Raw genomic sequence first — 115,343 nt, forward strand, 5'->3', positions numbered from 1 at the left:
TTTTTACGAAATGGTGTTGTAAGGGATTTAAGAAATGCCGTTTACAAAAAAACCGTAGAATTACCGCTTTCCTATTTTTCTGAACAAAGAAAAGGCGATATCATGGCACGTGTTACCAACGATGTGTCAACATTACAATATTCCATGTTACCCGTTTTAGAACTCATTGTTAGAGAACCTTTAACAATTATTTTCACCATAATAGCAATGCTTTATTTAAGCACTTCGCTAACCATGTTTGTTTTTATATTTATACCAATTACTGGATTTATAATTTCAAGAATTGGAAAAAGTTTAAAAAGAAAATCGGACAGAGTTCAATCAGAACAAGGTAATATTTTATCTACTTTGGAAGAATCATTAACTGGATTACGTATTATAAAAGGTTTTAATGCAGAAGAAAAGTTTGATAATAAGTTTAGAGAATCAACCTCTCGCTTTTTTAACTTCTCTAACAAGCTCATGAACCGACAAAATTTGGCATCACCCGCAAGCGAATTTCTGGGGATTTGTGTCATTTCGATACTTTTATGGTATGGTGGAAGTTTAGTGCTGAATGAAGGTGGAAATGGCGATTTAGATGGTAGTGCGTTTTTAGTATATATGGGTTTGGCATATTATATATTAACTCCTGCAAAAGCCATTTCAAGAGGACTTTATAACATAAAGGAAGGTAGTGCTGCCGCAGAACGTATTCAAGATATTATTGACACACCTAACCCATTAAGAGATAAAGAAAACGCTATTACCAAAACAGATTTTACTTCTGAAATTGTGTTTGACAACATTTCTTTTAAATATGAAAAAGAGTATGTTTTAAAAAACTTTTCTTTAACCATTCCTAAAGGAAAAACCGTGGCACTTGTTGGGCAATCGGGAAGTGGAAAATCTACCATTGCCAATTTAATTACACGTTTTTATGATGTAAATGAAGGCAGCATATTAATTGACGGCATCAATATTAAAGATTTAACAACCAAGTCCCTTCGCCAACAACTAGGTATTGTTACCCAAGATGCTATTTTGTTTAACGATAGCATTAAAAACAATTTAAAATTAGGAAAAGACAATGCTACCGATGATGAAGTTATTGAAGCTTTAAAAATTGCCAATGCTTGGGAATTTGTAAAAGAATTGCCAAAAGGTATTGAAACCAATATTGGCGATGCGGGAAACAAACTTTCTGGTGGCCAAAAACAACGTTTAAGCATTGCACGTGCGGTTTTAAAAAGTCCGCCAATTATGGTTTTAGACGAAGCAACCTCAGCACTCGATACCGAAAGCGAACGTTTGGTACAAGTAGCCTTGGAAAATATGATGAAAAACAGAACATCCATTGTTATTGCCCACAGATTATCTACCATTCAAAATGCCGATGAAATTATAGTTTTAAACAAAGGTGAAATTGTGGAAAAAGGAAAACACACCGAACTTATTGGAAAAAAAGGTGTTTACCAAAAGCTTGTAGAAATGCAAAGTTTTGAATAAGAAACGAAAAGGTTTTAAATATAAAAAAGGATAGAGACTTGGGGGCTTCTATCCTTTTTTTTTGTTCTTGTTAGACTTGGGGACGACTAACAACATAAGTAGGTTTCTGAAGCAAACTTATAATAAAAAAACACATTGCACAAGAAAAAATGTATTTAATCGTGTTATTTTTACACTTAATCGATGTTTTTGATTTTAATTAATTGATTTATAGATAATTAACATTTTTAAAAAAATTAAAGAAGTTCAGCATTAAACTTTTAGTATATTTATTAGTCTAACTACTAAAGTATTTTTGTGATTGACGAAGTACAATTATTAGAAGCATTAAAATCTGAATCCCATAAAGAACGCGCCTTTAGAGAGCTGATAACGCTGTATAAAGAACGGTTGTATTGGCATATTCGTAACATTGTAAAGTCTCATGACGATACAGATGACGTACTCCAAAACACTTTCATAAAAATTTACAAAAATATTCATAACTTTAAAGGAGACAGTAAATTGTTTTCATGGATGTATCGTATTGCAACAAATGAGGCAATAACGTTCATCAATCAAAACGCTAAACGTTTGCAAACAACAAGCGAAGAAGTACAATCTATAGCTATTAGTAAATTAAGTTCGGATGTTTATTTTGAAGGCGACGCCATTCAACTTAAATTACAAAAAGCCATTGCAACATTACCAGAAAAACAGCAATTGGTTTTTAATATGAAATATTTTCAGGATTTGAAATACTCTGAAATGTCCGATATATTAGAAACCAGCGAAGGTGCTTTAAAAGCGTCTTACCACATAGCAGTAAAAAAAATTGAAGCATATCTAACTGAAGATTAAACCTTTTACAAAATATAAAGTCTTATTAACAAGATGAGTACAAATAAATTACATAATATAAAAGAAACTGGGTTCAAAGTTCCGAAGGATTACTTTGCATCGCTTGAAGACACGATTTTAAGCGAAGTGAAGCTTCAAGAAATGGTTCCTAAATCTGGCTATAAAGTACCCGATAACTACTTTGATTCTTTAGAAGACAACATATTAAATACCGTTAAAACACAACAAGAAACAAAGGTTATCAAACTATTCACATGGAAAAAAGCTGTTTATGCTACCGCAGTTGCAGCAAGTTTAATGTTACTAATTAATATATTCTTTAATAAAACTGAAAATATTACCATCGATACTCTGGAAACAGCCAGTATTGAAAACTACATTCTAAACGAAGATTTGGAACCAACTGAATTTGCATCTCTTTTTACCCAAGAAGATTTACTGGATGTTCAGCTAATAAATGAAGGTTACAGCTCAGAAACTTTAGAAAATTATGTTTTTGACAACTTAGAAATTGAAGATATTATTACAAAATAAAGACGATGAAAACACTTACAAGCATGCTTTTTATAATAAGTTTTTCCTTAGCCACCTTTGCGCAATCTAATGGTGATAAAATTAAAACACTGAAAATTGCGTACATAACGGAAAAATTGAATTTAAGTGAAAAAGAAGCCCAAAAATTTTGGCCCATATACAATGAGTATGAAGAAGAAAATTCTAACTTAAGAAGACAATCTTATGAAACTCGTAAAAAAACCGATTTAAACGCTATTTCTGATGAAGAAGCTTTGCAACTACTAAAGAAAATTAGAATGAATGAGGAGAAAAGAGACAAACTTGAAAGCGATTTCATCAATAATCTGATGAAGGTGATACCTGCAAAAAAAATCATTCTTTTGCATAAAGTTGAAGACGATTTTAAACGAAAAATGTTTGACGAATATAAAAAGAGAAGAAAATAAAAACTAAAGAGGCTGTCTGAAAGTATCAACAAGTGTCATTCTGAATTCATTTCAGAATCTTAACTCATTGATAATCAATATTTATTAGAAACTGAAACAAGTTCAGTTTGACAATATATAGACTTTTCAGACAGCCTCTTTTTTTTATTCCCTAAAAGTAAGCTTAGAAATTCTTCCAGCACCTGCTGCATAAGCAATACTATCATTTAAAAAACGAAGCGTATAAAAACCTTCATCACTTAAATGCTTCCAAGAATCGCCAGAATCACTACTAAAATCGATACCTTTAGAACCTACAGCAATAAGTTCCTTTCCATTCCTATTGGGTATGTACTGTACACAACTTCTATATCCAGGGTTTTCATGTTGTGCTACCAATTGCCAAGTTTTACCACCATTGGTAGTCCTTATTTTGTTTGATGTATTATCATTTGGTTTAGTATAATCGCCGCCTATGGCAAATCCATGCATGTCATCATAAAAAGCGATGGAATATATCCCTGTGGTTTCTAAACCTTGCACTATGGGCGTTTCAAAAACCTCCCAAGTTTCACCCTTATCTGCCGAATATAATACCCTACTCGATGTTCCACCTGTGGCAACCCAAGTTTTATCTCCTAAAATGGCTATATTGGTATTGCTAGCTGCAAAAGCCGCTTCACCTGCTTTGGGTTTTGGTAATTTATCACAAGAAATTTTATTCCACGTGTTACCACCATCTCGGGTAATAATGATACTCATACAACCATCAGTTGGATCGCCAATAGCAATACCTTCTTGATTGTTCCAAAAAACCATAGCATCATAAAAAACTTTAGCGTGATTTTCTTTATAAACCACTTGCATTTGTCCCGTATCGCCTGTTTTATATAATATAGCTGGGTTTTCAATACTTAGCATAAAAAAATCGGTTGCTGTGTGTGCTACTGCCCTAAACTGAAGTTCCAAACTATCAAACTCTTGTTTTGAAATCATCCAACTATGCTTCAGCGGATTAAAAAGACCAAAAGCACCATTATTGGCAGCAAAAGCAAGACTTCCATCGTTCAATATATCAATGGCCCGAATACTTAACAACGAATCCTCTAAAATGGTTTCAATCTCTACGTTGGAAAAATTACGTGGTGGTAACGTTTTCTTTTTTCCACAGGAAATAAAAAAAACAATGGTTATCAAGATGACGGAAATCTGTTTCATAAATTAAAAATTTCCTTAAAAGTAGAAAAGCTCTGTGGATTTCAATCTAGTAATTCTACAAAACCACACAAAATAAAATCAATGCTCTTGTTTTAGAATGTCTATATGGCGCTTTAAACGCTCCACATCCAATTCAATAGTGCCATTATAAACCCCACGTATATATCCTTTTTTATCTACCAAAATAAAGTTTTCGGTATGGATAAAATTGCTTTCATCTTGAGTTTTAATAAAATCTTCATCGGCAAAATAGCCATTTCTTGCTATTTTATAAATCGCGTCCTTATCGCCCGTTACCAAGTGCCATTTGTTACTTATAACATTATGTTCTTTGGCATAGGTGTTCAATACAGAAACGAAATCTTTCCAAGGCATTACGGTATGCGATAACAGCATGATTTCTGTATCCTTTAAATAGGTTTCTTGAAGGCTGCCCATATTTTTTGTAAGCTTAGGGCAAATACCAGGGCATGTGGTGAAGAAAAAATCGGCTATATAAATTTTACCTTCAAATGTTTTATTGGTAATGGTTGTTCCGTTTTGGTCCACAAATGAAAATTCAGGAATTTTATGTGTACCATGATCCCACTCTGGTGTAAAATCTTGACTATTGAAATAGGGCAACTTTGAAACTGAGGAGGCTTCGCTGGGTTTTTCTTTACAGTTGAAAAAGACCAAAGAAACTACTATTAAAAATACTGATTTTTTCATTTTTATGATTTACACATGAAGCCCTAAATGCATCAGAACAACCAAAAGTAGTTATTTAACTTCGTCCTCGCCAACGGTAACGGTGTAGCATTTCTTTAAACCAATCAGTCCAAACCGTTCGCCATTTACAACTTCATAGTTTGCTTTAATGGTGCCATCTTCTTTCCACAAACGCTGACTGCCAACTTCCATTCCTTCCTTATAATTAAAATCCCTGAAAAGCTGACCTGTTTTATACCATTCTTTCACACTACCATCAAAAGCACCTTGATTATTAAAATGATATTCAAATTTTGGTTTTCCGCTTTCCCACCACGCTTTATGCACTCCTATTTTAACCCCATTCGCATAAAAGCGTTCACTGGCTAAACGGCCATTTTCAAACCATTGTTTTTCTGAACCCTGTTTTTTTCCATCACGATAAAACATTTCAGATTTTAATTTTTCTTTTGAATAATATGAAACCAATCGTCCTGAAAATGGTTGATCCTGATACATTAAAACACCATTTTCAAGCATTAAATTTTTATTGGAAGCCTCCATAGTAATTGTTTGATTAGCGTTATTGCAGGCTACAAAAAACAAAATCGAAACTACAATATGTAACCCACCAAACTTCAACTATCGTGATATATTGCCTGGTGTTCCAAAAAAGCCATTTCCGTTAATATAGGGGTCGTCAGCAGTTACGTGGTAATGGTAAATACCGTTGGGAAAATCTGCCGTAACACCAACATGTCCGTGGTAAGCATCTAAATCTGCCGAAGTGAGGATGACACCATTTTCTTTAGGTCCGTAAACAGGAAACCCATCGGCCAAAAGCCCTAAAAAAGCATCTTCACCAAATTGGCCAGTAAGATATGTTGGCTGTAGGTGATAATGGTACATATCAAAACCTGTGGGATGCCCCAACCATTGGTCGAACGAATTGATTTCATTCGTTAAAGGTTGGTCTGGTCCTGCATATTGATTAAAAAACACGACGCCATTTCTGGAAATCCCAATAGGCCCTAACGGAGTTGCTTGATGATTGGTAGCTTCTTTTGGATTTAATGTTATTGTAAAAACCACATTTTGCGAAGCAATTTCATTGGGGTTTTTTCTCCAATTGGGGTTGGTACCGTTATAAGCTTCGTATAATGGATTGTTTGTTGCGTAATACGGACTCGTGTGGTTTGGCAAATCCTGTGTTGTAAAAGTTACTGTATTTCCATTTACTGCATAAGACAAGCCTGTTCCGCTAAATTTAGAAAGGATGGAACTTATATTGTAATTGGTTGGTTCTGCCTCATCATTGTCTTTGGAATCGTCATTACTAGAACAAGCTACAAAAATTACAATAGCAATTATAGGAAGCATTAGTAAGTGTTTGGCGTTTTTCATTTTTTTTGGTTTAACATTTAGACTAATTTACATTAAAAAGGTTTAAATAATTTACGTTCAAAAAAGTTTTAAAAACATAAAGGCTTTGCAATTAAACACAAAGCCTTTAAAAACAGAAATCAATTTAACAAAATGCTACCAATCAGATTTCTTTCTTTAGTGCTTTTAAATCTGTAACCAATTGCGCCAACGAAGCCCTATTTAAACCATTATAAATCCCTCTTATATGTTTGTTTTTATCTATTAGCAAGAAGTTTTCTGAATGTAAAAAATCATTAATATCTTTTGGAGTTCCTAAATCATTTTCAACAAAGTATTGGTTTCTTCCCAGATTATAAATTTGTGTTTTATCTCCAGTAACCAAATGCCATTTATTGTCTATAACCCCATTCATTTTAGCATATTGTTTCAGCACCGGAACCGAATCTAATGTTGGCGTAACGGAGTGCGATAAAAACAAAACCTCGTCATCATTAATAAATTCTTCTTGAAGTTTAAACATATTGCTCGTCATTTGCGGACAAATACCAGGACAACTGGCAAAAAAGAAATCGGCTACATAAATTTTATCTTCAAAGTTTTTTTGAGTAATTGTATCTCCTAATTGATTGACTAATTCAAAATCTGGAATTTTATGAAATCCTTTTTCTTCTTTGCTATTTGGCCTTAACCAATGGGGCGTGAAAGATTCATCATTATAATATGGCAAATACTCTACCCTGCTGGTTTCTTCTACGTTAATGGATTCCTTTTTTACTTCTTTTTTGCATCCAACAACGCCTATTATTAATAAAGCAAAAACCCAATAATTTCTTCTAATCTTTAATAACTTTTTCATTTTCTAACTGATAACATAAATTAGACCGGAGCAAACCAAAAACACGACCATTTTTAGCTTCATAATTAACATATAACGTTCCGTTTTTTAACCAAGCTTGTTGCATCCCAACTTCGTTTCCATCAACCAAATGCCTTAGTTTTGATAATTGTCCGTTATCATACCATTGCTTTTCAACACCTTGTTTTACTCCATTTTCATAAGTGGATTCTTCTGATAATTCACCATTTTCCCAAAAACTTTTATAAATCCCAACCAGATTGTTTTGGTTGTAATAACACTGTACCCTAAGCACTCCAAGTTCCGACCATCGTTTGGCTATACCTTGGCGTTTTCCGTTTAAAAAACCTAACTTTTCTTGTAAAACACCGTTGTTATAAAATTTTAATGAGTACCCATTAAAAGGTTTACTTTTATAATACCATGTTCCTTCTATTTGATTTAAAACCAACTGGCTTTTAGCAACAACAGTGGTATCTATAATTACAGATTGGTTTTGTTCTTCAACCTCTTGATTATCTGCAAAGGCATCTTTAGAAGCTTGTTTACAACCAGACAAACAAACCACTAGTAATAAGAAAGAAAATGGTATTATCAAATTTTTCATTAGTAACCTCTATACGGACCCGCAAAAGCAATATAAGATCCCGTTGTAGAATATATTTCGTTAATAATGTGGTAATGGTACTCTGCTTCTCCATTAGTATATTGTGTGGTAGACGTGTGCCCTCCAGATGCATCTAAATCAGTTGGATATGTTCCTGTTGAAGTACATTTACGTCCATAAAGAAATACACCATCCTTTAATATGCCCACCAAATTTGAGTCATCGTCGGTAAACGCTTTTGGCTCTAAATGATAATGATAAACACCAGGACCAATGTGAGCCCCCGTCCAATCTAAACTGGCTGCTGCTTGATTTAATGCGCCATTCCCTTCTTGATCGTTAAAAATAGATGCCCCACTTACCGCGATACCAATAGTGTTTAACTGGGTAGAAACAGTGCTTCCTGATAAATTTGGAGTTGCATCAACCGTCATGGTTACCGCATTATTGTTACTCGACATAATACTTGGTGTCGTCTCCACATCTGGCTCTTCCATATACAGGCTGTTACCAACACCCCAATAAACCGTTTTATGATTTGGCAAACCGGTAGTTTCTATAACTACGTTTGAACCGCTTAAATAAATGGTTACCGCATCTGTATTAAATGCTGCATATGCTGCGTGAAGCTCTGTTACTACTTCTTCATCTTCTTCGGTAGCAGAACTTTCACTGGAACAAGCAATAAAAACCAAAAGCAATAAACTTGCAATAATGGATAACTTTAATAGACTTTTCATTTTTTAACTTTTTGTATTATGATTCTTTAGATGCTCTTTGAAACAAAAACTTGTGCTTCTGTATTAAAAATTATTCCTTTTTTGGTTTTTTTGATGGTTTCGGTGCTTTTTCCAATTCTTCTTTTGTTAAAAATCCATCTTCATTAGCATCAATTTTTTTAAAATCATCTTTCAAAGGTCCTTTTACTTCCTTCAAGGATAATTTACCATCTTTATTGGCATCCATTTCCTTTAAAAGTTCTTCAATAGTAGGGCGCTGTGGTTTTTGCTGATTTTTATCAGAAGATTGTGCATTAGTTGTGATAGTGAATAAGCATGTTATTATTCCTAAAATAATTCCTGTTTTTAATGTGCTACGTTTCATAATTTTAAATTAATGTTATGAAGGTTTAGATGCTATCTGTTTTAAAAACTTGTAGCGTATTTTGTTAAATAAATGCCAAAAAAAGACCCTAGAAACTAGGGCCTTCATTACACCATTAGTTTACACTAATAGTCATCAACAAATATGATCAAATTATTTCAAGTAAGTACTTACAGCAGAAGCTCTTGAACTTGCATGTGTTTTTAAAGTACTTATAGCCAATTGAAAATCTGAGCTGGATTCTAAAAATGTATATCCGGATTTTTCGGTAGTAGCATAGGGTTCAATTAATGCTGCATAAGTGGTATATAGCGCTTGAATTGTACTGGTATTAAATGGTCCATCTATAACCTCTTGTAAATAAGCATCGTATTTAGCTTTATAAACCGCATCATTATATATATATCCAATTAAGGGCCAGCTAGATGCACTTAAACCCGAAAAGTTTAACGCCAAAGCACCTCCCTGTTTACCTGTTTGTAATGCTTCATTATTATCCCAAGGTATCCATGTTAACTTATTTGTAGCTGGATCGTTATATAGAAAATAGTTATGCGTCATTCTACCATAAGTATCCCAATTTTGAATGATTGTGTTTACCGCTAAATATTTTAAATACTTGTCGGTATCAAAAATAGCATCTAAGTTAGAGCGCCAAGTAGCAGCATCCGATGTTCTTGTTGAAGCATTAATAACCGACAACAATCTACTAACATCTGAAAAATCGGCCTCATCTTCATTGTTTTGTTTTTCATATTGACTTTCATTATAAGTACCTGATGCAAACGAAGCCGCCGTACCATCTGGCTGATACAAATTACCATCACCATTTGTAAACTGGGTTTCAATGACGGTATCATCAACTTCCTCAACTAAGGTGTATAACCCAAAATATGTTGGACCATCACCATAATCTACATAAAGTGTATAAAAAGCTGTGTGCGAAACGGCCAACCCTGCATTTTTAAATACATCGGCAGCTACTTTTTCACGCAACATAGATTCATCATCAAAATTATTTTTAAGGCTTAATTTTTTAAACCCATAAAAACGTTGGTTTTTAATTTGCGGATAATCGTCTTCATATTCATCAAAATCCATTTTAAATGCCAGTTTCATAATGCCACTTTTCCAGGTACTGGACAAACTGGAATTCCCTTTAAAACGTACACCAACTTTATACCATTGTTTTCCGTTATAATAAACATCTGCAGGTACAAAAATGGGGTTTTCATCTGAAAAATTATTGCTTCCTCCTCTACCAAAAGTTCCATATAACGACGTCATGTTTGATAACATAGCTGCCCAATTTTCTTTTGAAATAACAAAATCAAACCGTTTTACTGCCATATCTTCAAAGACTTCATCAAAATTTGGTTCTGCATCATTGCTATGAGTTTCGGTGGTCCAATCGGTAGGCACAAAATCTGTATCTTCTATAACGACTTCGCTAGTAGTATCATCTTCCTCATTCACTAATTCTTTAGTTGAGCAACCTATAATTACATAGGCATTTATAAACACAATACTTAATAGTAGTGCTAATTTTAAAATTGTTTTTTTCATAGTTATTTGTTTTTAATGGTGTATTTATAGGATAATCCGATGATGTTTGTAGTTTCTGGCAAATCGACATTTAGCTCTTTCTCGAAGCGATAGTACAAACTTATTTTACCGTATTTTTTCATATCGTAATCGGTTCCAAAGGTTAATCGGTATTTATCGAAACCGCCATCTTCTCCTTTTTCGAAATGATTAAAAATTTCGGCTGAAAATTGCGGGTCGAGTTTCCAGTTTTTAATGTTGTATTCTACATCTGTTTTAAAACGAAGGTGCTGATTGGCATAATCGCCATCTGCAACAGAAACGGATAAATCGTTTTTATTTTGGTACCTCAAGCGGTAATCCAGTTTAAAATCGTTGATTTTGTGTTTGTAACTGGCATCGAATTGAAACCTAAAATGATTTTCGTATCCTTGAATATTGCCTTCGGTATCGTTTTGCCTAATAAATCGCGCCCCTGCACTAAGACTGAAATTTTTATTAACCGAATACTCCGTTTGTAGTTCCGTAAAATATTCATCTACTAATGATAAGTTTTCTTTTAACCTAAGCTGTTCTGCCAATTCAAAACTCCATTTTTTGTTAAGTTTATATTCAATTGAAACCGTGCTCCAAGCATTTAAATTCTTCGAATTGCTCGTTTGGGCATTTATATTCATTGGAAAAACTACACTTAGTAGCAATATGAATAAACAGAATGGCTTAATGTTTACTATCTTTTTCATAATTAAATACTAATTTGTGATTTCTTGATTTCCATTAAAATAAAAAATAGTAATGTTAGCCGTGTCTCTTAAAAAATTGACCTCACCAACAGTTATTCGGTTTATTATTAAACCGGTTCTGTTTTCCAAATCACTCTTTAATATGGCATAGTTTTCGGGCTTAATGTTTTCTATGTTTTCATAAATAATAGATTTGGATTCTTCTTGTTTTAAAGACCAATACCTTTCTATTAGTACAAGAACTACCACGATGATGGTGTTGAATCCAAATATTTCGGCGTAGCTCATTTTTTTATTAGCCAAAGCGTTTATTACAGAAATACCAATAACCACGAATAAATAGGTAACTTCTTTTTGAGAAATGGCATCTGTTCTATACCTAAGGATACCAAAAATGGCAAATAAACCGAGCGCCATCCCTAGGTCCATTTCAAACTTTTTAAGCGCAAAACACAAAAAGAATACGATAAGACTGATTAGGTAATAGGTAAAAACAAAATCTTTTCGTTTTGAAAATGGGTAATATATAAACCGGATGATTATAGTTAAGAATGTCATGTTGATAAAAAGCCTGACCATCATTTTATAAAAATCATCATTGAAGATTGGGATATCCAAAAATTCCATAGGGCAAATTGTGTTAAGCAGTTATTTTATTAATTTTTATTAGTTTTTCTTTAAAGCGGTTGTATTTTAAGTTATCGTAAATACTAATCATCCCAATGCAATATTTACTGATGCTATAAGGATTGATTTGTTTTGATTTTAATTCTTGAACTATGGGCGAGTTTCTGTTAAAGCGTTCTTGCTTCAATTCAATAATTACCAAATTATTATAGGTTTTAAACAAATCGTTTTTTTTAAAGGATAGGTTCAAATCTATGGTCAATCGTTCTTTATCGGTTTTATTTACCAAGGTAACTCTGTTGAATTGGTTCCAAATAATGGGCTCTAAATCAAAAGTTTCTTGGGTAGTTTTTTTAATAAATGCTCTCGACGCTTCTAAAAGATTGGTTTGAAAATTGGGCATGGCTGTTCTGGTTTTAGTGGTATTACCTTTACCGTCTTTCTGCTTTATTTCAAGAAAACAAATATTAGATTCTACATATTTTCGTATCCTAATTTTTGTTCTATTGTTTTTTCCGTTATGGTGGTCTTTGTAAAACTTATGCTCGGGCGTATCAAAATACAATGAGGAATACGTACTTATTCTATTCCCGTTTATTTCAACAACTTTATAGGCATCTTCAACACGCTTTAAAACCGACACCAAATCTTTTTCATGAATTACAAACTTGGTATCTGTGCGCTTCATCAACTTCACATCATCCATTTCTTCCAAAGTAATGGGCAAAAAGTTTTGTATTTCTTTTTCTAATTTATTCGATATTTCATACATGAGTCCATCTTTATTAATTAAACACGTGGTACGTTTTTTTCTAATGTTTAATAATTAGATGCCTTTTGTTTTAAAAACTTGTGTTATTTTAATATTAAATTTACATTACCATTTTAACGCACTATTTTTCAATTATTTACTTCTAAAAAAATTCATGAAACTTCTTGTTTTTTTTCTGTTTTAAACATTTAAAAGCCATAAAGAAACATACAAAGCAAAAAAAAACCTGTCAAACAAATTTGCTTAACAGGATTTTCTTCTAATTTGATAATAAATTATTCCGGTCTTGGTGGAGGCCCACCTTCTGGCATATTTTCTGGTGGAGGTCCTCCTTGAGGCCTTCCATCTCGTGGCGGTGGACCACCGTTACCTGGTCTTTTGCCGTTAGGCCCTCTGCGCAATGCATCGCGTACTATTTGTTCAAAACGTTGCTTTTGCTCTTCGGTGCATATATTACGAATTGCCCTTAAGTGATCAAACATCAACCTTTCATGGACCATTTCCTTTTCTCCCATTAAGTTCAAAATAGAATCCACTTCAGCTTCAGCAACATGGTCTTTTATTATCAACCTACCCAATTGGTCTTTAAAAACTTTTGTTTCTTCGTTAGATGCAACCATCCGCTCATGATGCTCCTTGTCTATTTTTTCAAATTGCTTCATCTGTTCATCATCAAACTTCAAAGCCTTTACTATAAACTCCGATGGACCTCCGTTTCCGCTCCCCTTTACCAAATTATTGCTTTTGGCAGTAGTAGGACTCAAATAATTGTATAGAAAGAAGCCATTTACCGCCACCAAAAAAACAAGTAATATATATAAGATTAAATTATTCTTCATGCGTCTTATTTTAAATTCAGTATTGTATCGTCCGAACTTGAAGTAAGTCCGTAAGTTTCAGCAAACGCATCAACATTTGTTATGTATTGGTTCGAATTGTATTGTCTAAAAGCCAAAACGTTTAAAACAATAAAACAAACCAATGTTGCCAATTGCAATTTAGGCGTAAACCAACCCCAAGCCACTGCAACCTCTTCCTTTTCCGCAAACAAACGTTGCATGGTTTTATCCTTAAAAAAAGGAGATACATTCACGTTTTCAATAGCATCCATAGACGCAAAAGTGTCATCTATTTTCTTTTGAATGTTGTTATTTGTTTCCATTTTCTTTGTGTTATACTTTTTTAGATGCAATACTTATTAAAAACTTGCGTTAAACTTCACTTTTAAAAAAATCGCCCAATAAATCCTGTAAATTCTTCTTTGCCCTAAACATTAGCGACTCTACCGATGAAACACTTTTTTCGGTAATCTCGCTCACCTCTTCATAGCTTTTACCATCTACTTTGCAAAGCGTAAAAACCACCTTTTGCGCTTCAGGCAATGCATTAATGGCCTTAAACAAAGTTTCACTTTTCTCTTTGTTTTCCAATAAAATACCTGGGTGGTTCATTTCAGTAAAGTAGGCCGTTTTATCAAAAGGCACATTATTTCCCGTAATACTTTGTAAAAAACCAAAACGCTTTTTCGTGCTTTTTTTTCTAATAAACTCCAAACATTTGTTGGTTGTAATTCTGTAAATCCATGTAGAAAGCTTCGAATTTCCTTTAAATTTTCCAATCGAATTAAACACCTCCACAAAAACCTCCTGGGCAATATCTTCGGCATCCTCCCTATTCGGCACAAACGACATACAAGTAGCAAACACCTTTTGCTGATAATCATCAATCAATTTCCCATAAGCCTTTTGGCTATGGTTTCGCAACTCGGTTATAAACTCGTTTTCTGTCAATCACATTCAATTTACTACAAACCTACTTAATTTTAAAAACAATTCACAAGCTTTTAAATTTTTATGGCATTACCCGCCAAAAAGCGGGTCGGGTTTTTCTCTGCAAGTCCTCGCTCCTACGTCGCTGTGGGCTTTCCGCTGCAACCCCTAATGCAACACATCAGCCAAAATAAAGCCTTCATAAAGAACATCTCTATCATCTAAAATCATTCAAATTTCAATAAAACAAAAACATTCGTGAATTCGTAGCAATTAACGTAACTTTGCAAACTTATTTATAGAACATGCGATTACACAGAAATTTATGCTTTTCGGTTATTGATGGTTTAACCTTAATATTTAACGAAGGAAATTATGCCGATAAAGTCATTCAACAATTATTAAAACGAGATAAACGTTGGGGCGCACGCGACCGTGCTTTTGTTGCCGAAACCACCTACGACATAGTACGCTGGAAACGTTTATATGCCGAAATAGCCGAAGTTAAAGAACCGTTCGATAGAGATAATTTATGGCGCATGTTTGCTGTTTGGGCTACCCTAAAAGGCATTAAACTACCCGATTGGACCTATTTTGAAAACACCCCAACCCGTAAAATAAAAGGACGTTTTGATGAGCTTTCAAAAATCAGAAAATTCAAAGAATCCATTCCAGATTGGTTGGACGAATTGGGCGAAAAAGAATTAGGCAAAGACATCTGGACCAAAGAAATGGCAGCCTTAAACGAACAAGCCGATGTTATTTTAAGAGTCAACACCCTTAAAACAACGAAAGAAAAATTACAAGCCGAATTATTCGATTTAGATATAGAAACTGATTATTTACCCGATTACCCCAATGCCTTAAAACTAAAGGAACGCTCCAACGTGTTTACCACCGAAGCCTTTCAAAACGGTTTTTTTGAAGTTCAAGATGCATCCTCACAATTAGTTGCCGAGTTTTTAAACGTAAAACCAGGTATGCGCGTGGTAGATACTTGTGCTGGTGCAGGCGGAAAAACATTGCACATAGCTTCCTTAATGGAAAATAAAGGGCAAATTATAGCCATGGATATTTACGCCAACAAACTCCATGAATTAAAACGTCGCGCTAAACGAAACGGCGCCCATAACATTGAGCCACGTGCTATAGAATCTACAAAAGTCATTAAAAAATTATATGATAAAGCCGACCGCGTTTTAATTGATGCGCCGTGTTCTGGTTTAGGCGTATTACGCAGAAACCCAGATGCCAAATGGAAATTGCAACCCGAGTTTATAGACAAGATTAAAGTGACCCAACAGGAAATTTTACAACAATATTCCAGAATGGTAAAAGTAGGCGGACAATTGGTGTATGCAACCTGTTCGGTATTACCATCTGAAAACCAACAGCAAGTTGATAAATTCTTAACATCGGAAGCTGGAAAAAACTTTACATTTGTAAAAGACAACAAAGTTTTAGCCCATAAATCTGGATTCGACGGATTTTACATGGCACTTTTAGAACGCAAAAATTAGTTTCCATGAAGCAACTCTACTTTCTATTTTTTACTTCAATTGCTTTTGCACAACTTACGCCTCCTGCCAACTTACAGAGTTATTACAGTGGCATAGATTTTAATAAAACTGGCACAAATCTTTTTGATGATTTAGCCGTTACAACCGCATCCAAACACACCAATTACATAAGTTATTCTGATGTATGGGAAGCTGATAAAATTACGGATGAAGACCCTGCAAACAGCAACAATGTTCTATTAATATATGGCTATAATGATAATGATGGAAATTACATTACAGACCGCTCAAGAAGCAAAACTTTAAACGGTGGCACCCAAGGTACTGATTGGAATAGAGAACACACATTTCCAAATTCTTTAGCTTCGCCCAAACTAGAAGATAGTGGAACAAATGTTCCTCCTTATGCCGATGCTCATAATTTAAGACCTTCGGATGTGAGAATGAACAATAACAGAGGTAATTTACTATTCGCTTCAGGAAGTGGTAATGCTGGGAATGTATCGGGAAACTGGTATCCTGGCGACGAATGGAAAGGCGATGTGGCCAGAATTATTATGTATATGTACTTAAGATACGGAACACAATGCAAGCCATCTTATACCGCAGTAGGCACAACTAATTCTGTTGACTCTAATATGATTAATTTATTGTTGCAATGGAATGCGGAAGACCAAGTTTCCACTATTGAAGATAACAGAAACACATATCATGGCAATGCATCTAATACTTATGGCCAAGGCAACAGAAATCCTTTTATTGATAATCCATACTTAGCTACAGTTATTTGGGGAGGAACGGTTGCACAAAATAGGTGGAACTCCTTATCAACAAACAATAGGGAGGCTATCAATTTTTCAATATACCCAAACCCTACCAAAGAAAACGTGTTTAAAATCACTTTAAGCAATCATACTACCAACTTAAACCTTGAAATTTTCAATGTTTTAGGAAAATCAGTCTTAAAGCAAAAATTAAGCAATAACACTTCTGAAATTAACATCGGCACTCTTAAAAAAGGCATTTATTTAGTCAGGCTAAATTCAGATAAAGGGAGCATTACCAAAAAGCTTATAAAACAATAATTAAAGAGCGACTTTTATGAGTCGCTTTTTTTATGTTTAAAACCTAGTGAATAACTAAACATTTTCATGGCATTAATTACATGGAATTACGCCGAAAAAAAGTAAATTTGCACTTTCTTTAAACACACACAAATCAATATATAATGATTCATTTCTTTGGAAACGTAACCAGCAAGGTATTTGCTGTTCAAACAACAAAAGAATTATCAACTGAAACCATCGCTAAATTAACGTGGTTATTTGGCAACCAGCCTAAAATAGAACAAGCATCACTCGATGCTTTTTTTGTTGGTCCGCGTGCTGCCATGATAACTCCTTGGAGTACCAATGCGGTTGAAATTACCCAAAACATGGGCATTTCAGACATCATCCGTATTGAAGAATTCCAAGCGGTTTCTGAGGATTTCAAGGGTTTCGACCCAATGATTTCTGAAAAATTCAAAGGATTAAACCAAGAATCATTCACCATCAATATCAAACCAGAACCCATACTTAATATTGAAGATATCGCCGCTTACAACCAAAAAGAAGGCTTATCATTAAGTGATGAAGAAGTAGCGTATTTAGAAGGCGTTGCCAAAAAAATTGGTCGTCCGTTAACCGATTCTGAAGTGTTTGGCTTTTCACAAGTGAATTCAGAACACTGTCGCCATAAAATTTTTAACGGCACTTTCGTCATCGACGGCGAAGAAAAACCAACCTCGCTTTTCAAATTAATTAGAAAAACTTCTGAAACACATCCGAACAGTATTGTTTCAGCATATAAAGATAATGTGGCTTTTGTTGAAGGCCCAAAAGTGGAGCAGTTTGCTCCAAAAACCGCCGACAAACCCGATTTCTACGAAACCAAAGATTTTGAGTCGGTTATTTCATTAAAAGCTGAAACCCATAATTTCCCAACAACCGTAGAGCCTTTTAATGGTGCTGCAACTGGTTCGGGAGGTGAAATTCGTGATAGACTTGCAGGCGGAAAAGGATCGCTTCCATTAGCAGGAACCGCGGTGTACATGACCTCGTATTCTCGCTTAGAAGAAAACCGTCCTTGGGAAAAAGCGTTTCCAGAACGCAAATGGTTGTACCAAACGCCTATGGATATTTTAATTAAGGCTTCAAATGGTGCATCGGACTTTGGAAACAAATTCGGGCAGCCACTTATTTGCGGTTCGGTTTTAACCTTTGAACATGAAGAAGATGCCAGAAAACTTGGTTTCGATAAAGTGATCATGCAAGCTGGAGGTATTGGTTATGGTAAAAAAGACCAAGCTTTAAAAGATAAACCACAAACTGGCGATAAAATTGTTATTCTTGGTGGCGAAAACTACCGTATTGGTATGGGTGGTGCAGCAGTTTCTAGTGCCGATACCGGTGAATTTGCTTCAGGTATCGAACTGAATGCCGTACAACGCTCCAACCCAGAAATGCAAAAGCGTGCTGCCAATGCTATTCGTGGTATGGTTGAAAGCGACAAAAACTATATTGTTTCTATTCACGATCATGGTGCTGGAGGTCATTTAAATTGTTTATCGGAATTGGTGGAAGATACTGGTGGAAAAATAGATTTAGATGCTTTGCCTGTTGGCGACCCTACCCTTTCTGATAAAGAAATTATTGGTAACGAATCACAAGAACGTATGGGCTTGGTGATTGACAAAGAGCATATCGATATCTTACAACGTATTGCAGAACGTGAACGTTCCCCTATGTACACGGTTGGGGATGTGACAGGTAATGATCGTTTTACGTTTGAATCTAAAACCAACGGCCATAAACCGATGGATTTAGCGATGGAAGATATGTTTGGAAGTTCTCCAAAAACCATCATGACCGATAAAACCATTAAAAGAAATTATAAAGATTTAAGCTATAATTCCGATAAATTCCACGACTATTTAGAACAAGTTTTACAACTGGAAGCCGTAGCATGTAAAGACTGGTTAACTAATAAAGTAGACCGTTGTGTAGGTGGAAAAGTAGCCAAACAACAATGTGCTGGTCCATTACAATTACCACTAAACAATGTGGGTGTGATGGCGCTTGATTATAAAGGAAAAGAAGGAATTGCAACGTCTATTGGGCACTCGCCTATTTCAGGATTGATCAACCCGGTGGCGGGAAGCAGAAATGCCATTACCGAAGCATTAACAAACATTATTTGGGCACCTTTAAAAGATGAATTAAAATCGGTTTCACTTTCGGCAAACTGGATGTGGCCTTGTAAAAATGAAGGTGAAGATGCCCGTTTATATGAAGCGGTTAAAGCGGTTTCAGAATTTGCCATCGATTTAGGCATTAATGTTCCAACTGGGAAAGATTCGCTTTCTATGAAGCAAAAATATCCTGATGGCGATGTATTATCTCCTGGAACGGTAATCATTTCAGCAGCAGGAAACTGTAATGACATTAGCAATGTTGTAGAGCCTGTTTTTCAAAAAAATGCAGGTAGCATTTACTACATCAACATGTCTAAAGACGATTTTAAATTAGGAGGAAGTTCTTTTGCCCAAGTGTTGAACAAAATAGGAAACGATGCACCTACCGTAAAAAGTGCTGGGTATGTAAAAACCGTTTTCAACACGATTCAAAAACTAATAAAAGAAAAACAAATAGTTGCAGGACATGATGTGGCTTCGGGTGGATTAATTACTACGCTTTTAGAACTTTGTTTTGCGGATACAAATTTAGGTGCTGACTTAGACCTTTCTGCGTTAGTTGAAAAAGATTCTGTGAAACTTTTATTTTCCGAAAATGCTGGTATTGTAATTCAATCGAAAGACGTGTCTATCGAAGCCATTTTATCTGAAGCAAATATTGAATTTTTCAACATAGGAAACGTTGCCAATAGCGATGTGTTAAGCATCATTAACGGCACAGATGTTTTCACTCTAACTGTTTCTCGCTTACGCGATGTTTGGTATAAAACCTCTTTCCTTTTAGACCAAAAACAAACTGCTAATAATTTAGCTGAAGCGCGTTTCAACAACTATAAAAATCAGCCATTAGAATACACATTCCCTAGTCATTTTACAGGAAAGTTACCTGAAACACCCTTAAAAAGACCTAAAGCAGCTATTCTTCGCGAAAAAGGAAGTAATTCCGAGCGTGAAATGGCAAACGCCATGTATTTAGCAGGTTTTGATGTGAAAGATGTACACATGACCGATTTAATTTCGGGCCGTGAAACCTTAGAAGACATTCAGTTTTTAGGCGCTGTTGGAGGTTTTAGTAATTCTGATGTACTTGGTTCTGCAAAAGGTTGGGCAGGTGCTATTAAATACAACGAAAAAGCCAATAAAGTGATTCAGGATTTCTTCAAAAGAGAAGACACGTTATCGGTTGGAATTTGTAATGGCTGCCAATTGTGGATGGAGTTAGAGCTTATCAACCCAGAGCACGATGTTCATGGCAAAATGGTTCATAATGATTCGCATAAACATGAAAGTTCATTCACTTCAGTGAAAATTCAAAAGAACAACTCAGTCATGCTTTCAACACTTGAAGGCGCTACTTTAGGCGTTTGGATTTCGCATGGTGAAGGTAAATTTAACTTGCCTAAGTCTGAAAACGAATATAATATTGTTGCTAAATATGGTTATGCAGAATATCCTCATAACCCAAATGGTTCCGATTTTAACACCGCTATGATGTGTGATAAAACAGGGCGTCATTTAGTAACCATGCCGCATATTGAGCGTTCTACGTTCCAATGGAATTGGGCAAATTACCCAGAACACAGAAACGACGAAGTATCGCCTTGGTTAGAAGCATTTGTGAATGCTAGACTTTGGTTAGAAAAATAATAAGAATTTATTCACGTAATCATTAAAAAAGCTTTTACTTTAGTAAGAGCTTTTTTTGTTTAATATAATTACTGAAAATGAAGAACTTTTTTTTAATCAACCTATTTCTTATTCCTATTTGTCTTTTTTCTCAAGATGATGAAGATGTTATAAAACGTGTGTTTTTTAAGGATAGTGTCCTTGCTATGGAACGATGGTATGGCAACGATAAAAAGTTAGACAGCCTTAAAACCTACTACAAATCGGGTGAATTAAATGAAGAATTTCACTATATAAACGGATTTTATGATGGAATGTCCTATAAGTTTAATAAAAAGGGAGAAAAACTAACCAGTTGGAAATTTAACAAAGGCAAATTAATTGAACGCATTGACCACATAATAGAATTCAATAAAAAAAATGAAGAAAAAGTAAAAAAAGCACATAGCGATTTAAAAATTTTAAATGAAAAACTTTTACAGAAGCCCAACGATTTTAAATCCATTTTCACTAGAGCCAACATAAGAGCATATTTAGGAGACAACACGCTGGCGTTAAATGATTTTAAAAAAATAGAAAAGACGATTTTAAAAATTTCAAAAACCAAAAAAGTTCCTGAAAAAATGTTGGGAAACATTTACGACAACCTTGCTTCAATTTATGAAGGTTATGAAATGGAAAATTACTGTATTCAATATAAGTTTAAAGCCTTAAAAGCATCTCCTAAAGAAAGTAGATTATATCATAACCTTGGTGGATACCTTGTAAGCGTCAAGTCTTATAGACTGGGTATAGAGTATTTAAACAAAGCTATCGAAATGGTTCCCAATCACTCATTTGCAAATTGGGTTTTAGCAATGGCTTATACCGATTTAGGAAATTACGAAAAAGCTATGAACCACATAAACATTGCTTTTAAAAACGAAGCAAGCCTTTATAAAAATGGCAAAGGTACCGCCGAAAGAGACCTATGGACAACTAGAGGGTTTTTATATCATAAATTAGGAGAAACCAACAAAGGGATAACAGACTTAGAAGAGGCTCTAAATATAAACAAAGACAATTCCTTTGCCTTAAGAAATCTAGGCGTTGTTTATTATGATTTAGGTAATTACACCAAGGCATGTGAACTGCTGCAAAAGGCAAAAACTCTTGGTTACGAAAAAACATATGATAGAGATGATTTGCAAGCTTATTTAGATTTTTCTTGTGATTTTGTAGCTACAGAAACCAAATCTAAAACCGAATTTGTTAAAAGCACAAGTCTGATAAATAAGTCTTTCGTGTACCCAAACCCAACTAAAGATATTGTAAATATTAAAAATTTGAGTTTCGAAACTTATAATTATGCCATATTTGACCATACAGGAAAATTGCTAGCAGAAGGCAATTCTAACAAAGAAAAAACAATTAGTGTTCATAATTTACCTATAGGTGTTTACATTTTGAAAGTATATGATACGGTTGCTATTGAAACCTTCAGAATCATAAAAGAATAACATTCAGCAATATATTCTACGAATTTCATTAATTTTACTTCCCTTTTTTAACAATTTGAAAATCTTATTTATTTTCATACTTTGCATAACAAGAAATCTCCAAAGAAACGATGGCAAATATTACTAGAATTTTTGACTTTCCTTATCATCAATTAAGCACTTATAATTTAGATAAGGCATTCACCACAAAATATAATGGTGAGTGGAAATCAATTTCAACTCAAGAATTCATAAATCAAGCTAACGCCATCAGCCGAGGTTTGCTGCGTTTAGGAGTTAAACCTAACGACAAAATTGCCGTTATTTCTTCATCCAACAGAACAGAATGGAACATTCTAGATATAGGCGTGTTACAAACAGGCGCTCAAAATGTACCTATATATCCTACTATTGCTTCTGAAGATTATGAGTACATCCTAAACCATTCCGAATCCATTTATTGTTTCGTTTCCGATGTTGAAGTTCTTGAAAAACTGAACAACATCAAAAGTAAAACCAAGCTAAAAAACGTTTATACTTTTGATGCTATTGAAGGAGAAAATCATTGGATAGATGTTTTAAATTTAGGCGAAGACACTAGCAATCAAAGTGATGTTGAGGCAAGAAAGGAAGCCGTAAAAGCCTCCGATTTAGCTACCCTAATCTATACTTCTGGAACTACAGGAAAGCCAAAAGGCGTGATGCTTTCACATAACAATTTAGTATCAAATGTTATTGATAGCGAAAAACGCGTTCCATTCGTTAAAGGAAAATCCAAAGCGCTTAGCTTCCTTCCTGTTTGCCATGTTTTTGAACGCATGATTCTTTACTTATATATGTATTGTGGCGTTGAAATTTATTTTGCCGAGTCTATCGAAAAAATGAGTGATAATTTAAAAGAAGTGTGCCCTACAGTTATGACGGCTGTTCCCCGACTTTACGAAAAAGTTTACGACAAAATTGTTGCCAAAGGAACCGATTTAACAGGCATTAAAAAAATGTTATTCTTTTGGGCTTTAGACTTAGGTTTGAAATTTGAACCTTACGGAAAAAATGGCTGGTGGTACGAGTTCCAATTAAAAATAGCAAGAAAACTAATTTTCAGTAAATGGCAAGAAGGCTTAGGTGGCAATTTAGAAATTATGGTTTCTGGTAGCGCAGCCCTTCAAACAAGGTTAACCCGCGTTTTTGCTGCCGCCAAATTACCCATTATGGAAGGTTATGGACTTACAGAAACATCGCCAGTAATTTCGGTAAACGATATGCGAAACGGTGGGTTTAGAGTAGGCACCGTTGGAAAAATAATTGATAACGTTGAAGTTAAAATTGCCGAAGATGGCGAAATACTAGTAAAAGGACCTAACGTGATGCTAGGTTATTTCAAAGATCCAGAAAAAACAGCTGAAGTGATGACTGGCGATTATTTCCATACAGGTGATATTGGAGAATTTGATGCCGATGGCTTTTTAAAAATAACCGACCGTAAAAAGGAAATGTTCAAAACGTCTGGCGGAAAATATGTAGCACCTGCACTCATTGAAAATCAATTTAAACAATCGCGTTTTATAGAACAAATTATGGTTATTGGCGAAGGCGAAAAAATGCCGGCCGCATTAATTCAACTTAATTTTGATTTTGTTAAAGAATGGGCAAAAAAACATCAAATAACATTTAAAGATACCAACGATCTTATTTCAAACCCAAAATTAATAGAGCGCATTCAAAGTGAAATTGACCATGCGAATAAAAATTTCGGCCATTGGGAACAAATCAAAAAGTTTGAAATAACCCCAGATGTTTGGTCTATTGATGCAGGACATTTAACACCTACCATGAAATTAAAACGAAAAGTGATAAAGGAAATCTATTCAAATCTTATTGAAAAGATTTATAGATCTTAACGAAACGTTCTAATTAACATTAAAACAAATTAAATTTTTCTTAATATATTATGCGTGCATAATATATTTTCATATATTTGGACTAACTACCAAACAACTATGAAAGAAAGAACTATTGATTATATATTAAGAACCACATGGCTTGCTGTTCAAAAAATGTATAATGAAGAAGCTGCTAAATTTGAAAGCACTATGGCTACTGGCTTTACACTATTAAGTATAGACCCAGAAAAAGGCACACCATCAACAGCTTTAGGCCCTAAAATGGGTATGGAAGCAACCAGCTTATCTCGGATTTTAAAAACAATGGAAGCAAAAGGGTTGATTGAACGCCACCCAAATCCGGAAGATGGCAGAGGTGTTATCATTCGTCTTACTGAATTTGGACGTCAAAAAAGAGCCAATTCTAAAGAAAAAGTACTGATTTTTAATGAAACCATTAGAAAAAACATTTCCGAAGAAAAATTAAATCATTTCTATGAGGTTTCAGATTTAATAAGCGATATGATTTCCAACAAAAAAATTTACGATCAAAACGATAAGTAATCTAAAATGAGCAAACGAAGAATTAAAAAAGTAGCCATTATTGGTTCAGGAATTATGGGAAGCGGTATTGCATGTCATTTCGCAAATATTGGCGTAGACGTGCTGTTGCTTGACATTGTTCCAAGAGAATTAAACGATGCAGAAAAAGCGAAAGGCTTAACACTAGACGATAAAATAGTAAGAAACCGATTGGTAAATGATGCTTTAGCGACCTCATTAAAATCGAAGCCCTCTCCTATTTATCATCCAGATTTTGCTAAACGCATCACTACAGGTAATTTAGAAGATGATATTGCTAAAGTTAAAGATGTAGATTGGATTATGGAGGTTGTTGTTGAACGCCTAGACATTAAAAAAAGTGTTTTTGAAAAACTAGAAAAACACCGAACCCCTGGTACTTTAATAACTTCAAACACGTCTGGAATTCCCATCCATTTTATGAGTGAAGGCCGTTCAGAAGATTTTCAAAAACATTTCTGCGGTACACACTTTTTCAATCCGGCACGTTACTTAAAATTATTCGAAATTATTCCTGGTCCTAAAACATCACAAGAAGTTTTAGACTTTTTAAATGGTTATGGTGAACAATTCTTAGGAAAAACCTCGGTTGTTGGTAAAGATACACCTGCGTTCATTGGAAACCGCATTGGTATTTTTGGCATTCAAAGTTTATTCCACCAAGTAAAATCTTTAGGCTTAACGGTTGAAGAAATAGATAAATTAACGGGTCCGGTGATTGGACGACCAAAATCGGCTACCTTTAGAACGGTAGATGTGGTTGGGTTAGATACTTTGGTACATGTTGCCAACGGTATTTATGAAAATTGCCCTAACGATGAAGCTCATGAACTTTTTAAACTGCCCGATTTCATCAATAAAATGATGGAAAATAAATGGCTTGGAAGCAAAACAGGACAAGGTTTTTACAAAAAAGAAGGTAAGGATATTTTAGCTTTAGACTTAAATACTTTAGAATACAAGCCTTCAAAAAAAGCAAATTTTGCTACTTTAGAACTAACAAAAACGGTTGATAAAGTCATTGATAGATTCAAAATTTTAGTTTCAGGAAAAGATAAAGCTGGCGATTTCTACAGAAAGAACTTTGCTTCCATGTTTGCCTATGTTTCAAATAGAATTCCTGAAATCACCGACGATTTATACAAAATAGATGATGCTATGAAAGCTGGATTTGGTTGGGAACATGGTCCTTTCCAAATTTGGGATGCTGTTGGTGTAGAAAAAGGTATCGAAATAATGAAAGCTGAGGGTTTAGAACCTGCGGCTTGGGTTAATGAGATGATAGCTTCAGGAAACACATCATTCTACACCGTAAAAAACGGCGCTACTTATTTTTATGATATTCCGAAGAAATCACAAGAAAAAATTCCCGGTCAAGATGCCTTCATTATTTTAGATAATATTAGAAAATCTAAAGAAGTTTTCAAAAATACAGGCGTTGTTGTAGAAGATTTGGGCGATGGTATTTTAAATTGCGAATTCCAATCTAAAATGAACACCATTGGTGGCGATGTTTTAGCTGGATTAAATAAAGCTATTGATATTGCTGAAAAAGATTTCGCTGGTTTGGTAATTGGTAACCAAGCAGCAAATTTCTCTGTAGGCGCTAATATTGGTATGATTTTCATGATGGCTGTGGAACAAGAATATGATGAATTGAATGCCGCCATCAAATATTTCCAAGATACTATGATGCGTATGCGTTATTCAGCTATTCCAACGGTTTCTGCGCCACATGGCATGACGCTTGGTGGTGGTTGCGAACTATCCATGCATGCCGATAAAGTAGTAGCCGCAGCCGAAACTTATATTGGTTTGGTAGAATTTGGTGTGGGCGTTATTCCTGGTGGAGGTGGTTCAAAGGAAATGGCTTTACGTGCTTCCGATTCGTTTAAAAAAGGTGATGTTGAATTGAACACACTTCAAGAATACTTCCTAACTATTGGTATGGCAAAAGTAGCAACCTCTGCTTATGAAGCCTTCGATTTGGGTCTGCTTCAAAAAGGAAAAGACATTGTTGTTGTAAACAAAGACAGACAAATTGCTACCGCAAAAGCCTATGCTAAATTAATGGCGGAAGCTGGATATACACAACCTGTAAAACGTACCGATGTAAAAGTACTTGGTAAGCAAGCTTTGGGTATGTTTTTAGTAGGAACCGATTCTATGGAAGCTTCAAACTTCATCAGTGAACACGACCATAAAATAGCCAACAAATTGGCCTATGTAATGGCTGGTGGCGATCTATCTGAACCTACCTTAGTTACCGAACAATATCTATTGGATTTAGAGCGCGAAGCCTTTTTAAGTTTATGTACAGAACGTAAAACCTTGGAACGCATCCAACACATGTTAAAAACTGGGAAACCTTTAAGAAACTAGAAAAAAGAATAAAGAGAAAAGAAAAGAGAGACTAATAGAAAATTCGGAAACAGATTTGAAAATCTTCTTTCTCTATTCCATTTTCTTGATTCTCGTTTTCAAAATAAAAATAAAACTATGAAAACCGCATATATAGTAAAAGCATACAGAACCGCTGTTGGTAAAGCACCAAAAGGTGTCTTTCGTTTTAAACGTGCCGATGAATTGGGTGCGGAAACCATCCAACACATGATGAAGGAATTACCAAATCTAGATGTAAAACGCATTGACGATGTTATTGTGGGTAATGCCATGCCAGAAGGTGCTCAAGGCTTAAACATGGCACGATTTATCTCATTAATTGGATTAAATAGTGTAGATGTTCCAGGGGTTACCGTAAACCGCTTTTGTTCTTCAGGTATTGAAACCATTGCTATTGCAGCTGCTAAAATACAATCAGGTATGGCCGATTGTATTATTGCTGGTGGCTCAGAAAGTATGAGTTCGGTACCTATGACGGGGTTTAAACCTGAATTGAATTACGACACCGTTAAAGCGGGTCATGAAGACTATTATTGGGGCATGGGAAATACGGCCGAAGCTGTTGCCAACAAATTTAATGTGTCGCGCGAAGACCAAGATGAATTTGCTTATAATTCACATATGAAAGCCTTAAAAGCACTCGCTGAAGATAGATTTCAAGACCAAATTGTACCTATTAAAGTAGATCAGGTTTATATTGATGACAACGAAAAAAAAGCAACAAAATCTTACACCGTTACCAAAGACGAAGGGCCTCGTGCTGGAACCAGTTTAGAAGCCTTGGCAAAATTAAGACCAGTATTCGCCGCTGGTGGCAGTGTAACCGCTGGAAACTCATCGCAAATGAGTGATGGCGCTGCTTTTGTAATGGTGATGAGTGAAGATATGGTAAAAGAATTAAACTTAGAGCCTATTGCGCGATTGGTAAATTATGCAGCAGCAGGCGTAGAACCAAGGTTTATGGGCATTGGTCCTGTAAAAGCCATTCCAAAAGCATTACAATTAGCAGGTTTAAATCAATCGGATTTAGAATTAATAGAACTTAACGAAGCGTTTGCTTCACAGTCATTAGCTGTAATAAGGGAATTAAACCTCAACCCCGAGCTTGTAAACGTAAATGGTGGCGCTATTGCTTTAGGGCATCCACTAGGTTGTACTGGTGCAAAACTATCGGTTCAATTATTTGATGAAATGCGCAAACGTAACATGACGGGTAAATATGGTGCCGTTACCATGTGCGTAGGTACCGGTCAAGGTGCTTGTGGAATTTTTGAATTTTTAAATTAAAAAGCCCCACCTAACCTCCCCAAAGGAGAAGAACGATTGAAAACAAAAAAATAAAACAAATACAAAAAATGATTTCAAGTTTCAAATCATGGCTAAAATTATAAGTCTTGATTCCTGATTCTTGAATCTATAAATCTAAAAAATATGGAATCAACAGAAAAAGACATTTTAAGAGGTGGTCAATTCTTGGTTAAAGAAACAAACTGTGAAGATATATTCACGCCTGAAGATTTTTCTGAGGAACAATTAATGATGAAAGAGGCCGTCACAGAATTTGTAGACCGAGAAATTTGGCCAAATAAACCACGTTTTGAAGCAAAAGATTATGCCTTAACGGAATCTTGCATGCGAAAAGCAGGCGAAATGGGTTTTTTAAGCATTTCCGTACCAACGGAGTACGGTGGTATGGGCATGGGCTTTATTGATACCATGCTGGTTTGTGATTATATTTCAGGTGCCACAGGGTCGTTCAGCACCGCCTTTGGTGCACATACTGGAATTGGCACCATGCCGATAACATTATATGGTACCGAAGAACAAAAACAAAAATATGTACCAAAATTAGCTACAGGCGAATGGTTTGGCTCTTATTGTTTAACTGAACCAAGTGCTGGTAGTGATGCCAACTCGGGTAAAACCAAAGCCGTTTTATCTGAAGATGGGAAATCATACAAGATTACCGGGCAAAAAATGTGGATTTCAAATGCCGGCTTTTGTAATTTAATGATTGTTTTCGCTCGTATAGAAGATGATAAAAACATTACAGGTTTTATTGTTGGATACGACAAGAACAACCCAAATGGCATTACCATGGGCGAAGAGGAGCATAAATTAGGTATTCGTGCCTCTTCAACAAGACAAGTATTTTTTAATGATACCGTAGTGCCTGTTGAAAACATGCTATCAACCAGAGGGAACGGTTTTAAAATAGCCATGAATGCACTAAACGTAGGTAGAATCAAATTAGCAGCAGCTTGTTTAGATGCACAGCGTCGTGTGATCACCGAATCGGTAAAATACGCCAATGAGCGCATTCAATTTAACACCCCAATTGCAAGCTTTGGCGCCATTCGTCAAAAAATAGCTGAAATGGCAACCAACTGTTGGGTAGGTGAAGCCGCCAGTTACCGTGCAGCAAAAAACATAGAAGACCGCATCATCCTTCGTCAAAACAACGGCAAAGACTCACATCAAGAAGCTGAATTGAAAGGTGTTGAAGAATATGCCATTGAATGTTCCATCTTAAAAGTGGCGGTTTCTGAATACATTCAAAAATGTACTGATGAAGGCATACAAATTTTTGGAGGGATGGGGTTCTCTGAAGACACCCCTATGGAATCGGCTTGGAGAGACGCCCGTATTTCTAGAATTTATGAAGGCACCAACGAAATAAACCGTATGCTAAGTATTGGCATGCTTATTAAAAAAGCCATGAAAGGCCATGTAGATTTATTGGGTCCTGCAACAGAGGTAGCTAACGAATTAACCGGTATTCCTAATTTTGACGTACAAGATTTTTCAGAATTATTTTCCGAAGAAAAAAGCATCATTGCCAATCTTAAAAAATTATTCTTAATGGTGGCTGGCGCTGCATTACAGAAATATGGCGAAAAAATTGAACAACAACAGCAATTAATGCTTGCGGCTTCCGATATTTTAATTCAAATATACATTGCAGAATCTGCTATTTTACGTGCAGAAAAAATGGCGAAAAAACAAGGAGAAGACCAAGTAAAAGAACAAATTGCCATGGCTAAACTAAACTTATTCCATGCTATTGATGTTATTGAAACCGCTGGAAAACATTCCATTATTTCATTCTCAACGGGCGACGAGCAACGTATGATGCTTATGGGCTTAAAACGTTACATTAAATATGTAAACATGCCCAACATTATTGAATTAAGAAATATTATAGCTTCAAAAGTTATTAAAGAAAATAAGTATTGTTTTTAAGCAATTTGCTTGTAGTGACTAACTCAAATGTAAAAACGCTCCAAATATTTGGAGCGTTTTTTATTAGTGAAATAAATTAATATTACATCTTTAATTATTGAACCAGGAGGACCAATTACTACAATGCCCTGCCAAATCAGATTCGTCAATAGTTGTTTGAATTCCAGAATAAGCGGCATTCATAACAGCTCTAGGTGAAAAATGTAGCTTTCCAGTTTTTATATTTCTAAAAGCTTTACCAAAATGGCCTTGGCTTAAACCATGACCTGCCTCATGTAATGCGATTGTTTCAACATCATAATGATTCCCATCATCCCATGAAAAGTTATCATTGTAATAAATTTCACGCCATGCTACATCATATTTTCCATTATTATCGGTATCAATAAGGTTTCCTTCTTCATCAGTAAACACAATGGTATAGGTAACGCCTAAAATAAATTGGGAACCATTTGGAGCTACAAGATCAAAAGCCCTGGCAGGCAACCACCCCGCATGTAAAACGTCAGCTACGTAGGATTGACTTCCTCCAAAATCTTCCCCAAGAATTTCACCTATTATCCCTGCAATAAAACCTGTATCTCTTCCATCATAAGCTATTTCAAACATACCTAAATTAGAACAAATAATGCCATCCCATGTATTCATGGCTCTATCTATAGCGTTATTGCTTACAACAACATCCAAATCTAATGAAGGCCTATTGTCATCCACATAATAGGATATGGCATTAGTACCATCTAATGCTAAGCCAGGTACAAAATCCCCTTGTAGTTGCTTATTGCCACGGTTATTAAAATAAACTATATTTCCCATCTCTTCTGTATCACCTGCCGTAATATATTCAGCCATATATAAAGCGACATTATAACTTTTAGCCGCCTTAGCAGAGTTTGCAGATTTAGATAAACCATCAATTTTATTTTTAACTTTAATGGTTCTCATAGTGTTTCCTAAGTCCATAAAAATAGGATCTTTAGCCTTTAATTTCATATTAGAATCATCAGAAACAAGGTCATTGTTTTCACAAGTAAAGCATACAGCAAACACCGATGCCAGCACAATTGGTTTTAATAATTTCATAATTATGATTGGTTTTAATTTGTTAAAACATTGATATATTGCTTCAATTATATCTCTTAGGGAGAGGAGATATTATTTGAATTTCTTGGGAGAGAAATATGAACCCTTTAAAGTACTCTTATTTCTACATAAATAGAAAAATTCACTTTATACAGCAAAAATTAACGATAAATTACCAATCCCATAGGAAGTTATATTTAATTTTCTATGTATCTATTTCACAGTGACTTATAATTATTTTCGAGATACTCTTTATTTTTATTAGATTTGATTAAAATTAAATTAATGAAATATCACATATATACTATAATATCTTTTTTATTATTCCCTTTAGTTTATGCTGAAGCTCAAGAATTATTTTCCAGCAAAAACAACTTCACGAGACAAGACACATTAAGAGGCTCCATAACACCAGAGCGCGCTTGGTGGGATTTAACCTATTATCATTTAGACATTACAGTAAATCCTGATGAAAAATATATTTCAGGAAAAAACACCATTCAATATAAAGTACTTGAAAACAGTTCTGTAATGCAAATTGATTTACAGCCCCCTTTAAAAATCACTAAGGCCATACAAAACAATAAAGAATTAGAGATAAAACATGATGGAAATGCGCATTTTATAACCTTAGTAGATGTTCAAAACCAAAACGACATCAATAGTGTCGATGTCTATTACGAGGGGCATCCAAAAGAAGCCATAAGAGCCCCTTGGGACGGGGGCATTACCTGGACAAAAGACAAAAATGGCAATCATTTTATCGCATCGTCCTGCCAAGGTTTAGGTGCCAGTGTTTGGTGGCCATGTAAAGACCACATGTATGATGAAGTGGATAGTATGCTAATTAGCGTGAATGTACCCGACCATTTAACAAACATTTCCAATGGAAGGCTACGAAGCGTAGAACAAATTGGAGATACCAAAACCTATACATGGATTGTAAAAAACCCAATCAACAATTACGGTGTTAACATCAACATTGGCGATTACGTAAATTTCTCTGAGGTGTATGACGGCGAAGGCGGTAATTTAGACATGAATTATTATGTTTTGAGATACAACCTTGAAAAGGCCAAAGAGCATTTTAAAGATGCCCCAAAAATGATGAAAGCTTTTGAGCATTGGTTTGGTCAATATCCGTTTTACGCCGATAGTTTTAAATTGGTTGAAGTGCCTTATTTAGGGATGGAACACCAAAGTTCGGTTACTTACGGCAACCAATACAAAAAAGGTTATTTAGGCAATGATTGGTCAGGTACCGGATGGGGACTAAAGTTTGATTATATTATCATCCATGAAGCTGGACATGAGTGGTTTGCGAACAACATCACTTACAAAGACGCAGCCGACATGTGGATTCATGAAGCATTTACATGTTATTCTGAAAGTTTATTTTTAGATTATTACTATGGAAAAAAAGCTGCTTCAGAATACGTTATTGGACTTAGAAAAAATATTATAAACGACCGACCCATTATTGGCATTTACAATGTAAACAAAGAAGGTTCTGGCGATATGTACTTTAAAGGTGCCAACATACTCCACAGTTTAAGACAGCTTATTGAAGATGATGAAAAATGGCGTCAAATTTTAAGAGGTTTAAATAGAACCTTTTACCACCAAACCGTTACCACGAAGCAGATTGAAGATTATATTTCAAAAGAAACGGGCATCGATTTAACCGAGTATTTCAATCAATATTTAAGAACAATTAAAATACCAACTTTAGAATACAAAATTGAAAACAAAGAGCTAAAGTATAGATGGACCAACATTATTGATAAGTTCGATATGCCTGTTCAAGTAACCATAAATGGCAAAGAAGAATGGCTGTTCCCAAAAGCCGATTGGAAAACCAAAACTTTAGATACCAAAAACGCGACCTTTGAAATAGATCCAAATTTCTATATTAATTCTAAAAAACTTTAATTGGTTTGGAATTACCCGAGTTATATTTTAAAACAGATAAAGAATGGCGCGAATGGTTACATAAAAACCACAAAACCTACAAAGGCGTTTACCTCATCTTTTATAAAGTAGAACACGAAAACGATTCCATGCGATGGGAAGAAGCCGTTAAAGTAGCCTTATGCTATGGTTGGATAGATTCAACCGTAAAAAGCTTAGGCAACGGAAAACGCAGGCAATACTTCACACCCAGAAACGAAAAAAGTGTTTGGAGCGCCCTAAACAAAAAATATTTAGAAGACTTAATTTCTGAAAACCTAATGCACGAAAGTGGTTTGAAAATTATTGAAGTTGCCAAACAAAACGGTAGCTGGGAAGCTCTGGACGATGTTGAAAACGGCATTATTCCTGAAGATTTACAAACCGAATTTGACAAAAACCCCATAGCTTTTGAAAACTACCAAAACTTTGCGCCCTCCTACAGAAAAAGCTATTTATATTGGCTTAATCAAGCAAAACGCGAAGCCACCAGAACAAAACGAATTTCAGAAATAGTGAAACTTTGCGCTTTGAATATTAAAAGCAGAGATAATCAATAAATTGAAAAAAACTCAATCATTTAATGGGTATATATATTTGATTCCATAGATTGCTGGTTGATGGAATTATCAAATATTTTAAGTATACGTTTAGCTATTCCCGTCCATCCAAAATTTCGACGTGCAAAACGAGCTCCTTCAACCGATAATTCATTACGTAATTTAGGATATAAAAGCGGCATGGACAACATCGCACCAAACTCAATAGGCCTATGAGGATCTGCAAACAATGCTTGATTTCCAAAATCTATCAAATCATACAAACCACCATGAACCGTCACCACACTAGGCGTACCACATGCCATGGCTTCAATAGCAACCATGCCAAAAGGCTCATAGCGTGATGGCATAGCAAAAATATTGGCCGAACGATACACATTTGCTAAATCTTCATCTGCAATATAATTTTTCCATTTTATTTTATCCATCACACCTAACTCGCCCGCCAGTGTTTTAAGCTTCTCTATACCTTGCTTGTCTTGGTCCGAATCCCCTCCAATAGCAGCTACCAAACGTGCTTCGGGGCAAAGTTCCAATACGGTAGGCAAAGATTGTAAAAGCAAATCATAGCCTTTGTTATGTGCCATTCGACCCAAAGCTAGAATATCGTTGGGATGTATATCATACTTAGAGCGCACTTTGTCATTTTCTTTGGAAGGCACTGGAAAAAAACGGTTTTCATCAATTCCAGGAGGAATCATACCGCAATTTCGAGATAACACATCATATTGCTTTGTAAGCAAATCTACCTGTGGTAATGTGGTAGCAATAACGAAGTTACACATTTGATACACAAAATATTCTTTTCGAATACGTTCTTTAAAACGATATGTTTTTTCCATTTCAACTTCATCCATATCGCTTCCCATGGTATGACGTTTCCACCAACCAAGTGAATGTGGTGTGTGTACGTGGGATATCCCCAATTCTTCAGCTATTTTCTGTCCTGCCCAACCAGCATCCCAATAATGGGTATATACCACATCGTACTTTTTTCGTTCCTTCTTAATAGCCGCTAAACAATTGGTGACGAACTTTTTTAAATGGTCGTGCATATCCTCTTTTCTGATGAATTTTTTTCCACCAAAAGGAATGCGCCATACACTGTAATTCTCATCAACATGGTCGTATTCTGGCTGATCTTCAAACTGACGAGTCACTAAATCTACATTCTTCCCCAGTCTGCTAAAACGTTCTGCTAATTCTAAAACATAAACAACCTGTCCTCCTGTATCTGGTTTTCCTAATTCGGCATTGGCACCTACATATCCGTGCAAAGAGATCATTAAAATCGATTTCATAGTTTATAAATTTTAGTTAATTATTAATTATTTTTAAATGGTGACAAGCAGAAATGTATTGAGCTGCAGACCAAGCTTGGTAGGCTTTACCCATGGCCCTTCCTGTGGTACCATGCGCCCACTCTGTAAACTCCCACTCTTCAGTAATGCCCTCTTTGTTAATTAAAGCAAGTTTGTGCAACTCTGAAATTGCCATTTCTTTCAAACCCAGTTTGTTGATAAACTTCACCCAAAAACCACCTACAAAAGGCCAAATACCACCATTATGATAGTGATTAGGCAAGTTTAAAAGGTTTACGGTATAATAAGGTCTCCAATCTGGATCTCCGGGAGACACTACGGGATAGACATTTGACACCGGAAACGGATCGTTAACCCCAACCCCTAACATAAAACGAAATGTTTGATGTGCTTTTTCAGCATCTATGGTACCGTGCAAAAAGGCTAAAATATTTCCGAAGACATCACAACGCCAACTAAAATCGAACGGGGTAATTTGCGCTATTAAATAGGTAGTATCTCCCAAGGCAAGTTGTCGTTCAGCAAATGAAGCCGGTGAATATGGTTTTGGTTTTGTAGAAGGCCAAAAATTATCAACAATTTCCTTTTTAATTACTTGAGACCATCTAATATATTCTCCTGCTTGCTCATAATCTCCCAACATTTCCAACATACGCCCAAAGCAAACATTGGCGCGGTACCAAAGGATTTCGTCATATAGAATGTTATAACTTCTACCAAACAAGTCAGTCCAATCGCCCGCTTCAGGTATTTCCAACAAAGCATCGTTATTACTATCATGAGCTCCAAGCCATCGCATGGTTTCTTTTATGTTGGCAATATGGTCTCTAAGAAATTCAATATCCTTAGTTACATTCACATACTCATAAAAGGCAATAACTACCCAAATACCACTATCTATGGAACAGATACCCCCTACTCCTGAGTAATCGGGCACATTATCTTTTATACGAACGTTTGAAGGAATTTGTCCGTTACGAGAAATATGTTCAAATAAGGTTAAAAGTGTTTGACGTTGGCATTGATGAATTTCTTCATCATGAATAAGAGGCAACGAGCCAATAACCGTTATGGCACCGTCCCTTGCCCATACACTGTGATAGTTTTCATCGGTTCCATTAGGTATATTATCTTTAATAGAACAAGCTGAAAAACCCAGTGGTGTAATATTCTTTCTTATGGCTTCAATGGCCTTTTCATAACCTTCTTTAATTAAGGCTATCTTTTCACCTTCATCCTCAGTTGCTATATTATTTAGTTCTTGCTTAATAAAAAAGTCGTCTTTATGGTCTTTCTCATTGTTAACCAAAGCACCAGTTGGCAATATGCCATAATAAATAAGGCCTTCAACAACGCCATCTCCATTTACACCCTCGGCATGGTATACTTGCCTATGCTTCGTAAATTTGTATAACTCTTCATGTGCATTGGCAACAACAATTCCTCTTACACCATCCAACCCAAACATGGCGGAATCGTTTCCACTATCTCCTGCCACTAAAACTTGGTTGGTGTTTAAATCGAGCTTCTTTAGTAGCCATTGCAAAGCATTGCCTTTGTTTGCCCACTTGGGAAGAATATCCAAAAATTTATCGCCCGAATATACCACGTTAATATACATATTGGCATTGGCAAAATCTTGTTCAATATTTGCTATATGCTCTGAAGTGGCATCGTGAAAAAAATAACTTCGTTTGTAGGAGTGCTGAAATTTTGAAGGCTGTTCGTTTATAGGGTGGTTGCTATTGTGTATGATGTTTTCAACGGACTGAATATCCCAACCATCATCAAGTACCTCATTAAACTCTTTTACGATACATTTATTATTATAATCATAAATATGGGTACCAACCCCTGAAATAATATAATCTGGCTCTGGCAGAACACCTCTTTTAATGAGGCTCAAAACATCATCAATCAATCTGCCTGTATTGTAAGTGAGCAATACTTTAGAATCTGTTTTGTACTTATTCCAAGTTTTGGTAAAACTTCCTTTTAGTGTATTAAAATCGATGAGTGTGTTGTCTATATCAAAAGATAAAAGTTTGATATTATTCTCTTTGCTTATATCCATATTTTAAAATGCAATTGTTTAGATTTTACTTTATAAATAGTTAGAAAAACTACTTGAGACCTTAATATAAGGAAAATTAAAGACTTGCACTGTCTCAATCCATTAAGAAATGGACTGTAAAAATATTTTTGATATAAAAGGAATATATCTAGCTCACATTAACAATTTCGAAATTATATAAACTTAAATTTACAATATGAAAACTTACAAAAAACGCTTAAATACCGCTTATAAAATTACCATAAGGGTCTTTAAATTGAATGCCTTCTGTAAAACGATGTTTGCTTAACTGCTTAAATTCCACTAATGCCCAAAGCACAAATTCTTTGATGAAATAACTATCTTCTTTTGATAATTTTGGTTGGTATTTAGCCAATAAATCATCTAGAGGTGAAATGGCATCCAATTGGCTTCTATATTCTTTATCACGAAAATCGTCCAACAATTCAAAACCATCTTGCTGATTAAAAAACCATGAAACAATATCATCATAAGGAGTTTCCTCGTCCTGCTTTTTTAATTTTTCAATTTTCGGAAAAAACTCTTCAAATAAACTTTTAACAGCTTCACCTATTAAGTTGTATGCAACCATGGCAGCACCTTCTTGTTCTCCCTCATAAACCAACTCTAATTTTCCTGTTATAGATGGGATGACACCAACAAAATCACTCAATCGAACCGTTGTTTTTTCATCGCCCGATTTTAAAGCACGACGCTCTGCAGTGCTTAATAAATTTTCTAATGCCGTTATACTTAAACGGGCACTAACACCACTTTTAGCATCTATATATTCGCTTTCCCGTGCTTCAAACACTATTTGCTCCAATAAATCGCGTGCCAAATCCGGAACGGTAACCAAGTCTTTTTGTGCTTCCACAACTTTAGCCTCCTGTTCCGTAATTAAACGAGCCGTTTCAATATCGGCAGGATAATGTGTTAAAATTTGAGAACCAATCCGGTCTTTTAATGGGGTTACAATACTGCCTCGGTTGGTATAATCTTCAGGGTTTGCGGTAAATAAAAACTGAATGTCCAATGGCAACCTCAACTTAAATCCTCTAATTTGAATATCGCCTTCCTGCAAAATATTGAATAATGCCACTTGAATTCTTGCTTGTAAATCGGGCAACTCATTAATGACGAAGATGCATCGATTGGCTCGTGGAATCATTCCATAGTGAATAACACGATCATCGGCATAACTCAGTTTTAAATTGGCTGCTTTTATAGGATCTACATCTCCAATAATATCGGCAACCGTTACATCGGGTGTGGCTAGTTTTTCAGCAAAACGTTCACTTCTATGCATCCATGCAATAGGTGTATCATCACCTTTATCTTTAATTAATTCTTTGGCATATCTTGATATGGGCTGAAAAGGATCGTCATTAATTTCAGAACCTTCAACATAGGGAATGTATTCATCCAATAAATTTAACATCAAACGGGCCAAACGTGTTTTAGCTTGCCCACGTAAACCCAACAAGTTTATATTATGCCTAGATAGAATGGCACGTTCCAATTCGGGGATTACGGTATTTTCATATCCATGCACGCCCTCAAAAGTGGTTTCTTTGTTTTTTAGTTTTTGAATCAAATTATCTCGTAATTCATCTTTTATGGATTTAGATTGATAACCTGATTTTTTTAATTCTCTTAGTGTTTTTATGTTTTTCATATGCCTCTCCCTAACCCTCTCCAAAGGAGAGGGAACTGTTGTAGGGTATTTTATTATTGATTTTTTTTATTCCTCCCCTTTGGGGAGGTTAGGTGGGGCTTTTATCCCCTAATTCTCTTCTTCCTATTGGTTTCATAATCTTCAAAAATCATTTCGCCTAAACCTTTAAGCCCTGTATAAAATGCTTTTCCTTGATTGGCATAAGTAAACTCTCTTACAAACTGCATTAAATAAGGGTCTTGCGCTATCATAAATGTGGTAATGGGAATGTGCAAACGCCTTGCTTGTTGCGCCATCATATAACATTTGTTCACAATATGCCTATCCAAACCATTACTGTTTTTATAATATTCGCCATTTGACAAACGCAAACAACTGGGTTTTCCATCGGTAATCATAAAAATTTGCTTGTTGGTGTTTCGCTTTCTTCTAAGTAAATCCATTGCCAATTGAAGTCCTGCCACCGTATTAGTGTGATAGGGACCTACCTTTAAATAGGGTAAATCTTTAATTTCAATTTGCCATGCATCATTACCAAAAACCAGAATATCCAATGTATCTTTTGGGTAGCGCGTGGTAATTAATTCGGCTAAAGCCATGGCTACTTTTTTTGCCGGTGTTATTCTATCTTCACCATAAAGAATCATACTATGGCTAATATCAATCATAAGCACCGTACTCATTTGCGATTTGTGAAGGGTTTCTTCAACTACCAAATCACTTTCAGACAAAGTAAAATCTGCGATACCATGGTTTATTTGGGCATTTTTTAAACTTTCGGTCATAGACACTTTATCCAAGGCATCACCAAATTGATAGTTTCTAAAATCTCCCGTATGCTCATCGCCTATACCTGGACTTTTACTTTTATGATTGCCTTGACCACTGCGCTTTATATTTCCAAAAATTTGGTCTAAAGCTTGTTGCCGAATGGCTCTTTCGGTTTTTGCAGTAATGGCCATACCACCACTATTACCATCGGGGTCAATTTCTTCTCGTATATAGCCTTTCTTTTTAAGGTCTTCAATAAAATCATCAATGGTATACTCTGGCGTGGTAAGTTTATATTCCTTATCCAATTCCCGTAACCAATCAATGGCTTCATCAAAATCGCCAGAGGTATGCGTAATAAGCTCTTTAAATATGTCGAAAAGTTTGTCGAACGGAGACTGTTCTGGTGCTTCGTATTTCTTGAAAATAAAACCTTTTCTGGATGTGGGATATTTTGTCATAGCCGTATAAAAATACTATTTTTTTATACAAGTGAGACAGGATGGTTATTAGATTTATCTATACTTTAACACGAATTGTCTATTACAATTATTCAATACGTTTTAAGCCTTCTAAGTTTTCAATTCTTATTTTTTTACCAACCATAGAAATTAATCCATCTTTTTTAAATTGTGATAATACTCGAATGGCAGACTCGGTAGCAGTACCAACAATATTCGCAAAATCTTCACGAGATAGCAATATACTCAACGTTTTATCTGGGTTTACACCAAAACTATCATGAATGTAAATTAAGGTTTCTGCTAAACGTTGTCGAACGGATTTTTGAGCCATATTCACAATAATATCATCGGCTTCTCTTAAATTATGAGCCATTTCTTTTAAAACATCAAATGAAAATTTCGGATTGGTTTGCAGATCGTTAATTATTTCGTTTTTAGGAATAAAGCATACTTTCATATCTATTAACGCTACAGCTTGTAAATTGGAAACCTCATCTGAAACCATAGAACGGTAGCCTAATAAATCGCCTTTAACTACAATTTTAACAATTTGATCTTTTCCGTTTGCGCTTAATTTGGACAACTTACAAATACCCTCCTTTATACAGTATACACCATTTATGGTTTCGCCTTCGTCAAAAATAACATCGCCTTTTTTAATATTCATAGAAGTTTTACAACTGGAAATACGCATTAACTCATCTTTCGTTAAAGACTTTAGCGAATTAAATTGTTTAATAATACATTGTTCACACTTACTCATATTCAATATTTATTAATGCAATACTAGAAATGGAATATTTTTATAATAATTCAAATCCTTTAATGTAGGATGAAATAAAATACGTTGAAAATAATTTAGGTTTTTAGCAAGCATGGTTATTAAATGAATATCTTTTTCATCAACAAATTGTTGTACAGCATTTTCGATATGATTATTAATTAAAAAATTAAAACTATGCTTATAGTTTGTAAAATAATCGGATAAATATTCTTTGTTTTTTTGCTGGTCTTCATTAAGGTCCACCCTTTTTTTATTAACATGCAATACATTAATGGCCGCATCATTTACTTCAAGAATATCCAGAATAGGCTGTAGGGTTTCTGGGTGGTAAAAAATTGAAAAATCGGTGGGGAACGCAATTTTTTTTGGCTCTATATATTTAGCGTTTTCTGGAACCACCAAAGTAGCGCATTTCACTTTTGTAATCACATTTCCCGCATTGCTTCCTATGGCTATTTTCTTTAATCCAGAAGTACCTTTGGTGCCCATCACAATAAAATGGATATTGTTCAATACAACCTGTTCCCTTATGGAATCGATAATATAATTACTATCTGAAATGGTAAAGAATTTATGATTGTTTTTTTTTGGAAAAGTATCATGAATTCGTTTTACGGTATCTTGCAGCAATTTTTTTACTGGTATTGATAAGGTTTCTGAAGCACTACCCGAATATTGAACAAAAGCTTTTTCTTTACTTACTAAGGTTCCACTCGTATTAACGTGTAGCAAATAAAAATTACATGACGATTTACTAAAAAAGTGCAATGCATACGCTATGGCATTCCACGCATTTTCAGAAAAATCTATGGGTATTAAAATGTTTTTCATGCTTTGTTACTTCAAAAAACAAAAGTATAAGCATGATTACTAACGAAATATGACCAAAATCATAATTCGCCATTGTTTTATTAAAATCAGTTTATTTGTTGAAGTTTATCAATATCAAGAATTTTAATATTTCTGCCTTCAATCTCAATAAGCCCTAAATCTTTAAAACTTGAGAGTGTTCTTATTAAGCTTTCTAATGCAATTCCTGCAACACTTGCTAAATCGTTTCTAGAAATTTTAATGGCATCTTCAGGATTCCGATTCATTTTTTCAGCAAATTTTAAGATGGTAGATGCTGTTTTTTTCTTTACAGAACTGTATGCCATTTCCAGCAATTGTCCCTTTACAATACTAAGGTCTTCAGTTAATAATTGTATGAGCTCCAAAGTTACCTTATGGTTACTATTAAGCACATTTGTTAACTCATTTTTAGAAAGGGCAATTAATTTTGAATCTTGTATGGCCGTTGCTGTTTCTTGATAAGGTGTGTTTTGGGTGAATGAGGTATAACCAAATAAATCGTCTTCCTTATAAAGTGCCGTTGTTAAATCCTTCCCTTGTTCATCCAGCTTATGGCATTTTATTAAACCGCTAGCTATTAAATAAATGTTGTTGGAATGTTGTCCTTCTTCATAAACCACATCGCCTTTACTAAAAGAAATTTCATTGCCATTATCATCAAAAAAATTCTTTAGATCATTAAGGTTTCTAAGTTCTTCGGTTTCATCTACACTTGTAGTTTCAAAAACCTCTTTTCTTTCATTTAATATTGCCGCTTTTGCTAATCTGCTTTCAATGGCACTTATTAATTCTTCTTCTTCAAATGGCTTTGTAATATAATCATCGGCACCTAAATCCATGCCTTTTCTAACATCCTTACGTTCGGTTTTTGCTGATAAAAATATAAAAGGAATGTGTTGTGTTTCATCATTTTTTGATAGGGCCTCTAAAACGCCATAACCATCTAGCTCGGGCATCATTATATCGCAAACAACTATATCTGGCAAGCTTGTTTTAGCTATTTCTAACCCCGCTTTTCCATGAGGCGCGGTAGTAACATGGTAATTTGATAGTTCTAATAATTCTGCTGTATTTTCCCTTAAAATAACATCATCTTCTATCAATAATATTTTTTTCATGCTTTTGCTTTATTGGGTATTGTAAATGTAAATATACTTCCTTTATTTTCCTCACTTTCAAAGGTTATAAAACCTCCTAAATTTTCCAAATGGCTTTTAACAATATTCAGCCCAATACCTGTTCCTTGTGTAAGTAGCGCATTTTCAGCCCTAAAGTAGCGATTAAATATCATTTTTTGATCTTTCTTAGGAACACCAATACCATTGTCCTTTATTCTAAAAGTAGTTTGTTTTTCGTCTTGGTTTATTTGAATATCTACCAAGGTGTTTTCAGATGAATACTTGATAGCGTTATGTACCAAATTAGACAATGCCAATTCTACAATTTTCTCATCTTGGTATAAGGAGTATTCATCTATATTCTCTGGATAATTTATTATTTGCCCTTCTTTTAAAAGCATATTAGCATTATAAACCACTTCGTTTACCACCTTACTAACCTTAAAATTGCTGAACTTATAGTTAATTTTACCTGTTTCTAATTTTTCAATAGATAAAAAATCGTTTAAAATATTATTTAAGTAATGTACTTTATCTGTAATAGTTTTAACGTGTTTATCACGTTTTTCCTGCTGTTCTGCTAATTTGTATTTACCTAATAACATGGCCGAAGTTAAAATACCACTTAAAGGCGTTTTAAATTCATGACTCACCAACGACAAAAATTTTGTTTTTAATTCATTGAGTTCTTTTTCCTTTTTAAGGGCGTTTTTTGTTTTATTTTGAGCCTCAATACGTTTTTTAATCTCGGTATCACGTTCTAGGTTTACTGTTTTTAATGCTTCAACCGTATTACTTAATTCCTTGGTTCTTTCTTCTACACGCTTTTCTAATATGGAATTGAGTTGCTGTAACTGAAACTCTTGCTCGTTTCGAACAGAAATATCTATAACCAAGGCCATTATAAAGGTTTCACCATTAATTTCCAACGGATTCAAACCAGCTTCCACTGGAAATGTGCTTCCATCTTTGCGCGCGCCATACAAATCGCGCCCATGGCCCATGCGCCTACTTTCCTTTTGTTTCATAAAACCCTTAACATGAGCACTGTGATTGGGTTTATATTTTTGGGGAATTAGAATATTTAGATCTTGATTAATTAACTCAACCTTATCGTAACCAAACATGCGCTCTGCAGAAGCATTTGCAGCAATAATTTTTTGCTGCGCATTTACTACTATAACACCTTCTGAAACGGCTTCAAATAGTATATTAAAAGTTTCTTTATCATTTTGAAGCATTACAATACAAGCTTTATTAAACTATTAAATAGCATTAAACATTACCCTAGTTGGTGTTGGAAAAAATTATGCGCATTACAACATTTAAAAACCATACTTCCATAACACCAAAATCTGAAGTGCCGTAAAAATAGAGAAAATATGACTAATATCATATTTAAAAAGAGCATCAATTTAAACCTTTGCAGCAGGTATAATTGAGCAAATAATAAATGAGCAAAGAAACATGTTTTCATTGTGGTTTAGATGCAACGACATCTAAAATCAACTTCGACGATAAATTATTTTGTTGTAATGGCTGTAAAACTGTTTACGAAATTTTTTCAGTAAACGATTTAACTTGCTACTACGATTTACAAACCGCCCCTGGTGCCACTCCAAAAGACATAGAGGGCAAATACAACTTCTTGGAAAACTCTAAAATAATAGAACAACTTTTAGAGTTTAATGATGGAAACACGCAAATCATTACGCTTTATATTCCGCATATCCATTGCAGTTCTTGTATTTGGATTTTAGAAAACCTCAACAAATTAAACCCATCAATAAGTGCATCCATTGTAAATTTTGGCAAAAAAACAGTTCGGGTAACTTTTAACGCCGAAACACTATCATTAAAAAATTTAGTAACCCTTTTAAGTAGCATTGGTTACGAACCATTTATAAGTTTGGATGATTATAGCGTTGGCAAAAAACATATAGACAGATCGCTTATTTACAAATTAGGCATTGCAGGTTTTGCATTTGGAAATGTGATGTTTTTATCGTTTCCGGAATATTTTGAAGTAGGCGAATTTTGGCTGGAACAATTCAAACCTCTTTTTAGGTGGCTCATGTTTGCATTTTCTGTGCCCGTGGTTTTTTATTCGTCTCAAGATTATTTTATTTCCGCATTTAAAGGGCTTCGTTCTAAAATTTTAAATATTGATGTACCCATTGCTTTAGGGGTCTCCGTATTATTTATTAGAAGCACTTTTGAAATTATTACCGATAAGGGTTCTGGTTTTTTTGACAGCCTCACCGGACTTATTTTCTTCTTACTTCTTGGGAAATTTTTTCAGCAGAAAACCTACTCTTTTTTATCGTTTGAACGCGATTACAAATCGTATTTCCCTATTGGAATAACCAAAATCACTTCCGAAGACAAAGAAGAATCCATACAGGTTTATGATATTGAAAAGGGCGACCGACTTTTAATTAGAAATGAAGAATTGATTCCTGTTGATTGCATTTTAATAAAAGGAAATGCACGCATTGATTACAGTTTTGTTACAGGTGAATCCAAAACTGTTTCAAAACAATCTGGCGATAAATTATTTGCTGGAGGAAAACAAGTAAATGGCACGATTGAAGTAGATGTTTTAAAATCGGTTGAGCAAAGTTACCTAACCCAACTTTGGAGCAATGATGTGTTTAAAAAAGACAAATCTCTGGCTTTCACAAACATTACCAATCAAATAAGCAAACGTTTCACCATAAGCATTTTAGCCATTGCCATATTAGCAACTACATTTTGGTTGATAACAGATGCAAGTAAAGCCATGAATGTTTTTACATCGGTTCTTATCATAGCCTGCCCCTGTGCCCTAGCTTTAGCTGCACCTTTTACTTTTGGCAATGTATTACACATTTTAGGAAAGAAAAAATTCTATTTAAAAAACGCTTCGGTTATTGAACAATTAGCAAAAGCAAACACCATCATTTTTGATAAAACAGGAACTATTACCGCCAATAAAGAAACCACGATAGATTATGAAGGCCTTCAACTTTCCAAAGAAGAGGAAGCTTTATTAAAAAGCACATTGCGTGGTTCTAACCACCCTTTAAGTCGTTCATTATACAATTTATTGAACGAACAAGACATTGTAACCCTAGATGCTTTTGAAGAACATTTAGGCAAGGGTATTGAAGCTACTTATAACCAAAACCATATAAAAGTGGGGTCTGCTCCTTTTGTAGGTTACACTACAGAATCTACATTACTAAATACAGCGGTTCATGTGAGTACCAACAAACAATACAAAGGTAAATTCACTTTTTACAATGCGTACCGTAAAGGGCTTTCTTCATTATTTAATGAATTAAAAAAAGATTATGACTTAGTTATCCTTTCGGGTGACAATGAAGGTGAAAAAGACAATTTAACCAAATTGCTCCCTACAAAAACCAAGTTACTATTTCATCAGAAGCCAGAGGACAAATTGGAATACATACGGTACCACCAAACAGAAGGCGCCAATATATTGATGATTGGCGATGGACTTAACGACGCTGGTGCCTTGGCGCAAAGCAATGTTGGCATCGCTATTTCAGAAAATGTGAATGTATTTTCACCCGCTTGTGATGCTATTCTGGACGCTTCAAAATTCAACCAATTGTTCAACTATATAAAAGTTTCAAAAGCAGCCATCAAAATTATTAAATGGAGTTTTTTACTCTCATTTATGTACAACTGCATTGGGCTTTATTTTGCTGTCACGGGGCAACTATTGCCTGTGGTAGCTGCTATTTTAATGCCTTTAAGTTCCATTAGTATTGTGGTTTTTACAACCCTGGCTACAAATATGGTTGGGAGAAAATTAGAATAAAAGAGAAACATGACGAATGTCATATTTTAAGAAATACGATGAAAGTAATTTTGAACCATAACTTCAAATAGGTATGAGTGTTATTTATGTTTTGTTAGCTGTAAGCGTAACGGTCGCTATTGTCTTTTTTATTGCCTTCATTTTGGCCGTAAAAAACGGGCAATATGATGATAGTTATACGCCATCCATAAGAATGCTTTTTGAAGATGAACTCGTTAAAGAAAAATCAAAAAAAATAGATACTAACCAATTAAAAGATTAACAATTACAATTATGGAGATGCAACAATTTCATTACGATAATAAAATCGTTACAAAATTCATCTATGCTACAATAGCTTTTGGAGTTGTAGGTATGTCGGTAGGCTTACTATTGGCATTTATGTTTTTATTTCCAAACTTAACAGATGGCATTTCATGGTTAAGTTTTGGGCGTTTAAGGCCCTTACACACCAATGCCGTAATTTTTGCATTTGTGGGAAATGCCATGTTTGCAGGTATTTACTACTCGCTTCAACGGTTACTTAAAGCACGTATGGCAAGCGACCTTTTAAGCAACATCAACTTTTGGGGCTGGCAATTAATTATTGTTGCTGCGGCCATAACGCTTCCTTTAGGGTACACATCATCTAAAGAATATGCCGAATTGGAATGGCCCATTGATATCGCCATTGCATTAATTTGGGTCGTTTTTGGCATTAACATGATTTGGACTATTTTAAAAAGAAGACAACGCCATTTATATGTTGCCATTTGGTTTTACATTGCCACTTTTGTAACGGTAGCTGTACTTCATATTTTTAATAGTTTAGAACTTCCCGTAAGTAGTTTTAAAAGTTATTCGGTTTATGCTGGCGTGCAAGATGCCTTAGTACAATGGTGGTATGGCCACAATGCGGTAGCATTCTTTTTAACCACGCCTTTTTTAGGGTTGATGTATTATTTTGTACCCAAAGCGGCTAACAGACCTGTATATTCCTACAGACTTTCTATTGTTCACTTTTGGTCGTTAATATTCATATATATTTGGGCAGGTCCCCATCACTTATTATATACTGCATTACCAGAATGGGCTCAAAATTTAGGTGTTGCTTTTTCTGTGATGCTATTAATGCCTTCTTGGGGAGGTATGATAAACGGATTGTTAACACTTCGTGGTGCCTGGGATAAAGTACGTACAGATCCTGTTTTAAAATTTATGGTCGTAGCCATTACAGGTTATGGTATGGCAACTTTTGAAGGCCCCATGCTTTCACTTAAAAATGTAAATGCCATTGCCCACTTTACCGATTGGATTGTTGCACACGTACACGTTGGTGCATTGGCTTGGAATGGCTTTTTAGCCTTCGGCGTTATTTATTACTTAGTACCTAGATTATTCAAAACCAAATTATATTCTATAGGGTTGGCTAATCTTCATTTCTGGATTGGCACTTTAGGCATCATTATGTATGCCTTACCATTATATGTTGCTGGGTTTACCCAAGCAAGTATGTGGAAACAATTCAACCCTGACGGCACCCTAACTTACGGTAACTTTTTAGAAACCGTTACCGAAATTATGCCTATGTACTGGATGCGTGCTATTGGCGGTACCCTTTATTTAACCGGTATGCTTATTTTAGTTTACAACATTGCCGTTACTATTAAAAACGGAAGTAAAGTTGAAGACGAATTGGCCGAAGCACCTGCCCTAGAACGTGTTTCTAAAAAACGTACTGCTGGTGAAGGATGGCACTCTTGGTTAGAACGCAAACCAATCCAATTAACCATTGGGGCAACTATTGCCATTTTAATTGGTGGTATTATCCAAATTGTACCAACAATTATGGTAAAATCGAACATCCCAACCATAGCAAGTGTAAAACCATACACCCCTTTAGAATTGGAAGGTCGAGATATTTATATTCGTGAAGGTTGTGTGGGCTGTCATTCACAAATGATCCGTCCTTTTAGAAGTGAAGTGGAACGCTATGGTGAATACTCAAAAGCCGGTGAATATGTTTACGACCATCCATTCCTTTGGGGAAGTAAACGCACAGGACCAGATTTACATAGAGTTGGCAGTAAATATTCTGATAATTGGCATTTTAACCATATGTACGATCCGCAAAGTACCTCATCAGGTTCTATCATGCCGCGTTACCCTTGGTTAATCAATGATGAATTGGACAAATCGGATACCGAAGCCAAAATGAAAGCCATGGTAACATTAGGTGTACCATATTCAGATGAAGAAATTGCTAACGCCCAAGAAAGCATGTTGGCTCAAGGAACACAAATAGAGCAAAATCTGTATGCTGACCCAGATTTTGTAACTTCTTATGAAGCGGACAAAAAATATGCAGCAGAAAATGGTGACCCTTTTATAGAAATGAAAAATCGTGAAATAGTAGCCGTTATTGCCTATTTACAACGATTAGGAACAGATATTCATGTAAAAGAAGAACAAAAACAAACCTCAAAATAAAAGTACTATGTTAAAATTTGTAAAAGGCTATATGGATAGTATTGATGGTATCGAAATTTTCCCCATCATTTCCTTGCTTATATTTTTCACATTTTTTGTTGGTCTTTTTTATTGGGTATATACCGCAAAAAAAGAGTATATAAAATCTGTTAGCAATTTGCCATTAGACAACCAAAACGACGAAATATTATGAAACTAACTAATCAAAAAAAAAATTCATTTCTAAATGTTATTGGAGGTTGCATTTGTCTATTAAAAAACAATAAAAAAAGTATCAAATGAGAAATTTAATTCCATCTTGGGTAAGAGTGCCCCTTATATTCTTCATCATTTTCGGAGTTGTAGAATACGTAATTGATTCAGGCAATAAACCAGCATTTGTAGAATATCCTGCAGTTTTACTCTTTTTATTATTAGTGCTACTTATATTAATTGCCATTGAAGCTATCATTGGCGCATTAGAAAATGTGATGCTTCATAGACTAGATGAAGAAGCAAAAGCACGTTTTTTAGCTGAAAAAGAAAGTAGCATCAAATTTACTTGGTTAAGCAACATCTATAAAAAACTTTTAGGCCAAAAACCTATGGAAGTTGAAAGTGAAATTATTTTAGACCATAACTATGATGGTATAAAAGAATTAGACAACGACCTACCACCTTGGTGGAAATATGGGTTTTACATATCCATTGTATTTGGTGCGGTTTATTTGTTAAGATACCACGTGTTTCAAGGCCAAAATCAATATGATGAATTGGACACGGAATTAGCCGAGGCAAAAACCGCTATTGAAACTTACAAAAAAACAGCTAAAGATTTGGTTGATGCCAACACGGTAACATTACTAACCGATGCATCCGATTTAAGTGCTGGTAAAGCCACATTTGAAACCAACTGTGTAGCCTGCCATATGGCCGATGGTGGCGGTGGTATTGGACCAAACTTAACCGACGACCATTGGATTTTAGGTGGTGGCATAAAAAATGTGTTCCATACAATTTCTGAAGGCGGACGCTCCGGCAAAGGGATGATTGCTTGGAAAGCACAACTAAAACCAGCACAAATTGCACAAGTAGCAAGCTACGTGTTAAGCTTACAAGGCACTACACCTGCAAATCCAAAAGCTCCTGAAGGTGATGTTTGGGTTGAAGAAGCAGCTTCTGAAGCTAAATAACATAAAGATCTACAAGGTTTTAAAAAACTGACAGGTCTAAACAAAAACAAAATGGAAACCCCAGGAAACGAAATATTTAGAGACAGCATTGGCACGGTTACCAAAGACGGTAAACGCGCTTGGGTATTTCCTAAAAAACCAAGTGGCAAGCTCTATACATACAGAAAATTTGTAAGCTACTTTTTATTGGCGTTTTTAATTTTGGCTCCATTTGTTAAAATAAATGGAAACCAGTTTTTATTATTTAATGTACTGGAACGCCGTTTTAATATTTTTGGGTTTCCGTTTTGGCCACAAGATTTTTACCTGTTTGTAATCTCCATGCTTATTGGGGTTATTTTTATTGCGCTATTTACGGTTGCTTTTGGACGTATTTTCTGTGGGTGGATTTGTCCGCAAACCATTTTTATGGAAATGGTTTTTAGACGCATAGAATATTGGATTGAAGGCGACAGAGGCAAACAAATGCGTTTAGCAAAACAACCTTGGAATGCTGAAAAAATTAGAAAAAAAGGCTTAAAATTAATAGTCTTTTTACTTATATCATTTCTTATCGCCAATGTGTTTTTAGCCTATTTAATAGGGAGCGATAAACTGTTACAATTTGTTATTGATGGTCCATTAAATCATATAAGCAACTTTATTTCATTGTTGATTTTTACGGCTGTTTTTTATTTTGTTTTTGCTTGGTTTAGAGAACAAGTTTGCATCATTGCGTGTCCTTATGGGCGCTTACAAGGTGCTTTATTGGATACTAAATCGATTGTGGTGGCTTACGACCATAAACGTGGTGAAGCCAAAAATGGCAGAAAGAAGTTTAGAAAAGACGAAGACAGAAAAGTTTTGGGATATGGTGATTGTATTGATTGTTTTCAATGTGTAAACGTTTGCCCAACAGGTATTGATATTAGAAACGGTACACAACTGGAATGTGTAAATTGTACCGCTTGTATAGATGAATGCGACCACATCATGGAAAGCATTAATTTACCAAAAGGTTTAATTAGATACGCAAGCGAAGAAAATATTGAAAACAAAACACCTTTTAAACTTACTGCTAGAATGAAAGGTTATATAGCTGTTTTAGTCATTTTAACGGGGTTACTTACAGGCATGCTTTTTTTAAGGAATGATGTAGAAGCGACCATATTAAGACTACCTGGGCAACTGTATGAACATAAAGAAAACAACATTATAAGTAACGTTTACACTTTTAAGCTGGTAAACAAAACAACTGAAGATATTGAGGATGTTAGCTTTAAGTTAATGTCGCACAAAGGAACCTTAAAATTGGTTGCTACTAGTGATAGTTTTGTGGTACCTAGCCAAGGAATATCGAAAGGGACTTTGTTTATTGAAATTAACAATGCAGCTTTAACCGGTGACAGAAACAAAATAAAAATTGGCATTTATAAAGGTGATAAACTTATTGAAACAGCTACGGCTAACTTTTTAGGCCCGAGGAGTTATAGATAGTTTTTAGTCGCAGTCGCAGTAAACAGTGCTTACTCTTGCTGTGATAAAATGACTTTGGCTGATAAGGTGCATTAGGGATTGAACGGCATGTTTGAGCTCCCGACGCAGGAGGAGCGAGTAGTGAAAGCCCGACCTGAGGTAACGAAGGGAATGCCAGAATTGTTTGAAATGAAAAGTAAATTAATAAGATTCCCTCCTTCGAGAGAATGAAAAAAATTATAAGATGAAAATAAATTGGGGAACCGGAATTGTTTTAGCGTTTATAGGCTTTATAAGCTTTATTATGTACTTTGTTATTACCATGAACGTGGATAAAAAACTGGAACATGATTTGGTTACTGAAGATTATTATGCTGAAGAATTAATGTACCAAGCGGATATTAACAAACTTGAAAACGCTAATAAATTAAGTGAAAACATTCGCTATGAACGTACTGATGAAGGCTTATTGATTGTGTTTCCCAGTAATTTGGATTTTAATAAAATAAGCGGCAATGTGTTCCTATATAGACCATCTAACAAACAATTGGACTTTGAAACCAAAATTTCATTGTCTGAACTCCATTTGCTCATACCTGACAAACGTTTGGTAGATGGTCGTTGGAACATAAAAATTGATTGGCAATACAACAATGTGCCTTATTTATACAAAGAAACTATAAATTATTAATCATGCTAATTTCGGCATTTGTTTTAGGGCTACTGGGGAGTTTTCACTGTGTTGGCATGTGTGGGCCTATTGCTTTTATGCTTCCTGTAGATAGGACCAATGTTTACAAAAAAGCATCTCAAATTGCCATGTACCACGCAGGCAGACTGCTAGCATACAGCATTATTGGGTTGGTATTCGGACTTATTGGAAAAAGCTTATTCCTTTTTGGTTTTCAGCAGCAGCTTTCCATAGTTATTGGCGTTTTAATGATTTTGCTTGTTATTATTCCGCAACATAAATTAAACAAATACAATGCCTCCAGACCTATTTATAAGCTTATAGGCAAGGTTAAATCTGCTTTGGGCGCCGCTTTAAAGAAAAAAACAGCCGACACTTTTTTAACTATTGGATTCCTTAATGGTTTTTTGCCATGTGGTTTAGTTTATATGGCGGTTTTTGCTGCAATTGCAGCAGGAAATGCTTTAAACGGCAGTTTATATATGACGGTTTTTGGGTTGGGCACCGTGCCTTTAATGACTACCGCTATTTATTTATCAAATTTTTTAAAAGGCAATGCCAGGCAAAAAATACAAAAAGCAATTCCTGTTTTTGTAATAATTATTGGTGTTTTATTTATTCTTCGCGGGTTAGGTTTAGGGATTCCTTATGTTTCTCCTGCTCCTATTACAGATCTAGTTACAAACCAAATAAACTGCCATTAAACAAAAAAAGTAGTTGGAATTCCCAACTACTCTTTTATTAAAAAATCATTCAGTAACCTAAGGCTCCTTAAATTTTAAATGTAATTACAGGTAAGTTTGCGTGGTTCGCAACATCTTCACCTATGCTACCTTCAAAAAAGTGTGCTAACCCCTTTTTGCCATGAGTTGGTATGGCAATAATATCTGCTCCCACTTTTAGTGCAAAATTTATAACACCAGTCTCAACAGAATAATCGGAAACGTAATGAACGGTGTCCATTTTATCAAGATTTCTTTCTGCTTTAGTGAAAAAATTAACAACAATTTTTTCAATCTCTACAGAACTTTTAAAGCGTTCGTTAGGTAAGTTCACATAAACCATATACATTTTAGAATTGATTTTCTCGAACATTTTAACCGCTTTCTTATATGATTTAATTGATTCTTCTGAAAAATCGCAAGCAAAGACCACGGTTTCAAAATTAATACCCTTTAACTCATTTTTCACCACCAATACTGGAACTTCAGAGTTTCTAACCACACGTTCTGTGTTTGAACCTACAAAAATTTCCATAATGCCACTAGCACCATGCGAACCCATTATTATCAAATCGGCATCATGCTTTTCTGCCACATCATTCACCTCGCTAAACACTTTAAAGTGTTTAATAATGGGTGTTACCTTCACGCCTTTTAAATAATCCTTTTGAAGAAATTTTTCAAACTTTTGTTCTGCCAATTTATAGAAAAAAACAGCTTGTTCGGTTTGAAATCCTTCTGAAGCCGTTAGCATCACATCGGTCATTTCCAACATGTGCAATGCTAAAATTTCAGAATTAAATTTTGTTGCAAATTTAGCCGCAGCTTTAAGTGCAAATTCAGAATGTTCTGAAAAATCTATGGGAACAATTATTTTTTTCATAATCTTTATTTTTATGTTAAACAGTCATTGAAAACAACTGTGTATCAGGTTGTTTTCGTTGTAATAATAAATCGAAAGCCATACAAATGTTCCGCACAAATGGCTGACCTTTTTTTGTAACCTGAATGGTATTTGAACTAATATTTAGTAAGCCATCGTTTTCCATTTCTTTTAATTTAATAAGAACTTGAGGCAGTTCATTAAAATAATGCAAGTTACTAGACCAAGTTGTTTTGAATTGGCACATCAAGTTAAGAATATGTTTTCTAATAATTAAATCTTCTTCATTTAAAATATGACCTCTATAAACGGGAATAATATCATCTTTCAATAAATTGTAATATTCCTCAATGCCTTTTACGTTTTGCGAAAAACCATACCAACTATCGCTTATTGATGATACACCCAACCCAATCATAGCTTGGGTTTTTGATGCGGTATACCCCATAAAATTCCGATGTAAATTACCATGTTGCATCGATTTGTAAAGTGAATCGGTTTGCAGCGCAAAATGATCCATTCCTATTTCATGGTAACCCACTTCTGCTAGCAAAGTTTTCCCTAGTTCGTATTGCTGCCTTTTTAATTCCGCCGAAGGCAAATCGGCATCACTAAATCCACGTTGCCCGTTTCCTTTTATCCATGGTACATGGGCATAACTGTAAAATGCTAATCTATCAGGCAATAATTGCTTCGTATTTAAAATAGTTTGCTTTACATGTTCCAATGTTTGAAAAGGCAACCCAAAAATAATATCGTGTCCAACAGAAGTATACCCAATTTCACGAGCCATTTCCGTAGCACGTTTTACGTTTTCAAAAGGTTGAATTCTGTGAATGGCCTTTTGTACGGTTTCGTTGTAATCCTGCACACCGTAACTTACACGCCTAAAGCCAACATCATATAAAGCTTGCAAATGTTCTTTGGTGGTATTGTTTGGATGACCTTCAAAACTAAATTCATAATTTTCAGCAAGTTTAGAAGTGCTTAAAATACCATTAATGAGCGTTTTTAAATTATCAGGACTAAAAAAAGTGGGAGTACCACCTCCTAAATGCAATTCCTTAATAAAAGGTTTTTCTTCAAGCAAATCTAAATACAAATTCCATTCTTTTAAAACAGCATTTATATATGGCGATTCTACACTATGCTGCTTGGTAATACGTTTATTGCAACCACAAAAAGTACATAAACTTTCGCAAAAAGGCAGATGAATATATAAGCTTATACCTTCCTTTAAATGGCTCTCGTTAAACGATTTTTTCAATGATGCTTTCCACGCTTTTAGCGAAAACGAAGCATCATCCCAATACGGCACCGTTGGGTAACTGGTGTAACGTGGACCCGCAATATTATATTTATTGAGTAATGAATTATACATACCTAACATTATAGTCCAAAATTAATGCATATGAGTTCAAAATAATATGATATAAGTCATAATCAAATTTGCTATTGTTTTATTATTACAGTAATTTTAAATAAAATTAAAACACATTAAAAATGAAAAAAATAAGTTTACTAGCAATGGTTTTACTAATGGGGTTCACCTCATGTAAAAAAGTTAAAAAAGATACCGAAACTACAGATACAGAAGTAATTGAAACGGAAGTTGTGGCTCCAAAAACACTTACCGTAGAACTAACACCTAAAAGCGATAGCAGCGTAAGTGGCAATGTTGTCTTTACTGAAGAAAATGGCACAGTAAACATGGTGGCAACCATTAAAGGACTGGAACCTGGTGAACATGCTATCCATATTCATGAATCGTCTGATTGTTCTTCACCTGACGGAAAATCTACCGGTGGGCACTGGAACCCTACAAACCAACCTCATGGTAAATGGGATGCTGAAACAGGCTATCATAAAGGTGACATTGGAAATTTAACTGCCGATGAAAACGGAGACGCAAGCATTTCTATGTCTACAGATGAATGGTGCATTGGTTGTGGTGACGAAACAAAAGATATTATTGGCAAGGGCATTATTGTACATGCTGGTGTTGACGATTTTAAAACCCAACCTACTGGCGATGCTGGTGGGCGCATAAGCTGCGGCGGTATCATTCAATAAAACAGAAAGCAAAATAATTCTTTACAAAAGCTACTTTAAAACAGTAGCTTTTATCTTTTTAATTCATTACTTTCGGAAACTTATACCCCTGTATGCACTTAGAACTTCTAATAGAAAAATTTAAACAGAAAGACGAAAAGGCTTTTGAAACGTTGTACAACATGTATAGCGAAAGCATGCAAGGTGTTATATACAATATTGTTCGAGATGCAGATATAGCTGAAGAAGTTATGCAAGATGTTTTTATAAAAGCATGGCATAATGCCAGCACCTATTCAGCTGAAAAAGGACGTTTTTTTACATGGATTTTAAATATTGCCAGAAATGCAGCGATTGATAAAACCCGTTCAAAATCCTTTAAAAACTCAAAACAAAACCTTGATGCTACTTTTTTCGTAGATATACTTGAAACCAATGAAAGCTTAGATAATAAAACCGATTCCATTGGTATTGCAAAATTTGTGGGCAAGCTTGCAAAAAAATGTATAGAAGTTATTGAACTATTATACTTTAAAGGCTACACACAAACTGAAGCTTCTGAAGCACTTGATATGCCTATTGGCACTATTAAAACAAGAAACAGAAACTGCATACAAGAATTAAGAAACATGGTATTAAAATAAATATGGATATTAAAGCATACATAGAATCTGGAATTTTAGAGCTATACGTAGCGGGTTCACTTTCTGAAAAAGAAAACAAGGAAGTGTACGAGCTTATGCAACAACATCCTGAAATTTTACAAGAAGTTTTAAACATTGAAGCTGCCATAATTAAACTTACAGCAGCAGCATCTAACAACAAAAAAACAGACTCGTTACAAGCTATAAAAAACAAATTAGGTTTCAATAACGATGATGCCAAAGTTATCTCCATAACCAAACCTAAATACAATTGGATTACTTATACAGGGTGGGCTGCATCTATTATTTTAGCCGTTGGGTTATTTTATACTTCAACTGAAAATAATCAACTAAAAGAAGAGATACAAATATCAGAAACCCAACAATCTTTATTGGAAACCCAAATAGCCAATTCTAAAAACAGTTTGGAAGAAGCCAATACCTTAATAAGTGTTTTACGTGACGACAACATTACCAAAGTTCCTTTAGCGGGACAAGGCAATTTTGCTAGTACTTATGCTAAAGTTTATTGGGATAAAAATACGCAACGCATTTTCTTAGATGCACAAGGTTTACCCGATCCGCCAGAAGGAAAGGTGTACCAAGTATGGTCGTTAAAACTAAGTCCTTTAACCCCTACAAGCTTAGGAACTATTGATAATTTCACTACTGATAACAACAAGATTTTTGAAATTATAAATACCAACGAAAGTGAAGCTTTTGGTATTACTTTAGAACCTGCAGGTGGTAGTAAAACACCAACAATGGAACAACTTTATACGCTTGGGGTAGTATAAAGTCTTTTCTAAAAAAACAATAAAATCAGCTAAATTAAACAGAAGATTTATTCTACAGCGCCTTGGTGTTTCGAATAAGTACGCCATTTTTCAATACACTCTACCATATCATCTGGAATGGGCGTATCAAAACTCATAAACTTACCGGTTTTTGGATGCACAAAACCCAATGTTTTTGCATGTAGCGCTTGCCTAGGTAATACCTTAAAACAATTATCTACAAATTGTTTGTACTTCGTAAAGGTGGTACCTTTTAACACTTTTTCGCCACCATAACGCTCATCATTAAACAACGTATGCCCAATATGTTTCATATGAACACGTATTTGGTGTGTACGCCCAGTTTCAAGTTTACAGGACACTAAGGTTACATACCCCAAGCGTTCCAAAACTTTGTAATGTGTTACGGCTGGTTTTCCTTTATCGGCTTCATCACCAAGATATACTGTGTTTTGTAAACGGTTTTTTGGGTGACGACCAATATTACCTTCAACCGTACCTTCTTCCTCTTCTATATTCCCCCAAACAATGGCTACATATTCACGCTCGCTTGTTTTTTCAGCAAATTGAAGCGACAAATGTGTCATGGCCTGTTCGGTTTTTGCAATAACCAAAAGTCCGCTCGTATCTTTATCTATTCTATGCACCAAACCAGGACGCTCGCTGGAGTTGTTCGGTAAATTTTCAAATCTATAAATCAATGCATTGATGAGCGTTCCCGAATAATTTCCATGCCCCGGATGCACCACCATACCAGCTGGTTTGTTTACCACCAACAATTCATCATCCTCATAAACAATATCAAGCGGAATATCTTCACCTACCAACAAGTTTTCATGTGGTGGATGCGTAAATAAAACACGTATTTTATCAAATGGTTTTACTTTATAGTTTGATTTTACAGGAGTTCCATTTACAAAAATGCTTCCGTTTTTGGCAGCTGCCTGAATTTTGTTTCGTGTTGCATTTTCAACAAAATTCATTAAATATTTATCTATTCGAAGTGGATTTTGACCTTTATCTACGGTAAACGCATGATGTTCATACAAATCACTTTCATCATCAATAAAATCGGGGGTATAATCTTCCATTGGAATTTATTAACCGTGGTAAACCACAGCAAGTATTATTTTAAAAATTTAAATCGGAAGATGGATTACTATCATCAGATTCGTTTTCCGGCACACTATCACCTTCAACATTGGCTTCACCTCCAGGCCTGTTTCCATTTCCAAGCACCAAATCAATAACAGTAGTTTTTGGTAATTTATCGCCTTGTTTTATACTTTTTCCTTTATAGGTCATATCTAAAACCAAATCTTTAGCAATATTATTAACATAAGTAAGTTTACCCACTTTAAAACCAACCGCTTCCAATGTTGGTTTAGCTTGCCTAAAAGTACGTTCTCTTAAATCGGGAACGGTAGTTTTTCTAAACCCAGAAGGATTTACGGTAATATAAATTTTACGGTCTTCTTTTACTTTAGCTCCCGCTTTTGGCGATTGATCTATTACTGAAAATTTCGGATAATCAGGATTGTAATTTGCCGAATCTTGAACTTGCATTTCAAGATTATTCTCGTCCAACTCTATAGAGGCAACGCTTAGGGATTTCCCTTTTAAATCGGGCACAGTTTGAAATTCACCATGGTTTGTTGTAAAATTCAACCATCTTAACATCACAAAACACAACACCACTACGGCACCAATTGCTAATAATAATTGCTTTAAAAATACTTTACTGGTTAGAAATTTAATAACGCTCATGTATAAAATTTTCGATTAGGCAAATATATAAAAACAGAACTGTTTTTTCTTTTGCAATTTAAGTGATATTTTAGCTTAACTAATAATAGATACGTTTTATTGTAGTTTTTAGACTTATAAAAGATTCCCTCCTTCGAGGGAATGACAAAAATATAATACATGAAAAAAAATATTGCTATCATCATGGGAGGTTATTCAAGCGAATACCAAATCTCATTAAAAAGTGGTCAAGTGGTTTATGAAACTTTAGATGCTTCAAAATACAACGCTTACAGAATTCATATTTTCAAAGAAAAATGGGTGTATGTTGATAGCAACAACACTGAATTCCCTGTGGATAAAAATGATTTTTCGGTAACTGTAAACAACTCAAAAATAACTTTTGATTGTGTATTTAATGCCATACATGGTTCGCCCGGAGAAGACGGATTTATGCAAGCTTATTTTAAATTGATTGACATGCCACAAACCAGTTGCGATATGTATCAAGCGGGTTTAACCTTTAATAAACGTGATTGTTTAAGCGTTTTAAAACCCTATGGCATAAAAACTGCCGAATCATTTTATATAAATTTAGGCGACACCATTAACGAGGATGCCATTGTTGCCAAAGTAGGTTTGCCCTGTTTTGTGAAGGCTAATAAAGCGGGCAGTAGTTTTGGCGTAACAAAAGTTCACAAGAAGGAAGACATAAAAAACGCCATTGAAGTGGCTTTTAAAGAAGATGATGAAATTATTGTGGAATCGTTTTTAGATGGCACCGAAGTATCTGTAGGCGTTATAAATTTTAAGGGCAAAACCAAAGTATTGCCCATTACCGAAATTGTAAGCGAAAACGATTTTTTTGATTACGAAGCTAAATATTTAGGAAAATCGCAAGAAATAACCCCTGCCCGTTTAACCAAAGATGAAGAAACCAAAGTAACTGCCATTGCCAAAAAAGTGTACGAAGTTTTAAAAATGAAAGGTTTTAGCCGAAGCGAATATATTTTTAAAAATGGCGAACCGCATTTATTGGAAGTAAACACCGTACCTGGATTAACCCTAGCCAGCATTTTACCCCAACAAGCTAAGGCCGCAGGTATTACTTTAGTTGAACTATTTGATAATGCTATTGAAGAAGCTTTAAAAAATTAAATAATTATTATTGATTATATTTGATTGTTACCTGTAATTTCGGAACTCATTCAACAGGAAAAACTGAATTGAAAATGGTGGATTTTACTAAAAGAGATTAATAAAAAAATTAAAAAGTGCAATAATGGAAGTGAAATTTGATTTAGTCAGAATTGGCAAAATCCGTAGAGATTATGCAATTGAAAATGTCTTAAAACAAAATGTTGACTCATTAAAAAATAAAATTCGATTTTTATTAAAAAACGATAATTGTTTCAATAAATACAATAGAGTTGATATGGTAATGATTATTCCTGGAAAAGGTGAAAGTATTAAAATTGCTTTACAAGATATAACAGACTTTCACATTAGAAAAAAATTAAAAGAAAATGTTCCTGATTCAATTTACATGGGAAAATACTCCGCGATTTTGGACAATATCAACAATCGAATTTTTTAAAAGAATAAAAAAACTGAGCAAAAAAATAAATGAAACGAGCCATCTTCCCAGGGTCTTTTGACCCTATAACTTTAGGGCATTACGATATTATCAAACGTGGTGTGACGCTTTTTGATGAAGTCGTTGTGGCCATTGGTGTGAACTCCGATAAAAAATACATGTTTTCTTTAGAAGAACGAAAAGCGTTTATAGAAGAAGCCTTTGCCGACGAGTCGAAAGTAAAAGTAGTAACCTATAAAGGGTTGACGGTTGACTTTTGCAAAGAAATTGACGCTAAATTTATTTTACGCGGGTTACGCAATCCTGCCGATTTTGAGTTTGAAAAAGCCATTGCTCATGCCAATAGACGCTTAGCTACTATTGAAACGGTATTTTTATTAACCGCAGCAAAAACATCGTACATATCCTCTTCCATAGTACGCGATGTTATTAAAAACAATGGCGATTATACCAAGTTTGTACCAGATAGTGTACGGGTGAAATAGATTTCTTTTAGACTTCTTAGACCTTTTAGATTTTTAGACTACTTAGATTTTAGACAAAAGTATTCAGTTCAAGCTTCTAAAAGTCTAACGTTCTAACGTTCTAACGTTCTAAAGATCTAATCTTCTAACCAATCTAAAACTTATATTCCGATAAAGACTTTGGAAATTTCTCTGGGTTTTCGGCTAAATAATAACGTGGATCATCTACAGCTTCAACAATAACTTCCCTGAATTTCGGACTTGCCTTATACAGCAACACTTTACAGTCTTCACTTAAATGTTTTAGCTTAATGGACTTCCCTTCGGCTTCATATTTATTCACCAAATTAAAAATAGCTTCCAATGCGGAATGGTCGCTAATACGCGATTCTACAAAATCTATCTCAACATGGTCAGGATCATTTTTTACATCAAACTTTTCATTAAAAGCTTGAATAGATCCAAAAAACAAAGGTCCCCAAATTTCATAGATCTTCGTTTTTCCATCTTCAGAAACACGCTTTCTGGCCCTAATTTTTTTGGCATTTTCCCAAGCAAAAACCAATGCCGAAATAATAACACCTACAAATACAGCAATGGCTAAATCGTAAATTACGGTAACTGCCGATACTGTAATCAATACAAAAGCATCAGCCATTGGTATTTTTCTAAGAATTCTAAAACTAGACCATGCAAATGTTTCTATCACCATCATAAACATCACCCCTATTAAAGCGGCAATAGGCACTTGTTCAATGTATTTATCGGTAAACAAAATAAAGGTAAGTAGTGTAACCGCCATCATAATTCCAGACAGCCTCCCTCGGCCACCCGCATTAATATTGATAACCGTTTGCCCAATCATACCACAACCTCCTGTGCCACCAAACAAACCACTTACTATATTTCCTGCGCCTTGGGCAACACATTCTCGGTTACCGTTTCCTCTGGTTTCAGTTAATTCATCTACCAAATTCATGGTCATTAGGGATTCAATCAATCCCACCGATGCTGCTAAAAAAGCATATGGCAAGATAAATTTTAAGGTATCTAAATTAAACGGTAAATATTGCCAAAGTTCTAAATTAGGTTTTGGAAACTCACCTTTTAATCCGCTTCCGCCACCTTCAACAATATAAGAACCTACGGTACTAACATCCAAACCTCCAAACACCACAATACCTGTAGTTATTAGAATAGCTGTTAATGCCGCTGGAATTTTGGTTGTTATTTTAGGCAATAACCAAATAACACCCATAGTAAACAAAACCAATCCAAGCATTAAATACAATTCGGAGCCTTGCATGGGAATGTTGATGTATTCCTTAACACCATCAGCTGAAATTTCAAGTTCCTTATGTGAAAACATACGTACTTGAGCTAGAAAAATAACGATGGCCAACCCGTTTACAAACCCCATCATTACAGAGTGTGGAATAAGCCTAACAAAACGTCCTAATTTGAATAAACCTGCACTTATTTGAAACACGCCCATTAGTATAACAGCTGCCAACAAATAGAAATATCCCATATTTTCAACAGGCGTATCGAACTGCATGCCTTTGGCATGACCTTCTGAAATTAAATGCACAAAAATAACGGCAACAGCACCAGCTGCCCCGGAAATCAAACCAGGTCTTCCTCCAAAAATAGCGGTAATCAAACCGATGATAAAAGCCCCTGAAAGCGCCACTAAAGGATCTATTTGAGCCACAAAAGCAAATGCAACTACTTCAGGAATCATAGCTAACGATGTTGTTATACCTGCCAACACATCATCTTTAGCATTTGGTATTATCTTCCTTACAAATTCTGTCATGGTTGTTTTTTTAAAGGACGAAATTACTACTAATAAATAAGTATATCCAACAGAAACCTATATTTAACCGTAGAATTTAACTAAAACGTTTGAGTAGTTAAAGGTTTTAGAATTCCAAAGAATTTAACCATAATAAAGCTTCATCTCTTTTTTGAAACAAGTTAATCTTCCAACAATTGTTTTCGTTAAGATTCATTAAAGTTTCTGTAGACATCATACCTCCTACTGATGAAACAATAACGGCAGCGGCCTTAACCTTTTTTAAACTAATTATTGCTTTTTGTGCTGGGAAAGTATATGAATAAGAATTCTTCTTATTAATCAACAACAATGTAGGTTCTGCTAAATTGCTAAGTATAAAATCATGGTATTCATCTACCATAATCTCATCCATTTCTACACCATCGTTAACTATAACTTCAGCTAAATTTTCTTTAATAATATTTATTACCCCAAATGATAAATTATAATTTTTCATGTAATTTTATTTTAATTCTGAGAGATTAAAAAAATTACAACAACTTCTAAATGTTATTTTAATAGCAATTTATAAATGAGGGATTTTATTATTATTTTGCTTTATTATAGATTAATCAAATTAAAATTTTAATGTTGGCATATGAATTTTCAAGTGCTCCAGATATTTGCTCATCGTTTAACCATTCTACTTTAGTGATACCTTCTTCTTCTTGAGCGTATAAAACCCCTGCAAAGCTTGTTCGCATTTCAAACCAATAGGTCACCTTAATTCTATGGTTTCCGTTGCGTTTAAAAATATGGTAAGTGGTTTCTAAAGGTTTTGTTATTTCCAACCCTGCAACACCGGTTTCTTCCATAACTTCTCGTAAAGCAGTTCTTTCAATGCTTTCAGAGCCTTCTATTTTTCCTTTAGGCAAATCCCATTTATCATTTCGGTATATAAACAAAATCTCATTATTATCATTATACACTTTACCTCCACCAGCAACTACATTTGGTAATTTTTTCAAAAACTTTTTAAGTAGTTTTTCGCCATTTTTATGAATAAGGCGTACTTCTTCTAATTTTGTAGTATTAAGCTCTTTTATAACTTTTCCTATATTTACCGTATCCAATAAATAGTTTTTAAAGTTAGTTTCCTGCTCAACAACTGTTGTTAAAATTATAGGTTTATCGCCAACAAAAACTTTGTACATGCCTTACTTTAATAATTACACTTTGGTAAAAATATCATTTTTAGGCACAAAGTTGGCATTGTTGAAAAAAATATTTTTTATTCAATGTCTGTCCAACTTGAAAAACTAAATTTATGTTTATTTTTGCTTCTATGATTTTTGATAAAGACACCGCTAGAAAAACTGCTGAAGTTTTGTTGCAAGTAAATGCTATAAAACTTAGCCCTAAAGCCCCTTTTACTTGGGCTTCTGGATGGAAATCGCCAATTTATTGCGATAATCGCATTGTATTGTCCTTTCCTCCTATTCGAAATTACATTCGTGAAACCATGTCTAAACAAATTGAAAAGCAATACGGCAAACCCGATGTTATTGCTGGTGTTGCCACAGGCGCGATAGGTATTGGCATGTTGGTTGCCGAATATATGGGATTGCCTTTTATTTACGTGAGACCTGATGCTAAAGGACATGGTAGAAAAAACCAAATTGAAGGTTTTATAGAATCTGGGCAAAACGTAGTGGTTGTTGAAGATTTAATAAGTACAGGTGGCAGCAGTTTAAATGCTGTAAAAGCTTTAAAAGAAGCACACATAAATGTAAAAGGCATGATTGCTATTTTTACTTATGGGTTTGATATTTCAATTAAAAATTTTGAAAATGAAAACATTAAACTACAAACTTTAAGTGATTACAATAGCTTATTGGAACAAGCGCTTAAAACAAATTATATCTCTGAAAAAGAATTAAAAACTTTACAGGAGTGGAATACCAACCCTAGTGAATGGAACGCTATTTGATATAAAAAGCATATTGCTTAGTTGTTGAGTCGTTTAGTTGGCTAACAATTAAACAACTTAACGTATAACAACAAACAATAAAATGAATTTAGAATCTCCAAAAATAAACGTTAGCAAATCACCTGAAGCCGTATTTGATTTTTTAGCTGATGTTAAAAATTTCAAATCATTAATGCCCGAAAACATTAGCAAGTTTGAAGTTTTAAGCGAAGACACTTTTGTATTTGCTTTAAAAGGTATGCCGGAAATCGTTTTAAAAAAGAAAGAAGTAGTACCGCCTAATAAAATAATTTTAGGCGCCGCTGGAGGAAAAATAGACTTTTCACTTATTGGCAATATCACTAAAATAGATGAAGCTACCAGCGAAGTACAATTGCAATTTTCGGGCGACTTTAACCCGATGATGGCTATGATGATAAAAGGCCCAATCAGCAAATTCATTGAAACACTTGCTACAAGTATCCCAAAAGCAATTTAATATAAAAGCGTAACGGTTTTTAAATCGAATTCTTTAATTATATCATCTTCAAGCAATATTTGTAGGTTTCCATAATCTGAAACGCCTTTTATAATACCAGAAAACATCAAACCTTCAGCATCTTGAAATGTTGAAGGTTTATTTTTTCTAAAAAGAGATGCTTCATATTTTTCTTTAAGCACATCTAAGTGTCCCCTTTTTAAAATATTGAAATAATGCTTTAAGTTTTTGATGATAACGATGGTTACTTCATCCAGATCAAAAACACGTCCAGAAATCAGTCTTAATGATGATGCCTTGGGTAAATTATCAAATTCTAATTGGTTAACATTAAGCCCCATTCCAATAATAGAACTCGAAAACTTATTTTGTTTAAACACATTTTCAATTAAAATGCCACAGATTTTCTTGTTTTCTGACAAAATGTCGTTAGGCCATTTTACGCTCAATTTCGGGATAGAAAAAGATTTTAAAGTTTTTAATAATGCTAAAGAAATGACCATACTTATGTAAAAAGGGTCTTCTATATTATATTGAAAAATATCTTTATACACACTGAATGTAAGGTTTTTAGACGCTTCAGAGTCCCAAACCGTCCCCATTTGCCCTCTACCATTTGTTTGCAATTTGGTAACTACAGCCGTATAATCGGCAACCTGTTCATTTACAGAAAGTCTCTTTAAATAACTATTTGTAGAATCGGTGGCATCAAGTTTGATTATATGCATGGAATAGTTATTATTAGTATCTGAAATCTTATGATAATTTTAAACCATAAAGAACTAAAAAAATAATAACTTTGCAAAAATTTAAAAAATTTTAATGGCGAAAGAAAACATAAGTGCAGACCAATTAATATCAGTTATAATTAGTGGCATTGAAGACGTAAAAGGAAAAGAAATAAATATTCTTGATTTAAGAGAAATTGAAAATACTGTTTGCGATTATTTTATAATTTGCGAAGGAACTTCAAACACGCAAGTTAACGCTATTGTTAATTCTGTTCAGAAAAAAGTAAGCAAAGAACTTAAAGATCACCCTTGGCACGTAGAAGGCATGGATAATGCCGAATGGGTGCTTATGGATTATGTGAACATCGTTGTACATGTATTCCAAAAACAGATAAGACAATATTACGATATTGAAAGTCTTTGGGGCGATGCAAAAACAACAGTTATACAAACTAGTTACTAAAAATTTAGGATGGCAAACGATAAAAAAAACATAAATGAAAACAAACCAAAATTCAGTCCTTACTGGATTTACGGTATTTTAATAGCCCTATTTTTAGGGTTTCAATTGTTTAGCAGCAGTACATCTCAAGATGGAAGCGCTACAACCCCTTCGCAATTTTTTAAATATTTAGAAGATGGTGATGTAGCAAAGGTTGATATTATAAAAAACACACGTGTTGCTAAGGTTTATTTAACTTCTGAAGCTGAGGCCAAAGAAATTCATAAAAAATCAAAACCAACATCATTTCTTCCTTCGGCTACAGAGTTACCTAATTATAAATTTGAATTTGGCGATCTTCAAAATTTTGAAAACCAATTAAATGAAGTTGCCAAAGATTTACCGAACAAACCTATTATAAAATTTGACACGGAAACCGATAATTGGGGCAACCTTTTAATGAGCATTCTGCCATTTATTTTACTTATTGGTGTTTGGATTTTCATCATGAGACGTATGTCTGGTGGTGCTGGCGGTGGTGCCGGTGGTCAAATTTTCAACATAGGAAAATCGAAAGCAAAACTTTTTGATCAAAATACAGAAGTAAAAACAACGTTTAAAGATGTTGCTGGTTTAGAAGGTGCCAAAGAAGAAGTACAAGAAATTGTAGATTTCTTAAAATTCCCTGAAAAATACACGTCTTTAGGAGGAAAAATACCAAAAGGGGCCTTACTTGTAGGCCCTCCAGGAACAGGTAAAACCTTATTAGCAAGAGCCGTTGCTGGTGAAGCTAAAGTGCCTTTTTTCTCTTTGTCTGGTTCAGATTTCGTGGAGATGTTTGTAGGTGTAGGTGCATCTCGTGTTCGAGATTTGTTCAAACAAGCTAAAGAGAAATCACCTTCAATTATCTTTATTGATGAAATTGATGCGATTGGACGTGCTAGAGGAAAAAATGCTATGTCTGGAAGTAATGACGAACGCGAAAACACATTAAATCAATTACTTACAGAAATGGATGGCTTCGGTACAAACACAAATGTTATTGTACTTGCTGCAACCAACAGAGCCGATATTTTAGATACCGCTTTAATGCGTGCTGGACGTTTTGACAGACAAATTTATGTTGATTTACCAGACGTTCGTGAACGTCAAGAAATTTTTGAAGTGCATTTAAGACCACTAAAAAAAGATAAAGACTTAGACCTTGATTTCTTATCAAAACAAACACCAGGATTTTCTGGCGCCGATATAGCAAATGTTTGTAACGAAGCTGCTTTAATTGCTGCAAGAAATGGGAAAAAATCGGTTGACAAACAAGATTTCCTTGATGCCGTTGATAGAATTATTGGTGGATTGGAAAAGAAAAACAAAATCATCACACCTAGTGAAAAACGCGCTGTTGCATTTCACGAAGCTGGTCATGCCGTTGTAAGTTGGATGTTAGAACATGCTGCGCCCTTGGTTAAGGTTACCATCGTACCTCGTGGCCGTTCATTAGGTGCTGCATGGTATTTACCAGAAGAACGTTTAATTGTTCACCCAGAACAAATGCTTGATGAAATGTGTGCCGCTTTGGGTGGTCGTGCTGCCGAAAAAGTTATTTTCAACAAAATATCTACAGGAGCTTTAAGCGATTTGGAAAAAGTTACCAAACAAGCGAGAGCCATGGTTACCATATATGGATTAAGTGATAAAATAGGCAACTTAACTTATTACGATTCTTCGGGGCAAAACGAATATGGATTTACAAAACCATACAGCGAGCAAACAGCCGAATTAATTGACAAAGAAATTTCAGATATTATTGAAACACAATACAAACGTGCTATCAAATTATTAGAAGACAATAGAGATAAACTGACAGAACTAGCCGAAGTTCTTCTTGAAAAAGAGGTTATTTTCAAAGACAATCTAGAACTCATCTTTGGTAAACGCGCTTTTGAAAAAGAAGACATTGAAAATTAACAACAAACAATTCATCTACGATATTTTTTAGAGAAACATTAAAAATCTTAAATTAAACACGTGTTTAATTTAAGATTTTTTATATTTGATAACCTCAAAGGGAATCACATTAATAGCAGCTTACTAAATGAGCCTTTTTAGAAAAATTTTTGGACTAAAACCAGACACATCTGATGAACAAGTAAAGTCTACAGAAAGAGGCAGATACATGCCTGAAATAAAACTGCCTATTGATGAAAAGTTCACTATAAATTTTAAAGGCAATGGCGGGAAATTTTTATACTGTGAAAACTTAAATGAAGTATTCCAGAACTTACAAAGTATTATTGAGGAAAATAATTGGGATGATAAAGAAACACTGATATTAGACCAAAACATTAAAGATAAATTTAAAAACTCCAATTTAAATCCCACAACCAAAATTAGCGACTCCACTATTTTTTTAACAACTTGCGAAAATTTAATAGCTAACGACGGTTCTTTACTCATTTCCTCAAAACAAATTTTTGAAAAAAAATTACCCGAATTACCTACAAACTTTATTGTTTTTGCCACTACAAGTCAAATTGTTGAAAATATTGGAGAAGGTTTAAGAGGTATCAAATCTAAAAACAGGCAAAAAATCCCAACAAACATTACCACCATAAAACATTTTAAATCTAGCGATGAGAAAGATTTTTTAAGCTATGGCAGTAGTGCTAAAAACTTATACCTACTTCTTTTAGAAGACTTATAAGATGAAGGAAACTCTTATTCGATCATTTTCCGGGTTACTCTATGTCTTGCTATTAATTTTGTGCTTAAACCACCAACAAGCACTCATTGCATTGTTTTTTGTGTTTGGCATCATTTGTTTAGTAGAGTTTAAAAAACTCATACAACTTAAAAGCATCATCCCATATTTTATATTTATAATTCTGTATGCTTTTTTTGTGTATTGGCAACTCATTCTAAATACCAGAACAGATATTGATGAAGCCATTCAAATACTTATGGTACTTACTATTTTTGTTGAATTATTTTTAATAAAGGATTTGTTTTCAGAAAAAACCATCCCGCTATTTAGCTCAAAACGATTTATATTAACCACTTTTTACATATCCAGCGCCTTTATTTTTTTAATTTTAATAGCCGATTATCATGATGTTTACAACCCCAACATTCTTTTAGGAGCTTTTATTTTGGTTTGGGTTAACGATACATTTGCCTATTTAGTTGGTAAAAATTTTGGCAAACAAAAACTTTTCGAAAAGATTTCACCTAAAAAAACAGTTGAAGGTTTTCTAGGTGGTTTGTTTTTTTCGTGCATAGCAAGCTATTTTATTGCTACCTTTACACAAACTTTAGAATTTACAAGTTGGCTTGTTTTAAGTATTGTAGTAACCGTATTTGGAACCTTGGGCGACCTTATAGAATCTAAGTTTAAAAGACAAGCAAACGTAAAAGACAGTGGCGCTATCATGCCCGGGCATGGTGGTTTGTTAGACCGATTGGATAGTATTATTTTTGCAGCACCTTTTATTTATTTATTTTTAAGAATTTTACACTATGTTTCATAAAGAAGGACATAAAATTATATTTCTAACATTCGTTTTTGTTGTTGGATGTTCATTATTAGTCGATAATTTTATACCAATAACGTGGCTAAGAACCATTGTTTTAATTGTATTACTAGCTTTTTTAATAATAATTCTTCAGTTTTTTAGAAACCCAAAACGTCATACGGTTTTAAATAACAAACAAGTTGTATCACCCGTTGACGGCAAAGTAGTTGTTATTGAAGAAGTTTTTGAAAAAGAGTATTTTAATGATAAACGTTTGCAGGTAAGTATCTTTATGTCTCCAATAAATGTTCATGTTACACGTTATCCTATTAGTGGCAATGTGATATTTAGCAAATACCACCCAGGTAAATTTTTAGTGGCATGGCATCCCAAAGCCAGTGAGGAAAACGAACGTACTACCGTAGTTGTCGAGAATGAAACTTATGGCAAAGTACTGCATAGACAAATAGCTGGCGCTTTAGCTAAACGCATTGTAAATTATGCTAAAATAAATGACAAAGTCATTCAAGGTGGCGAGTCTGGTTTTATAAAATTTGGGTCTAGAGTTGATTTATTTTTACCATTAGATACAAAAATAAAAGTAAAACTTAACCAAAAAGTTCGAGGAGGTGAAAGTATTATTGCAGAAGCAAATGACTGATGAAGAGTTAGAAATAGAATTTCAAAATGCGGTGGAATGCGTGAATGCTTACACCCAACCTTTCCCTGCAGATGTGCTTTTAAACCTATATGCTTACTACAAGAAAGCAACCAATAATTACAGTCGGCCAAGTAGTAAAAAAGCCATAATAAATGCTTTTAAAACCAACGCATTGTTTCAAGTAAAAGACCTTACACAGAACGAAGCAAAACGTTTGTATATTGATTTGGTGAATAAATACTTTTTATACGGAAAGTAGCATCAAAGAATTTCCAAAAAGAGGAAATTTCAAATTCCAAAAAATCTTCTGCGAATTTATTTCTGAAAATATATCATAATACCTTTTCCAAGGTTTAATTACATCCTCTCAGGCACTTGAATTCCTAAAACATGAAATGCATTCTTAATGGTCTGCGCTACTTTTTTAGACAGTTGTACTCTAAATATTTTTTCATTTTCATTATCTGCACCTAAAATAGATACATTTTGGTAGAAAGAATTAAATTCCTTTACCAAATCGTAAGTATAGTTAGCTACCAATGCTGGACTATGTTGCATAGCGGCATTTTGGATAACTTCCGGAAATAACTCTAGTTGTTTTAAAAGCTCTTTTTCTTTTTCATGTAATGATTTATCAACTGAGCTTAAATTGACGCTATAATCAAAATCTGCCTTTCTTAAAATAGCTTGAATTCTGGCATAAGTATATTGAATAAATGGCCCTGTATTACCTTGAAAATCGATAGATTCTTTTGGGTCGAATAAAATACGTTTTTTTGGATCTACTTTTAATATATAATATTTTAAAGCTCCTAAACCAATGGTTTTATACAGCGCTTCTTTTTCTTCCTTGGTATAACCATCAAGCTTCCCGAGTTCTTCTGAAATTTCAGCAGCTGTTGAAGCCATTTCATCAATCAAATCATCGGCATCAACCACCGTTCCTTCTCTACTCTTCATTTTTCCGCTAGGTAAATCAACCATACCATAACTTAAATGGTATAAGTTTTTGGCCCATTCAAATCCTAACTTTTTCAAAATTAAAAACAATACTTGAAAATGATAATCTTGTTCGTTACCCACGGTGTAAACCATACCGCCAACATCTGGAAAATCTTTGATACGCTGTATGGCGGTACCAATATCTTGTGTTATATAAACAGCTGTACCATCGGAACGCTGTACTATTTTCCTATCTAAACCATCTTCAGTTAAATCGCACCAAACAGAGCCATCTGCCTCTTTTTCAAACACACCTGATTTTAATCCTTCTGCAACGAATTCTTTTCCTAATAAATAGGTATCACTTTCATAATATAAAGTATCAAAATCAACACCTAAGTTTTTGTAGGTTTCATTAAACCCTTCATACACCCAACCATTCATCATTTTCCAAAGTGACACAACGTCTTCATCACCTGATTCCCATTTTTGAAGCATGCTTTGAGCCTCCAATAAAAGTGGTGCGTTTTTTTTGGCTTCATCCTCAGTTTTACCTGAAGCTATAAGCGCTTCAATCTCCTTTTTATATTCTTGATCAAACTTAACATAATAATTACCAACCAATTTATCACCTTTCAACCCTGTACTTTCGGGAGTTTCATTGTTCCCAAATCGTTTCCAGGCCAACATACTTTTGCAAATATGGATCCCCCTGTCGTTTATAATTTGGGTTTTGTAAACTTTCTTTCCGGATGCTTTTAAAATTTCAGCAACACTATAACCCAAAAGGTTGTTTCTAACGTGCCCCAAATGCAATGGTTTGTTGGTGTTTGGTGATGAGTACTCAACCATAATAGCTTTTTCATCAGCCTTAGGCGATACAAACCCATAAGTTTCTTCATCTTTGATGCTATTGAAAAAATCAAAATAATAGGTATCCTTTATTTCAACATTTAAAAAACCTTTTACTACGTTATAAGCTTTAACTTCATCTACATTTTCAACCAAATAATTACCAATAGTTTCACCTATTTGAACAGGGTTACCTTTTACAAAGCGCAACATAGGGAATATCACCACGGTAATATCACCAGCAAATTCTTTTCTGGTGGCTTGAAATTCCACCGATTCCAATTGAATATTAAAAGTTGATAAAACGGCTTGTTTTACTTGGTTTGATAAAGTCTCTTGAAGATTCATTAATCGTATTATTTTTTAAGTGAACAAAGATAAAACTTTTATTAAAGGATTATTGCAAAACTTATTCTAATAAAAACAGTAAATAAAGGTCAGACTTTTTTACTACCTTATTGAATGAAACAGTTAATATTTTATATTTTCAAAGCACTACAAAAATTCGTAAGTTTTACCTTCAAAAGTGCTGTTTTTCTATGATTTTCACCGTTAATCTATTCGTCGGATTTTTGATGTTTTTAGCTTGTTCCTTTTGTCTAATTTATTGGTAGAAAAACGCAGAAATTAGATTTTAATGATGCTTTTTATAACTTTTGCTTTGTAAAGCTATTGTCATCCATTGGGATGGATTTTTTTAACCAACAAAAATATTACAACTTAAAAAGTAATGCTTATTTCCCTCAATTAAGACATACTTCTTATAGTTTTATTACTTGTTGTGATATTATAACAGTATGAGGAAAGTAATTACTTTAATTATTCTTTTGTCTGCATTCTTAGGTTTTTCTCAAACTAAGGAAATGGACAGTCTTTCCATACAACTTGCTTTCGAAACTCAAGATTCTTTAAAAATAAAGACCTCTTTAAAACTTATCAAATTGTTTTATGAAAACAATTATTATGATAAAGCTTCAAAATATATTGTTGAAAGCGAAAAACTTTCGAACAACTTAAACTACACAAAAGGGATAGCAGAAACAACTTACTACAAATCTTTAATTTATGCTCAAAAAAACGACTATATAAATGCCGTAAGTGGGTATGAAAAATCTAAAGCACTTTATAAACTTTTAAAAGACACACTTGGAATTGCAAAAGTTAATAACAGTATTGGTTTTATTGAAATTAAACGTGGCAATTACTCAAAAGGTATACAATACGCGTTAGCCGCCATTAAAGTATTAGAAAAACAAAACCTTAAAAAAGACCTTTGTTTAGCTTATAGTAATTTAGCCAAAGCGTACCAAAGCATTAACGCTATTGACAAGGCAATTGAATTCAATTTAAAAGCTGTAGATATTCAAAAACAGTTAAAGGATGATGTTACGTTAATACAATCCTACAACCAATTAGCTGGACTCTATTCGGCTATAAATGAAAACAGAAAAGCTATTGAATATTACGAGAAAGTTTTAAATGGAAAAAATTCTAGTTTAGACTCTCTAAAAGGTCTGATTTATCCAAAACTAGGTGCTGAATATTTAAAGTTCAACGATTACGACAAAGCTACTCACTATTTAAATGAAGGTTTAAGCATCAATAGAAAGGCTAATAACCAAGACGGTATTTTATTGACTTTAAATAGTTTAGGTGAATTAAATTTACAAAAAAAACAATTAGTTTTAGCAGAACAACAACTTTACGAAGCGGGAACTATTGCAAAAAACATTAATAACAAACCAGAATTGCTTAAATATTATAAGTTGATGATGGTTTTAGACTCTACAAAAAATAAATTTGATAAAGCATTTATATGGCAACGCCAGTATTACGATTTAAAAAGAAGTCTTAACAAGAGTAATTTAAAGAATTCCGATTCTGTTGAATTGGATTTCAATCCAAATTTCGAAAAAGATTTATTGGCAAACAACGCTGCTCTTGCTCCTACCCAAAACTCCGTAATTACATTAGATAACAATTTCGATAAATACCAACTCATTTTTTATGGTCTTTTAGCAGCACTTGTTATTGTTTCAACCTTCTTGATTTTAATTTACTTAAAACGAAATAATAATATAAAATACACTCAAGAATTAGAAGAAAAAAATCTAAAAATTGAATTACAAAACAAAGAATTCCAAGAGCAAACCAAACATCTTGAAAATGTCAACAATGTAAAAGACAAACTATTTTCAATTGTTTCACACGATTTAAAAGATTCACTTTCTTCAATAAATGGTTTTATTGATTTATTAAGGGACGGTTCATTATCAAAAGAAGAATTCGATAATTTAATTCCAGAATTGAGTGAAAATGCCAATAATGCGTCGTTACTTTTATTCAACTTACTTAATTGGTCTAAATCGCAAATGCAATCTTTAGAGCCAAAACCAAGTTTATTTGATGTTCAAGAAGTTTTTGAAGAGAAAGTAAAACTTATTGAAAACCGAATGGCCAATAAAGGCATCGAATTGATTGACCATTCTTTACGGGATTTTGCGTATGCCGACAAAAGCATGTTCGAAATTGTTATACAAAACCTACTTGCAAACGCCTTAAAATTCTGCAAAAAGGGCGATACCATTACCATTTCAAACCATATAAGCAATGGCAGTTGCATTGTTAGTATTGCCGATACAGGTACTGGTATTTCAAAACAAAACCTTGAAAAACTTTTCAAAAACAGTTCCTTTACAACCGTAGGCACCAACAACGAAAAAGGCACAGGTTTAGGTTTATCAATCTGTAAAGAATTGGTAGAATTAAACAACGGTAAAATTTGGGTAGAAAGCACCTTAAACGTAGGTAGCACCTTCTATGTGCAGTTACCAAAATCCAGACCATCGTAGTATTCTATTTGGGCGTTACCCCTATGGGTCGGGCTATCCGTTGCAATCTTTTTGCTTGTGCCTCACAAAAAGGATTTCCACTCCTATCCCTAACGCAACCCTATCAGCCAACTTAGTTTTTAGGCAAAAACACCTCTGCCATCATACAACGGGCACTACCACCACCACAAGCCTCAATAGTATCCAAAGAACTTGAAAGTATTTTAGTGTGCTTCTCAAGCCTTTTAACCTGATCTGTTGTTAACGAATTATAGGCTGCCGCACTCATTACCAAATAGCGTTCGTCATTGGCACCTCTAACCTGCAACATGTTGCCCGCAAAATTATTTACTTGTGCTTCGGTTATATCTATAATTTCCTTGCCATCTTGTTTTAAATGGTCCATTACATTTCTTCGTTCTTTTTTATCGTCTATACTGCTTAAGCAAATAACGGCAAAGGTTTCACCCAAACACATCATCACATTGGTATGGTAAATGGCTTTTCGCTCACCATTCACGGTTTGGTTTGCTGTAAAAATAATGGGCAAGTATTCAAAATCTTCACAAAACTCAATAAACAAATCCTCATCAGCTCTAGGCGATAAGGCACAATAAGCCTTTCTATTGGCACGATCCAACAAAATGCTTCCTGTGCCTTCAAGAAAAACATTTTCTTCCTCAGCATCTGTGTAATCAACTATATTGTTAATTACAAAACCATCTTCTTCCACCGCTTCCAGCACATCCTCACTACGCTCCAAACGTCTATTTTCCGCAAACATGGGGTATAAACCCACATCACCATTTTCATGGAACGACACCCAGTTATTTGGGAAAACGGCATCTGGTGTATCAAACTCCTCTGTATCATTTACCACAATTACATGAACCCCAACATTACGTAGCTTTTCAACATAAGCATCAAACTCTTGTTGCGCTTTGGCATTTACCGTTTGCGGCAATACATTATCCAGTATTTTTTGGTAGTAATTGTTTACAGCGGTTTGCTCGTTCATCCTAAAATTTATAGGACGAATCATTAAAATAGTATTTGTGGTTTGTTGCATGGTGTATCACATTATATTACAAAAATAATACTATTTAAGTTATTAAAATTGAAGTTTTGATTTTTGTATTTGTAGATAATTTCGACTAAATTCGTTTGTCGCCAAGTATAAAAACATTGAAATGGTTTATATCTTAATAGTTAACGGTCGGCTGAAAAAACGAACTATGAAATTATTTTCTTATCTGAATAAAAAAAAGAAAACGTCTTATAAATGTGACTGTTGCGGAATAGATTATGGAGAAATTCCTCTTTGTTATGGTGCTGATTATCCTGATTTTTATTTCTCAATTCCACCCGAAGAAAGAAATGAGCGAATTGAACTAAAAGAAAGTCTTTGCGTTGTAGATAAAAAACATTTTTATCATAGAGGAAAATTGATTATTCCTATTAAAAATTATTCAGAAGATTTAATCTTTAACATATGGACTTCCGTCAGCGAAGACAATTTTGGAAAAAGAATGGACCTGTGAGAAGAACCCAAAAGAATTGATGAAGATCCATATTTTGGCTGGATACAAACGAAAGTGCCTACTTATGGAGAAACGATTAACATTAAATCAATTGCTATTGAACAAAAAGTTGGATTGATACCGCTAATAAAATGTATAGAGGAAAATCACAATTTGACCAAAGACCAAGAAAATGGAATAAGTTATAAAAGAGCAAAAGAAATAGTTGCCGAAATTTTAAAAGAGCAACATCAACCGAAATAAAGAGAAATTTAAGTCATATATAAAAATTGCCATTTTTTTAGCAAAACTAAAGTTTGCTGCACTTTTATTATGTCTGATTATCCTTCGAAAAACCCTCGCAAACAAACCCATAATACCAAAGAGATTCCTGCTTTCGCAGGAATTTAATCCCTAACCAATGGCATCGTGCTACAACGCAACAAACCTTCTTGTTTAGAAATTTCGGCATAAGGCACTTCTTCAACCGTAAAACCTTGTTGGCGTAACCACGCATTTAAGCGCGTAAAGTTTTTTTCTGAAATAATAACATCTTCTGAGATAGAGAAAATATTGCTATTCATATCGTACATTTCATCTTTGGTAATCTCAAAAATATTGTCTTTTCCAAAGAAATTAACCAACCAATCATATTCACGTTCGATTAAAAAACCGTTTTTGTGTATAATGGCCTTCCCTTTCCCAATGGGTTGGAAACAGCAATCTAAATGCAGTGCGTTTTCTTTGGCGTTGGTGTTCGATTTTCTAAGTTCGAACGACTTTACCGTTTTTTCAGGAAACAGTTCTTGAATGGCAATAACAGCATCCATATTGGTACGTGCGGTAATTAGCTCGGGGTAATCTTCCCCGGAATACGTTCCTATAAAAATATAATCGCCCCGAGGCATAACATCGCCACCTTCCACATGGCATTCTGGAGGCAATACAATTCGGTTTTTTCTATCTACCTGATTCCAAACATACCGGATAGCTTCAATTTCGGCTTCTCTGTTTGGCAAAATATTGGCTCTAATTATTTTATCTTCTATAACAAAAGCAATATCGCGCGAAAATATTTGGTTGCAATCTTTAATAACTTGAGGTCTAAATACCTGAACATCGTATTTCTTAAAAACAGCTTCCACAGCATCCATCTCCCTAACCATATCTTCTTCTTTTGGATAGGTGCCTGCAAGCACGTGCTCTACGCTTTTAGGGTCGTAACACGCTTCCACGGTAGGTGTAGGGCCATTGCTTTCAGCGGTGCCTAAAATAACAGCTCTTAACCTAGAGGTTTCGTTTTTTATATTCAGTTTTAGCATGGTGTAAATATAAAAAAGCTTCATAATGTTTAGTTATGAAGCTTCATTTATTTTACACTTAAAAAAATTTATCTCTTTTCTATTGGCACAAAAGGTCTTACGGTTGCACCTGTATAAATTTGTCTTGGTCTTCCAATTGGTTCTTTTTTCAAACGCATTTCACGCCATTGTGCAATCCAACCTGGTAAACGCCCTAAAGCAAACATTACCGTAAACATTTCAGTTGGGATGCCCATACCTCTGTAAATAATTCCTGAGTAGAAATCTACGTTAGGATATAATTTTCTATCTACAAAGTATTTATCTTCTAATGCTTCTTTTTCTAAGCCTTTTGCTATGTCTAAAATAGGGTCTTCAATACCTAAGTTACCCAATACATCATCAGCTGCTTTTTTAATGATTTTAGCACGTGGATCGAAGTTTTTGTAAACACGGTGACCAAAGCCCATTAAACGGAACGGATCTGCTTTATCTTTTGCTTTAGCCATGTACTTTTTAGTATCGCCACCATCTTGTTGAATTGCTTCCAACATTTCTAACACTGCTTGGTTAGCACCACCATGAAGTGGCCCCCAAAGCGCTGAAATACCCGCAGAAATTGAAGCAAATAAACCTGCATGCGATGAACCTACAATTCTAACTGTAGATGTAGAACAGTTTTGCTCGTGGTCTGCATGTAAAATTAAAAGCTTATCTAAAGCATCAACTAAAATTTTGTTTTGAACGTAGCATGCATTAGGTTGTCTAAACATCATTTTCAGAATGTTTTCAACATAACCCAAAGAATCATCGCCATAATCAAGCGGTAAACCTATTTTTTTACGGTAGGTCCAAGCTACCAATACTGGGAATTTACCTAATAAACGCACAACCGATTTGTACATATCAGCTTCAGAATCCACATTCACAGATGATGGATTAAAAGCAGTTAATGCACTTGTTAAAGATGATATAACACCCATAGGATGCGCCGATTTTGGGAATGCATCTAAAATCTTTTTAACATCTTCATCTACAACAGCTTGTGCTTTAATATCGTTATGAAACTTATCATTTTGTTCTTTGGTTGGAAGTTCTCCAAAAATCAACAAATAAGCAACTTCTAAAAAGTCTGCCTTTTCAGCCAATTCTTCTATAGAATAGCCTCTATATCTTAAAATACCTTTTTCACCATCTAAAAACGTAATAGCACTTTCACAAGACCCCGTATTTTTATATCCTGGATCGATAGTAATAACACCATCTGATGCACTTCTAAAATTTGATATATCAATAGCTAATTCTTTTTCTGATCCTTCTATTACGGGAAGTTCTATTTTTTTTCCGTTTACTTCAATGGTAGCAGTATTCGCCATAAGTTTGAATAGTTTATTTAATTCTTAAATTGGATTGCTAATTTACAAAATATCTCCTTACTAATATAAGGGATGAAAACAAAGATTTAATCAATTAACAAATTATTTGAAATTAATGCAAAAAAAAAAGCGATTATTAAAATAATAACCGCTTTTTAAAAAAAATTAATTTTTCTTATTTGATTTTGAATGCTTTTTCTTGTGGAAAATATGCTACTTCTCCCAATTGTTCTTCAATACGAAGCAATTGGTTGTACTTAGCCATACGGTCGCTACGAGATGCAGAACCGGTTTTGATTTGTCCACAGTTTAAAGCAACCGCTAAATCTGCAATCGTGTTATCTTCAGTTTCTCCAGAACGGTGAGACATAACAGATGTATATCCTGCATTTTTAGCCATATTTACAGCCGCAATCGTTTCGGTTAACGAGCCTATTTGGTTTACTTTAATCAAGATTGAATTTGCAATACCTTCTTCAATACCCCTAGATAAACGCTCAACGTTGGTTACAAATAAATCGTCTCCTACCAATTGTACTTTATCACCAATTTTATCGGTTAATAATTTCCAACCTTCCCAGTCGTTTTCATCCATACCATCTTCAATAGAGATGATTGGGTATTTTGCAGATAACTCAGCTAAATACTCCGCTTGTTCAGCAGATGTTCTTACTTTACCTGTTTCACCTTCAAACTTTGTGTAATCGTATTTTCCGTTTACATAAAATTCTGCAGCAGCACAATCTAAAGCAACCATTACATCACCTCCAAAAGTATATCCAGCTTTTTCAACAGCCACTTTAATAGAATCTAAAGCATCTTCAGTTCCACCAGCTAAATTTGGCGCAAAACCACCTTCATCACCAACCGCAGTACTTAAACCTCTATCGTGCAATACTTTTTTTAGGTTATGGAAAATCTCAGTTCCCATTTGCATAGCGTGTGTAAAGTTTTTAGCTTTAACAGGCATAATCATAAACTCTTGAAATGCAATAGGGGCATCACTATGCGAACCTCCATTTATAATATTCATCATTGGAACAGGAAGCGTGTTTGCAGACACACCGCCTACGTAACGGTATAAAGGCATGTTAAGTTCGTTTGCCGCTGCTTTTGCAACTGCTAAAGAAACACCTAAAATAGCGTTAGCTCCTAATTTTGATTTGTTTTTTGTTCCATCTAAATCAATCATGATTTGATCGATTAGGTTTTGTTCAAAAACTGAAACGCCCATTAATTCTGGAGCGATAATAGAATTTACATTATCTACAGCTTTTAAAACACCTTTACCCATATATGCTTTGCCACCGTCACGTAATTCTACAGCTTCATGCTCTCCTGTTGATGCACCAGATGGTACCGCAGCTCTTCCTAAAATATCATTTTCTGTTACAACATCTACTTCAACAGTAGGATTTCCTCTAGAATCTAAAATCTGTCTAGCATGGATATTAATTATTATACTCATAATTGGTTATTTTAAACTTTTTAATAATTCAAATTTACGTTTAAATCTTGTTTATTTTAAGATGTTCTTTGATAAATATCCAAAAAAGCACCTATAACGTTTTAGTAATATTACTTCTAAAACAAAACAGCTTTTGGGCGTTACCACAAGGGTCGGGCTTTTCGTTACAAGTCCTCGCTCCTGCGTCGCTGCGGGCTTTTCACTGCAATCCCTAACGCAAGCACCAGCCACCTTTTGGCTAAACCGTTCATTTTAGTATTCCAAATTGCCAGTTCAATTAAAGACCTCACAGGTTTTAAAACCTGTGAGGTCTTTACCAAACTCACTAATTTTTCTTTATGTTTTCAATAAATTGATCAAACAAATACGACGAATCGTGTGGACCAGGGCTAGCTTCCGGATGGTATTGTACCGAAAAACAATTCTTGCTTTTCATTGCCAATCCTGCAACCGTATGGTCATTTAAATGCACATGGGTTACTTGCAAGTCTGGATGCGCTTCCGCTTCTTCCCTATTTACAGCAAAGCCATGATTTTGCGAAGTGATTTCACCTTTACCAGTAACTAAATTTTTTATTGGATGGTTAATCCCTCTATGTCCATGATGCATTTTATAAGTCGACACTCCGTTTGCTAATGCAATCACTTGATGTCCCAAACAAATACCGAACAACGGTAAATCTCTTTTTATAATTTCTTTTGCCAAAGCTTGTGCTTCTACCAAAGGTTCTGGATCTCCAGGACCGTTTGATAAGAAATAGCCATCTGGTTTAAAAGCTTCCAACTCTTCAAACTTAGCATTATATGGGAATACTTTTATGTAAGCATCTCTTTTTGCTATGTTGCGAAGGATATTCTTTTTGATACCTATATCCAAGGCTGCTACTTTGTAAGTGGCATTTTCATCACCAAAATAATAAGGCTCTTTGGTTGATACTTTTGATGCCAACTCTAAACCATTCATATCTGGCACTTCAGCCAATTGCTTTTTTAATCCTTCTACATTATCTACATCGGTAGATATAACAGCATTCATAGCACCGTTATCTCTTATGTAGCTTACCAATGCTCTTGTATCCACATCAGATATTGCTAAAAGATTGTTCTTGTCTAAAAAATCTTCCAACGAACCATTAGCTGCATCACGTGAATAATCGTAACTAAAATTTTTACAAATTAGTCCTGCAATTTTAATGGAATCCGATTCAATTTCTTCGTCATTCACACCGTAATTACCAATGTGTGCATTGGTTGTTACCATCAACTGACCAAAATAAGAAGGGTCAGTAAAAATTTCTTGGTACCCAGTCATTCCGGTATTGAAACATACCTCACCAAATGCTGTTCCTTGTTTATTCCCTACTGCTTTTCCGTAAAAAATGGTGCCATCTGCTAAAAGAATAATGGCTTTCTGTCTTTTTTGATATTTCATGTACTAATTAAAAAAGTTTTGCAAAAATGCTAAAAAAAAAGGATAAACTAAAATAGTTTATCCTTTCTTTTAAGTTTTAATTGAATTATAGAAGATTAAGATGTCTTTAACATCAGACAAGTTGTTATACTTTAGTCTGCTTTTTTTAACAAATTTTTTCACTTGATCAACATATGTAACGTCTATTAATTTCAATATCTCAGACTTCCTTAATTTTATAGAAGTCATATCTTCTTCATTATTCTTTTTCACATAATAACACCTATTGTGTATATATTTTTTCCCAATAGTATAGGTCTTTGTTAATGGGTCTATTGCTCCTGGTGATATTTTTATTTTATAGTTTGACAAAAGTGAATACTCATCAGAATGCCATAATATTTCAAAATAGGAATCTCTAAACAGCTCTTTATTATAGTAAGGCTTTAGCACTCTATTGTTAATTGAAACTTTTTCAAGCTTGGTTTTTGCAGGATCAATAGTTATAATTGAATCATTATTCAGCTTAAACTCAAACCTTTCATGAAGCAAATTATAATTTACTAAATCAACATTCATTATTTTATCGTCAAACCATATTACAGTCAAATTATTCCAGCCTTTAAAAAGGTATACACTTCCTTCTATATTATTGTTTTGAGAATCAGGTACTCCCCGACCATATTCAATAATATTCAACCCCAAAAGACTTTGTGAATCTTTAGAACCCGCTCCAATAAAAGAATTCCCAGGAATAATACGGGTAGACAACCCCTCTTGTGCAAAACAGCCTAAAGTAAGTGTTAACGACAAAAACAAAACATATAATTTATACATATTCAATTCAATAATTTTAATTTTAAAAAAAAAAAAGATAAACTAAAATAGTTTATCTTTTGTATATTAAATGCTTATTAACATTTATTCTTCCTCTTCTTTTGTTGCCTTAGGCTCAACCGCTGGAGCAGCTGCTGGTTTTGCACCGCCTCTTCTACTTCTACGTGTTGTTTTCTTCTCTGGTTTACCTGCATTGTAAAGCTCGTTGTAATCTACAAGCTCTATCATTGCCATATCAGCGTTATCACCTAAACGATTACCAAGTTTAATGATTCTTGTGTAACCTCCTGGACGATTCGCCACTTTAGCAGCAACATCTCTAAACAATTCTGCAACAGCATCTTTTTGTCTTAAGTTAGCCATAACAATACGTCTGTTATGGGTTGTATCTTCTTTAGACTTAGTAATCATTGGCTCTACAAATTGTTTTAAAGCTTTTGCTTTTGCAACTGTAGTGTTAATACGTTTGTGCTCTATTAAAGAACAAGCCATATTAGCCAACATAGACTTTCTATGTGCAGTTTGTCTACTTAAATGATTGATTTTTTTTCCGTGTCTCATGACATTTTTGTTATCATCATCTTGCTTCTATACCTTTTTAGGGAGCAAACTATGATGGGTTAATGAATTACGATTTTTGATTTTTTGAATTACGACTTCTTTAATCAAAAATCGTAATTCGTAAATCAAAAAATCGTTCTAATCTTTATCTAATTTATATTTGCTTAAATCCATTCCGAAGTTTAAACCTTTAACGTTTACTAGTTCTTCTAGCTCGGTTAACGACTTTTTACCAAAGTTTCTGAATTTCATTAAATCGTTTTTATTGAAAGATACTAAGTCTCCTAAAGTATCTACTTCTGCAGCTTTTAAACAGTTAAGTGCACGTACAGATAAATCCATATCGATTAACTTAGTTTTAAGCAACTGACGCATGTGAAGTGATTCTTCATCATAAGTCTCAGTTTGTGCAATTTCATCAGCTTCTAACGTGATACGCTCATCAGAGAATAACATGAAGTGGTGAATTAACGTTTTTGCTGCTTCGGTTAAAGCGTCTTGTGGGGTAATAGAACCATCTGTAATGATTTCAAAAACCAGTTTTTCGTAATCTGTTTTTTGCTCAACACGATAGTTTTCAATACTATACTTAACGTTTTTTATTGGCGTATAAATAGAATCGGTAAAAATAGTTCCAACTGGTGCAGCAGCTTTTTTGTTTTCTTCTGCAGGAACGTATCCTCTACCTTTTTCAATAGTGATTTCCATATTGAAATTCACTTTAGGATCTAAGTTACAGATAACTAATTCTGTATTTAACACTTGGAAACCAGAAATGAATTTTTGGAAATCTCCAGCTGTAATTTGCTCTTGACCAGAAATTGAAATAGAGATAGATTCGTTATCAATATCCTCAATTTGTCTTTTAAAACGAGCTTGTTTTAAATTTAAAATGATTTCAGTAACATCTTCTACCACTCCAGCGATTGCTGAAAACTCATGATCTACACCTTCTATTCTAACTGATGTGATGGCGAATCCTTCTAAAGAAGATAGTAATACCCTTCTTAATGCGTTACCTACTGTTAAACCATAACCAGGCTCTAAAGGTCTGAATTCGAATTTACCTTCGAAATCAGTTGAATCAATCATGATTACTTTATCTGGTTTTTGGAAATTAAATACTGCCATGTTTTTTCTTCGTTTTAATTGTTATTTGGTTGCGCGGTTTAAAAGTTTGAAGAAGTACCCATAAACCCTTTGGCCAAATACCAATATGATTAATTTATTATTTAGAATATAACTCGACGATGAATTGTTCGTTTATATTTTCTGGAATTTGGATTCTTGCAGGAACAGAAACATAAGTTCCTTGTTTTGTATCGTCATTCCAAGTAATCCATTCGTATACTTGACTTGAGTTAGCTAAAGATCTTGTAATAGCATCAAGAGATTTAGATTTCTCTCTTACAGCAACCACATCGCCTGCTTTTAATTGGTATGAAGGAATGTTTACCAACTCACCATTTACAGTAATATGTCTGTGAGATACTAATTGTCTAGCGGCACTTCTAGAAGGAGCAATACCCATTCTATATACTACGTTATCTAATCTAGATTCGCAAAGTTGTAATAAAACTTCACCTGTAATACCTTGAGCTGCTCTAGCGCTTTTAAATATGTTTCTGAATTGACGCTCTAAAATACCATAAGTGTATTTCGCTTTTTGCTTTTCCATTAATTGGATTGCGTATTCAGATCTTTTTCCACGTTTTCTTGCGTTTCCGTGTTGACCTGGAGGATAATTTCTTTTCTCGAAAGATTTATCTTCTCCAAATATAGCCTCGCCAAATTTACGAGCTACTTTAGTTTTAGGACCAGTATATCTTGCCATTTTAAATTGTTTTTTTAAGAGTGATTATGAATTAAGGTCTTAATCTTATCCTTCGATAATCGTTGATCTCTTTTTGATACTTGTTAATAATTATTTTTTTCGGTTTGCAAATGTATGCAAAAAATTAATATCATCTGCAAAACAGATGATATTAATTTTAGTAATGATTTTTTGATTTACGATGTACGATTTTACAAATCTACAATCACAAATCTTTAATCGCATTTTATTATACTCTTCTACGCTTTGGAGGACGACATCCGTTATGTGGAAGTGGCGTAACATCGATGATTTCTGTTACTTCAATACCTGCATTGTGGATAGAACGGATAGCAGATTCTCTACCATTTCCTGGACCTTTAACGTATACTTTTACTTTCTTTAAACCAGCCTCTAAAGCTACAGCAGCTGCATCTTCAGCAGCTAATTGAGCAGCGTAAGGGGTGTTCTTTTTAGAACCTCTAAATCCCATTTTACCAGCAGAAGACCAAGAAATTACGTCTCCTTTTTTGTTGGTAAGTGCAATTATGATGTTGTTGAAAGAAGCATTAACATGAGCTTCTCCTACAGAGTCTACAATAACTTTACGTTTTTTTGTAGTTTTTGTGTTTGATTTTGCCATTTTCTATAGTTTTCAGTTTTAGTTGATAGTCGCTAGAATCCTAAACCTTTTATAATTTCAAACAGATTCCTTCCAACGTCTAAATACTAAAGACTAATTGTTATTTAGTTGCTTTTTTCTTGTTAGCAACAGTTTTTCTTCTACCTTTTCTAGTTCTAGAGTTGTTTTTTGTACGTTGACCTCTTAATGGAAGCCCCGATCTGTGACGAATTCCTCTATAACATCCAATATCCATTAAACGTTTAATGTTCAATTGAATTTCAGAACGTAATTCACCTTCGATAGTAAAAGTACCAACAGCTTCACGAATACCAGCTATTTGGTCGTCGTTCCAATCTTGAACTTTAATACTTTCATCAACATTAGCTGCTGCTAATATTTCTTTAGCTCTACTTCTACCTACCCCGTAGATATAAGTTAAAGCGATAACTCCTCTTTTGTTTTTTGGTATGTCTACACCTGCAATTCTTGCCATAATTACCCTTGTCTTTGTTTAAATCTAGGATTCTTTTTGTTTATCACGTAAAGTCTACCTTTTCTACGTACGATTATACAATCTGCACTTCTTTTTTTTACTGATGCTCTTACTTTCATCTTTTTGTAGTTTAAAAGTTTAAAGTTTAAAAGTTTAAAGTTGTTTTAAGTATTAACTTTTCAACTCTTTACTTTATAACCTTATAACTTAATCTTTAGTATCTATAAGTTATTCTCGCCTTAGATAAATCATAAGGACTCATTTCTAATTTCACCTTATCGCCTGGTAATAGTTTTATGTAATGCATACGCATTTTACCAGAGATATGTGCCGTCACAATGTGACCGTTCTCTAATTCAACACGGAACATGGCATTTGACAATGCTTCTATAATGGTTCCGTCTTGTTCTATTGCTGCTTGTTTTGCCATAGTATAATATTAAGCTACTGCTGCCTTTCTATTTTTACCTGTTTTCATCAAGCCATCATAGTGTCTATTTAACAAATAAGAGTTTACTTGTTGCATAGTATCTATAGCTACACCCACTAAAATGATTAATGAAGTACCTCCAAAAAACAATGCCCATCCTTGTTGAACACCCATAATTTTAACTATTAACGCTGGGAACACAGCAATGAACGCTAAAAATATAGAACCTGGTAAGGTTATTTGAGACATTATCTTATCTAAATATTCAGATGTTTCGGTTCCTGGACGAATACCAGGTATAAAACCACCACTACGTTTTAAATCATCAGCCATTTTATTCGTTGGAACAGTAATAGCTGTATAGAAATATGTAAATATGATAATCAATATAGCAAATGTGATATTATAGGCCAATCCAAATATATCTGCATAATTAGTCTGCATCCATGCGCCAAAAGCTGTTTCTTTTAAAAGTGAAGACCCTCCAATTAAACTAGGAACAAACATGATAGCCTGTGCAAAGATAATTGGCATAACTCCAGAAGCATTCAGCTTTAATGGAATATACTGTCTAGAACCTGCCATCGCACTTTTTTCGTAATCGCCAGTTGCTGTTCTTCTTGCATACTGTACTGCAATTTTTCTAACAGCCATAACCAACATGATACAACCTAATATGATAGCAAACCACAATACCAATTCGAAAAGAATTAACATCACATTGTTTCCTTCTAATCTGGTTGCAGCATTCTGTATAAACGATGCCGGCATTCTAGCTATAATACCTACCATGATCAATAAAGAGATACCATTACCAATACCCTTATCGGTAATTTTTTCTCCTAACCACATCGCGAAGATACAGCCTGTTACTAAAATAGTAACTGAAGAGAAATAAAACAATGGTCCTGTACCTAATAAAAAGGCACTTGTTGGAATTCCTAATGCAGGTAAACTCGCTAAATAACCTGGTGCCTGTAGCAAACAGATTGCAATAGTTAACCAACGTGTAATTTGGTTGATTTTCTTTTGACCACTAGCGCCTTCTTTTTGTAGTTTTTGTAAATATGGAATTGCTATTCCCATTAACTGAACCACAATAGAAGCAGAAATGTAAGGCATAATACCCAATGCAAAAACCGAAGCATTTGCAAAAGCTCCACCTGTAAAAGCATTTAGCAACCCTAATAAACCACCATCAGTACTATCAGCTAACCCTTCTAATTGAGCTGCATCAATACCGGGTAATACTACTTGAGCACCAAAACGGTAAACTAATAACAGACCAAGTGTAACTATGATTCTGTTTCTTAGTTCTTCTATTTTCCAAACATTCTTTAACGATTCTATAAATTTCATACTTATAATAAGGTCTTATAACGTTACAACTTCTCCGCCAGCAGCTTCAATAGCAGCTTTTGCTGAAGCAGTAAATTTATGTGCAGATACTTTTAATTTTGCTTTTAATTCACCTCTACCTAATATTTTAACTAGATCGTTCTTACCGATTAAACGGTTGGCGAATAAAGTTTCAAAATCAACAGTATCACCAACTTTTTTATCGTCAGCTAATTGTTGCAAAGTATCTAAATTGATACCTTGATACTCTACACGGTTAATGTTAGTAAAACCAAATTTAGGAACACGTCTTTGAAGTGGCATTTGACCTCCTTCAAATCCTACTTTCTTAGAATAACCAGAACGCGATTTAGCTCCTTTGTGACCACGAGTAGCAGTACCACCTTTACCAGAACCTTGCCCTCTACCTATTCTTTTTCCTTGATTTTTAACTGAACCTTCTGCAGGTTTTAAATTACTTAAATCCATTTTTCAGTATATTATTATTTAATTTCTTCAACAGAAACTAAGTGATTTACTTTACTTACCATACCAAGAATACTTGATGTAGCTTCGTGCTCTTTTACTTGACCAATCTTTTTAAGACCTAAAGATTCTAAAACTCTTTTTTGTCTTTGTGGACAATTGATTGCGCTTTTAACTTTTGTTACTTTTATTTTTGCCATCTCTGTCTGTATTAAGCTTTAAAAACTTGTTCAAGTGAAATACCTCTATCTCTAGCAATGGTGTTGGCATCTCTTAATTGTAATAAAGCATCAAAAGTTGCTTTTACAACGTTGTGAGGATTTGAAGATCCTTGAGATTTTGATAATACATCGTGTACACCAACGGCCTCAAGCACTGTTCTTACAGCACCACCGGCAATTACACCTGTACCTTGAGCTGCAGGAATAATATTTACTCTTGCGCCACCAAATTTACCTTTTTGCTCATGTGGTAATGTTTTTCCTTTTAAAGGAATACGTACTAGGTTTTTCTTAGCATCTTCTACAGCTTTTGCAATTGCACTAGCAACGTCTTTAGATTTTCCTAAACCTTGTCCTACAACACCAGCTTCATCACCAACTACAACAATTGCTGAAAAACCAAATGCTCTACCACCTTTAGTTACTTTTGTAACTCTTTGTACACCAACTAAACGATCTTTAAGATCTAATCCACCTGGTTTTACTAATTCTGCACTTTTATATTTTTTAAACATAATTTCTTAGAATTTAAGTCCTGCTTCTCTAGCTCCTTCAGCTAATGATTTTACTCTACCATGATATAAATAACCACCTCTATCAAAAGCGATCGTTTCTACACCTGCTTTTAAAGCTTTTTCAGCAAGCGACTTACCTACTAACTTAGCTACTTCAATTTTAGTTGCTTTTGCAGAACTAATATCTTTATCTCTTGAAGATGCTGCACTGATAGTTACACCAGTTACGTCATCTACAACTTGAGCATAAATTTCTTTATTACTTCTAAAAACAGTTAACCTAGGTCTAGCCTCTGTACCAGAAACTATCTTACGTATTCTGCTTTTAATTCTTATTCTTCTTTCGTATTTTGTCAATGCCATAACTTACTTATTAAGCTGATTTACCTGCTTTTCTTCTTAATACCTCACCAACAAACTTAATTCCTTTTCCTTTGTAAGGTTCTGGTCTTCTAAATCCACGGATTTTTGCAGCAACTTGTCCAACAAGTTGTTTATCGTGAGAAGTAAGTTTAATGATTGGGTTTTTTCCTTTCTCTGAAACTGTTTCAACTTTAACTTCAGGAGCTAAGTTCATAACAATAGCGTGTGAAAAACCTAATGCTAATTCCAATTTTTGACCTTGGTTACTAGCTCTATATCCTACACCAACTAATTCTAATTCTTTAGTCCACCCTTTAGATACACCTTCAATCATGTTACGCATCAATGATCTATATAAACCATGTTTTGCTTTTTGATCTTTAGTATCTGAAGAACGTGTAACTAATACATTTCCATCTTCAACTTTAATATCTACAGAATCGAAATTTTGAGTTAATTCTCCTAATTTTCCTTTTACTGTAACTACTGAGTCTTTTATATCAACTGTAACGCCTTGCGGAATTACTACTGGGTTATTACCTATTCTAGACATATCTTATCTTTTTAGTAAACGTAACACAATACTTCACCACCAACATTATCTCTTTTGGCTTGTTTACCTGTCATTACACCGTGAGATGTTGAAACAATGGCAATACCAAGACCGTTAAGGATTCTAGGTAATTCTTTTGAACTTGCGTATTTACGTAAACCTGGTTTACTTATTCTTTGAATCTTTTTGATTACAGGCTCTTTAGTTTCTTTGTTGTACTTAAGTGCAATTTTGATTGTACCTTGTACTGTAGAATCATCAAACTTGTAACTTAAAATATATCCTTGCTCGAATAATATTTTAGTGATGTCTTTTTTAAGATTAGAAGCAGGTATCTCAACCACTCTGTGGTTCGCACGCACTGCGTTTCTAATTCTTGTCAAATAATCCGCTATTGGATCTGTGTACATAATGAATTGATTTGTGATTTTGGTTTTCGGACTATTCCGAACCTTAAATCTGATTATTTAAATAATATTACCAACTTGCTTTTCTAACTCCAGGAATAAGACCATTGTTGGCCATTTCTCTAAAAGTTACACGAGAAATTCCAAATGTTCTCATATACCCTCTAGGTCTTCCTGTTAATTTACATCTATTATGCATACGAATAGGAGAAGCATTTTTTGGTAACTTTTGTAATGCTTCATAATCGCCAGCTTCTTTTAAAGCTTTACGTTTTTCAGCATATTTAGCTACTGTTTTAGCTCTTTTTACCTCGCGGGCTTTCATTGATTCTTTAGCCATAACTTAGTTCTTTTGAAAAGGTAATCCTAATTCGGTTAATAATGATTTTGCTTCTTTGTCAGTTTCTGCAGACGTTACAAATGTAATATCCATACCTGAGATTTTATTAACTTTATCAATATTAATCTCTGGGAAGATGATTTGCTCGGTAATTCCTAAATTGTAGTTACCACGTCCGTCAAATCCTGTAGCTTTAATTCCGTTAAAATCTCTTACACGTGGAAGTGCAGAAGTAACTAAACGGTCTAAAAACTCGTACATTTTTTCGCCACGTAAAGTTACTTTTGCCCCAATTGGCATACCTTTACGTAATTTAAAAGATGCAACGTCCTTTTTAGAAATTGTTGCTATAGCTTTTTGTCCAGATATTGTAGTTAACTCTTCTACTGCGTAGTCAATTAACTTTTTGTCTGCAACTGCAGCTCCAACACCTTTAGATATTACTATCTTTTGTAGTTTAGGAACTTGCATTACATTTTTATATCCAAATTCGTCTGTAAGAGCTGCAATTACTCTGCTTTTATACTCTTCTTTAAGTCTCGGTGAATATGCCATAACTATATTACTTCATTAGATTTTGTTGAAAATCTTACTTTTTTATCACCTTCAATTTTATAACCAATTCTTGTAGTTTCTCCTTTCGAAGTTAACAATGATAGGTTAGAAATATGAATAGGCGCTTCTTTTTCTACGATTCCACCTTGAGGGTTTTTAGCACTTGGTTTAGTATGTTTCTTAACCATGTTTATACCCTCAACAATCGCTTTGTTCTTATCTATTAATACTTTTTGTACTTTACCTTCAGCACCTTTGTGGTCTCCAGCAATTACTTTTACAGTATCTCCAGTTTTTATTTTAAGCTTTGTCATCTTAAATTAATGTATTAAAGCACTTCAGGTGCTAATGATACAATTTTCATGAATTGTTTATCACGAAGTTCTCTAGCAACAGGACCAAATACGCGTGTTCCTCTCATCTCTCCTTGAGCGTTTAAAAGCACACATGCATTATCGTCAAATCTTATATAAGATCCGTCTGGTCTTCTTACTTCTTTTACAGTACGTACAACAACTGCCGTTGAAACAGCACCTTTTTTAATGTTTCCATTAGGTGTTGCGTCTTTTATGGAAACAACAATTTTGTCTCCTACAGATGCGTATCTTCTTTTAGTACCACCTAAAACGCGGATAGTTAAAACTTCCTTTGCTCCAGTATTGTCTGCTACCTTTAATCTTGATTCTTGCTGTACCATAATTATTTAGCTCTTTCTATGATTTCAACTAATCTCCAACATTTAGATTTACTTAAAGGTCTTGTTTCCATGATTCTTACAGTATCTCCAATATTACAATCGTTTGTTTCGTCGTGTGCAACATATTTTTTTGTTTTCAACACGAACTTACCATACATAGGGTGTTTTACTTTTTTCACCTCAGAAACCACAATAGATTTCTGCATCTTGTTACTTGTAACAACTCCTATACGTTCTTTTCTTAAATTTCTTGTTTCCATCTTTTAGCAGAATTATTGTAATTCTCTTTTAGTTAATTCTGTCGCAATTCTTGCTACGCTTCTTCTTATAGAACGTAATTGAATTGGATTTTCTAAAGGAGATATTGCATGAGCTAATTTTAGGTCTGAATAACTCTTTTTTGTTTCACCAAGTTTCTCTTGTAACTCGGCTACTGATAATTCTTTAATTTCTGATTGTTTCATGATATCAAATAAATTATGCTTCGTAATCGCGAGCGATTATAAACTTAGTTTTAACTGGTAGTTTTTGAGCCGCTAAACGTAACGCTTCTTTAGCGATCTCTAGTGATACTCCTCCTATCTCAAAAAGCATTCTTCCTGGTTTAACAACAGCTACCCAATATTCAACGGCACCTTTACCTTTACCCATACGTACTTCAAGAGGTTTCTTTGTAATTGGCTTATCTGGAAATATTTTAATCCATAATGAACCTTCTCTTTTCATGTAACGTGTAGCAGCAATACGTGCAGCTTCTATTTGACGTGACGTTAAAAACTCAGACTCGAGTGATTTTATACCAAAAGTACCATATGAAAGTTGGTGTCCTCTTTGAGAAAGACCTTTCATGCGTCCTTTTTGTTGTTTACGAAATTTTGTTCTTTTAGGCTGTAACATTTTTCTTTACTTTATAAAAAATTACTTTCTACGACGTGGCTTAGAATTATTTCCTCCACGAGGTGCTCCTGCACCTGCCTTCCCTTGCTTTTTGGATAAACCAACTAGCGGAGAAAGTTCTCTTTTACCATATACTTCACCTTTCATAATCCATACTTTAACACCCAATCTACCATAAGTAGTGTGTGCCTCAACTAAAGCATAGTCAATATCGGCTCTAAAGGTTGATAAAGGAATACGTCCTTCTTTGTAGTGTTCAGCACGTGCCATTTCAGCACCATTTAAACGACCACTAATTTGAACTTTAATTCCTTCAGCGTTCATACGCATCGTAGCAGCAATAGCCATTTTTATAGCACGACGGTATGAAATTCTATTTTCAATTTGACGTGCAATGCTAGTTCCTACTAAAAATGCATCAAGTTCAGGTCTTTTGATTTCAAAAATATTAATCTGAACTTCTTTTCCAGTAATCTTTTTAAGTTCTTCTTTTAACTTGTCTACCTCTTGACCGCCTTTACCAATGATGATACCTGGACGCGCCGTAGTGATAGTAACGGTTACAAGCTTTAGAGTTCTTTCAATAATTACTCTACTTACACTAGCTTTAGATAAACGTACATGTACGTATTTTCTAATCTTATCGTCTTCGGCAAGCTTATCTCCATAATCATTACCTCCGTACCAGTTAGATTCCCATCCTCTGATAATACCTAAGCGATTTCCGATTGGATTTGTTTTTTGTCCCATTGTCTATCTTAGCTTTGTGTGTTATTATTAGCTCCAACTACGATTGTTACGTGGTTTGAGCGTTTTCTAATTCTGTGTGCACGACCTTGTGGTGCTGGACGCAATCTTTTTAACATTGCTCCTCCATCTACTCTAATTTCTTTTACAATCAACTCAGCATCTTCAATGCTAGCTTCTTCGTTTTTAGATTGCCAGTTAGCAATTGCAGATAAAAGCAATTTTTCTAATTTAGCTGAAGCTTCTTTTTGGTTGAATTTTAAAATATTAAGAGCTTTCTCTACTTTTTCGCCTCTTACTAAATCGGCTACTAAACGCATTTTTCTCGGTGACGTAGGACAATTGTTAAGTTTTGCAAAAGCAACAAGCTTATTACCTTCCTTAATAGCGTCTGCCATTTGTTTTTTACGACTTCCCATAGCTTACTACTTTTTACCTTTATTTTTAGCACCTGCATGTCCACGGAATGAACGTGTTGGTGAAAATTCTCCTAATTTATGACCTACCATGTTTTCAGTAACATATACTGGTACAAATTGGCGGCCATTGTGAACTGCGATAGTTTGTCCAACAAAATCTGGAGTAATCATAGAGGCTCTAGACCATGTTTTGATTACGGTTTTTTTGTTAGCCTCCACATTGTCAGCCACTTTTTTCTCTAATTTATAATGAACGAACGGTCCTTTTTTTAATGATCTTGCCATGTCTTATTTCTTTCTACGTTCTACAATATATTTATTACTTGCATTCTTTTTAGAACGTGTTCTATAACCTTTAGCTGGAATACCGTTTCTAGAACGTGGGTGTCCTCCAGAAGATTTTCCTTCACCACCTCCCATAGGGTGATCAACAGGATTCATTACTACTGGTCTAGTACGTGGACGTCTTCCTAACCATCTTGTTCTACCTGCTTTACCAGATACTAACAATTGATGATCTGAATTAGACACAACACCAATGGTTGCTAAACAGTTAACAAGAATCAATCTTGTTTCACCAGAAGGCAATTTAATTGTTGCAAATTTACCATCTCTTGCCATTAATTGAGCAAAAGCACCAGCACTACGAGCCATAATAGCTCCTTGACCTGGACGTAACTCTACACAAGAAATAATGGTTCCTAATGGAATTTGACTAAGAGGCATAGCATTTCCAATTTCTGGAGCTATACCTTCTTGACCAGACACTACAGTTTGACCTACTTGTAAGCCGTTTTGTGCAATGATATATCTTTTTTCGCCATCTTGATAGTTCAATAGCGCGATAAAAGCGGTTCTGTTTGGATCGTATTCGATAGACTTAACTTCAGCAGGAATTCCTTCTTTGTTACGTTTGAAATCGATAATACGATACTTTCTTTTATGACCACCACCTATGTAGCGCATGGTCATTTTTCCTTGACTGTTTCTACCACCAGACCTTTTGTTCGGAACGAGTAAACTCTTTTCCGGCTTATCAGTAGTAATGGCGTCAAATCCATTTACTACTCTAAATCGCTGTCCTGGTGTGATTGGTTTTAATTTTCTTACTGACATTTTTTGTCTTTAATTACATGTTACTGTATAAATCAATCATTTCACCTTCCGCCAGTTGTACAATTGCTTTTTTAACAGCATTTGTTTTACCATGTTGAATACCAGTTTTTGTGTATTTGGTACTCCTATCTGGACGGACATTTATAGTACGAACTTTTTCAACAGAAACGCCATAGGTTGCTTCCACAGCCTTTTTAATTTCTACCTTGTTCGCCTTAGTTTTCACTGCGAAAGTATAGCAGTTATTTAACTCGCTATTAGCTGTCGCTTTTTCTGTGATTATAGGTTTAATTAAGATACTCATGGTTTCTATTTACTTAAATTTGTTTCAATTCCTTCTAAAGCTCCCTCTAAAAGCACAACTTGGTTTGCATTTAGAATTTTATAAGTGCTTAATTCTGAACTAGTTATAACTTCAGAGCCTTGTAAATTGCGTGACGACAAATATACATTATTATTCGACGCACCCAACACAAACAAAGATTTTTTGTTTTCTAAGTTTAATGCTTTTAAAACAGCTGTGAAATTTTTAGTTTTTGGAGTGTCAAAATTAAAATCTTCCAACACAACAATTGACTGCTCACCTGCTTTAATACTTAAGGCTGATTTACGAGCTAAACGCTTTACGTTTTTGTTAAGCTTGAAGCTATAATTTCTTGGTCTTGGACCGAACATACGACCACCACCTTTAAAAACTCCAGATTTAATAGAACCTGCTCTTGCTGTACCAGTTCCTTTTTGCTTTTTAATCTTACGAGTACTTCCAGAGATCTCAGCACGTTCTTTCGATTTGTGAGTTCCTTGTCTTTGGTTTGCTAAATATTGTTTAACATCCAAATATACTGCGTGATTATTAGGCTCAATAGCAAATACATCTTTAGAAAGGTCTGCCTTTCTTCCTGTATCTTTTCCGTTTATATCTAAAACTGCTACTTTCATTATTTCTGAATAATTACATAAGAGTTTTTATGTCCAGGCACACAACCTTTAACAACAAGTAGATTTTTATCTGCTACTATTTTTAAAACTCTTAAATTTTCAACATTCACTCTATCACCACCAGTTCTTCCGGCCATCTTCATTCCTTTAAATACTCTTGCAGGATATGAAGCCGCTCCAATAGAACCTGGCGCTCTTAAACGGTTGTGTTGACCGTGTGTTGCTTGACCTACACCACCAAAACCGTGACGTTTTACAACACCTTGGAAACCTTTTCCTTTTGATATTCCAGCAATATCAACGAATTCACCTTCAATAAAGTGCTCTACTGTGATTGCATCACCTAATTTGTACTCCTCATCAAAACCTTTGAATTCAACGATTTTGCGTTTTACAGAAGTCCCTGCTTTTTTAGCGTGACCAAGGTCAGCTTTTGTAGCACTTTTTTCTGTCGCGTCATCGAAACCAAGTTGAATAGCTTTGTAGCCGTCAACCTCTTCAGTTCTGACTTGGGTAACGATACATGGTCCAGCTTCGATTACTGTACATGGAATGTTTTTTCCATTTTCATCGAAAATGCTGGTCATACCGATTTTTTTTCCAATTAACCCAGACATATTTATTATTTATTAATGATTACTATTTGTTTTTAAAAATTCAAGGCTGAAAATACATTCAGCCTTGAATTGTATTTTACCGTTTTTCCTTAACCATCGTTAAGGACATGTTTCTGTTCTTACTTACACTTTAATTTCTACTTCAACACCACTTGGCAATTCAAGTTTCATTAAAGCATCAATTGTTTTTGAAGACGAAGAATAAATATCCAATAAACGCTTGTAAGAGCTTAATTGGAATTGTTCTCTTGCCTTTTTATTTACGTGTGGAGAACGTAATACAGTGAAAATTTTCTTGTTTGTTGGTAATGGAATTGGACCTGTTACCACCGCACCTGTACTTTTTACAGTTTTTACAATCTTATCAGCAGACTTATCTACTAAGTTATGATCGTAAGATTTTAATTTAATTCTAATTTTTTGACTCATATTCTTAGTTTTAAGCTTCTGTTCCTTTAGCCGCTTTAATCACTTCTTCAGATATATTTGAAGGTGTTTCAGCATAATGTGAAAATTCCATAGTTGATGTTGCACGACCTGATGATAATGTTCTTAATGTAGTTACATAACCGAACATTTCTGATAATGGCACATGTGCTTTTACAGTTTTTGCTCCTGCTCTATCACCCATATCATTAACTTGTCCACGACGTCTATTCAAATCACCAACAATATCACCCATATTTTCTTCTGGAGTAATAACTTCCAGTTTCATAATAGGCTCCATAATTACAGCTTTTGCAGCTTTTGCAGATGCTTTAAAACCTAATTTAGCAGCTAATTCGAACGATAATTGATCAGAATCCACATCATGGTAAGAACCATCTGTTAATGTTACTTTCATAGCATCAACTTCGTATCCTGCTAATGGACCATTTTGCATTGCTTGTTTAAATCCTTTTTCAATAGAAGGGATAAATTCTTTAGGAACGTTACCACCTTTAATTGCAGATATAAACTCTAAACCTGTTTTTCCTTCTTCTGCTGGCTCCAAAGTAAATACGATATCAGCAAATTTACCACGACCACCAGATTGTTTTTTGTAAACTTCTCTATGTTCAGCTTTACGAGTAATAGCCTCTTTGTACTCAACTTGAGGAGCACCTTGATTAACTTCTACTTTAAACTCACGACGTAAACGGTCTACAATAATATCTAAGTGAAGCTCACCCATTCCAGAAATAATAGTCTGTCCTGAAGCTTCATCAGTTCTCACTGTAAATGTTGGATCTTCTTCAGCCAATTTAGCTAAAGACATACCTAATTTATCAACATCAGCTTTCGTTTTAGGCTCAACCGCGATACCAATAACGGGATCAGGGAAGTTCATACTTTCTAAAACAATTGGGTGTTTTTCAGCTGAAAGAGTATCTCCTGTTTTGATATCTTTAAATCCTACTGCTGCTCCAATATCTCCTGCTTCAATAAAATCGATAGCATTTTGTTTGTTTGCATGCATTTGGTAGATACGAGAGATACGCTCTTTATTGCCTGAACGGTTGTTCAACACATAAGAACCAGCATCTAAACGACCTGAATAAGCACGGAAGAATGCCAAACGACCAACATAAGGATCGGTAGCAATTTTAAATGCTAATGCAGAGAACGGCTCTTTTACATCTGGCTTACGTCTTTCTTCTTTTTCTGTATCTGGATTAACTCCAATTACACTTTCTCTATCCATTGGAGAAGGCAAATAACGACATACAGCATCCAACAAGAATTGTACACCTTTATTTTTAAATGAAGAACCACAAATCATAGGAATGATAGCCATATCCATTACAGCAGCTCTAAGTGCAGCGTGCACTTCTTCTTCTGTAATAGAATCTTCATCTTCCATGAATTTTTCTAATAAGTTCTCATCATAAGTAGCTACTTCTTCAATAAGTAAAGCTCTATATTTTTTAGCTTCAGCTTTTAATTCATCTGGAATTTCAATAACATCAAAAGTTGCCCCTTGAGTTTCATCATGCCATACGATAGCTCTGTTTTTTACTAAATCTACGATACCTTTAAAATCAATCTCGTCACCAATATTTAAAACGATTGGCACCGCGTTAGATCTTAACATATCTTTTACTTGTTGACAAACTGCTAAAAAGTTAGCACCTTGACGGTCCATTTTGTTAACGAAACCAATACGAGGCACTTTGTAGTTATCAGCTAGTCTCCAGTTAGTTTCAGATTGAGGCTCAACACCATCAACCGCACTAAATAAGAACACTAAACCATCTAATACACGTAATGAACGGTTTACTTCAACCGTAAAATCAACGTGACCAGGAGTATCAATGATGTTAAAATGATAACTCATTGAATTATCAGTAGGCTCACCATTTTCTCTTGGAAATACCCATTCGCAAGTTGTAGCCGCAGATGTGATAGTAATACCACGCTCTTGCTCTTGCTCCATCCAGTCCATGGTTGCAGCACCATCATGTACTTCCCCAATTTTATGGGAAACTCCTGTATAATAAAGTATACGCTCTGTTGTTGTTGTTTTACCAGCATCAATGTGAGCAGCGATACCTATGTTTCTTGTATATTTTAAATCTCTTGCCATGTTGTATTAAAATCTAAAGTGAGAGAATGCTTTATTAGCCTCTGCCATTTTGTGAGTATCTACTCTTTTCTTAACCGCTGCTCCTTCTTCTTTAGCTGCTGCTAAAATTTCTGAAGCTAAACGTTGTGCCATAGATTTTTCGTTTCTTTTGCGAGAATAGCTAATTAGCCATTTCATTGCTGTAGAAACTTTACGGTCTGGACGAATTTGCATTGGAATTTGGAATGTTGCACCACCAACACGACGACTACGTACTTCTACGTGAGGCATAACGTTTGATAAAGCATCTTTCCAAGTTTCTAAAGCTGTTTTTTCTTCGTTTGTTTTTTTCGACTCTACAATGTCAATCGCATCATAAAATACTTTAAAAGCCACAGACTTCTTTCCATCCCACATCATCATGTTAACGAAACGAGTTACTAACTGGTCGTTAAAACGTGGATCTGGTAAAAGCGGTCTCTTTTTTGCTGCTCTTTTTCTCATGTCTTCTTCTTAAAAGTTTTAATTACTTTTTCTTACCTTTTGCTGGAGCTGCTGCTACTTGCCCTGGTTTTGGACGTTTCGCACCATACTTAGACCTACGTTGTGTTCTACCTGCAACACCTGCTGTGTCTAAGGCACCACGAACGATGTGATATCTAACTCCTGGTAAATCTTTTACTCTTCCGCCTCTAACCAATACTATCGAGTGCTCTTGTAGATTGTGACCTTCACCTGGGATGTATGCATTCACCTCATTACCATTTGTTAATCTAACACGAGCAACTTTACGCATTGCTGAGTTAGGTTTTTTAGGTGTAGTGGTGTAAACACGCGTACAAACCCCACGTCTTTGTGGACACGAATCTAAAGCAGCCGATTTACTCTTCTTGGTTATTTTGGCTCTTCCTATTCGTACTAATTGTGAAATTGTTGGCATATATATTATATATAAATTTTAAAATCCTCTTTTAAGAGGGCTGCAAAGGTAGAAATTAAAATGAATAATTCAAATCCTAATTCATTAATTTTCACAACATTTATAATATTTTTTTATTAGTTATATTATTAGTGTTAGTTTTCCGTTAGATTTACATATTAAAACAGCTATTCATCCCGTGCAGAAAACACTCTTTTTATACCTTATTATATATATAGTATTTTCTTCGGAAATTTTTTGCCAAACCTTATACCTAAAAATTGATGGTGAAAACACCATGGAAACCACTACCATCGATTCGTTAAACTATTTTAAAAAACATGAAAATTATACATCTATTAAAAATGAAGTAGATTCGCTTCAAAAAAGCTTATACAGAATTGGTTATATTGAAAATGAACTAAAATTTATTGACAGAATTAATGACTCATCCTTCGCTGCAAAAATTCATCTTAAAAGAAAATATAATGTTATACATATATATTATGACAAATCCATTATCAACCCGAAACTAATAAATGCCATATCAAACAAGGTGTTTGACAACTATTTTTCGGTTCCTTTCAGTGAACTTGAAAATACTTTAAGCTATATTAATTCTAAAATTTCAGAAGAAGGATACCCTTTTTCTAAATTATATCTATCTGATATTGAAATAGAAAAATCAAACTTAAAAGGAAACTTAATTGTAGCATCTAAAAACCAGAAGCGCGTAATAAGTGACATTATCATTAAAGGATACGAAAAGTTTCCTCGTTCATATTTAAAACATTATTTAAAAATTAAGCCCAATCAAACTTTTAATTTAAGCGTTATAAAAAACAAAACGCAGCAATTGAACAATTTAAGGTTTGCCAGTGAAATAAAACCACCTGAAGTTTTGTTTTCAAAAGATTCTACAACCTTATATTTATACCTTCAAAAAACAAAAAGCAATGCGTTTGATGGCTTTTTAGGATTTGGCACCAATGAAGACACAAACCAACTACAATTTGATGGTTATTTGAATTTAAACCTTACTAACAATTTAAACTACGGTGAATCGTTTAAGTTGCTTTACAAAAGTGATGAAAACGACCAAAAAACTTTTGAAACCAACCTTTCCCTACCCTATTTTTTTAAGTCGCCCGTTGGGTTAGACCTAGCTTTGCGTATATTCAAAAAAGATTCATCTTTTACCACGGTAAACCAAACTGCAAAAATTCACTACCAAATAAATGCGAAGCACAAGGTTTATACGGGAATTTTATCCACCCAGTCCAACAATTTATTGAGCCAAACCACAACCTCCATATTAGATTACAAAACAACTTACTATACATTTGCCTATCAGTTTCTAAAAAACCAAAACTATAATTTGCTTTTCCCCGTAAATTCGCAACTATATGTTGAGAGCAATTTTGGAAAAAGAAAACAATCAAACCAACAAGAAAAACAAACATTGTTGAGTTTGGATGCTTTTAAAATTTTTAATTTGAATTACAAAAATAGCATCTATTTAAGAATAAACGGTTCTACACTTAATTCCAATACTTATTTTGAAAACGAACTTTTGCGCTTTGGCGGCATAAATTCCATAAGGGGTTTTGAGGAAAACAGTATATACGCGTCCCTAATGAGCTTATTAAATGCCGAATACCGATATCAACTTAACAATTCTATCTACATACATACCATTACCGATTTGGCGTATTTTGAAAACAAAATTTCCAACACAAAAGAAAAACTGTTTGGTTTTGGCTTTGGTTTTGGAATTTTAACTAAAACAGGCTTGCTTAGGTTTAACTACGCAAATGGCAAAACTGAGAATAATCAATTTAAACTTTCTAATTCTAAGATACACCTTAGTTTCACAGCAAATTTCTAACCCTAAATTGTCATTTTCTTAATTTTTTGCCCTAATTCGTAAATTTTAACCATTATTTATTGTTTTATTAACTTTTTATTATGATTTTTGGCATTGACTAATTCAAATAATTATAAAATGAAAACAAAGTTTAGTGGAATTCTAACGCTATTACTAGCGTTTGTCGTGCAGCTAACGTTCGCACAAGAAAAGACTATTTCAGGTACAGTATCAGATGCGTCTGGTTTGCCCTTACCTGGAGCTACTGTCTTAGTAAAAGGTACTACTACAGGTACTTCAACAGATTTCGATGGAAGATATTCAATTAAAGCTAATACAGGTGCTACACTTGTGTTTAGTTTTGTGGGATATACAACCCAAGAAAGAAAAGTAGCAGCCTCAAATTCAATTAATGTGCAATTAACTGAAGACACAGCTGTTTTAGAAGAGGTTGTGGTAACTGCATTAGGTATTAAAAGGGAAAAAGCTTCAATTGGTTCTGCTGTTACAACTGTAAACACTGAAGAACTAAATGAGGGCTCTCAAACAAACTTAGCTGATGCAATAAAAGGTAAAGTAGCAGGTGTTGTAATTTCAAATTCTTCTACGGATCCTGGTGCTTCTTCTGGTGTTATCATTAGAGGATTTAGTTCATTAGGTGGTAGCAACCAGCCTCTTTACATTGTTGATGGTGTTCCTATCAGTGACGGATCAAGATTTTCATCTAGTTTGAATGGCGGTTATGACTTTGGGCGTGGATCAGGAGATATTAACCCTGAAAACATTGAATCTATCTCTGTTTTGAAAGGAGCTTCAAGTACTGCTCTTTATGGATCAAGAGCTGCGAATGGTGTTATTATAATTACTACAAAAAAAGGAAAATCATCTAAATTAGATATAGATTTTTCAACTTCTATGATTTTTTCTGATTTGTTAAGAGCTCCTAAATACCAAGATCAGTTTGGCCAAGGTTGGGATGGTCAACATTACTTAGGAGAAAATGGCTCATGGGGTCCACGCTTTGACAATAGTGTAATAGTTTGGGGAAATGTGGTAAATAACTCTCAAAAATTAAAGCCTTATGCGTTCCAAAAAGATCAATTAAGAAACTTTTTTGATATTGGTGAATCTTATATTACTAATGTTTCTGTTGCAGGAGGTTCGGATACTACTACAGGTAGAATCTCTGTAAACAACGCCACATCAGACGGTATTTATCCTACAAGTGCGGATAGTTATGAAAGAAACACATTAACACTTTCTTTTAGTTCCAAATTAGATTTCTTAACTTTTGGTGGTAGTTTAAATTACGTAAACACCTCTGGTAGCGCTGTTGCTACTGGTCAAGGTTTATCTGTTATAAATAACTTAATGCAGATTCCAACGGATATAGACATTACTGAATTTAAGGATTATAAAGATCCGTTTAATAACGTTTCTAACTATTACACTCCTTATGGTGTTACTAACCCTTACTTCACATTAAATGAAAATGGAAGTGGCTATAAAAAAGAGCGTGTTTATGGCGCATTTGATGTAAGCGCAGAAATAAACTCTTGGTCTAGTATTGGATATAGATTTGGTATAGATGCATATGCAGATAACACTATAATATGGAGAGCCATAGTAGACGCTGACCCAGGTAGTCCAAATGATGGGACCAGCACCGAAGAATCTGGAGCTTATTCTGAAGCAAATAACATTGTTAAGCAATTCAACCATGACTTTTTCTATAACCTCAACTTAGAGGCTAGTGATAAGTTTAATATTGAATCAACATTTGGTTTTAACTATAATGATAGATTTACTACAGGTTTAGCTGCTTCTGTAAGTTCTCAAGACATACCAGGATATTATTCATTAGCAAATTCAGCTAGTACTCCAATAACTTCTTCAACTATAAGCAAAAGAAGATTATATGGAGTATTCAATTCTAGTACTTTTTCATATAACGACATGTTATATCTTACAACTAACATTAGAAATGACTGGTATTCAACTCTTCCAGAAGAAAATAGATCTGTTCTTTACGGTGGTGTAAATGCTTCTTGGATTGCAACAAATACATTTCCTGAAATAAAAAATGTTTTAAGCTATGGTAAATTAAGACTGGGTTATGGAGAAACAGGTGTAGATACCGATCCTTATCAAATTGACCCTGTAATTGTATCTGGCGAAATTGACAATCAAGGATTCAGAACTTTAGCATTTCCAGCAGGAGGCTTTAACGCTTTCGAAATTGGTAATAGAGCTGGAAATCCAAATTTAAAACCGGAAAGAAGAAAAGAGTTTGAAATTGGTGCCGAATTATCATTTATAAAAAACCGTATCTCTGTAGATTTTACTTATTACGATGCTAAAGTGGAAAACCAAATATTAAACTTACCATTAGCAGCTTCTTCTGGTTATACAAATCAAACAGCAAATGTTGGTGTAATATCTAATAAAGGTTATGAAGCTTTACTTAAACTAAGTATTTTTAGAAATTCAGACGGTTTCAATTGGGATACTTCTTTTAACTTTTCTACTAATGATGCTATCTTAGAAGAATTAGATGATCGATTAGAACAAGTTGATTTAGGAGGATTGAGTACAGTAGCTTTAGTTGCAAGAAAGGGACAACCGTTATCATTATTAGAAGGTAGTGTAGCAAAAAGAGATCCTAATGGCAATATAGTTGTAGACGCAAACGGTGTTCCAGTTGCTTCACCTATCAAAGAGATTTATGGTGATACCCAATATGACTATACTCTAGGTATATCAAATGATTTTTCATACAAAGGATTTTCATTAGGTTTTACGCTTGACGTTAGAGAAGGTGGCTTAATGTTTTCAAGAACTGCAGATATTACTAGATTCACAGGTAACTCTATAACGACTACTATTAATGATAGAAATCCATACATAATACCAAATTCGGTACAGGAAGTAAGTACTGGTGTATTTGAAACCAATACTACCGCAATTGATTCGGAGCATTGGGATGATTATTATAGAGCAGAAGCTAATGACAGAGAAAATGTTATTGATAAATCGTTTATAAAATTAAGAGAGGTTATATTCTCATATAGATTCTCAAAAAATATAATCAAGAAAACTCCTTTTGAAGATTTATCAATAAGTGTAATAGGAAGAAACCTTTTACTATTCACACCTGAGTCTAATCAATTTATTGATCCTGAGGTTTCTACTTTTGGTACCGATTTAAATAGCCAATTTGGAGAGTTTAGCGCAAATCCTAGTACTAAGAGTCTAGGTGTTACATTAAAGGCTAGATTTTAATTAATTTTAAAAATAAAAAGATGAAAAATATAATTAGATTTCTTTTTCTCGCAATCTTGATAACCTCATGCGAAGAAGATTTAAACATAAATACAAATCCAAATACTCCTGTAGGTGCAGATAAAAGTTTTATCTTAACAGCTGCTCAAGGATCTATTGCTAGGGTGTTAGGTGGAGATTTAACGAACTTAGGCGGTTTTTTAGCACAATACCATACACAACCAGGTACAGCTTCTCAATATTTAGAAATTGATACATATAACATGAATACAGACTATGCAAATAGGCTATGGAATGAGCTATATGCTGGTGCTTTGAATGATTTAGAACATGTTAAAAAAGTTTCTGATGAAGAGAACGATACAGGTTCTTATTTAATTGCTACACTTTTACAAACATATACTTATCAGGTTTTAACAGATCTTTTTGGAAGTATTCCTTATTCTGAAGCCTTATTAGGAGCTGGCAACATTAATCCTAAACCCGATGCAGGAGAAACTATTTATCCTGCATTAATAGAAAGTATAGATACAGCTTTAGCAAAATATAATAGTGATTCTGTAGCTTCTACTGTTGGCACCCAGGACATAATTTATAGTGCCAACATGAGTGATTGGGTAAAATTTGCAAATACTTTAAAACTTAAAATGTATTTAAGAATGGCCTATACAAGTCAAGCAAATCCTACTGCTGTAAATGCACTTTTAGCTGCTAATAACTTTATATCATCTGATGCTAAGTTTTCCGTTTACTCTGCAATTAAAGAAGAAAACAAAAACAATCCTTTTTATGATGTTCAGATTGATAGGTTAGGCGATGTTAATAACATAGCAAGTTTATCACTTTTAAATTTCTATACTGATAATTCAGACCCTAGAATTGATGCCGTATATCGTAAAAATACTGCGGGGCTTCATAGAGGTATAGATTCAGGTGATAGAGCTAGTGTTGCTTCAGTTCTAGCAACTGCTTTTTCTAGACCAAACATTAAACCTAATACACCTGTTTATCTTTTGACTGTTAGCGAAAGTAACTTTCTTCAAGCTGAAGCTTTGATTAGATATGCTGGTGGTACTGGTGCAGATGCCAAATACAATGCAGGTGTATTGAATTCATTTTTAACGTATGGATTAACAGCCGCTCAAGCAAATGCACTTACTGGAAGTGGTGGTGCTTACGAATATGTTCCTTCTGCTACTGTAGAAACAGCAGTAAGACAAGTAATGGTTCAAAAATGGGCTTCACTAGCTTATGTAAATAATATTGAAGCATTTTTTGAATTAACTAGAACCAAATATCCAGAAATTAAAACTTTTGGCACTCAAAACTATACTATTGGAAATTTGATTGTTTCTAGGAACTCTGTATTACCTGCTGGTCAAACTCCAAAAACACTTTTTTATCCAGGAGATGAAGTGAAAAGAAACTCTAATTTGGATCAAAAAGCTTCTCTTACAGAGAAAATTTGGTGGGATCAAAAATAAATTAAAATAAAAAAATATAAAGATGAAAATAACATATAAATATATAAGCCGTCTATCTTTAGTGCTGATAGCATTATTGATGACATCTTGTACCGAAGAAAATCCTATTAAATCTGACATTACCTATTATGCAGATGTTCAGTTAGTTGGAGATAGCACTATGGCTATAATACAAGGAGAAACATTCTCCGATCCAGGAGCTATTTCTTTAATTGATGGTGAATCGGTACCTTATACGACTACAGGATCTGTCAATACCTCTACTCCAGGAGTGTATTTCCTTACATACGAAACTATAAATGATGATGGTTTTCCTGCCTCAGCTAAAAGAACCGTAGTTGTATTATCTAATACTCCAAGTATTTATAATTTTGAAGGAAATTGGAGAAGAAGCGCAACAGGCAATGCAACTATTGTTCGTATTTCTGATAGAGAATACACCCATAGCAATGCTGGCGGCGTGGATGGAGACAATGCACTTTTTGTTACTTTTTATAATATAGATGATGTTAATTTATATATACCAAGACAAGAAAATGCGTCTGTTACTGGAATTACTGTAGAGAGTGTTCTTGGTTCTGGAAAAATAATTAATGCTAATGAAATTAACTGGGTTTTAAACGCTAGTGGTTTCTATGGTAGTTTACTTAGAATATTTAAAAGAGTTTAAAAAAATAAAAAATATTATGAAAAACATATATAAATGTAGTTTAATTCTTCTTTTTGCATTGGTAGCATCATGTACCAGTGAAGAAGGCTATGCAGATTTGACACTAGATAAATCTGCAGTTTCAGAAATGTCTGGAGATTGGTATGTAGAAACATTTGTCAATGGCAACTTAGCTCTAGGGTATGAAGTTATAACAGTTTCAAACACTCCTGAAGATGACGGTACTGCTATCCAAATTTTTGATCATAGTCACATTTGGGAATTCAATACAGCTGTTCCTGTTAATATTTCATCATTAACTTTTGAAGGTTCTAATTTAGCAAGTAAAGTTGATGATTATGAGATAACTGTTAATATAACGAATGGAGCTATTGTAAAAAATGGCACTACAAGTACATCTGGTAGAACAGCAGATAAGATATCATTTGATATTGAATTTTCTGATGACCCAGGTACTATATATCATATTGAAGGCTACAAAAGAACTGGTTTCTTAGAAGACGAACATTAACAATAAATGTAATTCAATAAATTAAACCGAAGAAAATTAATTCTTCGGTTTTTTTATACCTTTACGCCATGGAAAAGCAAACACAAATATTTGGGATAAGAGCTATCATAGAAGCCATAAATTCTGAAGAAACTTTAGATAAAGTATTTCTTCAAAAAGGATTACATGGTGAATTATACAGCGAATTAGAAACACTTATACGTACTAACTCAATAAACTTATCTTACGTCCCTGTTGAAAAACTAAATCGATTAACAAAAGGTAATCATCAAGGTGCTGTTGCACAAATATCTCCCATAGCGTTTCATGATCTAGAAACACTTGTTTTGAATGTTATGGAATCGGGTAAAACACCGTTGTTTTTGCTTTTGGACCAATTGAGTGATGTGCGTAATTTTGGTGCCATTATCCGTACTGCTGAATGTACTGGTGTTAACGGTATTATTATACAAAAAAAAGGTGGTGCTCCCGTAAATGGCGATACTATTAAAACAAGCGCTGGAGCAGTTTTTAAAATTCCTATTTGTAAAGTTGACCATATTAAAGATGCTGTTTTCCATATGCAAGCCTCTGGAATAAAAGTTATTGCTGCAACAGAAAAAACGGATGACACCTTATATGATGTATCGTTTACCGAACCTTGCGCTATCATCATGGGATCGGAAGACAGAGGTATTAATCCTTCTATTTTAAAAGTGGTAGATGCCAAGGCTAAATTACCTTTACTTGGCGAGATTGAATCTTTAAATGTTTCGGTGGCCTGTGGTGCTTTTTTGTATGAAGCGGTGAGACAAAGACTTTTGAAATAAGATTTTCGATTGACGAATTACGATTTAAGAACTATTCTTTATTTTTTTTGAAGGTATAATTAACTTTAGGTTGCTCCTGTTCTGGTTCTGGTTCTATTGTTTCTATAAAATTTCCGTTTTCATCGAAGTGTTTTAAAAAAGGGTCGTCGTCTTCATTATAATGGGGTTCTTCCCAAACGTATTTTTTGGGTTTCGCGATGGCTTTTCTAAAAATGAACGCAAATAGAAGCCCTGTTATCAATCCTGATAAGTGACCTTCCCAAGAAACGCCTTCTTCTAAAGGCAAAGCGTACCAAATCATGCTTCCGTAAAGAAAAATGACCAATAATGACAAAGCTACCAATCGGTAATGCTTTGCAAAAACACCTTTAAAAAAAATAAAACTTACCAATACATAAATGAGTCCGCTAGCGCCAATATGGTATGAGGGTCTGCCAATGCACCATGTTAAAAAGCCTGAAACTATTATACCATAAAATATGACTTTCCAAGCGATAGGTCTATAGAAATAGAATAACGCCATAGACAACACAAACAATGGAATGCTATTGTGATATAAATGTTGAATACTGCCATGTAAAAATGGGCTTAAAAACAAACCTCGCAAGCCTTTAAAGGTTTGTGGATAGATGCCGTATTTACTAAAGTTGAAACCAAAACGCACTTCGAACCAAAATACCAACCAAATAGTCAGCACAAAAAAAACGGGGTATGCAATGACACCTGTTGAAAATTTAAAATGGTCTTGGTTATTGTTCATAGAATTAAAGATAGCAAATTGTTAACCAAGTTTTGTGTTTGTGCTAAAATGGCAGAAGTGCACCGCGTGAGGGATTGAAGCAAGCTACCGTGTAGCGCGTAAAGCCCGACCCCGACTTTTTTCGGGGGCACGCCCTAAAAAACAAAACTTAATAGCCATGAGATTCCTTTTTGAAAGGGAATTGTTTTAATTTTACAGTATGAACGAACCTTTAGCAGAACGATTACGCCCAAAAACCTTGGAGGACTATGTAAGCCAAAAGCATTTGGTGGGGAAGGATGGTGCTTTATCGCAACACATCAAGCAGGGTTTGATTCCATCGATGGTGTTTTGGGGGCCTCCGGGAACGGGAAAAACAACTTTGGCCAATATTATTGCTACTGAGTCTGGCAGACCTTTTTACACCTTGAGTGCCATAAATTCTGGTGTTAAGGATATTAGGGACGTTATTGACAAGGCGAAACAAAGTGGCGGTTTGTTTACTACCAAAAACCCGATTTTGTTTATTGATGAAATACATAGGTTTAGTAAATCGCAACAGGATTCGTTATTACAAGCGGTTGAAAAAGGTTGGGTAACTTTAATTGGTGCCACGACCGAAAACCCAAGTTTTGAGGTGATTCCTGCCCTTTTATCGCGCTGCCAAGTTTATACTTTAAATGCTTTTGATAAGAGCGATTTAGAGACGCTTTTAACGCGCGCTATTGAAAATGACACGCAATTATCTAAAAAGAAGATAAAGCTGAAGGAAACCAATGCGCTGATACGCCTTTCGGGTGGTGATGCTAGAAAACTGCTGAATATTTTTGAATTGATTGTAAATTCGGAAAACAGCGATGCCATTGAAATTACGGACGATGGCGTTTTGAAAAAAATACAGAGCAATACGGTGCGCTACGATAAAACGGGCGAACAGCATTATGATATTATTTCGGCGTTTATAAAATCAATTCGTGGTAGCGACCCCAACGGGGCGGTTTATTGGTTAGCCCGTATGCTTGAAGGTGGCGAAGATGTAAAGTTTATTGCCAGAAGATTGCTTATATCAGCAAGTGAAGATATTGGGAATGCCAACCCAACGGCGTTGGTAATTGCCAACAATACATTTCAAGCGGTTTCGGTTATTGGACATCCGGAATCTAGAATTTTATTGAGCCAATGTGCTACATACTTAGCGTGTTCGCCAAAAAGTAACGCCGCTTATATGGCTATTGGCAAAGCGCAACAATTGGTAAGGGAAACGGGCGATTTATCGGTGCCCTTGGATATTAGAAATGCACCTACAAAACTGATGAAAGAATTGGGTTATGGTGAAAACTACCAATATGCCCACAACTACGAAAATAATTTTGCCAACCAAGAATTTTTACCTGAAGAAGTAAAAAACACCAAACTTTACGACCCTGGCAATAATGCCCGCGAAAATGCCCACCGCGAATTTTTAAAACAACGTTGGAAGGATAAGTATGGGTATTAAGGTTTTGGGTATTAGGGTTTGGGTGTTAGTTTGTTGCTAAGTTGATTAACTATCACAACTTAACGACTCAACGACTAAACAACTTAACATCTATTAAAATTTAATATTAAGCACTTCTTGCTTTAAAACATCATTATCATAGTATTCTAAAACCCAATTATTATCCTTTTTATATATAGTAGCATTTCTACCATCTACCAAATACATATCTGGAATGCTTGTTTTTTTAATTTTATAAACCACTTTGGGAGTGCTGTCTACCAACTGAAATCCGTTTTCAATGACCTGTGCATATAAAATACCTGATGGGGATGCTTTTACGGTTACTGTTGTTGTACTTGTTACATCTTTAGCAACCACTTTTGGAGTAGGCGTTTGAGCAACCGCTTCAACCTTTGGTTCTGCTCTTTCTACAACGGCTTCTTTTTCTTTTTTAAGGTTTTCAATTTCCTGTCTTAACGTTTCTATTTCTTTTGAAACCTCACTTTTGGTTTCTACCTCTTGTGATACCGCAACGCTTGCATTGGCAATTGGTACATATTTATATTTAAGTGCCTCAATGGATTTAAAAGCATCCCTCAAAGCTTCAGTATAGGCACGTTGATATTCTTTTTCCCTACTTTCTCCTATTTCAGAGGTATAAACCACTTGGTCATTACAATTTTTAAGTTCTACAGCTAACTTGGTCTTAAACATGCTATTATCTTTTATCAAATTCGATTTTAATGCCAAACATCTGTTTTTCATAACGTCTGCTGGATAATCTGATCCTTCCATTAAAGCTATAAAACCATATTTGTTAAATAAAAATTCGGTTAATGAGTTTAATTGGTATTGGTCTGTTTCCTTTAAAAAATCGTATTTTTTTGGAACAATAACATACTTATAGTTATTTAAATTACTTTGAGAAAACATACTAGCTGAAAACAAGCACGTAATAAGAATGGCGATATATTTAAGTTTCATTTTTATTTAATTTTATAATTAAGCTATGTTTGTAAAGATACGTTTTATAAGTATTTTTTTATTTCAATTAAACCACTTATTTGTTTAACGTTGGTTTTAATATTCATGTTATTGGTATCAAAATAAATAACATCCATACCAACATTTATAGCACCTTCAATATCAGCTTCATAGCCATCACCTATCATAATACTTCTACTCATTTCTGTTTTAGCTTTTTTAACGGCATGATGAAAAATTTCCGGATGTGGTTTTTTAATACCAATATCTTCACCATTGGTAATGGTTTTAAAATAATGGTAAATATTTGATTTCATTAGCTTTTTAGATTGCACTTCTTCAAATCCGTTTGAGAGGATATGCAAATTATAATTTAAACTTAGATAGTCTAAAATTTCAATGGTGTTTTCAAACAAATAATTAGTATCGGTAAGGTATGTAATATAATCGGTTGATAATTTCCGAATCATATCATCTTCTACATGAAAATTAGAAGCCACAAAGGTGTCTCTCAATCGGCCGAAACGCAACACCTCTTTATCAATTTTCGCATCTCTATAAAGTTTCCAATATTGAAAATTGATATCGCGATAATGCAATAAAAACTCGTGCAATTCAATTTGTATTGCATTCATTTTAAAAATTTTATCGAATGTTAGTTCTGAATTTTTATCAAAATCCCAAAGTGTATGATCTAAGTCGAAAAACACATCAGTAATACCTTCAATTTTCATATGTGCATTTTAATTGTTTTTTAAAGGCCGTATGCCGTTAGCTATTAACAACTTCATTAAATAATCAGCTTTTTCACATGCTCGTTTAATTCCCTGACTCTAAAATAATATTAAACAATTCTTTAAATCCTTTCCAGCGTTCTATATCGCTAAACGTATAATTATGAAACACAGGGACAAACTCACCGTTTACACGCCTTACTTCACTTATAATTTCGTTCAAAGCTTTCGTTTTATCTAGCAACGACTGGTGTTTTAACAACACATAATCCATCACATGATAAGAATGAATTTTTAGGGGTGTTTGAATTTCATAATCCAAATCATAAAAGAAAAAAGGGGTGCATGTGCCAGCCCTAAAACCAATTTGATTTACATAGCCCATGGTATAGTCAGATAAAATCTCCAATTCTATTAGGTTTCTATACGATTCTGGCAGATTTAACTTTGAAAACGATTGTCTTGATGCTTTTAGTGTGGTATTTATAATATCCTCCATTTTAAGCTTTTCTTTTTTCAAAATTGAAAAATCATCAAGCGCAAAAAACGATGTTTTTAATCCTACTTCACAATAATCGGCCACATGCTTTATAAGCGATATAAATTTTCGTTTGTTAGGATTGATACTTTTATCGTAGGTTGAAAAATCGCCTATCAAAAAGAAAAACAAAAACTTAAATTTACTTTGCTTTTGCTTATTAATTATATACTTAAAAGTGTCATACGGGTCATGTTTTAACCCAAAAACCACCATAATTCTATTATAAAAGCTTTTAAATTCAAATTTAAACAAATCTTTTAAGCTGCCACCAACACTTCGCATAATCCCTTTCAGTTTAAAATGATAAGGGGTTGGCACATCAATTATAGGTTTAACACTATAACTTCTTTCGGGGAACTTAAATTCTGGAAATTGTATTTGTAAAGCATCCCTAAATTTATAAGCCCAAATATCTACAACGGGTTGATGCAAAAAACTATGTTTATATGCAATGCTTTCGGTGGCCAGAAAGCGTCCAAAATTGTCTTTTACATGGGGCAAATATTCTTCATATCTTGATAGTAAATAAAAAGATGCCGCAAAAACATCAAAAGGAATGGCACTTTTTTCACCGGTAAAAAAGAAACATTTGGTGTGCCACCACGGTTGTACATGAATTTCAACATCGTTCAACCCTTGTTCAAACAGAAGGTCGTGACTTTTAATAAAAAACTCGTTACTAAGTTGTTGTTTTGTATAGGATATTTTTAAACTATCGTGGGCAATAAACTCTTCCACCTTTGTGGTAAAGGAAACCTCAATACCTAAAATACGTGTGCAAATA

Annotated in this window: 120 protein-coding genes and 1 pseudogene (2 of these 121 cut by a window edge); 46 read left to right on the forward strand and 75 right to left on the reverse strand. The window is 34.4% G+C overall.

Annotation, left to right across the window (positions count from 1 at the left end):
- The 4 genes from J8H85_RS05685 to J8H85_RS05700 form a co-directional block, all read left to right on the forward strand.
- On the forward strand, positions 1-1,488 hold the 3' portion of the coding sequence (locus J8H85_RS05685; protein WP_209653503.1) for an ABC transporter ATP-binding protein. Its footprint begins 351 nt before the window's first position; only the last 1,488 of its 1,839 coding nucleotides appear in the window; the start codon falls outside the window, past its left edge; its stop codon occupies positions 1,486-1,488.
- A gap of 297 nt (positions 1,489-1,785) precedes the next feature.
- Positions 1,786-2,328: an RNA polymerase sigma factor gene (locus J8H85_RS05690; RefSeq protein ID WP_209653505.1), complete on the forward strand. Its 543-nt coding sequence runs from the start codon at positions 1,786-1,788 to the stop codon at positions 2,326-2,328.
- 33 nt (positions 2,329-2,361) lie between these two features.
- Complete coding sequence (locus J8H85_RS05695) at positions 2,362-2,862, forward strand: hypothetical protein (protein WP_209653507.1); 501 nt, start codon at positions 2,362-2,364, stop codon at positions 2,860-2,862.
- 5 nt (positions 2,863-2,867) lie between these two features.
- Complete coding sequence (locus J8H85_RS05700) at positions 2,868-3,290, forward strand: hypothetical protein (RefSeq protein WP_209653508.1); 423 nt, start codon at positions 2,868-2,870, stop codon at positions 3,288-3,290.
- Positions 3,291-3,434: 144 nt separating this feature from the next.
- Here the strand turns inward: J8H85_RS05700 and J8H85_RS05705 are convergent, their stop codons facing one another.
- The 15 genes from J8H85_RS05705 to J8H85_RS05775 form a co-directional block, all read right to left on the reverse strand.
- Positions 3,435-4,487, reverse strand: coding sequence for a WD40/YVTN/BNR-like repeat-containing protein (locus J8H85_RS05705; protein ID WP_209653510.1), 1,053 nt, complete (start codon positions 4,485-4,487; stop codon positions 3,435-3,437).
- 78 nt (positions 4,488-4,565) lie between these two features.
- A complete protein-coding gene (locus tag J8H85_RS05710) occupies positions 4,566-5,198 on the reverse strand; it encodes an SCO family protein (RefSeq protein ID WP_209653512.1) in 633 nt (210 codons plus the stop codon).
- A 51-nt stretch (positions 5,199-5,249) separates the two neighbouring features.
- Positions 5,250-5,741: a toxin-antitoxin system YwqK family antitoxin gene (locus J8H85_RS05715; protein WP_209653514.1), complete on the reverse strand. Its 492-nt coding sequence runs from the start codon at positions 5,739-5,741 to the stop codon at positions 5,250-5,252.
- Between the two features lie 78 nt (positions 5,742-5,819).
- Positions 5,820-6,581 carry a YHYH protein gene (locus tag J8H85_RS05720; protein WP_209653516.1) on the reverse strand — a complete coding sequence of 254 codons (762 nt, stop codon included), beginning with the start codon at positions 6,579-6,581 and terminating at the stop codon, positions 5,820-5,822.
- A gap of 142 nt (positions 6,582-6,723) precedes the next feature.
- Positions 6,724-7,419, reverse strand: a complete 696-nt coding sequence (locus tag J8H85_RS05725) for an SCO family protein (protein WP_209653518.1) — start codon at positions 7,417-7,419, stop codon at positions 6,724-6,726.
- Positions 7,397-8,026 (reverse strand): toxin-antitoxin system YwqK family antitoxin, encoded by a 630-nt coding sequence (locus tag J8H85_RS05730; RefSeq protein ID WP_209653520.1) that lies wholly within the window; start codon positions 8,024-8,026, stop codon positions 7,397-7,399. Before J8H85_RS05730 ends, J8H85_RS05725 begins: the two co-directional genes overlap by 23 nt.
- Positions 8,026-8,766 (reverse strand): YHYH protein, encoded by a 741-nt coding sequence (locus tag J8H85_RS05735; protein WP_209653521.1) that lies wholly within the window; start codon positions 8,764-8,766, stop codon positions 8,026-8,028. The genes J8H85_RS05730 and J8H85_RS05735 overlap by 1 nt, the downstream gene beginning before the upstream one ends.
- Before the next feature lie 70 nt (positions 8,767-8,836).
- Complete coding sequence (locus tag J8H85_RS05740) at positions 8,837-9,130, reverse strand: EF-hand domain-containing protein (RefSeq protein ID WP_209653523.1); 294 nt, start codon at positions 9,128-9,130, stop codon at positions 8,837-8,839.
- 153 nt (positions 9,131-9,283) lie between these two features.
- Complete coding sequence (locus J8H85_RS05745) at positions 9,284-10,696, reverse strand: CotH kinase family protein (protein WP_209653525.1); 1,413 nt, start codon at positions 10,694-10,696, stop codon at positions 9,284-9,286.
- 2 nt (positions 10,697-10,698) lie between these two features.
- Positions 10,699-11,418 (reverse strand): DUF2490 domain-containing protein, encoded by a 720-nt coding sequence (locus tag J8H85_RS05750; protein WP_209653527.1) that lies wholly within the window; start codon positions 11,416-11,418, stop codon positions 10,699-10,701.
- A 9-nt stretch (positions 11,419-11,427) separates the two neighbouring features.
- On the reverse strand, positions 11,428-12,045 hold the full coding sequence (locus J8H85_RS05755) for a DUF4956 domain-containing protein (protein WP_209653529.1): 618 nt from the start codon (positions 12,043-12,045) through the stop codon (positions 11,428-11,430).
- 13 nt (positions 12,046-12,058) lie between these two features.
- Positions 12,059-12,817, reverse strand: coding sequence for a polyphosphate polymerase domain-containing protein (locus tag J8H85_RS05760; protein WP_209653531.1), 759 nt, complete (start codon positions 12,815-12,817; stop codon positions 12,059-12,061).
- A 275-nt stretch (positions 12,818-13,092) separates the two neighbouring features.
- The gene (locus J8H85_RS05765) at positions 13,093-13,656 is read right to left on the reverse strand and encodes a Spy/CpxP family protein refolding chaperone (protein ID WP_209653533.1); all 564 of its coding nucleotides are present in this window, start codon (positions 13,654-13,656) and stop codon (positions 13,093-13,095) included.
- A 5-nt stretch (positions 13,657-13,661) separates the two neighbouring features.
- On the reverse strand, positions 13,662-13,979 hold the full coding sequence (locus J8H85_RS05770; protein ID WP_209653534.1) for a hypothetical protein: 318 nt from the start codon (positions 13,977-13,979) through the stop codon (positions 13,662-13,664).
- A 49-nt stretch (positions 13,980-14,028) separates the two neighbouring features.
- Positions 14,029-14,607, reverse strand: coding sequence for an RNA polymerase sigma factor (locus J8H85_RS05775; protein ID WP_209653536.1), 579 nt, complete (start codon positions 14,605-14,607; stop codon positions 14,029-14,031).
- A 284-nt stretch (positions 14,608-14,891) separates the two neighbouring features.
- Here J8H85_RS05775 and J8H85_RS05780 point away from each other — a divergent pair, with 284 nt between their 5' ends.
- The 9 genes from J8H85_RS05780 to J8H85_RS05820 all read left to right on the forward strand — a co-directional run bounded on the left by J8H85_RS05780 (position 14,892) and on the right by J8H85_RS05820 (position 30,556).
- Positions 14,892-16,106 carry an RsmB/NOP family class I SAM-dependent RNA methyltransferase gene (locus tag J8H85_RS05780; protein ID WP_209653538.1) on the forward strand — a complete coding sequence of 405 codons (1,215 nt, stop codon included), beginning with the start codon at positions 14,892-14,894 and terminating at the stop codon, positions 16,104-16,106.
- A gap of 5 nt (positions 16,107-16,111) precedes the next feature.
- Positions 16,112-17,191, forward strand: a complete 1,080-nt coding sequence (locus J8H85_RS05785; protein ID WP_209653540.1) for an endonuclease — start codon at positions 16,112-16,114, stop codon at positions 17,189-17,191.
- Between the two features lie 143 nt (positions 17,192-17,334).
- Positions 17,335-20,988: a phosphoribosylformylglycinamidine synthase gene (purL, locus tag J8H85_RS05790; RefSeq protein ID WP_209653541.1), complete on the forward strand. Its 3,654-nt coding sequence runs from the start codon at positions 17,335-17,337 to the stop codon at positions 20,986-20,988.
- Between the two features lie 77 nt (positions 20,989-21,065).
- Positions 21,066-22,466 carry a T9SS type A sorting domain-containing protein gene (locus J8H85_RS05795; protein ID WP_209653543.1) on the forward strand — a complete coding sequence of 467 codons (1,401 nt, stop codon included), beginning with the start codon at positions 21,066-21,068 and terminating at the stop codon, positions 22,464-22,466.
- A 110-nt stretch (positions 22,467-22,576) separates the two neighbouring features.
- Complete coding sequence (locus J8H85_RS05800; RefSeq protein WP_209653545.1) at positions 22,577-24,346, forward strand: AMP-dependent synthetase/ligase; 1,770 nt, start codon at positions 22,577-22,579, stop codon at positions 24,344-24,346.
- A gap of 99 nt (positions 24,347-24,445) precedes the next feature.
- The gene (locus tag J8H85_RS05805) at positions 24,446-24,892 is read left to right on the forward strand and encodes a MarR family winged helix-turn-helix transcriptional regulator (protein ID WP_209653547.1); all 447 of its coding nucleotides are present in this window, start codon (positions 24,446-24,448) and stop codon (positions 24,890-24,892) included.
- Between the two features lie 6 nt (positions 24,893-24,898).
- Complete coding sequence (locus J8H85_RS05810; protein WP_209653549.1) at positions 24,899-27,292, forward strand: 3-hydroxyacyl-CoA dehydrogenase/enoyl-CoA hydratase family protein; 2,394 nt, start codon at positions 24,899-24,901, stop codon at positions 27,290-27,292.
- Positions 27,293-27,409: 117 nt separating this feature from the next.
- Positions 27,410-28,600, forward strand: coding sequence for an acetyl-CoA C-acyltransferase (locus J8H85_RS05815; RefSeq protein WP_209653551.1), 1,191 nt, complete (start codon positions 27,410-27,412; stop codon positions 28,598-28,600).
- 144 nt (positions 28,601-28,744) lie between these two features.
- The gene (locus tag J8H85_RS05820) at positions 28,745-30,556 is read left to right on the forward strand and encodes an acyl-CoA dehydrogenase family protein (RefSeq protein ID WP_209653553.1); all 1,812 of its coding nucleotides are present in this window, start codon (positions 28,745-28,747) and stop codon (positions 30,554-30,556) included.
- 90 nt (positions 30,557-30,646) lie between these two features.
- On the opposite strand, the gene J8H85_RS05825 is transcribed toward J8H85_RS05820, so the two are convergent.
- Positions 30,647-31,639, reverse strand: coding sequence for a zinc metalloprotease (locus J8H85_RS05825; RefSeq protein ID WP_209653555.1), 993 nt, complete (start codon positions 31,637-31,639; stop codon positions 30,647-30,649).
- 285 nt (positions 31,640-31,924) lie between these two features.
- On the opposite strand from J8H85_RS05825, the gene J8H85_RS05830 reads away from it, so the two are divergent.
- Both J8H85_RS05830 and J8H85_RS05835 read left to right on the forward strand, forming a co-directional pair.
- A complete protein-coding gene (locus J8H85_RS05830; protein ID WP_209653557.1) occupies positions 31,925-33,571 on the forward strand; it encodes a M1 family metallopeptidase in 1,647 nt (548 codons plus the stop codon).
- Positions 33,572-33,576: 5 nt separating this feature from the next.
- Positions 33,577-34,149, forward strand: a complete 573-nt coding sequence (locus J8H85_RS05835; protein WP_209653559.1) for a YdeI/OmpD-associated family protein — start codon at positions 33,577-33,579, stop codon at positions 34,147-34,149.
- Between the two features lie 20 nt (positions 34,150-34,169).
- On the opposite strand, the gene J8H85_RS05840 is transcribed toward J8H85_RS05835, so the two are convergent.
- The 8 genes from J8H85_RS05840 to J8H85_RS05875 all read right to left on the reverse strand — a co-directional run bounded on the left by J8H85_RS05840 (position 34,170) and on the right by J8H85_RS05875 (position 44,453).
- Positions 34,170-35,450 (reverse strand): glycosyltransferase, encoded by a 1,281-nt coding sequence (locus tag J8H85_RS05840; RefSeq protein ID WP_209653561.1) that lies wholly within the window; start codon positions 35,448-35,450, stop codon positions 34,170-34,172.
- Between the two features lie 16 nt (positions 35,451-35,466).
- Positions 35,467-37,545 carry an HAD-IIB family hydrolase gene (locus J8H85_RS05845; protein WP_209653563.1) on the reverse strand — a complete coding sequence of 693 codons (2,079 nt, stop codon included), beginning with the start codon at positions 37,543-37,545 and terminating at the stop codon, positions 35,467-35,469.
- A gap of 217 nt (positions 37,546-37,762) precedes the next feature.
- Positions 37,763-39,223, reverse strand: a complete 1,461-nt coding sequence (locus J8H85_RS05850) for a magnesium chelatase (protein ID WP_209653565.1) — start codon at positions 39,221-39,223, stop codon at positions 37,763-37,765.
- A 101-nt stretch (positions 39,224-39,324) separates the two neighbouring features.
- Positions 39,325-40,455 carry a vWA domain-containing protein gene (locus tag J8H85_RS05855; protein WP_209653567.1) on the reverse strand — a complete coding sequence of 377 codons (1,131 nt, stop codon included), beginning with the start codon at positions 40,453-40,455 and terminating at the stop codon, positions 39,325-39,327.
- An 88-nt stretch (positions 40,456-40,543) separates the two neighbouring features.
- Positions 40,544-41,221 (reverse strand): Crp/Fnr family transcriptional regulator, encoded by a 678-nt coding sequence (locus J8H85_RS05860; RefSeq protein ID WP_209653569.1) that lies wholly within the window; start codon positions 41,219-41,221, stop codon positions 40,544-40,546.
- 12 nt (positions 41,222-41,233) lie between these two features.
- The gene (locus J8H85_RS05865) at positions 41,234-42,073 is read right to left on the reverse strand and encodes a universal stress protein (protein WP_209653571.1); all 840 of its coding nucleotides are present in this window, start codon (positions 42,071-42,073) and stop codon (positions 41,234-41,236) included.
- Positions 42,074-42,159: 86 nt separating this feature from the next.
- Entirely contained in the window at positions 42,160-43,212 is a 1,053-nt protein-coding gene (locus J8H85_RS05870) for a response regulator (protein ID WP_209653573.1), read from the reverse strand.
- Positions 43,209-44,453 (reverse strand): PAS domain-containing sensor histidine kinase, encoded by a 1,245-nt coding sequence (locus tag J8H85_RS05875; RefSeq protein ID WP_209653575.1) that lies wholly within the window; start codon positions 44,451-44,453, stop codon positions 43,209-43,211. Before J8H85_RS05875 ends, J8H85_RS05870 begins: the two co-directional genes overlap by 4 nt.
- A 212-nt stretch (positions 44,454-44,665) precedes the next feature.
- On the opposite strand from J8H85_RS05875, the gene J8H85_RS05880 reads away from it, so the two are divergent.
- The 8 genes from J8H85_RS05880 to J8H85_RS05915 all read left to right on the forward strand — a co-directional run bounded on the left by J8H85_RS05880 (position 44,666) and on the right by J8H85_RS05915 (position 53,532).
- The gene (locus J8H85_RS05880) at positions 44,666-47,041 is read left to right on the forward strand and encodes a heavy metal translocating P-type ATPase (protein ID WP_209653576.1); all 2,376 of its coding nucleotides are present in this window, start codon (positions 44,666-44,668) and stop codon (positions 47,039-47,041) included.
- A gap of 73 nt (positions 47,042-47,114) precedes the next feature.
- Positions 47,115-47,303, forward strand: coding sequence for a cbb3-type cytochrome oxidase assembly protein CcoS (gene ccoS, locus J8H85_RS05885; RefSeq protein ID WP_209653578.1), 189 nt, complete (start codon positions 47,115-47,117; stop codon positions 47,301-47,303).
- Between the two features lie 11 nt (positions 47,304-47,314).
- The gene (gene ccoN, locus J8H85_RS05890) at positions 47,315-49,510 is read left to right on the forward strand and encodes a cytochrome-c oxidase, cbb3-type subunit I (RefSeq protein WP_209653580.1); all 2,196 of its coding nucleotides are present in this window, start codon (positions 47,315-47,317) and stop codon (positions 49,508-49,510) included.
- A gap of 7 nt (positions 49,511-49,517) precedes the next feature.
- Positions 49,518-49,703: a CcoQ/FixQ family Cbb3-type cytochrome c oxidase assembly chaperone gene (locus tag J8H85_RS05895; protein WP_209653582.1), complete on the forward strand. Its 186-nt coding sequence runs from the start codon at positions 49,518-49,520 to the stop codon at positions 49,701-49,703.
- Positions 49,704-49,788: 85 nt separating this feature from the next.
- Positions 49,789-50,682 carry a cbb3-type cytochrome c oxidase N-terminal domain-containing protein gene (locus J8H85_RS05900; RefSeq protein ID WP_209653584.1) on the forward strand — a complete coding sequence of 298 codons (894 nt, stop codon included), beginning with the start codon at positions 49,789-49,791 and terminating at the stop codon, positions 50,680-50,682.
- Positions 50,683-50,733: 51 nt separating this feature from the next.
- Positions 50,734-52,158: a cytochrome c oxidase accessory protein CcoG gene (ccoG, locus tag J8H85_RS05905; protein WP_209653586.1), complete on the forward strand. Its 1,425-nt coding sequence runs from the start codon at positions 50,734-50,736 to the stop codon at positions 52,156-52,158.
- 223 nt (positions 52,159-52,381) lie between these two features.
- Positions 52,382-52,828: a FixH family protein gene (locus J8H85_RS05910; RefSeq protein ID WP_209653588.1), complete on the forward strand. Its 447-nt coding sequence runs from the start codon at positions 52,382-52,384 to the stop codon at positions 52,826-52,828.
- Between the two features lie 2 nt (positions 52,829-52,830).
- Complete coding sequence (locus J8H85_RS05915) at positions 52,831-53,532, forward strand: sulfite exporter TauE/SafE family protein (RefSeq protein ID WP_209653590.1); 702 nt, start codon at positions 52,831-52,833, stop codon at positions 53,530-53,532.
- A gap of 67 nt (positions 53,533-53,599) precedes the next feature.
- On the opposite strand, the gene J8H85_RS05920 is transcribed toward J8H85_RS05915, so the two are convergent.
- Both J8H85_RS05920 and hemN read right to left on the reverse strand, forming a co-directional pair.
- Positions 53,600-54,433 (reverse strand): universal stress protein, encoded by an 834-nt coding sequence (locus J8H85_RS05920; RefSeq protein ID WP_209653592.1) that lies wholly within the window; start codon positions 54,431-54,433, stop codon positions 53,600-53,602.
- A 16-nt stretch (positions 54,434-54,449) separates the two neighbouring features.
- On the reverse strand, positions 54,450-55,814 hold the full coding sequence (gene hemN / locus J8H85_RS05925) for an oxygen-independent coproporphyrinogen III oxidase (protein WP_209653594.1): 1,365 nt from the start codon (positions 55,812-55,814) through the stop codon (positions 54,450-54,452).
- 122 nt (positions 55,815-55,936) lie between these two features.
- On the opposite strand from hemN, the gene J8H85_RS05930 reads away from it, so the two are divergent.
- The 3 genes from J8H85_RS05930 to J8H85_RS05940 all read left to right on the forward strand — a co-directional run bounded on the left by J8H85_RS05930 (position 55,937) and on the right by J8H85_RS05940 (position 57,926).
- Positions 55,937-56,506: a superoxide dismutase family protein gene (locus J8H85_RS05930; RefSeq protein ID WP_209653595.1), complete on the forward strand. Its 570-nt coding sequence runs from the start codon at positions 55,937-55,939 to the stop codon at positions 56,504-56,506.
- A 92-nt stretch (positions 56,507-56,598) separates the two neighbouring features.
- Positions 56,599-57,129: an RNA polymerase sigma factor gene (locus J8H85_RS05935; RefSeq protein WP_209653597.1), complete on the forward strand. Its 531-nt coding sequence runs from the start codon at positions 56,599-56,601 to the stop codon at positions 57,127-57,129.
- Between the two features lie 2 nt (positions 57,130-57,131).
- A complete protein-coding gene (locus tag J8H85_RS05940) occupies positions 57,132-57,926 on the forward strand; it encodes an anti-sigma factor (protein ID WP_209653599.1) in 795 nt (264 codons plus the stop codon).
- 47 nt (positions 57,927-57,973) lie between these two features.
- Here the strand turns inward: J8H85_RS05940 and J8H85_RS05945 are convergent, their stop codons facing one another.
- Together J8H85_RS05945 and J8H85_RS05950 are read right to left on the reverse strand one after the other, a co-directional pair.
- Entirely contained in the window at positions 57,974-59,017 is a 1,044-nt protein-coding gene (locus J8H85_RS05945) for an RluA family pseudouridine synthase (protein ID WP_209653601.1), read from the reverse strand.
- A 40-nt stretch (positions 59,018-59,057) separates the two neighbouring features.
- Complete coding sequence (locus J8H85_RS05950) at positions 59,058-59,693, reverse strand: PASTA domain-containing protein (RefSeq protein WP_209653603.1); 636 nt, start codon at positions 59,691-59,693, stop codon at positions 59,058-59,060.
- A 159-nt stretch (positions 59,694-59,852) separates the two neighbouring features.
- Here J8H85_RS05950 and J8H85_RS05955 point away from each other — a divergent pair, with 159 nt between their 5' ends.
- The 3 genes from J8H85_RS05955 (at position 59,853) to coaD (ending at position 61,754) form a co-directional block, all read left to right on the forward strand.
- Positions 59,853-60,830, forward strand: coding sequence for a D-alanine--D-alanine ligase (locus tag J8H85_RS05955; RefSeq protein WP_209653605.1), 978 nt, complete (start codon positions 59,853-59,855; stop codon positions 60,828-60,830).
- A gap of 124 nt (positions 60,831-60,954) precedes the next feature.
- Entirely contained in the window at positions 60,955-61,269 is a 315-nt protein-coding gene (locus tag J8H85_RS05960; RefSeq protein WP_209653607.1) for a hypothetical protein, read from the forward strand.
- Between the two features lie 29 nt (positions 61,270-61,298).
- A complete protein-coding gene (gene coaD, locus J8H85_RS05965) occupies positions 61,299-61,754 on the forward strand; it encodes a pantetheine-phosphate adenylyltransferase (RefSeq protein WP_209653609.1) in 456 nt (151 codons plus the stop codon).
- Between the two features lie 133 nt (positions 61,755-61,887).
- Here the strand turns inward: coaD and J8H85_RS05970 are convergent, their stop codons facing one another.
- The 3 genes from J8H85_RS05970 to J8H85_RS05980 form a co-directional block, all read right to left on the reverse strand.
- Positions 61,888-63,552, reverse strand: a complete 1,665-nt coding sequence (locus tag J8H85_RS05970; RefSeq protein ID WP_209653611.1) for a SulP family inorganic anion transporter — start codon at positions 63,550-63,552, stop codon at positions 61,888-61,890.
- A gap of 106 nt (positions 63,553-63,658) precedes the next feature.
- Entirely contained in the window at positions 63,659-64,030 is a 372-nt protein-coding gene (locus J8H85_RS05975; RefSeq protein ID WP_209653613.1) for a hypothetical protein, read from the reverse strand.
- Positions 64,031-64,145: 115 nt separating this feature from the next.
- Entirely contained in the window at positions 64,146-64,727 is a 582-nt protein-coding gene (locus tag J8H85_RS05980; protein ID WP_209653615.1) for an NUDIX hydrolase, read from the reverse strand.
- Positions 64,728-64,858: 131 nt separating this feature from the next.
- Between J8H85_RS05980 and pyrE the strand changes: the two genes are divergently transcribed.
- Positions 64,859-65,503: an orotate phosphoribosyltransferase gene (gene pyrE / locus J8H85_RS05985; protein WP_209653924.1), complete on the forward strand. Its 645-nt coding sequence runs from the start codon at positions 64,859-64,861 to the stop codon at positions 65,501-65,503.
- An 82-nt stretch (positions 65,504-65,585) separates the two neighbouring features.
- Complete coding sequence (locus tag J8H85_RS05990) at positions 65,586-65,981, forward strand: SRPBCC family protein (RefSeq protein WP_209653616.1); 396 nt, start codon at positions 65,586-65,588, stop codon at positions 65,979-65,981.
- On the opposite strand, the gene J8H85_RS05995 is transcribed toward J8H85_RS05990, so the two are convergent.
- Positions 65,978-66,709 (reverse strand): biotin--[acetyl-CoA-carboxylase] ligase, encoded by a 732-nt coding sequence (locus J8H85_RS05995; RefSeq protein WP_209653618.1) that lies wholly within the window; start codon positions 66,707-66,709, stop codon positions 65,978-65,980. The two genes, J8H85_RS05990 and J8H85_RS05995, sit on opposite strands and share 4 nt — an antisense overlap.
- Before the next feature lie 94 nt (positions 66,710-66,803).
- On the opposite strand from J8H85_RS05995, the gene rsfS reads away from it, so the two are divergent.
- The 6 genes from rsfS to J8H85_RS06025 all read left to right on the forward strand — a co-directional run bounded on the left by rsfS (position 66,804) and on the right by J8H85_RS06025 (position 71,583).
- A complete protein-coding gene (gene rsfS / locus J8H85_RS06000; protein ID WP_209653620.1) occupies positions 66,804-67,175 on the forward strand; it encodes a ribosome silencing factor in 372 nt (123 codons plus the stop codon).
- Between the two features lie 9 nt (positions 67,176-67,184).
- The gene (gene ftsH / locus J8H85_RS06005) at positions 67,185-69,119 is read left to right on the forward strand and encodes an ATP-dependent zinc metalloprotease FtsH (RefSeq protein ID WP_209653622.1); all 1,935 of its coding nucleotides are present in this window, start codon (positions 67,185-67,187) and stop codon (positions 69,117-69,119) included.
- A 127-nt stretch (positions 69,120-69,246) separates the two neighbouring features.
- Entirely contained in the window at positions 69,247-69,855 is a 609-nt protein-coding gene (locus tag J8H85_RS06010; RefSeq protein ID WP_209653624.1) for an LUD domain-containing protein, read from the forward strand.
- A gap of 1 nt (position 69,856) precedes the next feature.
- Positions 69,857-70,678, forward strand: coding sequence for a phosphatidate cytidylyltransferase (locus tag J8H85_RS06015; protein WP_209653626.1), 822 nt, complete (start codon positions 69,857-69,859; stop codon positions 70,676-70,678).
- Complete coding sequence (locus J8H85_RS06020; protein ID WP_209653627.1) at positions 70,668-71,324, forward strand: phosphatidylserine decarboxylase family protein; 657 nt, start codon at positions 70,668-70,670, stop codon at positions 71,322-71,324. The genes J8H85_RS06015 and J8H85_RS06020 overlap by 11 nt, the downstream gene beginning before the upstream one ends.
- Positions 71,317-71,583, forward strand: coding sequence for an acyl-CoA-binding protein (locus J8H85_RS06025; protein ID WP_209653926.1), 267 nt, complete (start codon positions 71,317-71,319; stop codon positions 71,581-71,583). The genes J8H85_RS06020 and J8H85_RS06025 overlap by 8 nt, the downstream gene beginning before the upstream one ends.
- A 98-nt stretch (positions 71,584-71,681) precedes the next feature.
- On the opposite strand, the gene argS is transcribed toward J8H85_RS06025, so the two are convergent.
- Positions 71,682-73,466, reverse strand: a complete 1,785-nt coding sequence (argS, locus tag J8H85_RS06030) for an arginine--tRNA ligase (RefSeq protein WP_209653629.1) — start codon at positions 73,464-73,466, stop codon at positions 71,682-71,684.
- 449 nt (positions 73,467-73,915) lie between these two features.
- Here argS and J8H85_RS06035 point away from each other — a divergent pair, with 449 nt between their 5' ends.
- Positions 73,916-75,970, forward strand: coding sequence for a tetratricopeptide repeat-containing sensor histidine kinase (locus tag J8H85_RS06035; RefSeq protein WP_209653631.1), 2,055 nt, complete (start codon positions 73,916-73,918; stop codon positions 75,968-75,970).
- A gap of 112 nt (positions 75,971-76,082) precedes the next feature.
- On the opposite strand, the gene ctlX is transcribed toward J8H85_RS06035, so the two are convergent.
- Positions 76,083-77,018, reverse strand: coding sequence for a citrulline utilization hydrolase CtlX (gene ctlX, locus J8H85_RS06040; RefSeq protein WP_209653633.1), 936 nt, complete (start codon positions 77,016-77,018; stop codon positions 76,083-76,085).
- A gap of 166 nt (positions 77,019-77,184) precedes the next feature.
- Between ctlX and J8H85_RS18895 the strand changes: the two are divergent.
- Positions 77,185-77,733: pseudogene (locus tag J8H85_RS18895) on the forward strand (DUF2199 domain-containing protein).
- 143 nt (positions 77,734-77,876) lie between these two features.
- On the opposite strand, the gene J8H85_RS06055 reads toward J8H85_RS18895, so the two are convergent.
- From J8H85_RS06055 to rpsL, 37 genes are all read right to left on the reverse strand, one after another.
- Positions 77,877-78,791 (reverse strand): dimethylarginine dimethylaminohydrolase family protein, encoded by a 915-nt coding sequence (locus J8H85_RS06055; RefSeq protein ID WP_209653929.1) that lies wholly within the window; start codon positions 78,789-78,791, stop codon positions 77,877-77,879.
- 68 nt (positions 78,792-78,859) lie between these two features.
- Positions 78,860-80,146 (reverse strand): citrate synthase, encoded by a 1,287-nt coding sequence (locus tag J8H85_RS06060; protein WP_209653637.1) that lies wholly within the window; start codon positions 80,144-80,146, stop codon positions 78,860-78,862.
- Between the two features lie 175 nt (positions 80,147-80,321).
- On the reverse strand, positions 80,322-81,614 hold the full coding sequence (eno, locus tag J8H85_RS06065; protein ID WP_209653639.1) for a phosphopyruvate hydratase: 1,293 nt from the start codon (positions 81,612-81,614) through the stop codon (positions 80,322-80,324).
- Between the two features lie 325 nt (positions 81,615-81,939).
- On the reverse strand, positions 81,940-83,046 hold the full coding sequence (carA, locus tag J8H85_RS06070) for a glutamine-hydrolyzing carbamoyl-phosphate synthase small subunit (RefSeq protein WP_209653640.1): 1,107 nt from the start codon (positions 83,044-83,046) through the stop codon (positions 81,940-81,942).
- Positions 83,047-83,115: 69 nt separating this feature from the next.
- Entirely contained in the window at positions 83,116-83,862 is a 747-nt protein-coding gene (locus tag J8H85_RS06075) for a hypothetical protein (RefSeq protein WP_209653642.1), read from the reverse strand.
- A gap of 84 nt (positions 83,863-83,946) precedes the next feature.
- Entirely contained in the window at positions 83,947-84,423 is a 477-nt protein-coding gene (rplQ, locus tag J8H85_RS06080) for a 50S ribosomal protein L17 (protein WP_209653644.1), read from the reverse strand.
- Between the two features lie 138 nt (positions 84,424-84,561).
- Positions 84,562-85,554, reverse strand: a complete 993-nt coding sequence (locus J8H85_RS06085; RefSeq protein WP_117172433.1) for a DNA-directed RNA polymerase subunit alpha — start codon at positions 85,552-85,554, stop codon at positions 84,562-84,564.
- A 97-nt stretch (positions 85,555-85,651) separates the two neighbouring features.
- Positions 85,652-86,257 (reverse strand): 30S ribosomal protein S4, encoded by a 606-nt coding sequence (gene rpsD, locus J8H85_RS06090; RefSeq protein ID WP_209653646.1) that lies wholly within the window; start codon positions 86,255-86,257, stop codon positions 85,652-85,654.
- Positions 86,258-86,486: 229 nt separating this feature from the next.
- Positions 86,487-86,879: a 30S ribosomal protein S11 gene (gene rpsK, locus J8H85_RS06095; protein ID WP_209653648.1), complete on the reverse strand. Its 393-nt coding sequence runs from the start codon at positions 86,877-86,879 to the stop codon at positions 86,487-86,489.
- Positions 86,880-86,979: 100 nt separating this feature from the next.
- Complete coding sequence (gene rpsM, locus J8H85_RS06100) at positions 86,980-87,354, reverse strand: 30S ribosomal protein S13 (RefSeq protein WP_209653650.1); 375 nt, start codon at positions 87,352-87,354, stop codon at positions 86,980-86,982.
- Between the two features lie 2 nt (positions 87,355-87,356).
- Positions 87,357-87,473, reverse strand: coding sequence for a type B 50S ribosomal protein L36 (gene ykgO / locus J8H85_RS06105; protein WP_074961360.1), 117 nt, complete (start codon positions 87,471-87,473; stop codon positions 87,357-87,359).
- Between the two features lie 95 nt (positions 87,474-87,568).
- The gene (gene infA, locus J8H85_RS06110) at positions 87,569-87,784 is read right to left on the reverse strand and encodes a translation initiation factor IF-1 (protein ID WP_028289261.1); all 216 of its coding nucleotides are present in this window, start codon (positions 87,782-87,784) and stop codon (positions 87,569-87,571) included.
- A 9-nt stretch (positions 87,785-87,793) separates the two neighbouring features.
- A complete protein-coding gene (gene secY / locus J8H85_RS06115) occupies positions 87,794-89,143 on the reverse strand; it encodes a preprotein translocase subunit SecY (RefSeq protein ID WP_209653651.1) in 1,350 nt (449 codons plus the stop codon).
- Between the two features lie 15 nt (positions 89,144-89,158).
- Positions 89,159-89,611, reverse strand: a complete 453-nt coding sequence (rplO, locus tag J8H85_RS06120) for a 50S ribosomal protein L15 (protein WP_209653653.1) — start codon at positions 89,609-89,611, stop codon at positions 89,159-89,161.
- Positions 89,612-89,625: 14 nt separating this feature from the next.
- Positions 89,626-89,808, reverse strand: a complete 183-nt coding sequence (gene rpmD, locus J8H85_RS06125) for a 50S ribosomal protein L30 (RefSeq protein WP_132218429.1) — start codon at positions 89,806-89,808, stop codon at positions 89,626-89,628.
- Positions 89,809-89,819: 11 nt separating this feature from the next.
- Positions 89,820-90,344: a 30S ribosomal protein S5 gene (gene rpsE, locus J8H85_RS06130; protein WP_209653656.1), complete on the reverse strand. Its 525-nt coding sequence runs from the start codon at positions 90,342-90,344 to the stop codon at positions 89,820-89,822.
- A gap of 6 nt (positions 90,345-90,350) precedes the next feature.
- Positions 90,351-90,707, reverse strand: coding sequence for a 50S ribosomal protein L18 (rplR, locus tag J8H85_RS06135; RefSeq protein ID WP_209653658.1), 357 nt, complete (start codon positions 90,705-90,707; stop codon positions 90,351-90,353).
- Between the two features lie 10 nt (positions 90,708-90,717).
- Positions 90,718-91,260: a 50S ribosomal protein L6 gene (rplF, locus tag J8H85_RS06140; protein WP_209653660.1), complete on the reverse strand. Its 543-nt coding sequence runs from the start codon at positions 91,258-91,260 to the stop codon at positions 90,718-90,720.
- An 11-nt stretch (positions 91,261-91,271) separates the two neighbouring features.
- On the reverse strand, positions 91,272-91,670 hold the full coding sequence (rpsH, locus tag J8H85_RS06145; RefSeq protein ID WP_166967730.1) for a 30S ribosomal protein S8: 399 nt from the start codon (positions 91,668-91,670) through the stop codon (positions 91,272-91,274).
- Positions 91,671-91,737: 67 nt separating this feature from the next.
- Positions 91,738-92,007 carry a 30S ribosomal protein S14 gene (rpsN, locus tag J8H85_RS06150; protein WP_117172444.1) on the reverse strand — a complete coding sequence of 90 codons (270 nt, stop codon included), beginning with the start codon at positions 92,005-92,007 and terminating at the stop codon, positions 91,738-91,740.
- A 3-nt stretch (positions 92,008-92,010) separates the two neighbouring features.
- Positions 92,011-92,562: a 50S ribosomal protein L5 gene (gene rplE / locus J8H85_RS06155; RefSeq protein WP_209653662.1), complete on the reverse strand. Its 552-nt coding sequence runs from the start codon at positions 92,560-92,562 to the stop codon at positions 92,011-92,013.
- Positions 92,563-92,564: 2 nt separating this feature from the next.
- A complete protein-coding gene (gene rplX, locus J8H85_RS06160) occupies positions 92,565-92,876 on the reverse strand; it encodes a 50S ribosomal protein L24 (RefSeq protein ID WP_209653663.1) in 312 nt (103 codons plus the stop codon).
- A 14-nt stretch (positions 92,877-92,890) separates the two neighbouring features.
- Positions 92,891-93,259, reverse strand: a complete 369-nt coding sequence (rplN, locus tag J8H85_RS06165; RefSeq protein WP_100610627.1) for a 50S ribosomal protein L14 — start codon at positions 93,257-93,259, stop codon at positions 92,891-92,893.
- A 2-nt stretch (positions 93,260-93,261) separates the two neighbouring features.
- Positions 93,262-93,519: a 30S ribosomal protein S17 gene (gene rpsQ / locus J8H85_RS06170; RefSeq protein WP_044637136.1), complete on the reverse strand. Its 258-nt coding sequence runs from the start codon at positions 93,517-93,519 to the stop codon at positions 93,262-93,264.
- Between the two features lie 12 nt (positions 93,520-93,531).
- A complete protein-coding gene (gene rpmC, locus J8H85_RS06175) occupies positions 93,532-93,723 on the reverse strand; it encodes a 50S ribosomal protein L29 (RefSeq protein WP_069831954.1) in 192 nt (63 codons plus the stop codon).
- Between the two features lie 13 nt (positions 93,724-93,736).
- Entirely contained in the window at positions 93,737-94,156 is a 420-nt protein-coding gene (rplP, locus tag J8H85_RS06180) for a 50S ribosomal protein L16 (protein WP_132218419.1), read from the reverse strand.
- A 21-nt stretch (positions 94,157-94,177) separates the two neighbouring features.
- A complete protein-coding gene (gene rpsC, locus J8H85_RS06185; protein ID WP_209653665.1) occupies positions 94,178-94,906 on the reverse strand; it encodes a 30S ribosomal protein S3 in 729 nt (242 codons plus the stop codon).
- 8 nt (positions 94,907-94,914) lie between these two features.
- Positions 94,915-95,322, reverse strand: coding sequence for a 50S ribosomal protein L22 (rplV, locus tag J8H85_RS06190; protein ID WP_209653666.1), 408 nt, complete (start codon positions 95,320-95,322; stop codon positions 94,915-94,917).
- Positions 95,323-95,328: 6 nt separating this feature from the next.
- On the reverse strand, positions 95,329-95,607 hold the full coding sequence (gene rpsS, locus J8H85_RS06195) for a 30S ribosomal protein S19 (RefSeq protein ID WP_117172452.1): 279 nt from the start codon (positions 95,605-95,607) through the stop codon (positions 95,329-95,331).
- Positions 95,608-95,610: 3 nt separating this feature from the next.
- Positions 95,611-96,438 (reverse strand): 50S ribosomal protein L2, encoded by an 828-nt coding sequence (gene rplB / locus J8H85_RS06200; protein WP_209653667.1) that lies wholly within the window; start codon positions 96,436-96,438, stop codon positions 95,611-95,613.
- Positions 96,439-96,451: 13 nt separating this feature from the next.
- Positions 96,452-96,742 carry a 50S ribosomal protein L23 gene (rplW, locus tag J8H85_RS06205; protein WP_209653668.1) on the reverse strand — a complete coding sequence of 97 codons (291 nt, stop codon included), beginning with the start codon at positions 96,740-96,742 and terminating at the stop codon, positions 96,452-96,454.
- 5 nt (positions 96,743-96,747) lie between these two features.
- Entirely contained in the window at positions 96,748-97,377 is a 630-nt protein-coding gene (gene rplD, locus J8H85_RS06210) for a 50S ribosomal protein L4 (protein ID WP_209653669.1), read from the reverse strand.
- Positions 97,377-97,994 carry a 50S ribosomal protein L3 gene (gene rplC / locus J8H85_RS06215; RefSeq protein WP_209653670.1) on the reverse strand — a complete coding sequence of 206 codons (618 nt, stop codon included), beginning with the start codon at positions 97,992-97,994 and terminating at the stop codon, positions 97,377-97,379. Before rplC ends, rplD begins: the two co-directional genes overlap by 1 nt.
- A 123-nt stretch (positions 97,995-98,117) precedes the next feature.
- Positions 98,118-98,423: a 30S ribosomal protein S10 gene (gene rpsJ, locus J8H85_RS06220; RefSeq protein WP_111309258.1), complete on the reverse strand. Its 306-nt coding sequence runs from the start codon at positions 98,421-98,423 to the stop codon at positions 98,118-98,120.
- 10 nt (positions 98,424-98,433) lie between these two features.
- Positions 98,434-100,560, reverse strand: a complete 2,127-nt coding sequence (gene fusA / locus J8H85_RS06225) for an elongation factor G (protein WP_209653671.1) — start codon at positions 100,558-100,560, stop codon at positions 98,434-98,436.
- Between the two features lie 6 nt (positions 100,561-100,566).
- Positions 100,567-101,043 (reverse strand): 30S ribosomal protein S7, encoded by a 477-nt coding sequence (gene rpsG / locus J8H85_RS06230; RefSeq protein WP_117172458.1) that lies wholly within the window; start codon positions 101,041-101,043, stop codon positions 100,567-100,569.
- A 22-nt stretch (positions 101,044-101,065) separates the two neighbouring features.
- Positions 101,066-101,479, reverse strand: a complete 414-nt coding sequence (gene rpsL, locus J8H85_RS06235) for a 30S ribosomal protein S12 (RefSeq protein WP_100616309.1) — start codon at positions 101,477-101,479, stop codon at positions 101,066-101,068.
- Between the two features lie 178 nt (positions 101,480-101,657).
- On the opposite strand from rpsL, the gene J8H85_RS06240 reads away from it, so the two are divergent.
- The 6 genes from J8H85_RS06240 (at position 101,658) to rlmB (ending at position 110,081) form a co-directional block, all read left to right on the forward strand.
- Positions 101,658-103,346 (forward strand): POTRA domain-containing protein, encoded by a 1,689-nt coding sequence (locus J8H85_RS06240; RefSeq protein WP_209653672.1) that lies wholly within the window; start codon positions 101,658-101,660, stop codon positions 103,344-103,346.
- Positions 103,347-103,463: 117 nt separating this feature from the next.
- Positions 103,464-106,607, forward strand: a complete 3,144-nt coding sequence (locus tag J8H85_RS06245; RefSeq protein WP_245243741.1) for a SusC/RagA family TonB-linked outer membrane protein — start codon at positions 103,464-103,466, stop codon at positions 106,605-106,607.
- Positions 106,608-106,627: 20 nt separating this feature from the next.
- Positions 106,628-108,091: a SusD/RagB family nutrient-binding outer membrane lipoprotein gene (locus tag J8H85_RS06250; RefSeq protein WP_209653673.1), complete on the forward strand. Its 1,464-nt coding sequence runs from the start codon at positions 106,628-106,630 to the stop codon at positions 108,089-108,091.
- A 79-nt stretch (positions 108,092-108,170) separates the two neighbouring features.
- Complete coding sequence (locus tag J8H85_RS06255) at positions 108,171-108,761, forward strand: immunoglobulin-like domain-containing protein (protein WP_209653675.1); 591 nt, start codon at positions 108,171-108,173, stop codon at positions 108,759-108,761.
- A 58-nt stretch (positions 108,762-108,819) separates the two neighbouring features.
- Positions 108,820-109,272, forward strand: coding sequence for a lipid-binding protein (locus tag J8H85_RS06260; protein ID WP_209653677.1), 453 nt, complete (start codon positions 108,820-108,822; stop codon positions 109,270-109,272).
- 68 nt (positions 109,273-109,340) lie between these two features.
- On the forward strand, positions 109,341-110,081 hold the full coding sequence (gene rlmB, locus J8H85_RS06265; protein ID WP_209653678.1) for a 23S rRNA (guanosine(2251)-2'-O)-methyltransferase RlmB: 741 nt from the start codon (positions 109,341-109,343) through the stop codon (positions 110,079-110,081).
- 31 nt (positions 110,082-110,112) lie between these two features.
- Here the strand turns inward: rlmB and J8H85_RS06270 are convergent, their stop codons facing one another.
- Positions 110,113-110,841, reverse strand: coding sequence for a rhomboid family intramembrane serine protease (locus J8H85_RS06270; RefSeq protein WP_209653680.1), 729 nt, complete (start codon positions 110,839-110,841; stop codon positions 110,113-110,115).
- A 199-nt stretch (positions 110,842-111,040) separates the two neighbouring features.
- On the opposite strand from J8H85_RS06270, the gene J8H85_RS06275 reads away from it, so the two are divergent.
- The gene (locus J8H85_RS06275; RefSeq protein WP_209653682.1) at positions 111,041-112,318 is read left to right on the forward strand and encodes a replication-associated recombination protein A; all 1,278 of its coding nucleotides are present in this window, start codon (positions 111,041-111,043) and stop codon (positions 112,316-112,318) included.
- 93 nt (positions 112,319-112,411) lie between these two features.
- Here J8H85_RS06275 and J8H85_RS06280 read toward each other — a convergent pair whose 3' ends face one another.
- The 3 genes from J8H85_RS06280 to J8H85_RS06290 form a co-directional block, all read right to left on the reverse strand.
- Complete coding sequence (locus J8H85_RS06280; RefSeq protein WP_209653684.1) at positions 112,412-113,284, reverse strand: hypothetical protein; 873 nt, start codon at positions 113,282-113,284, stop codon at positions 112,412-112,414.
- Positions 113,285-113,328: 44 nt separating this feature from the next.
- A complete protein-coding gene (locus J8H85_RS06285) occupies positions 113,329-114,018 on the reverse strand; it encodes a YjjG family noncanonical pyrimidine nucleotidase (RefSeq protein WP_209653686.1) in 690 nt (229 codons plus the stop codon).
- 85 nt (positions 114,019-114,103) lie between these two features.
- A protein-coding gene (locus tag J8H85_RS06290) for a polysaccharide deacetylase family protein (protein ID WP_209653688.1) crosses the window boundary here: on the reverse strand, positions 114,104-115,343 show its 3' portion. 56 nt of this gene lie beyond the right edge of the window; 1,240 of the gene's 1,296 nt are visible here — the last part of the coding sequence; the start codon falls outside the window, past its right edge; the stop codon is at positions 114,104-114,106.

Source organism: Mariniflexile gromovii, from assembly GCF_017814435.1.
Lineage (GTDB): Bacteria > Bacteroidota > Bacteroidia > Flavobacteriales > Flavobacteriaceae > Mariniflexile > Mariniflexile gromovii.

What these genes read in the sequence shown, in the direction of transcription:
- J8H85_RS05695 (WP_209653507.1), top strand. Translation starts at nt 2,362, where the DNA reads ATGAGTACAAATAAATTACATAATATAAAAGAAACTGGGTTCAAAGTT.
- J8H85_RS05700 (WP_209653508.1), top strand. Translation starts at nt 2,868, where the DNA reads ATGAAAACACTTACAAGCATGCTTTTTATAATAAGTTTTTCCTTAGCC.
- J8H85_RS05705 (WP_209653510.1), bottom strand. Translation starts at nt 4,487, where the DNA reads ATGAAACAGATTTCCGTCATCTTGATAACCATTGTTTTTTTTATTTCC.
- J8H85_RS05710 (WP_209653512.1), bottom strand. Translation starts at nt 5,198, where the DNA reads ATGAAAAAATCAGTATTTTTAATAGTAGTTTCTTTGGTCTTTTTCAAC.
- J8H85_RS05715 (WP_209653514.1), bottom strand. Translation starts at nt 5,741, where the DNA reads ATGGAGGCTTCCAATAAAAATTTAATGCTTGAAAATGGTGTTTTAATG.
- J8H85_RS05720 (WP_209653516.1), bottom strand. Translation starts at nt 6,581, where the DNA reads ATGAAAAACGCCAAACACTTACTAATGCTTCCTATAATTGCTATTGTA.
- J8H85_RS05725 (WP_209653518.1), bottom strand. Translation starts at nt 7,419, where the DNA reads ATGAAAAAGTTATTAAAGATTAGAAGAAATTATTGGGTTTTTGCTTTA.
- J8H85_RS05730 (WP_209653520.1), bottom strand. Translation starts at nt 8,026, where the DNA reads ATGAAAAATTTGATAATACCATTTTCTTTCTTATTACTAGTGGTTTGT.
- J8H85_RS05735 (WP_209653521.1), bottom strand. Translation starts at nt 8,766, where the DNA reads ATGAAAAGTCTATTAAAGTTATCCATTATTGCAAGTTTATTGCTTTTG.
- J8H85_RS05740 (WP_209653523.1), bottom strand. Translation starts at nt 9,130, where the DNA reads ATGAAACGTAGCACATTAAAAACAGGAATTATTTTAGGAATAATAACA.
- J8H85_RS05745 (WP_209653525.1), bottom strand. Translation starts at nt 10,696, where the DNA reads ATGAAAAAAACAATTTTAAAATTAGCACTACTATTAAGTATTGTGTTT.
- J8H85_RS05750 (WP_209653527.1), bottom strand. Translation starts at nt 11,418, where the DNA reads ATGAAAAAGATAGTAAACATTAAGCCATTCTGTTTATTCATATTGCTA.
- J8H85_RS05755 (WP_209653529.1), bottom strand. Translation starts at nt 12,045, where the DNA reads ATGGAATTTTTGGATATCCCAATCTTCAATGATGATTTTTATAAAATG.
- J8H85_RS05760 (WP_209653531.1), bottom strand. Translation starts at nt 12,817, where the DNA reads ATGTATGAAATATCGAATAAATTAGAAAAAGAAATACAAAACTTTTTG.
- J8H85_RS05765 (WP_209653533.1), bottom strand. Translation starts at nt 13,656, where the DNA reads ATGAAGAATAATTTAATCTTATATATATTACTTGTTTTTTTGGTGGCG.
- J8H85_RS05770 (WP_209653534.1), bottom strand. Translation starts at nt 13,979, where the DNA reads ATGGAAACAAATAACAACATTCAAAAGAAAATAGATGACACTTTTGCG.
- J8H85_RS05780 (WP_209653538.1), top strand. Translation starts at nt 14,892, where the DNA reads ATGCGATTACACAGAAATTTATGCTTTTCGGTTATTGATGGTTTAACC.
- J8H85_RS05785 (WP_209653540.1), top strand. Translation starts at nt 16,112, where the DNA reads ATGAAGCAACTCTACTTTCTATTTTTTACTTCAATTGCTTTTGCACAA.
- purL (WP_209653541.1), top strand. Translation starts at nt 17,335, where the DNA reads ATGATTCATTTCTTTGGAAACGTAACCAGCAAGGTATTTGCTGTTCAA.
- J8H85_RS05795 (WP_209653543.1), top strand. Translation starts at nt 21,066, where the DNA reads ATGAAGAACTTTTTTTTAATCAACCTATTTCTTATTCCTATTTGTCTT.
- J8H85_RS05800 (WP_209653545.1), top strand. Translation starts at nt 22,577, where the DNA reads ATGGCAAATATTACTAGAATTTTTGACTTTCCTTATCATCAATTAAGC.
- J8H85_RS05805 (WP_209653547.1), top strand. Translation starts at nt 24,446, where the DNA reads ATGAAAGAAAGAACTATTGATTATATATTAAGAACCACATGGCTTGCT.
- J8H85_RS05810 (WP_209653549.1), top strand. Translation starts at nt 24,899, where the DNA reads ATGAGCAAACGAAGAATTAAAAAAGTAGCCATTATTGGTTCAGGAATT.
- J8H85_RS05815 (WP_209653551.1), top strand. Translation starts at nt 27,410, where the DNA reads ATGAAAACCGCATATATAGTAAAAGCATACAGAACCGCTGTTGGTAAA.
- J8H85_RS05820 (WP_209653553.1), top strand. Translation starts at nt 28,745, where the DNA reads ATGGAATCAACAGAAAAAGACATTTTAAGAGGTGGTCAATTCTTGGTT.
- J8H85_RS05825 (WP_209653555.1), bottom strand. Translation starts at nt 31,639, where the DNA reads ATGAAATTATTAAAACCAATTGTGCTGGCATCGGTGTTTGCTGTATGC.
- J8H85_RS05830 (WP_209653557.1), top strand. Translation starts at nt 31,925, where the DNA reads ATGAAATATCACATATATACTATAATATCTTTTTTATTATTCCCTTTA.
- J8H85_RS05840 (WP_209653561.1), bottom strand. Translation starts at nt 35,450, where the DNA reads ATGAAATCGATTTTAATGATCTCTTTGCACGGATATGTAGGTGCCAAT.
- J8H85_RS05845 (WP_209653563.1), bottom strand. Translation starts at nt 37,545, where the DNA reads ATGGATATAAGCAAAGAGAATAATATCAAACTTTTATCTTTTGATATA.
- J8H85_RS05850 (WP_209653565.1), bottom strand. Translation starts at nt 39,223, where the DNA reads ATGAAAAACATAAAAACACTAAGAGAATTAAAAAAATCAGGTTATCAA.
- J8H85_RS05855 (WP_209653567.1), bottom strand. Translation starts at nt 40,455, where the DNA reads ATGACAAAATATCCCACATCCAGAAAAGGTTTTATTTTCAAGAAATAC.
- J8H85_RS05860 (WP_209653569.1), bottom strand. Translation starts at nt 41,221, where the DNA reads ATGAGTAAGTGTGAACAATGTATTATTAAACAATTTAATTCGCTAAAG.
- J8H85_RS05865 (WP_209653571.1), bottom strand. Translation starts at nt 42,073, where the DNA reads ATGAAAAACATTTTAATACCCATAGATTTTTCTGAAAATGCGTGGAAT.
- J8H85_RS05870 (WP_209653573.1), bottom strand. Translation starts at nt 43,212, where the DNA reads ATGAAAAAAATATTATTGATAGAAGATGATGTTATTTTAAGGGAAAAT.
- J8H85_RS05875 (WP_209653575.1), bottom strand. Translation starts at nt 44,453, where the DNA reads ATGCTTCAAAATGATAAAGAAACTTTTAATATACTATTTGAAGCCGTT.
- J8H85_RS05880 (WP_209653576.1), top strand. Translation starts at nt 44,666, where the DNA reads ATGAGCAAAGAAACATGTTTTCATTGTGGTTTAGATGCAACGACATCT.
- ccoS (WP_209653578.1), top strand. Translation starts at nt 47,115, where the DNA reads ATGAGTGTTATTTATGTTTTGTTAGCTGTAAGCGTAACGGTCGCTATT.
- ccoN (WP_209653580.1), top strand. Translation starts at nt 47,315, where the DNA reads ATGGAGATGCAACAATTTCATTACGATAATAAAATCGTTACAAAATTC.
- J8H85_RS05895 (WP_209653582.1), top strand. Translation starts at nt 49,518, where the DNA reads ATGTTAAAATTTGTAAAAGGCTATATGGATAGTATTGATGGTATCGAA.
- J8H85_RS05900 (WP_209653584.1), top strand. Translation starts at nt 49,789, where the DNA reads ATGAGAAATTTAATTCCATCTTGGGTAAGAGTGCCCCTTATATTCTTC.
- ccoG (WP_209653586.1), top strand. Translation starts at nt 50,734, where the DNA reads ATGGAAACCCCAGGAAACGAAATATTTAGAGACAGCATTGGCACGGTT.
- J8H85_RS05910 (WP_209653588.1), top strand. Translation starts at nt 52,382, where the DNA reads ATGAAAATAAATTGGGGAACCGGAATTGTTTTAGCGTTTATAGGCTTT.
- J8H85_RS05915 (WP_209653590.1), top strand. Translation starts at nt 52,831, where the DNA reads ATGCTAATTTCGGCATTTGTTTTAGGGCTACTGGGGAGTTTTCACTGT.
- J8H85_RS05920 (WP_209653592.1), bottom strand. Translation starts at nt 54,433, where the DNA reads ATGAAAAAAATAATTGTTCCCATAGATTTTTCAGAACATTCTGAATTT.
- hemN (WP_209653594.1), bottom strand. Translation starts at nt 55,814, where the DNA reads ATGTATAATTCATTACTCAATAAATATAATATTGCGGGTCCACGTTAC.
- J8H85_RS05930 (WP_209653595.1), top strand. Translation starts at nt 55,937, where the DNA reads ATGAAAAAAATAAGTTTACTAGCAATGGTTTTACTAATGGGGTTCACC.
- J8H85_RS05935 (WP_209653597.1), top strand. Translation starts at nt 56,599, where the DNA reads ATGCACTTAGAACTTCTAATAGAAAAATTTAAACAGAAAGACGAAAAG.
- J8H85_RS05940 (WP_209653599.1), top strand. Translation starts at nt 57,132, where the DNA reads ATGGATATTAAAGCATACATAGAATCTGGAATTTTAGAGCTATACGTA.
- J8H85_RS05945 (WP_209653601.1), bottom strand. Translation starts at nt 59,017, where the DNA reads ATGGAAGATTATACCCCCGATTTTATTGATGATGAAAGTGATTTGTAT.
- J8H85_RS05950 (WP_209653603.1), bottom strand. Translation starts at nt 59,693, where the DNA reads ATGAGCGTTATTAAATTTCTAACCAGTAAAGTATTTTTAAAGCAATTA.
- J8H85_RS05955 (WP_209653605.1), top strand. Translation starts at nt 59,853, where the DNA reads ATGAAAAAAAATATTGCTATCATCATGGGAGGTTATTCAAGCGAATAC.
- J8H85_RS05960 (WP_209653607.1), top strand. Translation starts at nt 60,955, where the DNA reads ATGGAAGTGAAATTTGATTTAGTCAGAATTGGCAAAATCCGTAGAGAT.
- coaD (WP_209653609.1), top strand. Translation starts at nt 61,299, where the DNA reads ATGAAACGAGCCATCTTCCCAGGGTCTTTTGACCCTATAACTTTAGGG.
- J8H85_RS05970 (WP_209653611.1), bottom strand. Translation starts at nt 63,552, where the DNA reads ATGACAGAATTTGTAAGGAAGATAATACCAAATGCTAAAGATGATGTG.
- J8H85_RS05975 (WP_209653613.1), bottom strand. Translation starts at nt 64,030, where the DNA reads ATGAAAAATTATAATTTATCATTTGGGGTAATAAATATTATTAAAGAA.
- J8H85_RS05980 (WP_209653615.1), bottom strand. Translation starts at nt 64,727, where the DNA reads ATGTACAAAGTTTTTGTTGGCGATAAACCTATAATTTTAACAACAGTT.
- pyrE (WP_209653924.1), top strand. Translation starts at nt 64,859, where the DNA reads ATGATTTTTGATAAAGACACCGCTAGAAAAACTGCTGAAGTTTTGTTG.
- J8H85_RS05990 (WP_209653616.1), top strand. Translation starts at nt 65,586, where the DNA reads ATGAATTTAGAATCTCCAAAAATAAACGTTAGCAAATCACCTGAAGCC.
- J8H85_RS05995 (WP_209653618.1), bottom strand. Translation starts at nt 66,709, where the DNA reads ATGCATATAATCAAACTTGATGCCACCGATTCTACAAATAGTTATTTA.
- rsfS (WP_209653620.1), top strand. Translation starts at nt 66,804, where the DNA reads ATGGCGAAAGAAAACATAAGTGCAGACCAATTAATATCAGTTATAATT.
- ftsH (WP_209653622.1), top strand. Translation starts at nt 67,185, where the DNA reads ATGGCAAACGATAAAAAAAACATAAATGAAAACAAACCAAAATTCAGT.
- J8H85_RS06010 (WP_209653624.1), top strand. Translation starts at nt 69,247, where the DNA reads ATGAGCCTTTTTAGAAAAATTTTTGGACTAAAACCAGACACATCTGAT.
- J8H85_RS06015 (WP_209653626.1), top strand. Translation starts at nt 69,857, where the DNA reads ATGAAGGAAACTCTTATTCGATCATTTTCCGGGTTACTCTATGTCTTG.
- J8H85_RS06020 (WP_209653627.1), top strand. Translation starts at nt 70,668, where the DNA reads ATGTTTCATAAAGAAGGACATAAAATTATATTTCTAACATTCGTTTTT.
- J8H85_RS06025 (WP_209653926.1), top strand. Translation starts at nt 71,317, where the DNA reads ATGACTGATGAAGAGTTAGAAATAGAATTTCAAAATGCGGTGGAATGC.
- argS (WP_209653629.1), bottom strand. Translation starts at nt 73,466, where the DNA reads ATGAATCTTCAAGAGACTTTATCAAACCAAGTAAAACAAGCCGTTTTA.
- J8H85_RS06035 (WP_209653631.1), top strand. Translation starts at nt 73,916, where the DNA reads ATGAGGAAAGTAATTACTTTAATTATTCTTTTGTCTGCATTCTTAGGT.
- ctlX (WP_209653633.1), bottom strand. Translation starts at nt 77,018, where the DNA reads ATGCAACAAACCACAAATACTATTTTAATGATTCGTCCTATAAATTTT.
- J8H85_RS06055 (WP_209653929.1), bottom strand. Translation starts at nt 78,791, where the DNA reads ATGCTAAAACTGAATATAAAAAACGAAACCTCTAGGTTAAGAGCTGTT.
- J8H85_RS06060 (WP_209653637.1), bottom strand. Translation starts at nt 80,146, where the DNA reads ATGGCGAATACTGCTACCATTGAAGTAAACGGAAAAAAAATAGAACTT.
- eno (WP_209653639.1), bottom strand. Translation starts at nt 81,614, where the DNA reads ATGAGTATAATAATTAATATCCATGCTAGACAGATTTTAGATTCTAGA.
- carA (WP_209653640.1), bottom strand. Translation starts at nt 83,046, where the DNA reads ATGAAATATCAAAAAAGACAGAAAGCCATTATTCTTTTAGCAGATGGC.
- J8H85_RS06075 (WP_209653642.1), bottom strand. Translation starts at nt 83,862, where the DNA reads ATGTATAAATTATATGTTTTGTTTTTGTCGTTAACACTTACTTTAGGC.
- rplQ (WP_209653644.1), bottom strand. Translation starts at nt 84,423, where the DNA reads ATGAGACACGGAAAAAAAATCAATCATTTAAGTAGACAAACTGCACAT.
- J8H85_RS06085 (WP_117172433.1), bottom strand. Translation starts at nt 85,554, where the DNA reads ATGGCAGTATTTAATTTCCAAAAACCAGATAAAGTAATCATGATTGAT.
- rpsD (WP_209653646.1), bottom strand. Translation starts at nt 86,257, where the DNA reads ATGGCAAGATATACTGGTCCTAAAACTAAAGTAGCTCGTAAATTTGGC.
- rpsK (WP_209653648.1), bottom strand. Translation starts at nt 86,879, where the DNA reads ATGGCAAAATCAAACACAAAAACTACAAAAAAACGTAAAGTTATTGTA.
- rpsM (WP_209653650.1), bottom strand. Translation starts at nt 87,354, where the DNA reads ATGGCAAGAATTGCAGGTGTAGACATACCAAAAAACAAAAGAGGAGTT.
- ykgO (WP_074961360.1), bottom strand. Translation starts at nt 87,473, where the DNA reads ATGAAAGTAAGAGCATCAGTAAAAAAAAGAAGTGCAGATTGTATAATC.
- infA (WP_028289261.1), bottom strand. Translation starts at nt 87,784, where the DNA reads ATGGCAAAACAAGCAGCAATAGAACAAGACGGAACCATTATAGAAGCA.
- secY (WP_209653651.1), bottom strand. Translation starts at nt 89,143, where the DNA reads ATGAAATTTATAGAATCGTTAAAGAATGTTTGGAAAATAGAAGAACTA.
- rplO (WP_209653653.1), bottom strand. Translation starts at nt 89,611, where the DNA reads ATGGATTTAAGTAATTTAAAACCTGCAGAAGGTTCAGTTAAAAATCAA.
- rpmD (WP_132218429.1), bottom strand. Translation starts at nt 89,808, where the DNA reads ATGGCAAAAATAAAAGTAACAAAAGTTAAAAGCGCAATCAATTGTCCA.
- rpsE (WP_209653656.1), bottom strand. Translation starts at nt 90,344, where the DNA reads ATGTTTAAAAAATATAAAAGTGCAGAATTAGTAAAACCAGGTGGATTA.
- rplR (WP_209653658.1), bottom strand. Translation starts at nt 90,707, where the DNA reads ATGGCATTGACAAAATACGAAAGAAGAATAAGAATTAAAAGCAGAATA.
- rplF (WP_209653660.1), bottom strand. Translation starts at nt 91,260, where the DNA reads ATGTCTAGAATAGGTAATAACCCAGTAGTAATTCCGCAAGGCGTTACA.
- rpsH (WP_166967730.1), bottom strand. Translation starts at nt 91,670, where the DNA reads ATGTACACAGATCCAATAGCGGATTATTTGACAAGAATTAGAAACGCA.
- rpsN (WP_117172444.1), bottom strand. Translation starts at nt 92,007, where the DNA reads ATGGCTAAAGAATCAATGAAAGCCCGCGAGGTAAAAAGAGCTAAAACA.
- rplE (WP_209653662.1), bottom strand. Translation starts at nt 92,562, where the DNA reads ATGGCATATTCACCGAGACTTAAAGAAGAGTATAAAAGCAGAGTAATT.
- rplX (WP_209653663.1), bottom strand. Translation starts at nt 92,876, where the DNA reads ATGACAAAGCTTAAAATAAAAACTGGAGATACTGTAAAAGTAATTGCT.
- rplN (WP_100610627.1), bottom strand. Translation starts at nt 93,259, where the DNA reads ATGGTACAGCAAGAATCAAGATTAAAGGTAGCAGACAATACTGGAGCA.
- rpsQ (WP_044637136.1), bottom strand. Translation starts at nt 93,519, where the DNA reads ATGGAAACAAGAAATTTAAGAAAAGAACGTATAGGAGTTGTTACAAGT.
- rpmC (WP_069831954.1), bottom strand. Translation starts at nt 93,723, where the DNA reads ATGAAACAATCAGAAATTAAAGAATTATCAGTAGCCGAGTTACAAGAG.
- rplP (WP_132218419.1), bottom strand. Translation starts at nt 94,156, where the DNA reads ATGTTACAGCCTAAAAGAACAAAATTTCGTAAACAACAAAAAGGACGC.
- rpsC (WP_209653665.1), bottom strand. Translation starts at nt 94,906, where the DNA reads ATGGGACAAAAAACAAATCCAATCGGAAATCGCTTAGGTATTATCAGA.
- rplV (WP_209653666.1), bottom strand. Translation starts at nt 95,322, where the DNA reads ATGGGAAGTCGTAAAAAACAAATGGCAGACGCTATTAAGGAAGGTAAT.
- rpsS (WP_117172452.1), bottom strand. Translation starts at nt 95,607, where the DNA reads ATGGCAAGATCATTAAAAAAAGGACCGTTCGTTCATTATAAATTAGAG.
- rplB (WP_209653667.1), bottom strand. Translation starts at nt 96,438, where the DNA reads ATGTCAGTAAGAAAATTAAAACCAATCACACCAGGACAGCGATTTAGA.
- rplW (WP_209653668.1), bottom strand. Translation starts at nt 96,742, where the DNA reads ATGAGTATCTTAATTAAACCTATAATCACAGAAAAAGCGACAGCTAAT.
- rplD (WP_209653669.1), bottom strand. Translation starts at nt 97,377, where the DNA reads ATGAAAGTAGCAGTTTTAGATATAAACGGAAAAGATACAGGAAGAAAG.
- rplC (WP_209653670.1), bottom strand. Translation starts at nt 97,994, where the DNA reads ATGTCTGGGTTAATTGGAAAAAAAATCGGTATGACCAGCATTTTCGAT.
- rpsJ (WP_111309258.1), bottom strand. Translation starts at nt 98,423, where the DNA reads ATGAGTCAAAAAATTAGAATTAAATTAAAATCTTACGATCATAACTTA.
- fusA (WP_209653671.1), bottom strand. Translation starts at nt 100,560, where the DNA reads ATGGCAAGAGATTTAAAATATACAAGAAACATAGGTATCGCTGCTCAC.
- rpsG (WP_117172458.1), bottom strand. Translation starts at nt 101,043, where the DNA reads ATGAGAAAAAGAGCAGCAAAAAAGAGACCGCTTTTACCAGATCCACGT.
- rpsL (WP_100616309.1), bottom strand. Translation starts at nt 101,479, where the DNA reads ATGCCAACAATTTCACAATTAGTACGAATAGGAAGAGCCAAAATAACC.
- J8H85_RS06245 (WP_245243741.1), top strand. Translation starts at nt 103,464, where the DNA reads ATGAAAACAAAGTTTAGTGGAATTCTAACGCTATTACTAGCGTTTGTC.
- J8H85_RS06250 (WP_209653673.1), top strand. Translation starts at nt 106,628, where the DNA reads ATGAAAAATATAATTAGATTTCTTTTTCTCGCAATCTTGATAACCTCA.
- J8H85_RS06255 (WP_209653675.1), top strand. Translation starts at nt 108,171, where the DNA reads ATGACATCTTGTACCGAAGAAAATCCTATTAAATCTGACATTACCTAT.
- rlmB (WP_209653678.1), top strand. Translation starts at nt 109,341, where the DNA reads ATGGAAAAGCAAACACAAATATTTGGGATAAGAGCTATCATAGAAGCC.
- J8H85_RS06270 (WP_209653680.1), bottom strand. Translation starts at nt 110,841, where the DNA reads ATGAACAATAACCAAGACCATTTTAAATTTTCAACAGGTGTCATTGCA.
- J8H85_RS06275 (WP_209653682.1), top strand. Translation starts at nt 111,041, where the DNA reads ATGAACGAACCTTTAGCAGAACGATTACGCCCAAAAACCTTGGAGGAC.
- J8H85_RS06280 (WP_209653684.1), bottom strand. Translation starts at nt 113,284, where the DNA reads ATGAAACTTAAATATATCGCCATTCTTATTACGTGCTTGTTTTCAGCT.
- J8H85_RS06285 (WP_209653686.1), bottom strand. Translation starts at nt 114,018, where the DNA reads ATGAAAATTGAAGGTATTACTGATGTGTTTTTCGACTTAGATCATACA.